This is a genomic window from Pseudalkalibacillus hwajinpoensis (assembly GCF_039851965.1).
GTDB classification, from domain to species: Bacteria; Bacillota; Bacilli; order Bacillales; family Guptibacillaceae; genus Guptibacillus; species Guptibacillus hwajinpoensis_E.
In genome coordinates this window covers 3,110,262-3,225,604 of record NZ_CP156674.1, presented here as the reverse complement: position 1 = coordinate 3,225,604, position 115,343 = coordinate 3,110,262, and the positions used below count along the sequence as shown (strand labels likewise).

Here is a 115,343-nt window from a genome sequence, read left to right as displayed (position 1 = left end):
CCTCCAGGTTTTCATAGACAGAGACAACGCGCCCGACGTAGTCATCAAGCTCACCAGTGGCCAAGTAATATACCCACTGTGGAGCTTGAAACGGAGGAACATCACTATTTTGTTTAAACAAATTCTCTATTTCACTTAAATAACGCTGACCAATGTCTATATCTCTTTGATATCGTGTCATGTCTGTATCATTTAAACCAGGATCCACAGCAAATACTTTAATCTGTGTTTCCACTAATTCTTCAGCAAGATTTTCAGTTAATCGAGCAACACCTGTTTTGGAAGTACCATAGCCATTCCCATATTTAAAGGCGCTAACGGTTCCCCCACCTGCTAGATTAATAATCCTGCCTGATCCCTGTTTAATAAGCATCGCAGGAACGATAGCTTGTACACAATGAAAGGTTCCAAATAAGTTGGTAGTCACATCGTTCATCCAGTCTTCACTTTTCACTTCCCAGGTTGGACCGATTGCCTTAAATGCACCCGCATTATTTACCCAAACGTCAATCCTACCAAATTTATCAATAACATGCTCCACTACCTCTTGAACCTCAGCTGGCTGTGTGACGTCCATCGCCAACATAGAGTGCTCAGAAGAAAGTTCTGTTTCCATTTCCTTTAATTTCTCGGCATTTCGTCCGGTTCCAATAACTATATAGCCTTTTTCTGCTAGAAACAGGGCAATATTCCTTCCTATTCCTCTTGTAGCACCTGTGACAACGGCAACTTTTTATTGATCCAAAGTAAGTTCCTCCTTTGATAGTAATGAGTTGAAGTACTTTTATTAACAGTTCATAGCGGCGAAGCAGGATCTAGCTGCATAAATTCATTACGATTGCCATCAGAATCTCTAACCCAGCACTGGTAATTATAATTCTTGCCTCTAATTGGCTCAACATCAATGGTAAACCTTCTGCTTTAATGTGCGTGGCTATTTGACAAATATCCTCCACTTCAAAGCATAAGTGATTGAAATCGATTTGATTATTCATTTTGCCAGGCCTATTACGTCCTCCATAAAAAGTTCAATGAATTGCATGGAGCTATGACTGATTCGATTAATCACATCAATCTCTCCATTCTTTCTCCCTCTAATGAGACTTTTTCATACTAAAGCATGCTAATCACTTTTTCTTCGGAGGTGGGCTTTATCCTTCTACATAAACACCTTATATTTAACTTTTTTCATTTATCCAAACAATCATTTCACCTGGCTTCCGGTTACACCATGCATAATAAGGCACTGCTTTTATTTTCATAGAAGTCATTTCCCCTTTAGCTGATTGATATAAGCTGTTTTCCCAGCTACTGTCGACAATTCGCTCGGCTTCACCAGTAACAACTACTACCCCATCAAGCAAATCTGTATCATAGTCTGCCTGAAGTGTTGAACTCTCCGGTAGTAAAATAGCATTTAGAGTTTCCCCATTATCAACTTGTTCAAGACAGTATACGACAGGTCCACGTTGAATGGCTACTTTTCCGATATTGTGGCGAACATTAGGATTTGCATAAACTCGTTCAATTGTCATTTCAAATGACAATTCCACCTTGTCATTTGCTTTCCATGTCCGCTTTATATAAACGTAACCATTCTTTATGATAGGTTCATGATCTATCACTTCCCCATTTATTTTCACAATCGCCTTATTAGTCCATCCTGGAATACGAAGAGCTAACGTAAAGAAATGGTCCGTTTGAGGAGAAACTTCTATTGAGACATTGCCATCCCAAGGATAGTTCGTCTCTTGACGAAATTCCACCTGTTGACCAGTAATGTCCATAGTGGTCTCATGTCCCATATATAAATGCACAAATAGCTCTTCTTCTCTCTTAGAGTATATATAATGACCAATTGAAGCGATTAATCGTGCTAAATTAGGAGGACAGCACGCACAGCCAAACCATTTTTGTCTAATAGGCTTAACGTGTTTTTGATCATGACGTTTTTCAGTTGCTTCAGGTAAAACCTCCAGAGGATTAACATAGAAAAACTTCTTCCCATCCAGATCCATTCCACTGATCGTTCCATTGTATAATGCTCTTTCCATTGTATCTGCATATTCATGATGAACTTCAAGATCTAGCATCCGTTTGGCCCAAAAAATTAATCCGATAGAGGCACAAGTTTCGGTATAAGATAAATCATTTGGAAGGTCATAGTTAAAGGAGAACGCTTCCCCAAACTCCATTGAACCAATACCAGCGGTAATATACATTTGTTTCTTCGTTACATTTTCCCACAATGTCTCGCATGCTTTTTTCAAAGAATCATCATTTGTTCTTACTGCAAGGTCTGCCATTGCTGTATACATATAAACAGCTCGGACAGAGTGCCCTACAGCTTCCTGTTGGTCACGAACCGGAAGTTGAGCCTGACTATATGCATGGTCATTATTGAACCAGAATGGCTTATCCTCCTCCCTTTTCTTTTTCTCGACTTCAAAAAAGTGGGGCTGTTTTCCGCGTTCATCAATGAAGAATTTACTTAGGTTCAGATATTTTTCCTCTTCTGTAACATCGTATAATTTCACTAAAGCTAATTCGATTTCTTGATGACCAGGATAGCCTTTAATTTTACCTTCGTCACTACCGAAGACTCTATCAATGTAATCCGCATATCTTTTCATAATGCTAAGAAATCTGCGTTTTCCTGTAGCTCGATAATAAGCAACGGCAGCTTCAATTAAGTGTCCCGCACAGTATAACTCGTGATTGTCTCTTACATTTGTCCAGCGCTTTTCTTGTTCTTTAATCGTATAATACGTATTTAAGTAACCATCCTCACCCTGAGCACTTCCTAATAGATCGATCAATTCATCAGCGGTTTGCTCAAGCTCGGAATCTGTTTGATGCTCAAGGCTATATGCAACAGCTTCCAGCCATTTTGCCACATCGCTGTCTTGAAAAACCATCCCATAATATTCCCCTTCTTTATCACCTGCAGCAATTCGAATATTTTCAATGGCGTGACTTGGATCTGTTTCTGGGAGTCGATCATTTAGAGCTTCCCACTGGTAAGGAATCACCTGATTACGAATTAACTCAATACGTTTTTTCCAGAAGCTATCAGTAATCTCTATATTCTCTTTTCGAATATGGTCGGTTTTCAACATAATCCTCCTTTATCTTTGCTTTATTATTTAACAGCACCACTTGTTAAGCCGTTAATAAAATACCTTTGTAGGAAAATAAACAAAATGAGGATTGGAATAATACTGATGATCGATCCTGCTGATAACAGCCCCCACCTCGTTCCGTATTCTCCCACAGCTATATTAGTCAAACCCAAATTCAACGTTTGTAGCCGGTCAGAATTCGCAAAAACTAACGCAATAATAAAATCATTCCATGTAGTATAGGCAGAGAAAATAGCAACCGTTGCTACACCAGGCCAAACTAGTGGCATTAACACCTTGAGATAAAGTCTAAATTCGCTTGCTCCATCAATTAAAGCTGATTCTCTTAAGCTCGTAGGTATGGCATCAAAAGAATTCTTCATCATATACACTGTAAAAGGAAGCTGAAAGGTTACATAGATTAATACTAATGCTCCATGAGTATTTAATAAGCCCAAACTTTTAATAATTGAAAATAGAGGAATTAACAACCCATGGAATGGGATCATCATAGCCATCAGAATTAGCACTAACAGCACATTTTTATATGGGATATCAAGTTTAGATAAACCATAGCCTGCAAGTGAGCTAATGATAATCACACAAACAACTGTAATGACCGTTAGAATAACACTGTTGAAAAAATAGGTTGAAAAGATGCCATTTTCGACTGTGAAGATATTTTTGTAATTTTCAAATGTTAAGTTGACGGGATCCACTTTGGAGGATACTGAGCAATATCTTCAGGCAATTTCAAAGATGTACTTACAATCCACAAAAAAGGTAATAGAAAGAAAATACTAATGACAATATTTACTGCATATACCCCTTTTTTACTTCGAAGAGTAGACGCTCCTTCTTTCACTAGTTACCAACAGGTAATCCCCCTTTGTTTTTTAATTATTTACCGCTTTTCAAACCACTTCCAAAAGGTGCAACGCTAAAACTAGATACTATATAAGTGAAAATCTCCTCCTATCTTTATATGCTGTTTATATGATTAATCGTTTAATCAATCTCAAAAATTATTTCTTACTAACTGATTCACGTTTTAGTAAGTCACAATGTAATTTTATTTTCTTTTTATCTATATTTCTATTTGCAATTAATAACTTTAGCATATCCATAGATTTCTCTCCCATTTGATGTAAGGGGATGGACATAGTGGTGATGCCAGGGGTAGTAAAAGCACTAAATTCTCTATTATCAAAGCCAATAATTGAAATATCATCTGGTACGTGAAGACCCCTATTTTTGGCAGCGTTAATTGAACCAAAAGCCATCAAATCATTTAAAGCGAGAATAGCTGTAGGTTTCTTAGCCAAATTTAATAATTCTTCGGTTAATATAAAGCCTGAGTCAACTTCCCAATCTCCTGTTTTCACAAATGACGGATTCAAAGGAATTCCATAGTCCATCAACGCTCTTCGATACCCATTGAACCTCTCATGTGAAGGGATAGAATCAATAATCCCACTTATTAACGCAATCTCTTTGTGACCTGAGTCAATCAGGTGCCTTGTTGCTTCATACGCGGCAAATTCATCATCGTAATTCACTGTATAATCAAGCTCATTTGAAGTATAACAATACGTATAAACTACTGGTAATGGAATATTAGCAGGAATAACATCTGTCACATCTCTTGTATATGTGCCTATGTAAATAATGCCATCTACCTGGTTTTTAACCATTTCGTCGAATGCTATTGATAATAGCTCTTTCATGTGTTCTTTTTGAGAAAAATCAATCCCCATCTTCTTATAGATTCTCAGGTTAGAAAGTAAGATTCCTAATCCACTATTTTCAGCAATTTCATTGATCCCATCAATAATATCAGGTGTATTAAACACTGTAACGTCTTCAGCAATCACACCCACTGTGCTGGTTTTCTTTATCTTTAGACTTTTAGCGATTTTATTAGGTTTATAATTCAGCTCATTAATTACTTCCAATACTTTTTGGCGAGTACTTTCTCCAACTCGTCCGGTATTATTTAGAACATGCGATACGGTTGCAGTTGATACTCCAGCTTGTTTTGCTATATCTTTGATTTTAGTCATATTTGTCACCTTTTTAAATTAGTTAAACGATTAATCATACCGTAACATGTAAATGCTTTCATAGTCAATTGAATATTTAGACTTTTAGAAACATTATCATAAGACCTCTCTACATTTAAAAAATCCCCCTTAAGTAACAATGAGATACTTTCAATTCTCGGATTACTTCAAGAGGGACCTTATTCGTTATGCATTAAAAGCAATCATTATTCTTTAGTAAACTCATCCGGATCAGGACCGATTCTTTTGTCCTGATTTAACTCATTTATGTTCTCAATGTCTTCTCTTGATAGTTCAAAATCAAAAACATTAGCATTCTCACTAATCCGATGTGCCTTAGTAGACTTCGGAATCGTTACCACTTCATTTTGAAGATCCCAGCGAAGGATAACCTGAGCTGGAGATTTCCCATATTTGCTCGCTATTTCTTCGATAACAGGGTTATCCAACAAACCACCCTGCATTAACGGTGACCATGCTTCAAGTTGGATATCATTTATTTTGCAATACTCATGCAGGTTACTTTGATTCAAACGAGGATGATACTCCACCTGATTTACCATTGGTTTTACCTTACAATCAGCGATCAGGTCTTCAAGATGATGTTCCTTGAAGTTACTAACACCGATGGCGCGTACCCGTTTGTCCTGATAAAGTTTTTCAAACGCCTTCCATGTTTCTTTATATTTTCCTTTCGCCGGTAGTGGCCAATGAATCAGATACAGATCAACATAATCAAGCTTTAATTTCTTTAAGCTTTCTTCAAAGGCAGCGAGAGTTGGTTCATATCCCTGTTCCGAGTTCCAGAGTTTTGTAGTAATAAACAGCTCTTCACGAGGTACGTGGGATTCAGCAATTGCCTGTCCTACACCCTCTTCATTTCCATAAATAGCTGCCGTATCAATGCTTTTGTATCCTGCTTCGATTGCAGCCTTAACTGAGCTAATTACCTCATCACCATCATCAACCTGGAAAACTCCCAATCCAAACCAAGGCATTTTGACTCCGTTATGTAACGTTGTGGTGCTCTGTAAATTTTTCAATATTCTCCCACCTTTTTGTATGAATTATTTTTATTGTACTAGATTTAGGGGGAAAGAAAAGTAATATGCTTCACTCATCCATCATTTCACCTGATTATCCAAAAGTTCTAACTGATCTTCAATTACCTTCATCACATCAATCGCGCCGGAACTACGATTAGAAGGTATGGCTACTTTTACTCCAGTCATTGGATAGTAAGCCGAATGAAAACTAACACCAGGATCATACCCCATCACATGGTATTTCACGATACTGTTATTGCCACTGTTCAGCCAGACTCCATATCCATAATTCACTCCAACTTTCACACGAACATGAGGTGTTAACAACATTGTGGTATGGTTTTCATCTAATAAACGAAATCCTACCAGCGCTTCCCAGAGTTTGATCATGTCAGGGGCAGTTACATAAGCACCCCCATCTGAGCCACCCATGATAGGGACAGAGTAAGTATTCGTTCGCCATGAACCGTCTTTTTCATCGATGTATCCGATAGCTGTATTTTTTGGAAGACAATCCATTGAAAAGTACCCAGATTCTTGCATGTCTGCAAGAGGGAAAATGTGTTCCTTTATATAATCCTGAAAAGACATCCCTGTCTGTTGCTCGATGATTAGCCCTAATACGATGTATCCTGCATTGTTGTAGCGAAAGGATTCTCCAGGGTTAGCTACCATTCTTCCATTTTGAAATAACGGAAGGAAATCTTTGAGACTTTTTAAATGATACATTGGCGTTTGTTTCCAGAGATCCTCAAAGTCCTCCATCACATCCTCATCAAAGTAATCCGGAATACCGGATGTATGTGTTAAGAGGTGATGAATCGTGATCTCATCATGAAAGTGAGGAAACGAAATATCCAAACAGTCAACTAGCCTTGTCTTAAAGGAAAGTACATCCTTTTCAACCAGCTGAGTAATCGCTATAGCGGTAAAAACCTTGCATCCCGAGGCGATACCAAATCTTGTATCCACATCGTTGAACCGCTCCTCCGCTCGATTAGCAAATCCTGAAGCAGTTTTCAGAACTTCATCATCACTTTTAACAACAACGGCTCCTGAGAAGTTTCTATCTTCAAGAAATTTTTCAATTGAAATATCAAGTCTATCTAACATTAATTGTCACCCATACTCTCTTTAATTCTATCTCAATCATCATTAGCTGGCTCCCTATTGCAGCTGATGAACTTCTATATATGTTCCATCCAGGGCGTAATTTACCATTTCTCTCACAGGTATTAAATATGACCAACTCTCCCTAAATCTAACTTCTACTACAAGGTCGGTTTCCCTTTTAAAATCATCAATTATTTTACCAAAGTCGTCTGATTCGTTATGGATGTCGGGATAGGAAGACAGGAAGATCACCCTCTTCCCTATTAGATTCTATCTCCACATTCCAACTCTTACTTTTAAGGAACGAAACCTACGAAAGAAGTAGGTGTTAACCCAGGGTTAAAGATTGGCGCGTTCCTCTGATGGTATCTGTATCTTCTTCGGTTAAAATCCTTGAAAAGAAAAAAAGCTTGAGGCTATGAGAAGCAACAAACTTTTTTCTTGTGGTTAAATTAACTCTTCACTTGTTAGCGTATGCAGCATTTCATCGACCAATTTCCATTCTTCATCTGATTCAATATGATATATGGCAATATCGTCATCATCATCCGGCTTTTCCTCATAACGAAAAGTGAATACCTCCAGGTCCTCTCCTTCAGTTTGTCCGACAGGAGTTACAGCAATATAGGATGCCCCAGTTTCATCAACATCAAATTTGTATAACACTTCAAATAAATGTTCTTCCCCGTTCTCATCAGGTATAATAATTTGTTCTTCATTTTCTAAAGTCATCCCAATTCCTCCTTTATTTTTACATAAGGTTTCAAAAATACCTGTGGTCATTTCTGCCGAACACCAAACCTATTTTTTTCTACAATCCCTCTTTTTATTCTAAATAAAAATAAACTCAGCCCATCCTTTAATAACATCTATATCTCCCATTCAGACTTATTTTTGTTTGAGTAGTTTATCCCTAGGGTGAGCTAGCAAAAGGATTAGTAGTACTAAAGTTCTTAATTTTTTAATTATTTTATATTTTAAGATAATTAAAAATACTCATGATGTGAACATTCATTCCCGTTATAATTGGTAATGGATTACATATAAGGAGGAGTTTATTTGAAAAGGAAATTTATTGCACCACTTGTTGTGACGACTGCCTTATTCACTGCCTCATTACCATATAGCAATGTACTAGCGGTACAGCCAAATGAAAAAGCAGAAAACCATATGGTAAGGAAATGGAATGAGAATGCCAATGTTCCATTATTCGTAAAGGAAAAACAAGCAGCCAAACGTTCTAAGGCTACTTCAAGTGATGCGCTTAACTACCTTGAAGAAAATAAATCTAAGGTTAAAATCAAGAATCCGATAGAAGAACTTAAGTCGAACAAATTAGTAAAAGATGAGCTTGGCATGACTCATGTTCGTTTTAATCAAACTAAAAACGGTGTACCTGTTGAAGGGGCAGAAGTCATTGTTCATTACAATGCGAACAATGAAATCACGGTTGTTAATGGCGCATACAACACTCAAGTTGAAGAAAGTAATTTAGATACCACGCCATCGATCACACCAAATAAAGCACTAGAAGTAGCTAAATCAGCTATTCATGCACCGACTAAATTAGAGCAGCTTCCAACTTCCGAACTTGTAGTGTATCCGTATGAAGGGACAAATCATCTGGCTTACAAAGTAAACGTTAACTTCTTAGGAGAAGAACCTGGTAACTGGTTTATTTTCGTGGATGCTAATACGAGTAAAGTGATTGACCAGTACAATGCAATCATGGACGCTGATAGAACAAAAACACAAACTGGATCAGGTACCGGTGTATTAGGAGATCATCGCCTTTTACATATTTCAAATAGTAAGGAAGACCACGAAGGAACGACTTTTCAATTAGCTGATTTTAGCCATGAAGGCTTGGCAGGAATCATAACCTACGACTACTCCAAGAATAAAATTGAGTTATTCTCAAATAAAAGTGCATCCTTTAAATCAGAATTTGCTAAACCCGCAGTTGATGCTCACTATAACTCTGAACAGGTGTATGACTATTATTTAAATGAACATGGCCGTAATTCCCTTGATGGTAAAGGTATGCCAATTCAGTCAGTCGTTCATTTCGGAGATAATTATAACAATGCCTTCTGGAATGGTACGTATATGGTTTACGGTGACGGCGATGGTGAATTCTTCATTCCGCTCTCAGCAAGCTTAGATGTAGCAGCACACGAAATGACTCACGGCGTAACGTCAAATTCAGCAAATCTTGTGTATAAATTTCAATCAGGCGCTCTAAATGAAGCATTCTCTGATATCTTCGGAGCACTAATAGACGAGTCAGATTGGGAAATAGGTGAAGACATCATGGCGCCTGCTGCTGTCGCTGATGGCAGAACGTCGCTTAGAAGCTTAAGCGATCCTAGTAAGTACCCTGTTGGTGCTGCATATGTACCATACGGCAATGGTGAAGGAAAGTATCCTTCGCATATGGATGAATTCTATGATCTACCTGGTAATTTAGATAACGGTGGCGTCCATATTAATTCCTCTATTATTAACCATGCGGCCTATTTAACGGCCCAGGACATTGGACGTGAGAAGTTAGGGAAAATCTATTATCGCGCTCTTACTCAATACCTGACAGCTACCTCTGACTTTAGTGATGCGCGTCAAGCGATCATTCAATCAGCTGTTGATTTGTATGGTGAAGGTAGTGCAGAGGTTGAAGCTTCTGTAGGTGGATTTGATTCTGTTGGGATAACTCAGTAATTTAGGGAATGCTTAGAAAAAACATGAAGAATTTATCTTCATGTTTTTTTGTGTTTTATTGTCAATAAGTAGATGATAATGCTTTCAGTTAAACCCATATAACGATACATAACTTCTTAAAGTTAAGTCATCATACAAATATAATTATTTGCATTTTGGTAAATACTGCAATAAAGAAAAAAAGGAGGGTTTCGATGGAAGAATATTTGATTGCTATTTCTAGAACGATGGGCAGTTTTATCCTTTTAACTATCGTTACCCTGCTGACCGGAAAACACATTAACTCTCATAAAAATCATTATAGCTATGCTCTTTCGATTACGATTGGTTCGTTTATTGCCAATATGGGCTTTAATACAAAACTGAATTTCTTTGAAATGCTTGCTTCATTCCTCTCATTAATCTTATTATTTTCTCTTGCTAGCTTTTAGAAGTCGAGAGCTAAGAAAATGGTTTTCTGGACAACCAACCGTAGTCATTGAAGGTGGTAAAATCCTTGATGCAATATGAAAAAAATAAAATTCTCTTTAGATGATTTGAATCAACATCTAAGAGAACTAGGGGTATTTGACATCTATGAAGTGGAATATGCGTTAGTAGAAGTAAGTGGCGAATTATCCATTCGTAAGAAAAATCAATTTCAACCTCCTACACGTCAAGATTTACAACTTAAATACTCTCCATCATCGTTACCTATTGAGTTAATTATGGACGGCGTAATAATTGAGAAGAATTTAATCAACCAATATAACAGAGAGTGGATTCATTTGGAGATTAAAAAAAGAAACTTAACTATAGAAGATATTTACTACGCAGTGGTTAACAGTAACGGCACTCTTTTTATTGACACCTATAAAGATAATATTCGATCTCCCTCTGATTTAGAGTAATTTCTGCATAAAACAAAATTAAAATGGAGCCTTTCCCCTGCTGCGCGTTAATACAGCAAGGGTCAGTCTCCATTGTGAAGCACTATTCGGAAAATCTCTTAATTACGTATCCAAAAAATCCTTACCCTTTAACTGGTCTAATGACGTTATAAAACTCAGCAATAAATCTCTAGAATTCTTCAAATCATTTAAATCTACCACTTCATGAGGAGAATGGGTATATCTTGATGGAATAGAAAGTGCTCCCGTTGTTACCCCCTCCCCGGTTAGATGAATCGCACCTGCATCTGTTCCAATTCCCATAAAAACCTCTTCTTGATAAGGGATGTTTCTTTCATTGGCTAACTTTATTAAATGTTGGCTAATTAACGGATGTGAGATCAGTGATTTGTCCGCTAACTTCACACATGGCCGCGATGAGTTATCAGGAATGACTCTAAAAATGAGCTGATCGAGATGCGGGATTCCATCTACATAATAGTCTTCATTCTTCTGAATCGCCTCTGGACTAGCAATCCCGAACATTGGAATAGCTAAATAGCTAATAAATGGCGCGGTAGGCTCTGTTAATTTTATCTCTACCGTGTATTCATCCAGGGCCTTTACGTGTTCAACCTTATGAGCTTCATCACCTTTAAACCCACCATACAAGAAAGAGTAATAGGTGAATTCCCCATTATGCTGAGGATGATTTGGATCCATCCATCGCAACCACCTTCAGAACACCACTATCTACAAGTTTCTTGTACCTTAATCTAATCGTCTTTTCAGTAACATCTAATTCCTCAGCAATATCTTTGAAGGACATGCGACCATCATGGGATAAACAAACAATTAAATTCTTATCTAATTCATCAAGAATCAACTCATTCACCACCTTTTAATTTAATTTGTTTTTCCACAAAGAATACTATAATAATTATTTATTATCATTAAAGTGTAATTTAGAATGTATTTAGTACGTATAATAGTACTATTTTTAAATAAAACTACCTTAAAATGGATTAGACAAATTATAAATAAAAGTTAGAATTTTCGCAATAATATAGATGAAACTATTTCAGATTGCTTCTATCTAATGAAATGTGGCCATTAAAAAAGCCTTCGGATGGAGCATGATTATCCGTTTTACCAAACACTAAAAAATCAGGAGGATTGCCCCCTGATTTCAATGATTATGTGTCTATTTTCTAGACGTTATATACATGTTAATGTGAATAAATTACTTCCAAACTTCTTTGGCAATATCCAATACATGACATACTTTTTCCCATTGTTGGTCTTCAGTCAGTAAGTTACCTTCTTCTGTGGAAGCAAAACCGCATTGCGGACTTAAACAAAGCTGATCTAACGGCACATATCTTGAAGCTTCTGCAATTCGTGCTTTCACTTTTTCCGGGTCCTCTAATTCACCAAATTTCGAAGTGATCAAACCTAAAACAATTGATAGGTCCGAGCGGTAGACATGGCGGAGCGGTTCAAAACCACCAGAACGCTCATCATCAAACTCAAGGAAAAGCCCATCGACATTCAAACCACCGAAGATGGTTTCGGAAATTTCTTCATAACTGCCACTCGTCATAAAGGTCGACTTAAAGTTCCCACGGCAAATATGCATGGTTACGAGCATATCGTCAGGTCTATTGGCTATTGATTTGTTGATCGCCCGGGCACACAACTTTGCAACCTTTTCGGGGTTCTTTCCTTTCGCTTCAATTGATGCTCTTCCTTCCTCGGAAAAGAAAGTAGCCCATGATGTATCATCAATTTGCAGGTAACGGCATCCTTCATTGTATAGCGCCTGAATGACCCCCTGGTAAGCAACAATCAAGTCGTCTATAAATGCTTCGTCACTATCGTAAAGCCCCTTATCGATCTCTCCTCTAAAGAAAAGCATATTAGGGCTTGGAATTGTGAATTTCGCAACCGCATCCCCTGCAATACTTTTAAGGAATTTAAAATGCTCAATCATGTAATGATCGCTGAATCCAACTTTATCGGTTACTTTAATACCATGCGCTTTTGTCACAACACCATCGAATTGGAGACCTTTTTCGGTTTCAAAACCTTCCACACCATCCAAACCTTCAAGGAAGTCAAAATGCCACCAACTACGTCGGAAGTCACCGTCCGTTACTGCTTTAAGCCCGACTGCTTTTTGCTTTTCCACTAATTTAACAATTTCTTCGTCTTCGATTTCCCGCAATTCCTGGTCCGTAATTTCACCCTTTGCCTTCTGTAAGCGTGCCTGCTTCAAACGTTCCGGCCGTAAAAAACTCCCTACATGGTCTCCTTTAAATGGAGCTTTTGATACTCTTTGTTCTACTGATTTCGTCAATCTAAATTCCTTCTTTCTTTAAACTTTATTGTTATTTTCTGCATGAATATTTAGATTTGGTTTACAAAAACAAAACCCCCTTCTAATAAGAAGAGGGTTATTTTTGTATAACAAATTTCTCTTCTTATCTTCAAGCCAATGCTTCTGGAATTAGCACAGTACTTTAAAAGTCTGCTGCTAAGGTTTCAACGGGCCAGTCCCTCCACCTTTCTTGATAAGAAAGTTATCTATTAAATTGTTTTGTTAAATAATTAGTATACAGGAGTAATGTAAAAATTCAAGAGAATAAGAATATTTGTTTTTCTACGGTCCGCATTGTATGTTTCGATTATGAAAAAATACACCTTCTGTCATTCCATTAATATCTCACGAATATCCTCTTCCGTTAATGTTGCTGAAGCTTTTTCTTCTGAATCAATAATGTCTGCAATGAGCTCTCTCTTTTTCTCTTGAAGCTCATTCATCTTCTCTTCAATTGTGCCTTGAGCTACTAACTTAATTACCTTTACAACCTTCTCTTGACCAATGCGGTGCGTTCGATCTGCTGCTTGCTCTTCGACTGCAGGATTCCACCAGAGATCATATAAGATCACCGTATCTGCACCTGTTAAGTTAAGGCCAGTCCCCCCTGCTTTTAAGGAAATAAGAAACAGATCACGCTCACCCTCGTTAAATCGATTACAGGTTTGTACTCGCTCCTCGGCAGGCGTTTCTCCATCTAGATAGAAATAGGTTTGACCTCGGACTGTCAGCTCTCTACCTATGTGCTTAAGCATTTTAGTAAATTGGGAGAAGATCAAAACTCTTCTACCAGACAGTCTTGATTCCTCAATGATTTGAAGCAGCTGCTCATATTTTGCTGAGCTTCCCTTGTATCCTTCTACAAATAGAGCAGGGTGACAACAAATTTGTCGCAACCGCGTCAAACCTGCTAATATTTTTATCCGATTTTTTCGAATGGTATCCCTGTCGAGGTGCTTCAGTGTATCCGTTCGTAGCTTTGCTAAATAGGCTGCATAGAGCTTCTTTTGTTCAGGTAAAAGCTCGGTTAACTCAAGGGACTCCATTTTTTTAGGTAACTCCGCAAGTACATCTTCTTTCATTCTACGAAGTAAAAAGGGTCGAACCCTTCGAGCAATGGTTTTCCTTGTAAGATAGCTATAATCTTTCAACCCCTGGAATAGCTGTGGAAAAATGACATGATAGATTGACCAGAGCTCTTCAATTGAATTTTCCACGGGTGTCCCTGTCAGTCCGAAACGGTGATTTGCCTCGATCCTTTTAACCGTTCTAGCAGTCTGTGTCGTTGGATTCTTGAACGCCTGAGCCTCATCAAAAAACACCGTGTGAAACGATTGATTCTCATACCATTTAATGTCTCTCCGAAGTAGCGGATAGGATGTGATGACGACGTCCATTTCTGCGCTATTCTTTTGTATCTTTTCTCGATTCGATTGATTTCCGTCTATGACAACCGCTCGGATATCAGGAGCAAATTTCCTTATTTCATGCAGCCAATTATAGGTGAGAGATGACGGGCAAACGATGATAACAGGGAGCTTACGTTCTCGAATGATTGATAGCTCGGATACAATATAAGTGATGCTTTGCAGTGTTTTACCAAGTCCCATATCATCAGCTAGAACGCCACTGAATCCATAGCTAGCTAGTGTTTTCATCCATTTGTATCCGCGTTTTTGATAGTCACGCAGGATGTGATCTAACTTCTCTGGCACCTCAAAATCCAATTTTCCCGGATGAAGGAGTTGATCTAAGAACTGTCGAAAAGAATCCTCTACCGTAAAAAGCTCACTCGTATCAATAGAATCAAGAAGATGAAGGCTTTTGGTAACCGGTATATTTAAACTCGCCTCCAAATCTTCATCCTGTGCCGGGACGGTCGTCAAGAAACGATGAATTTCTTCCATCTCTTTCGTCTCAAGAGATAAGAGAGACCCATTTCGAAGACGAAAATATTTCCTTTTCTCTTCCAATGCAGCTAAAACCTCTTGAATTTGATTGTCAGAAATACCATCCATTTCAAATTTGAATTCCAACCAATTTGTGCGTTCCCTTTTCTTATGCTTGACCCTGATAGCAGGATGAGTTTCCTTTCTCACAAGTCGATTCCGAACAGCCGTAGTGGCATATAGTTGAACCATTTTCTGTAGCTTCGGAACAACATGATACAGAAATTCATACTCAAGTGCTTCATTTTGCATATGATAACCGCCATCTGTCTTTGAAAACCCACTTTCGTCCATGAGCTTGAGGATTTTCTCTTCCTTTTCAATATCCCTAATGATCATCGGTCCTGTGGGGACCTCCCTGCTTTCAAGCGGTTGGATCACGACTTCTTCATAGTGAAACTCAAGTCCAGCAAGCAGACGATTTTTCAAACGATCCAGGTATAGTTTGGCAACGAGCAGCGTTTTGAAGAATCTCTGATTTAACCTTTGCGATAGTTGAACATTTCCAATCTTCTTCAGATCCGGTACGATTTTTTCGAGAAAATGATTGATATGTTTATGTGGAATTGGAATATGATTCGTACCAGGAGATGGAAGCATTTGCTTTAGTTCGGATAATCGTTCACAGTCCTGTCCATCCAACTGAAAGACTTTTCCGTCACTCAGAACAGAACGATATAAATTCAAAACGAGCATACTCTCAAAGCCTTTAACTGTTAATTGAAAGTGATCCTTACTTATTTCGTCGAATAGAAACTGGATAGGAGGTGTACCATCCACAATTCGTAAGCGCTCAAAACGGTTTCCGTCATATTCAAGCTTAGCTAATGAGGCATTGGTGAGCAAAGGGACAAGCCGCTTCCACGCGGTTGGGGGGATAATTAAGGTTTGATTCGTTCCTTTATAGTTGAAAGCGTCAGGTATTGATTCTAGAAAAGCCACTTCATCATAAACGACCCGAATAAGATGATGAATAAGCGCATCTGCTTCAATTGAAAAGCAGTGAATGCCCGGATCATACGTGAATGTAGGAGATAGTTCACTCGGTTTTCCTTGTCTTACGTCTATAAGAAAATTTCGAATGCTATGTAATTTAGTGCTATTAAGTTCTATTTCCATTCCAAGTAAGTACTGACCATTCCCCACTGAAATTACTTTACAGGTAAATGAGGCTCCAAGAACTTCTCTTTTCTCGAAATAACGTTGATGGCCACTAGTTGGCGTAGATTTGTCATTGAAAAGTGTCATGAAACCTTCCGTTAGTTCTCCATCAGTGGCTTGTTGGCCTTGTCTATTAAGTGGGGAAGTTCCTTTTTGTTGAAAATCATTAATCGCTAATAGAACGGCTGCGATATGCTGACAATCCTTTTGAAAGTTGGCTAACGAAGGACAACTGCATTCCCTCTGAAAGTCCCCTGTCACTTCTTTTATAATTGTTACATGGAAATCTTCCGTACCATGAACCGTAGCTTCACAGAAATCAGAGCGAAATTGGTTAAATACCACTTTATTTGAATGATAATAAGCTTCCCCTCTTTTGAAGGAAAGGGTACCGCACATTTCTTTGATTATCTTGTTGTTTACTTTAATATTCATGTACTCCAGTCCTTCGCTTAATTATTGAGGCGATCTAGAATCATCTAGAATCATCGGGACGGTTCTCGCGATTCATCACCCATTGGTTTTTTAATCATTTAACCAGTATTTAATCCCATGCCACTCCAGATTCCCGCTTTTTTCTTTACTAGTTAGAATCAAGAGGCCGCCCCCCTTTATTCTATTACGGAGTAAAAATTTGATTGCTTTGGCTCTAGTCGAAGCACAAGAAAGCCCCCTAATGGTGGGTATTTGATCGTACCATTATACCATTCAGGGGGTTTTTCATGGAGAAATATAGATTTAGATAAAAGAGATCCATGAACTGGACCTTTTGAAGGTTCTAGTGATTCACCATTCAAAAGCTCAACCTGAGTACCAATCGCTCTAGTCTTGTTCCAAAAAACAAAAAGAAACACGAGAACCGTCCGAGACTGGTGAAAAAGTCCAACTTTTTTACAACGAAAAATGATAAAAGAAAAACGAGCCTCTAGAATCGCTTCTAAGCCTCGTTTGCTATACGGCGAGACATTTTAGTCCCCTTTAAAAGCTTATTTTTGGAAAGTGACTACTTTTTCACTGGTCTCGAACCGTCCCCGTAATACCAGCGTTTTTCTTTATGTTCACTTATTTACCGGTACTTTTTAATACAATTTAAATAACCCTATTCGGTATTATCGGTAAATACACGCACGATTCATGAATAGGTCCATAATAAACTTTTTGATGAGCTTTTTTCGTCTCCCAGGAATCGAACGTTGACTTCCCTGTATTTGGATTCACATCATACCGTGGGAAATTACTTGATGTAATGTGCAATCCAATCGTGTGACCTTCTAAGAACACATTACTCGTCGCCCACAAATCAATCACAATCCGAGTCGGTTCATTCCTTAATCCTTCCAATCTAGCCATTCCATCAGCTAAATTGTAAGATGTTCCATCTGGAAGTACATCGACAAGAGTGGCTGTAAAATCAGTATGTGTCACATCTGAGGATACGATCAATTCTACCTTGATCGGACCCGTCACTTCAAGTGGATTACTTAAAGGTTCGGTAGTGTAGACGAGAACATCATCTCGGTCAGATACCCCCCTTTGATCTTTCGGCCCCATGTTCATCCCTTGATAAAACAATGTTCCTCCCCCCTGTGTAGGTACAGGATGTTCTGGATCAAAGATAAAAGAGTCTGTTCCTATACTCTCTGATTTCTTTGTTGATAATTTTCCTTTTTCAATTGAAAAAGAACCGGGTCTTTGAAGATAATAAGGGACATATTGTGCTCTTTTTAATGGCCACTCTTCTTCCGCTCGCCAGTCATTAATCCCCATCACAAAAATATGAACTGGTTTGTCTTCATTGGTTTCAGGTGAATGTCCTTTAAGCCACCTGTCGAACCAATTCAAATGGAGCCCGGTAAGATCGAGCGATGAACCTGAGCAGTGGCTTCCAAAAAAACGATCTCCGATGACCGCATTAAAATCACCATGGCCCCAGGGACCGATCATTAATTTCTGATCTACTTCACCAGACTTCTTCATTTCTTGATAATTCGTTAACGTCGATCCTAAAAAACAATCATACCACCCAGCAATATGATAGGAAGAAACGTCAATATTTTTTAATTCATTCGTGATATCTGCCTCCATATGAATTGAATCCTCTGGATCTGCTAATTTGTTAAAGAGATGCCCAATAGATGGATACTTCCAGAGCGGTGGCCACTCCTTCACTGGCTTATATTTATGCCATTCAAAAATATGATTCAAATCATGGTGAATGGTTTCTAAATGATGGTGATTCTCCTTGATTCTATTTAAATAATCCGCCGCGATCGAATCCAGCATCCAAGTTTCGACTAAACCTAATTCAAAAGCTCCTCCCCTATAAGCCAATCCCTCTTGCAAATTACTGCCTGTCATCACAGGAAAAATAGCTTTTAAAGACGGAGGCTGGAGAACGGCTGCATACAATTGGGTGAATCCATAATAGGACAATCCAAACATCCCGACACGTCCATTACTATAAGGAAGAGCAGCAGCCCACTCCACGGTATCATAACCATCCTCCGCTTCTTGGACAAAAGGTTTAAAGTCGCCTTCAGAAGCAAACCTTCCCCTTACATCTTGGATAATGATTACATACCCTGAGCGCGCTAATCGGAGCGGGTCTATATAGCGATGGGGAAAATCCGGAAGATTCTTATTGTAAGGCAGCCTTGTCAACAATACAGGGTACTTCTCCACCGAAGATGGCCGATACACATTGGCATACAAGGTTGTACCATCTCTTAACGTACAAGCAACATCCATTTCAACAATAATTTCCATCACGTTCACTCCTTTAAAAAAAAGAGGTCTGCACATTAATACAGACCTCTTTCCATTATTATTTTGGGATCATTTCGTTCACTTTTTCTTGATGATTATCGATCCATTCCTGAGCTACTTCTTCTGGATCTCTTCCTTCTTCTTCGATTTCTACAATCATTTGCTCGACATCGTCAATTGAGATGCTCCAGTTACTCAAGAATTCATAAGCTTCTGGTGCTTTTTCGCTTAGTTTACGATTAGTCACGACCTCTACGGATGAAGGTGCGAAGAAGCCTTTATCATTTTCTAATACTTTCAAGTCATACTTGTTGAACATCGTGTGTGGTCTCCAACCAAAGAAGACAACTGGTTTTTCTTGATTCATCATGCGAATCGCTTGAGCCATCATTCCGCCTTCTGAAGAGTTTACCTGTTTCATATCTAACCCATAAGCTTTGATCATTTCTTCAGATTCTTTCGTTGCGCTGGCCCCTTTTTCAATCCCGTACATTTTATTACCAAACTGATCTTCCATCCCTTTTAGATCGGATACAGAATTAACATCTTCCATATAGGCAGGTACCACCCAGCCTGTTTCGGCTTTAGGATAACTCACGGCTGTGCGTTCTAGTTTGTCACCGAATTTATCCATGTGTACTTTGTGCATTGGGAACCATGAGTCCATGAATACATCAACATCTCCACGAGATAACCCCATGAATACGCCGCCAACGTTTGATTTCGTTTCTTCAACGGTATAGCCCATATCTTCCAAAATAAGTCCGGCTACTTTTGTTGGAGGTACTGTACTTGTCCACGGTGTTACACCAAAGGTAATCGTTTGATCCTTACTCGCTTCTTCATTAGAAGCTTCACTGCTCGCTTCCTCTTGTTCTGAACAACCGATAATTAAGACCATTAGAAAAGTCGTCATTATTCCAAATAAAATTTTCTTCATTTGTATCCTCCTTTATTTTTTGAGAGATCATTTCTTCTTTTATCTAAAAAATGATGGACGTTCTTTAAGATGCATTCCGACCTAATCCTTGCGTAATACGGTCTAGAATAATGGCTAAAACAACAATGCCTAATCCACCTGTCAAACCTAGACCGACATTTACTGTGGAAATCCCTGAAAGGACGGTTGAACCAAGTCCTGGTGCCCCGATCATAGATGCAATGACTGCCATGGATAGGGCAAGCATAATCGTTTGGTTGATCCCTGCCATAACAGTTGGAACTGCCAGTGGGAGTTGTACTTTGAATAGTAATTGGGAAGGTGTGGATCCGAAAGCTCTTGATGCCTCAACTACATCTTCAGGAACCTGTTGAATACCTAAAGTCGTCATACGAACAGCTGGCGGGGTCGCAAATACAAAGGTTGAAATAACAGCAGGTACTCCACCTAGCCCAAACAACAAAATAGCAGGTATTAAGTAAACAAAGCTTGGTAGAGTTTGCATGAAATCTAAAATAGGACGCACAATCTTGTTGATCATTGGGTTAGTCGCACTTAAAATCCCCATCGGTACTCCTACAACGACAGACATGAATGTGGATACGATAACAACGGCAATGGTTTGCATTGCACCATCCCATAGATTCACTGACCCTAAATAGAGACAGCCGATCAATGTAAAGAGCGCAATTCCTTTACCAGCTAATTTCCATGACAATAAAATCAGGATGATCGTAATCACCTCTGGTGGAATGGCGATTAGTAGATCCGTCATCGATGTAATAAAAGAATCTAGCACTACACTAATTTGATTGAAGAAACCTCCCATCACCGGTAACAACCAGTTAGTTACAAATATATTTGTCCATTCCTCTAATGGAAAATGAAAATAGTTCATCCTTCTCTCACCTCATCTTTCTCTTTCCCAAGAACAAGACCTGAAAGAATAGAAACTCTGGAAATGATGCCTGCCAATTTTCCTTCATTTAATACGACGATCGGATATTTCGTTTCCGCTGCTATTCCAAGAAGATCATTCAACGGGGTATCCATAGATGTTGAATAAGTATCCTCGATCAGAACTTCTTCTACCGTACGATCATTTTTGTATGCTTCAATTGCTTGCTCAATGGTAAGCAATCCTTTAAAGTTGTCCTCTTTGTCAACTACAAAAATACTAGAAGCACCCGCTTCCTCCATCTTTCTTACAGCGACTCTCGGGCCGTCTTTAAACGTCGTCAGTACTTCAGGCTTTTTCATCACGTGATGAGCTTCTAAAATTTTAGAACGATCTACATCTTTGACGAAGTTAGAGACGTAGCTATTCGCAGGGTTCTCTAACACCTCTTCCGATGTTCCTACCTGAACGATTTGGCCATCCTTCATGATTGCTACTCTGTCGCCAAGCTTTAGGGCTTCATCCAGGTCATGGGTGATGAACAGGATCGTCTTGCCAAGCTTCTTCTGCAGATGTAGCAGTTCATCTTGCATTTCTTTTCGAATCAATGGATCAAGAGCACTAAAAGCCTCATCCATTAATAAGATGTCGGTGTCATTTGCAAGAGCTCGGGCAAGTCCAACGCGTTGCTGCATACCGCCACTCAATTCGCTAGGATAGCTATTTTCATAACCTTTCAGTCCAACATCTTCAATAGATTTTAGAGCTTTCTTCTCTCTGTCACTTTTGCTCATTCCTTGGATTTCAAGGCCGTATGCCACATTAGCGATGACAGTACGGTGTGTAAATAATCCGAACTTCTGAAAGACCATCCCTAATTTTTTGCGTCTCGTGTTAATTAGTGAAGATTGATTCATCAGAGTAATATCTTCGCCGTCGATGTAAACTTCTCCATCGGTAGGTTCAATCAAGCGGTTCACCAAACGAATCAATGTTGATTTCCCGCTTCCCGAAAGTCCCATGATGACGAAGAATTCCCCAGGTTTAACCGCAAAAGAGGCCTTGTTTACACCTACGGTTGAACCGGTTTCTTCTAAAATTTGATCTTTCGTTTTTCCGTTCTCCAAACTTTTCATACCTTGCTTAGGATGAGAACCAAATATTTTAGTCATATTTTTAACTTCGATTTTATTCATAAACATTCTCCTCTTTTGTCCCGATCAAGTGATGACTTATCGTCGAATCCGAATCTGTCTACCCACTTGTTTAGGCTGATCTAAATGTTCATGCGCATCTCGCAGTTTACCAATCTCACTAGCTATGGATTCAGGAAAAGGGCCAGGGCGTCCTTCCCTCGTATCCATGCCCATCAACATTTGCTCACTAGTGGCTAGAAGGTCATCATTTTTATTTTTCATTTCAAAGAAAACATGTAGACGTTTGGCATCATCATCGATTAATTGAATCGAAACATGAATATCTTCTTTCTCATGACCTTCTTTCAAATAACAAATGTGATTTTCCAGTGTGAAAATAGTGTAAGCAAACTTGTCACGGGCTTCCTCATGTAAGCCGATGTAATCCATGAATTTATCAACGACCTGGCTAAATACAATTGCGTAGGCGGCATCATTCATATGCCCGTTATAATCCACCCAATCACTGTGCACATGGTCTTTATATTCGAAAGAATTGTGAGCTGTCATCGCCATTCACCCCTCGTCTATTGATCAATCTCTATGTTCTTAGATTCTGGCCAATACTCTTCAACTAAATCTAGTAACTTAACAAGAAATTCATTTCGCTTCAGTTCTAGATCAGCAACGCTTTGATCGCCCGCATAGCTTTCGCAGCCTTCAATAACCCGTTCTTTTAATTCATCGGTCAATTCTGGTGCTTCTAGCTTCGTCCATGGAAGCTTCAGGGCAGGACCAAATTGCTCTAACATATGACGCATGCCTTGCTCGCCCCCTGCTAGGTGGAACGTCAAGAAAGGTCCCATTTGAGCCCAGCGTAAACCAGCTCCATAAATAATCGCTTTATCGACTTCTTCTGTGGTCGCAACTCCATCGTTTACAAGGTGAAGAGCTTCACGCCAAAGAGCTTCCATTAAACGATCAGCAACATGACCATCTACTTCTTTGTTTATGGTAAGAGGCTTCATCTGAATGGATTCAAAGAAGTGATTAGCCCTTTGAATGACTGCTTCTTCGGTGAACTTCCCACCGACTACTTCAACGAGTGGAAGTAAATAAACAGGATTAAACGGGTGAGCTACTATAAAACGTTCCGGATGCTCCATTCCTTCTTGTAAAATACTTGGTTTAATTCCAGAGGTACTTGAACCGATGATCGCTTCTGGGTTCGAAAAATGATCGATTTTTTGAAGAACGGTTTTCTTTAATTCCTCACGTTCAGGAACGTTTTCTTGGATGTAGTCTGCATCAGCGATAACTTCTTCCATCCTGTCAGAAAATTGAAGACGATCCCTTGAAGCTCCTTCTGCCAAACCAAGTTTTTCAAGAGAAGCCCAAGCATGATCCACAGCCTGTCGCGTTCGGTTTTCAGCACCTTCTGCAGGATCAAAAGCCACAACATCTAATCCCTGGGCTAAAAAGCGAGCAATCCAACCATTTCCGATCACGCCTGTGCCGATGACAGCTACTTTATTCATTGGGTTGTGTCCGTTCATTCTACTTACCACCTTTATGAGGGTTTCTTAAATTAAATTGTTCACGAGCTTCTTGAGGAGTCATAACTTCTACGCCATTGCCATGAAGCATGTGCACAGCTTTATCTACAAGCTGATCATTCCTTGCCATGACGCCTTTCTTCAAATAAATGTTGTCTTCAAGACCAACACGAACATTCCCCCCGAGCATCGCTGCTTGTGCGACCATCGGCATTTGCATACGTCCGATTCCAAATGCAGACCAATGAGCGTTCTCAGGCAGACGATTCTTCATATAGAGCAGCGTTTCTGCATCTGCTTCAGCTCCCCAAGGAATTCCTAAGCAAAATTGGAACATCGGATCTCCATCAATTAGTCCCTCATTGATGAGCTGATTCGCAAAACGGACATGGCCCGTGTCAAAGCATTCTAATTCCGGCTTTACACCACTTTTTTGAATCAACTGAGCTTGTTCGCGTAGCCAATCGGTCGGACTCATGTAAATCATGTTTCCAAAGTTCGTGCTTCCGCAATCCAATGTGCACATCTCTGGAAGTAATTCGCCTACAGGTTTATGACGCTCCTTTGGTGTCTGCATGTCTGTTCCTGTGCCACCAGCTGCTGGTGTATCCAGACTTGGAATGAAATCACCGCCTCCACCAGAGGTGATATTGATAATGACATCTGTTTCAGATTCACGAATACGATCGACAATTTCTCGGTATTGGTCCACGCTATGACTGATGCCACCTGTTTTTGGATCACGAGCATGAACATGGGCTACAGTTGCACCTGCTTTTGCGGATTCGATAGCTGCTTCTGCAATTTCTTTCGGTGTTACAGGAACATGAGGATTCTTTTCTGTTGTATCTCCAGCTCCGGTAACAGCCGCTGTTAAAAGAACTTTTTGGCTCATAGTTAATTCCCCTTTACTTTTATTATCTATTTTATTATTAATGTACCATCCAGACGGTTTATTAACACAAATGAAACTATACCATCCGGACGGTAACCTTTCAAGGTATCCTTAATATTCTACTCGCTCCGTTTTTTGCGAGAGGTGATCATTAGTCCTATCAGATCAATAGATAGAGCAATAGAAAAAAGATCTTAAAATAACTCACAAAAACAAAAAAACTCCACCCTATTTCGGGTGGAGTGCATATCTTTATTCCTCTGACCAGGCTTTCAACGTACGATATACTTCTTCTTTCTTAGCGTCTTCAATTTGATAAATATCAAACAACTCCGATAACCAGATTCCATCAATAGCCAGGCGAATGATGGTTGCTTTGACAGGATCTAGTCCATCGTTTTCAATTTCATGCTGCCAGTTTTTATAAGCATGACGTATTGGCTCTAGTAAATCCGAATTGACTGCTTTTGCTGCTAGTAAACCCGCATTCATGTCTTTATTTTCATAACTTTGATTAAATGTCACATCTATGAAAGAGCGTGTCCACTTCCCCTTATCGACAGGATCAGCTTCCGCATTTTTGGCGATTTTATCCTGATAATTACTCGCAAGATGTTCGACCATCCCCTGAACTAAAGCCTCTTTCGAAGGATAGTGATAAAGAAGGCCGCCTTTACTGATTCCCGCCTGTTCTGCCACTGCTTCCAAAGTAAGGTTGAAAATCCCTCTTTCACTGACTACCTTCGAAGCCGCATGAAGAATCTCCAATTTTCTAGAATTTCTACCCATGTTATTCTCCTTTACCTCTATAATGGTAGACCTGCTACCTACAATAAAGCCCCTCCCATTTTGCTGAATGCAAAACACGGGAGAGGTGAATTCATATCAATCATATATTAGTTATATGGCCAACTTTGACTTTTACTATACTATGTGGACGGTATAGATTCAACAATTACTAGGATCATCGAATACCATGCGCCTGAACTTCACGCATTCGACCCAGGATAAAATTGAGAAAGGGATGGGGATTCTGGTGGAGGTATCTCAAGAGACAACTGTCCTCGAACAAAAGCATGTCTAAACCTGACCTGATAAAACATAGAATTCCTCTTATTCTAAAAGAAATATTTGATAAGGACCACCTTTGACATTCCCTGAGAACGTGCAATCGTAATCAGCATCGATATCGTTACAACTACAAGTTTTTCAAACAAAAAAGAACCAATAGAGACATATCTCTTGATTCCTTCCTCTTCAACACATCATTTCAATAAGCACCTTCTGAATAAGTAAGCTCATAGCTATGTGTATAGATCTCAAAAATATTAGCAAGCGGTGACAGGCACCTTTTATTATTCATATTTTGAAACAACATCCACTCGATCTCCACTCGCTACTAACACTTTTGTCACGACCGTCGTAAAGAGCGACACATCGATAACACCTGGTAGTCCCCTTAGCTGTTTTTCAAGTTGAACACTATCCTGCACGGGCTCAACATACACATCAATTAAAAAGTTTCCATAATCGCTGATTATGTAGCCATCCTTTGCAGAGCTTTTACGAATGACGGCCTTCTCACCGATTTCTTCAACTTTTTTCAACACAAGCGATAGTGAATCTTGCAAGATCTCAAGCACGACTGGATGCGAATAAGTTAACGTCGATACAAATTTCGAATCGTCAACAAGCAAGATATACTCTTTCGCCATTTGTGCAATCAGCTTTTCCTGCGTATGAATACCCCCGCCGCTCTTCAGTGCATTCAACTTCTCATCGACCTCATCACAACCATCAAATGCAACGTCAACCTCATCAACCGCATAAGTCGGTAAGACTTTCAGACCTTGCTTTACACAAAGAAGCTTTGTTTGGAAAGATGGCGTGACAACTTTTACGTTTAAACCCTGTTCTTTTATGTAATCAATTAAATAACCAATTGTGCTTCCGCCGCCAAGGCCGATGATGGTTTCGTCTTTTATGTATGCTAGAGCTGCTTTGGCGCATTTTTGTTTGATATTCATTTGTGACACCTGACCTTTTATGTGAGAGTTTAAAGTAAGTCTTCCTATTTGTTGGCTTTATTGTAACAAACGCAGACGATGAGAAGTCATTACTTAAATCGATTGAATAGAAAAAGAGTTCTAAAAGATTAGAACTCTTTCTACCATATTCATTTATTAGACCACACTGACTTCAATCTATTAATCTCCATTGAATGGATAAAAACCTCTCCACTACAGTATAACTCAAGACCGTTACTAGCTTCCTTTGTAGGAAATACTAAATTTGTAAGGACCGTTTCTCCATTATTCCCAAAAACCTCAATGGAAGAGCGGTCAATCAACACACGCAGGTGTAAGCGATTATGATCAGATGCCAGTGGCACTGTCTGTGTACAAGCAAAAGAGGAATGAAAAGAGGAATCACCTAATCGACTTCGATCAAAGGTTAGTATTTTGGTTCTAGTATCATATTCAATGATCGTCTCTTCCTTTTCAGACATTAATACCTTTAAGCCAACTACTTCTGTTGAGCCAGGATCAAGATCGAGGTTTATTTCAAGAGAGTTCCCTTGAATACCATCTAGCATATTTTCTCCTGATTCTACCTTTCGTTCTTTAAATACTTTTAAAGTTCTTTAATACATTTCAGTTCTTTAACAGGGGTTTGAATAAGTTGCAAACCAGTCGAAGTAGACTTCAGAGATAACTCTCTAGGGATTGTCATAGCGCTCCGCCAACCTTCTGTAGGTGTTTCATTCGCATAGCGCCAGTTACTCATCCATCCAATTAAAATTCTTCTCCCATCATAATCTGGTAAATCTGACCAGGTTACGCCCGCATAGTTGTCTCTTCCATGATCAAGCCAACATACATGGTCTGAGTGATGATCGTTTCGAAACTTTTCCCCATCAAATTCTCCAATAAAATATTGTGTTTTTGAACCGCTCTCGACATCCAGATGATCTCCAAGGCTAACAAGTAATACCCACTTTTGATTGGCAGGATCGTGATCGATTGGCAGTTTAAATAAATCAGGACATTCCCATACACCCTGGTGTGACCCTTCCTTTTTTTCCAAACGTGCTCGCAAACTCCCAATCGATTAAATTTAACGAAGTGTAGACACTGATTGATTGCCCCGAAGCGATCACCATCACACAGCGAGTCGTTTCATCGTGCCAGAAAACTTTAGGATCTCGAAAATCTAGAATTCGAGGTTCTGACAAAACTGGGTTACCTTCATAAAATGTCCAGGTTCTCCCATTATCGCTGCTGTAAGCCAGGCTCTGCCGCTGCCTTGGTCTCTCTGATCCAGGATATGTATCAGCATGAGTGAAGATCGCTACGAGACCGCTTTCCCCGTTAAAAAAAACAGTTGTGTCATCCCAGTCGACAACTGCACTCCCCGAGAAAATAGCGCCATTGTGATCTGGCTTTAACGCAATGGGAAGATGCTCCCAGTGAATTAAATCCTTACTAACCGCATGTCCCCAATGCATCGGTCCCCATACGTTACTATAAGGATGATATTGATAGAATAAATGATACTCCCCATTAAAATTAACCATCCCATTTGGGTCGTTCATCCAATTTGATTCCGGAGTAAAGTGAAACTGAGGTCTATGCTTCTCAGAATAGTCGCTTCGAGGCACCACTTGTTCGACATCCAATATTCAGCACCCTTTCCATAAACAAAGTTTTAAACTGATTCATTAATTTATTTGTAGTTTACTAATTGCTTTTAGAAACCAAAAACTAATAAAGTAAGCCAGTATACTCGTGATGAAAAATAAGCCAGCTGGATTATCTAACAAGAAATACACTGTAGCCAGTGTGACAACACCTATTACAATTGTTAAATACGGACTAGCTACTACAAGAAAAAACGAATTTCGCACTAGTAAGTGCCACCTTGCTTTTACATGAACCATCATAGGAAATAAGTAAATGGTTATGAGAATGTAAATGATGCTTAGTAAGACACTCACGATAAAAATCACGACTTCTATCATTGATCCAGAAAGAGATAAGATTTGAAAATTAATGTATAAAGACAGTCCTACTAAACTCCAAATAAGGGATAAACCAAAACTTTGTTTGAAATTCTCCTTAAACAACTTGAAAAAAGTAACGAAAACACCGGCGTCACCTTTTTGAAGTTGCCATGTTCTAACGACGCCAAACATAGCATGTTGAAGGGAAAATAGTGATGATCGGGAGGCACATGATGGCCATAAGAAGCTGAGAAAGAGAAAATCGACTATTTTTTCTAAATAAGAAAACACTTTGTATTTATGTTCACCCAACACATTCTCCTCCCGTCATTACGAAATTGAACTACCTTTTTAGCATTAACATGAACTTCGTATTTCTAAGCTTGATGGCAAGCTCACACATGAGGTATCTTTCTGAGGATTTTCTAAACGAGCGAGCAACAATTCCGCTGCCTTTTCTCCAATTTCATGAATCGGTTGTTTAATGATTGTTAACGGTGGATTCGTCGCTTCTGTCCATTCATAGTTATCATATCCAATAACAGCCATGTCTTCTGGTACTTGAACCTTGCTTTTATTTAACGTAACGACAGAACCTAACGTTAGAATATTATTGCCGATCATGACCGCCGTGCATTTCGATTGTTCGAGTAAAAACGCCATAGCATTTTTCCCCGCTTCCAGTGAGGCTTCATCGATAACAATTATGCCTTCATCAACCTGAAGATTGTTTTCCAATAGCGCATGCTTATATCCTCTAAGTCTTTCATCACTAGTCGTTAGCCCCAGTGGTCCAGAGATATATCCTATTTTCTGATGTCCCTTATGAATTAAATGATTCATAGCATCATAAGTACCTTTGTAGTTATCGACAAGCACACAGTCGCAATCAATACCCTCCGGCTTTCGATCAATAAACACAATCGGTAATGTATCTTCAAATTCTTTTAGATAGCTATGGTCTCCGTAGGTTGGAGCCATGATTAATCCATCAATCATTTGATTTTTAAACATATTGATTTGTTGAATCTCATTCTCAATTTCTTCATTTGAATTACTTAATATTAACTGATAGCCAATTTCTTTAAGCTTTTTCTCAATGCTATGTGCAATTGACATAAAGAAAAAACCCGATGTATCCATTTCTTTTGCAGGAATGATCAAACCGATCGTTTTTGAACTGCTGCTTCGAAGACTTCTAGCAACGAAATTGGGACTGTAGTTGAGATCCCTCATAGCTAGATAAACCTTTTTCTTCGTATTTTCAGAAACATACCTCGTTCCGTTAATGACGTGAGAAACGGTGGCAGTAGAGACACCTGCTTTTTGAGCAACATCTTTCATTTTTGAACGCATATTGTTTCCATCTTTAACGGTGTCCATATCCTTTTCACCTTCTTATCAGATTACTCGTTCCTTTTAAGGTACGAACATATCACGTAACGCGTAATCGATTACGTGACTTTTGCAAAATAAGCTCTTATTAAAGAGCTTAGGTAAACGATTACGTATTCTATAAGTATTATTATAGTTTTTTAAGTAAGCGCTGTCAATTAACTTCCTGCATTGAATGAAAAGAACTCCCTTCAAAATAAGTGACTCATCCTTTCAGGCAACTTGGGTTATCCGTTTTCAATTACATGATGTGAATCAAGTGCATGGTCAAAAGAATGTTAAAATGCAGGATTCATCTCCCAAACTTCCATCGACTTCACGGTTACCCGATCATTAGCCCATATCTCTAGTCCTAATGCTTCAATCTGAGGGTATCCTCTAGTCGTTATGCTTTTTAATTCATTGGCATAACACTCTACGATTGAACAATCGATATAAATATAAAGCCTTAACCGCTCTCCATTTAATAGAAGCTTTCCACCTTGAGATTGGCTCGGTAACTTTGAATCATTAGTTTTCTTTAAAACATTTAACGTCTCTTCTTTGCTGTCATAGTAAAGTAACGTTTCTACATTCCCGCTATCAGACTTTAAGACTTTCACTCCATATTCACTCGCAACAGCATCTTGAAATTCAACACAGAGTTCTAGCATATTTCCTTTCACATGAGCTAAGATGGCATTTGTTTCTTCGACTGATTTATCTTCTAACGAAACCAACTTTTTCTTTCGGAGCTTCGTTAATTCTTTGATCGGCTTAATACCTAATCTCCCATCATTTCGTAACCATAAGTGAACAGGGAGACCACCATTATGTGCCCAGCCTGCTGCGTATTCATCCATTAGCGAGCGCCCCCCTGTGCGATTGTAAACAAAATCAATCGGCCGGTTTGGGGATCAATCATGGCACTTGGTCCAGTAAAATGAAAATCTCCTATATCAATGAGCTGCGGTTCTTTCTGATCTGGTATAAAGCGATAATGTTTTTTATCCCATGTCCCAATCCAGTAGAAGACTTCTACATCTGCGTTTTTTCCAACAGGACTAATGATAAAAATATGCTTTCCTTTCCCGATTGGAAGCAAAATCGGCAGTTCCCACACTTCACCTAAGTAAGGGAAATGCTGATTCTTATCATCGTATAGAAGTCCTTTACAATCCCAATCTACTAAATTATCAGAAGTGAAAATGATAACGGCTCCACATACGCTCTCTATTCCAGTCCCAACAATTTGATACCAGCTATCTCCTTCTTTCCATACAAAAGGATCTCGAAACCCATCATGATGCAAGCACCTTTAGTTATACCCCTCATCCAGGAGTAAAAAACTGGATGTAATAATTAAACCCTTTTAGGTAGCCAATGGACTAGACACTGCTAGGATTGCAAACGAAACTCCTAAAGTCCAACAAGCTGTACGGTACATCGCCCATCGTTTGTACCATCGATTTGAACGAACGACACTAACTACACCTTTATAAATTCCTCAAATCCTCTTTAACAGACTCTATCTGTGTAGAATAAGTTTCTACTTTCTCACCTAACTCTTTCCAACGTAATTTCCGTTTCTGTACCATGTGTTCGACTACCTGGGGATTTGGTCCACCCGTAACACTCCTTCGCTCAATAAACTTTGATGGATCACAAATGTTTTTCCAATCTTCTTCTGAAAGCTGTACGTCCCCGATCCACTTATTTACTTCAGAAATTCTCAATTCATACAACTCTTTCTTTCTCTCGTTCGCTTTCTTACTTACTAAACTAGATATCTGATGAGCCTTTCGAAATGGCACATCATAATCTCTTGCAAGTACGTCAGCTAGCTCAGTAATTGTAATCATGTTGGTTTTTGCTTGCTTAAGCGCTCGTTCCTTGTTGAACTTCATCGTCGTAATCACAGCTGTTAATAGCTTCGTTACACGATTGGCTTTATGGAATCCGTTATAAAGATGTGGCTGTAAATCATCCTCAGTATCCACAATATCTCCATATGGTGTATTGTGGATCATCTGAATGACACTTAGTCCTTCACCAACTGCGCTGCTAGCGAGAGCTCTTGAATGTTCCAAAGATACTGGATTCCGTTTCTGCGGCATAATGCTACTTACCTGCACATAAGCGTCAGAAACTTTTAGTAATCCTACTTCATTGGAGGCCATTCTAAGAAGCTCTTGAATCCATCTACCCATATTCGTCATTACACTAACTAATGTAAGAGCGGTTTCAATTAAATAATCTCCTGTTCCAATCGCATCATATGAATTCTCCATGATGTCATCAAATCCTAACAGCTCAACCATTCGTTCCCGGCTAATTGGAAACCCGGTCGTTGTAATGGCAGCCGCCCCCATCGGTGAACGATTAACTGTATGATAGGCTTGCCATAAGCGGTCCACGTCTCTTGATAGATTATCCGAAATTGCGAGTAGATAATGACCAAAGGTAGTCGGTTGAGCAGGTTGTGTATGCGTGTGTGCAGGCATGATTGTATGAACATGGTCTTCTGCTTGTGCGACAAGCGATTGCCCTAACTTTCTTAAGATATCTAAAAGGTCGAGCATATGATCACGGATAACGATGCGATACATCGCTTCACCCATATCGTTTCGACTCTTCGCAATATGCATCTTCCCTGCTAAATCGTGACCAATCAACTTCGCAACTTCAGCTTCCACAAGGAAAAAGAGATCTTCATATTCTGGCATATAGTTCAGTAAATTTCTTTCCATTTTCGCAACTTGATTCACACCGTCCAATATCTGCTTTGCTTCAACATCCTTAATGATTTTTTGTTCCTTCAGCATCGTCGTATGCGCGCGATGAATCATAAACATCGCGTCAAATAAGTAATCACGCTGATCTTTAAAAACAGGTTTCAGAAGCTCATCAACATAGGTTTTTCCTGGAAAACATGCTCCATCCTCTAACTCGAAATCTACCTTTCTATTATCCACATTTTCACCTCTTTACTAAAGCGTATTTTCTGATTTAACTCCAAAGAATTTATAAGAAATAATCATCACGATCGCGATAAGACCAACCTGAATCATTCCGTAAGCTGCCGCCTGACCAAGATTAAACATCCTTAGCTGGTTCATTATCTCAATCGAGATCGGTCGATTGTCTAGCGTATACAAAAGGACTGAAGTTGGGAATTCCCCTACAGCCTGAACAAAAGCAAGCAGAGTTCCGCTTAGAACCCCTGGCATAATAATCGGCAAGACAACTCTTCTGAATGTGTACAACCACCTCGCCCCCAGATTCTGTGCTGCTTCTTCAATCGAATCATCCATTTGTTCTAGTACAGCGTTTGTAGATCGGACTACGAGTGGTATAAAACGAATAAAGTAGGCAAGTGGTAAGATCCAGAACGTCCCGACAAGTACCTGACCAAAGGAGAAAATAGACTTACTGTTAAACGCTAATATGAGATTCATACCAACGACCGTAGCTGGTAATGCCCAGGGAAGCATAACAAGAATATCGAGTAAATTTTTACCGAAGAATTTTCTTTTTACAAGTGCATAGGAAGTAATAATCCCAAAAACAAAACAACCTAAGCACGCAAAGAAAGCCATTATTAAACTATTACGAACAGGATCCCAAATATTCGGATCCTCAAACAACAAGCGATAATTTTCAAGATTAAAAGAAGAAGGATACTTCTGCCATGTCCACGCCCCTTCTGGAACAAAAGATAGAATTGCTAAAACGGCGTGTGGCAATAAAAGAACGATCATTGCTACAATTCCAAGAGTAACCATAACCCATTTTAGTAATGGATTATTGACCTCACTGCGGTGAGCACCTATCCCTTTTGATCCCATTCGATAGTCTTTTCGATTCTGAAACCAGCGCATAAATAAAAGGAAGGTAATAGAAACGGCTGAGAGAATAACAGATTGAGTTGCTGCCATTTCTAAATCACCATTTATTTTGGAAAAATAAATTTGTAAACTCAGAACCCGGTAGCCTCCAGCAAGTAGAAATGGAGCACTAAAGGATGCCATAGAGACCATAAAGACGAGTAGGGATGCTGCAACTAAAGCGGGTGTTAATAAGGGAAATGTGACTCTCCAGAATACTCCTAATCTTCCTGATCCTAGATTGGCTGCTGACTCTTCCAACGACGGATCAACATTATTGAGAGCTGATGAAACCGTCATATAAAAATAGGGATACATCGTATAGGCGTGAACAAGAAGGATTCCTGTAACGCCACCTATACTAAATGGAACTTCCTCTAAATTCAGTAAATCTTGAAGGGCTATCGGTATGAGCCCAGCTTCTCCGTACAACCACATAAATGCCATGACACCGACAAGTGAAGGTAACACAATCGGCATGATCGCAATACCTGAGAAGAACGAGCGCCCCGGAAAATTATATCTCGTAAAAATAAAAGCTAATGGTACGCCAATACATGCACTTAGTAAGACAGATAATAATGATATGTAAACCGAATTCCATAGAGCTTCTAAATTAGCCTGTGCTTTAGGTCCAAAGAAATCAACATAATTTTGCAAAGTAAATAACCCGTTTTTCCTAAAGCTTTCAATAAACGTTTCAATTGTTGGATAGATAACGTATCCAACGAGTACCAGGATAATCGGAATAAGTAAAAGGATTGTTTTTCTCTTCTCTGCATTTAACATCCTACATCACTCCTTTGCCACTGGGACGATTCGAATCTGGTCAGGTGGAAGTTGAACATAAATATCAGATCCCTCTTGTAAATATGTGCTCGGACCGCGATTCAAATCGGTCACCTTTAATGTGGCACGACCGTCATTTACTTTTATGAAACTATGAACAGCTTCACCTGTGAATTGAACCAGATCCACTTTGCCAAATAAAATATTATCTCCCTCAATTTTCGTCTTTGAAATGGAGATTGCCTCAGGACGAACTGACATTTTCAACCTTCCTTTTTTCGTGAATTCTTCTTCTCGAGGGGTACTAGAATGAACGATTAGATTTAAAGCCTCACAAAAAAGGCCTTCGTCTTCACCACTTCTCTTCACTTCAAACAAGTTTGTTTCTCCAATAAATTCAGCAACAAAATCATTTACTGGTTGATTGTAGATTTCCGTTGGCGTCCCAATCTGTTGGCAGTTCCCTACATTAAAAACAGCGATACGATCACTCATCGTGAGCGCTTCTACCTGATCATGTGTCACGTAGATTGTGGTGATTCCATACTCACGCTGCAGACGAAGAATTTCATTTCTCATTTCATCTCGTAACCTGGCATCTAGATTACTTAGTGGCTCATCAAGTAATAAAATATCCGGCTCAATCACGAGCGCCCTCGCTAAAGCAACTCGCTGTTGCTGTCCGCCACTTAATTGACTAACCTGGCGATCGATAAAAGGCTTTAAGTGCACTTTTTCTAAAACATCTTCTACTCTTCTTTTCACCTCAGCTTTATTCACTTTTCTTACTTTCAACCCAAAGGCCACATTTTCAAAAACAGTCATATGAGGGAAAAGGGCATAGTTTTGGAAAACCATGCCCGTATTTCTTTTTTCAGGTGAAACTGTCGTCATATCTCGATCATCGAACTTCACTTTCCCAGCTGAAGGGTAATAAAACCCTGCGATCATCCTAAGGGTTGTTGTTTTTCCGCATCCACTTGGGCCAAGAAAAGTAAAAAACTCCCCTTCTTTAATGGTGATATCCAATTCTTTAACAGCGGTTACATCACCAAATTGTTTTGTAATATTAGATAAGGTTACTGCAGTCATAACCAACAACTCCTCTTTCCTGGAGATCTATTCCTCTTTTTGCTTTTCACTGTTTTTAATGTTGTTGTCCCAGTATTCCATCCACTCATCAGACTTTTCCTGAAAAACTTCCCAATCGATTTCCATCGCATTGATCTCTGTCTCTTCAATCCACTTCGGAAGATCACTAATATCATCACGCGTTGGAATTCTGTAATATTTCTCGGCTAACAACTTAGCTGCTTCTTCTGAATTAACAAACTCGTAAAATGCTTTTGCTGCTTCAGGGTGTGGAGCACCTTCAACGATCGCGATTCCTTCCGTTAAGACTGGCGTACCACTCTCAGGAATCACATAGCTAAACGGATAACCTTTCTCTTCCGCTAGCATAACGGTATCCGGCATATTCCAAACTGATAGATTGCCTACACCTTTCGCTACCTGGTTGTACATAATCTCTGGATTCGCTGCGTATTCCTTCGTATTCTCGTCTAACTTCTGCAACCATTCATATCCAGCATCAGGGCTTTCAGACTCTTTAAAATCACGGTAGATCATGGCAGAATAAATCGTGCGCATCGTACCTGAAGCTAGAGGGTAACGGATGATTAATTCATCTTTCCATTTTGGGTCCGTAAGATCATCCCAGTCCTTAGGAGCCTCTTCTTCTGAAATCTCTTTGTTGTTATACAAAATAACTTCCGGGGTTTGAGAAGTACCAGTCCAGTACCATTCTTCATCATGGTACATATCAGCTAAAGAATCAGCATAGCTTGGCTCGTATTTCTGCAAAAGCTCATCGGTTTTTGCTTCATCAAACATTACTTGAGGAGCTCCCCACCAAATATCCGCCTGGGTGTTGTTTTTTTCAGAGCGTACTCTGTCCAGTATCTCTTGAGAACCAAGATCTAAAAACTCCATATCCACATCATATTCAGCTTCAAATTGTTTCTCGAATTCACTTAAAATATCTTTTCCGTGCGGAGAATACACGACAACCTTATCTTCTAAATCCCCTTCACTATCAGACTCAGAATTTCCATCGCCACTTGCTTCTTCATTACCTGCCATACAGCCAGTTAGGATCATGCCAAACACTAGCATGGCTGCCAACAACATCATCCACCGAGAATTGCCTTTCATAAGTCCATTTCCCCCTTCTTATAATCGAATAATAGAATCATGTTCCTCAAGGAATAGCGCTGCTGCCCCGACTATTCCTGCTTCCTTTCCAAACGTTGACGGCACAATCTTGCAGCTCTGAGGTGTGAAATGCTCTACAATTTCAATTAACGAATGCTTATAGTCCTCAAACGACTCGCTTACACCACCTCCTATAATGACGAGATCTGGATCGAATAAAGACACATAATTTGCGATCCCAAACCCTAAATGTTCCACGGCTTTCTCAATAATTTTACTAGCATCCTCATCCCCTTTTTTCCAACTGATAAAGGCTTCTTTTGCTGTTAACGATTCGTTCCTTATTGCAGAGAACTTATTCCCGATCGATGAACCACTTGCTACACTTTCAAGAAATCCATAGCCTTCATAAGTCGGATGATAGCTTTTTGCACTGTGATAATCTGTTACCAAATACCCCATTTCGCCCGCACTGTAATTACTGCCTCGAAACAGCTTCCCATTGATAATCATCCCGCTTCCAATTCCGGTTCCTACAGCGATAAAAATAATATTTTGAAGCGACTTGCCAGCACCAAGCCACTGCTCACCTAGAACGCTCGTATTCACATCATTTTCTACATAGATCGGAAAAGGAAAGTATTCACTAGCTATTTTCCGTACTGGGTACCGCTTCCACCTTAAACTGGGGGCATCTAATACAATGCCATGTTCCACATTCGTTACACCAGGAACACCAATCCCCATACCAAGGATCTCCCTATTACTTAACTGTAGATCATTAAGCATACTCGACACGTCTTTTTGTAAACGCTTAAATAAGTCTTTATGAAGATAATCGCTTGTTGCAAATTCCCGATAGGCGTGAACCTCCCCGTTTAAACAAGTAACTCCTGAAGCTACTTTTGTTCCACCGATATCTACTCCGATCACATAAGCTGCTTTCGGATTAAAAACTAGATGAACAGGCTTTCGACCACCACTAATCGTCGACTCCCCTGGCCCTTTCTCCTCTACCCAACCTTCTAGTAACAATTGTTCTACTATAAGTGAAACAGATGGTTTACTAATTTGAATCCTTTTCGAGATTTGCGAGCGAGAAATCGGTTCAAAATCTCGAATACATTTCAAGACAATTTGCTTATTTATATTTTTGATATATGCGGCATCGCCCTTTTGCATAAATGTGTACTCCTTTATAAATGATAAAATATGGCAGCAAGGTATTCAGTTAGTTAAGATAACTTACTAACAATTACTTTCATTTATAAAGGGTGATCGAAAAAATGTAAAATACTGTTTATCTCCTTTCTCCTTAATTGAGGGCTTATATACTCAAAAATGCTTGGAATTTCGATGTTTTAGTATAAATTTAGAAAATTTTATTTATTTTGTTAAATTGTGACTATAGGGCTATTCAAACAGTACAAAAGTAGGTTCCATTTATTGGGTGGATCTGCTTATAATGGTTTTAAGTTAGTTATAAACGTTTACTAACTAATTCTATTTAGGAGATGAAGGAGGATTTATTTGAAGAACCTGGGGAAGATTTTATTGTCGTTGGTTTTGATCCTATCTGCCTTTGGTACAAGCTCCACCCTTAGTTTTGCAGAAGATTCATCTACACAGGATTCAAATTTAGCATTATGGGAAACTGTTGTACCATTAACAACGACAGCAAGTTTTATGAATACGGGGGCCCACCCTGATGATGAACGAAGTCATTTCCTTGCTTATTTATCTAGAGGACAAGGCGTAGATACGTCCTTTCTTCTTGCTACTCGTGGTCAGGGAGGTCAAAATGAAATCGGCAGCGAGCTTGGCGATGGACTAGGTATCATTCGAACAAATGAATTGCAAGCTTCCTCCAAAGTACTTGGAATCGAAACCTTTTTCTTAAACGAAGACTTTGAAGACAGCATCAAAGACTTTGGCTTCTCCAAAACCCCTGAAGAAACACTGAATAAGTGGGGAGAAACAGAAACCTACGAACGACTCATTCACTACATCCGGACATTTAAACCAGACATCATCATGCCCTCATTCCGTAACGTCGACACTCAGCATGGTCACCACCGCGCCATGACGTTACTTACCCAAAAAGCATTTGAAGACGCAGCCGACTCTTCTGTTTTCCCTGAACAACTCGAAGATGGCTTAACCACATGGCAAGTGAAGAAACTCTACCTCCCTGCTGAAACAGAAGAACAAACCACGACTTCAATCCAAATCGGAATCTATGACGAACATTATGAAATGACTTACCCACAACTTGGCGAAAAAGCCCGTTACTTACATGAATCTCAAGGAATGGGAAGAGATGTAGGAGACGGCCCAGAAACCGTCGATCTTCAACTAGTCAAATCAACGGTTGGCGATATTCCTGCACATGAAGATAGCATCTATGAAAACATTCCCTACGATTTCGCGGATTACGCTGACACCCTTTCAAAAGGCAGCAATAAGTATAAACAGAAACTCATCCATCTTCAAAAGGATCTTGAAAAGGTGAAAAGCGCTTATCCTAATCACCAGGAAGTGCTGTCTCATGCTGAAAAAGCTTACAAACAGCTTCAAAAACTCACAAAACAAATGGATAAGGACAATAAGCTTTCTGATGATTTACGAAATACACTAAAGCATAAGCTTCAGGTAAAAGAAGAACAGCTTTCAAACACAATGTTTACAGCTGCACAACTGGAGATAGATGTTGACGTATCCGATGCGCAATTAACTCCAGATGACACAACAAATGTAAGCGTTTCTATTTCAAATAATGGAACTACTGAAATCGAGGATCTGTCAGCTACGCTTTCCATTCCTGAAGAATGGTCCGTAAAAGGACTACACTTTTCTTCATCTTTAGCACCAGGTGATCAACAAACGTTTGATTACAACGTGACAGCTGCTTCAAGAAACTATTATGACGCCTACACACCAAACGCGATTAAAGCAAATATAAGTTTTAAAACAAAAGGCCAAACCGTTACAAAAACGTTCACACCAGAAGAACGAGTTGCACTACTTCCAGAGGTGTCAGTCAAACCAGCCCCTGAAAACTTAGTGATTAACACAAAAGACATTGAAGAGAAAGTAACGATGGATGTGAACGTCGAAAAGTTTGCGGAAGGTGCTCTAGAAACAGACGTAGCACTTCAATTACCAGAAGGCTGGGCATCTAAGCCAGAATCGCAGTCAGTCTCTTTTACATCAGATGAACAGTTGAAAACCATCTCGTTTACACTGACTCCTCCACAGAATGTGGAAGAAGGCGAATTTCAGATCGTACCACAAGCTCAGATCGGAAACGAAACAATCAGCAAAAATGTTCAAATCATCCAATATGATCATATTGGAACAAACTATTATGTATCTGATGCTGCTGTTAACGGTGTCGCTTTTCCACTGGAATACCCTGAGGATCTTAAAATTGGTTATGTCGATAGCGGATTTGATAAGGTTGCAGACCAATTATCAAACGTCGGAATGGATATTACCCAATTAACCGAACAAGACTTAGCTCAAGAAGATCTCTCTCAATACGATACGATCGTAACTGGGATCAGAGCGTATCTCTCAAGAGAAGATTTGCTGCAGCATAATGAGCGTTTATTGGAATACGTCAACAATGGCGGTCACCTTGTTGTGCAATACAACAAGCCATGGGATAACTGGGATCCAAACACAACCGCACCATATGAACTCGAAATCGGACAGCCTTCCATCAAGTGGCGCGTCACCGATGAAGACGCTCCAATCAACGTGTTAAAACCAGAGGCTACGATCTTTAATTATCCGAACAAAATTAAGCAATCTGACTGGGATGGCTGGGTACAAGAAAGAGGACTTTACTTCCCAATGAACTGGTCTGATGAATTTGAAACATACGTAAGCTTCGCTGATCCAGGTGAAGATGCATTCGAAGGTGGTATTTTGAAGGCAAACTATGGAGAAGGAACGTACATCTATACGAACTTAGTTTGGTACCGCCAGATTCAAAATCAGGTGCCTGGTGGGTATCGGATCTTTACTAATTTGGTTAGTTATCCTTATCATGAGGAGTGAGGTAAAAGGGGGGAAACGCTTGGAGATTTTCCAAGCGTTTTTCTTTGTGTTAGTTTACTACATAGTTGTTGTGTCTAGATACAAGTTTGAAAACCCTCTCTCTTTCGCAAAAGGGTTTCCATCGATGGCACGACTTCTTAGTTAGTTGGTTACTAATAGGGGAGAAATAAAGTGGGACAAGTCAACCCAATATCTTAAAACGATTTTCTAAAAAAAAGAGAAGGCACTCTATCATAAATGTATGCTTCACGAGCAAATACATTTTGAAAGAGGCCTTCTCACGGAAAGCGTTATTTGGATACTGTGCCTTTATCGGCCGGATGTACTCCATGACGATAGAAGTCGGCATCAATAGGCTCCAGCGGTTTACGTCCAAGGATGAGATCCGCTGCCTTTTCCGCTAACATCAATACAGGTGCATGGATATTGCCGTTTGTAACGTAAGGCATGGCAGACGCATCGACCACTCGTACATTGTCGAGCCCGTGGACCTTCATGGTTTTCGGATCTACGACAGACATAGGGTCTGAAGCTGGCCCCATCTTTGCCGTGCAAGACGGATGAAGGGCAGTTTCAGCGTCATTTCTTACCCATTCCAAAATTTCTTCGTCTGTACTAACGGAAGGGCCAGGTGAGATCTCCCCTGAATTGTAAGGTTTCATAGCTGGTTGAGACATAATTTCACGAGAAACTCTTATCGCTTCAACCCACTCGCGCTTGTCCTGTTCAGTAGAAAGATAGTTATAGACCATGCTCGGATGCTCTTTCGGATTTTTCGAACGAATCTTTAATGATCCCCGGGCATCAGAGTACATAGGCCCAACATGAACTTGGAATCCGTGATCAGTTTCCGCTTTTTGTCCATCGTACCGTACCGCTACCGGAAGGAAGTGGAACATCAAATTCGGGTAGGCGACCTCCTCGTTCGAACGGACGAAACCTCCGCCTTCGAAATGATTGGTCGCTGCCGGTCCAGTTCGTCCGAGCATCCACTGCAAACCAATCCAAGGCATGCGCGCCTTACTTAAGTTAGGCTGTTCGGAAACAGGCTGCGGACAAGCGTGTTGGATGTAGACTTCGAGATGATCCTGGAGGTTTTCTCCTACACCTGGCAGGTCAACGACCGGTTCAATGCCAAGTGAGCGAAGGTGTTTAGCATCTCCCACACCTGACAGTTGAAGTATCTGCGGCGTGTTGATTGCACCGCCTGAGAGGATGACTTCACCTGCTTGAACTTGATGAGTCTTCCCATTTTGTTGATATGTCAATCCTTTGGCTCGCGTACCTTCGAAGTCGATACTAGAAACGAAAGCACGAGTCTTTACCGTTAGGTTCTCACGTTTCATTGCTGGATGTAGATAGGCACGTGACGCTGACAACCGCTGCCCTTTGTACACATGCTTATCAAACGGGCCGAATCCCTCCTGGCGAAAACCGTTCACATCAGGAGTTCGTGAGTAACCAGCCTCTACACCTGCATTAAAGAAGGCTTGGAATAAAGGATTTTTGGCTGGCCCGCGTTCCAATTTGATAGGACCGTCATGACCGCGAAGATCATCATCTGGTGATGCTAAAGCATTTTCCAAGCGTTTGAAATACGGAAGACAGTGCGCAAAATCCCACGTTTCCATACCATTGTCGGCTCCCCAGCGTTCATAGTCAAGCGGATTTCCGCGTTGATAAATCATACCGTTGATTGAACTCGAGCCTCCGAGCAGCTTTCCTCGAGCATGCTTGATACGTCGTCCATTCATATATGGCTCAGGGTCAGATTCGTATTTCCAATCGTAGAGGCTTTTGCCTGCGGGAAACGGCAAAGCTGCCGGCATTTGGATCAATAGGTCCCATGAATAATCTTTGCGTCCTGCCTCTAAAACAAGAACACTTTTTGTTCCATCTTCACTTAGACGATCGCCGAGTACAGAACCCGCACTACCGCCGCCGACGATCACAATGTCGTATGTTTCACTCATCTTCTATTCCTCCTAAGAAGGAAGGGGTTTAGACAATAGGAAAAGCATTGCTATAAAACCCTTCTTCATTTATCTATTCTAGTTGACAGTTTGTGTTTTTTTATAACATTTACTTAAACCAATTCAATAGTTCAGGCATGAGCTTGCGGGGGATTTTGCCCCCTCCTCATTATGACTCTATAAAAAATGAATAATAGATTATTCATTTAGAACCAGTTAATCGATTCAGGTTTAAGGTTTTGGAATATATGCTTTGTTTCTGTATATTCTTCCATGCCTGCTCTGCCTAGTTCGCGTCCAATACCAGATTGCTTAAATCCACCCCACGGGGCGTGTGGGAAATAAAGGTTGAAATCATTGATCCAAACAGTACCCATGCGCATTTTCGCTGCACAGCGTTCTGCTTTTGCAATATCGTTTGTCCAAACGCCGCCAGCAAGTCCGTAGATCGAGTCATTAGCAAGCTTTACTGCTTCTTTTTCTGCACGGAATTTCTCAACCGTGATAATTGGACCGAAAGCTTCTTCTTGAACAATGCTCATGTCTGTTGTGCAGTCTGTGAAAATAGTAGGCAAGTAGAAAAATCCTTTTTGTAATTCCGGATCTTCTGGGCGTTTGCCGCCAACTGCTAATGTAGCACCTTCTTTAATCCCTGCTTCTACATACTTTTCTACTTTCGCAAGGTGTTCAGCTGAAATAAGCGGACCCATTTGGGTATCTTCGTCAAACCCGCTTCCCAGCTTGAATTTTTTCACTCGCTCCACAAGCGCGTTAACGAACTCATCGTGAATGCTTTCTTCTACAATCAGTCTTGTACCAGCGGAACAGATTTGTCCTGCGTGGAAGAATACTCCGTTTAACGCTTGATCGACAGCTATCTCAAAATCAGCATCAGCAAAGACGATATTCGGGTTTTTCCCGCCAAGCTCAAGTGCGAGATTCTTCACATTCACGCTTGCCGCTTGCATTATTTTCTTCCCGGTCGCAATGCCGCCTGTGAAAGAAATAAGGTCTACATCCGTGTTACTAGACAGCTCTGCGCCAATAGTATCACCTGCACCAAGAACAAGGTTAGCGACACCAGCAGGCACTCCCGCCTCTTCCATTAGTTCAAATACTTTTATAGTAGTAAGCGGTGTAATTTCACTTGGCTTCATGATTAAAGTATTTCCAGTCGCAAGCGCCGGAGCCAGTTTCCAGGACGCTTGAAGTAAAGGGTAATTCCAAGGAGTAATTTGCCCACAAACACCAACTGGTTCGTGAACCACTTTACTAATAGAGTTTGACACTGGAGAATCTATTAGCTCCCCGCCATCTTTATCTGCGAGTTCTCCATAATAACGAAAAACTCCAGCGATATCCTCCATGTCTCCACGGCTTTCTTCTACTGTTTTACCAGTATCCAATGATTCCAAATGAGCAAGTTCTTCTTTGTCTCTTTCAATCAATTCAGCAATTTTCCTTACAACAGCCCCTCGCTCAGTTGCTGGGGTATAAGCCCATTCTCCGTTATCAAATGCTTCTCTTGCTGCAGCGATTGCTGCTTTTGCATCTGATTCATCACCTTCTGGAACAGTAGCAATAACTTCCTGGTTAAATGGATTAATAATAGTACGCGTATTCCCCGAGTTTGCGCCCATCCATTTACCATTTATGTATTGTTGTAGTTTTAGATTCAAATCGATCAACTCCAATTCTGAAGTAAATTAAGTTTATTAAAAATTTATTTAACACTTTTAACGGTAACACGTCTTTTTAAGGCTGTCAAAATAAATTCAGACATAAAGTAAAGAAAGAATTAAAATAACTAGAATGGTTATAACTAGTGAGGTAGTGAACATTTTCAATTCGTGAAAATACAATCTTGCATTGACATTTATTCTGAACACGTTAACATTAAGTTCATAAAGAAAATTTGATAAATACTTAACACGCTTTACTTTATATCGAAGGAGCGACCTTATGAGTGAATCTACTGAAAGACCCACTATTAAAATAGAAGAAGCCAAAGATAAAGTCATTGGCGCCATTGCAGAGACGATGGATTTATATGGAGTAACACCAGCTGCTGCAAATTTATACGCAACGATGTACTTTAAAGATCAGATGACACTTGATGAAATGCGTACGGAACTCGAAATGAGTAAACCAAGTATGAGTACTAGCGTCCGCAAGCTTCAAGAAATAAAAATGGTAAAAAAAACATTTACACGCGGTTCCAGGAAACATACTTATGTAGCTGAGAAAAATTTCTTTCGTTCCTTTATGGCGTTTTATTGTCAGATGTGGGAACGCGAAGCGAAAATGAATTTGGAAGCAATTGAGGAAGCACAAGAAGATTTCATAGATGTCATAAAAGATTCCACCAGCACACCAGAAATTGTTGCAAAAGCAAAGACATACTATGATCAATTAGAAGAATCTAAAAAATACTATCACTGGTTGGAAGACTTAGTTGAAAGTATAAGAAGCGGTAAGATATTCGAATTCTTACCGAAAGATCAACAAGATTAAATTGATAAGAAGTTATCAGGTAGTCTATTGAAAAGCAGCTATAGACTACCTAGTTATATCAATGAACCACTCATACATAAAAAAGAGATGGCTTTGTTTTGCACTTTTGTTAAATAAATTCTTAATACATTTAATTTTTAAGGTGTGTTGGAATTAATATACAAGATAAAAAAGGGGAGTTAATCAACATGAACAAGTGGAAAAAAGAACTTAGTTTTATTTTATCGATCCTAATGGTTGTTGTACTGACAGCATGCGGAAGCATTAGTGGGGAATCAAGCAGTGACCAAGCAGGTTCAGAATCAGAGGGAAAGGATAAAACATTAACGATTGGTCAAATTAACTGGGCTGAAAATATTGCCGTAACAAATATGTGGAAAGTCATTTTAGAAGATAAAGGGTATAACGTGAAGTTAAACTATTTAAATATGGGTTCTACGATGACGGCGTTAGAAAGTGGCGATCTAGATGCTAGTTTAGAAGTATGGTTACCCGTCCAAGATGCTAATTATTTGGAGAAATATCAAGATACGGTTAATTTCTCAGATGCTACTTGGTTTGACAATGCAAAAGTAGGACTTGTTGTTCCAACCTATTTAGAAGACATTAATAGCGTGAAAGACTTAAATGAAAATAAAGAAATGTTCGATAGCGAAATTGTTGGTTTTGATCCTGGCGCAGGTACGATGGACGTTACGGAACAATTAATTAAGGACTATGATCTCGATTATGAACTACTACCAAGCTCTGAGTCCGCAATGTTAGCTGAAATTAACAAAGCAGTAAAAGATGAAGAACCAATCGTAGCGCCACTTTGGAGCCCACACTGGGCAATCTCCAAATATGACTTAAAATTTCTGGAAGATCCACAAAATACATTCGGTGGTGTAGAGAAAATTCACCATGCTACAAGACAAGGATTTGAAGAAGATTATCCAGAAGTAAGCAAGTGGTTTAAAAATTGGAAGATGGATGATCAACAAATCGGTGAGCTAATTGACTACGTAGAAAGTAGCGAAGAGCCTCTTGATGGGGCTGCGAAATGGGTTGAAGAGAATCCAGATTTGATTGATGAATGGGTAAAATAAAGGCATAGACGTAAGAAATAAAGAAGTTGGTCTCTCGTTATTGTGGAGGCCAGCTTCTTTTGTTCTCGGAAATATTGTCGCAGGAAAGTTAATTCCAGTAGAAACCTAGTAAATGACGCTAAACAACCTTATGGTTCTTTTTTCGAGGTGCGTGAATTAAGAAAAAAACAAAAAATCACTTTGTACTACTGGATATAAACATTGAGGCATCTTGATTCATAAAAATACGATTTCCATGATAGAATGTCTTAATTTCAATTGATTTAAATCCTACTTCGGATAATCTTTTTTTCAGTTCTTCATGCGAAAAACCGTTATGAACTTTCGGATGATCTATTTTATCGTTTTTGTCAAAATCAATAATAATTAGCTTGCCTCCATTATTTAAAATGTTGAACAATTCTTGTAAAATTTTTTTAGTATCCGGAATATGTAGAAGGACTAGTGACATTAAAACTATGTCTGCCTTAAGTTCAGGAGTTTCTTGAGTGAAATCTGAATAAAGTACTTTTGAGTTGGTAATTTTTTTGTGAATAATTTTAGCTTTCGCAACCTCTAACATTTGTTTTGATGAATCTACCAACAAAATAGAATCCACTAAACTTGATAATTCTAAGCTAATTAGACCAGTACCACTCCCGTAGTCAATTAAAGATTTTGATTTACTACTTCGTAATTCTGGTTTTATTTCCTTAACTACAACTTTAGCTAATTCAATTCTTTCTTCTGTATCATATCTATTTGCCATCTGTTCAAAAACGTTATTTTCCAAATTCCACTCCCCCTTTTTATTAAAAATCAAAGCTAAATAGTGGTCATTATATAGAATCGTGGGGACGGTTCTCGCGATTCTATGTGACTTACTATGGATAGCTACTGTTTTAGAACAGAAATAATCTATGTGAATTACACTCAGACTCTCTATAGATTGTGAGCTCTTTCAAATAGAAAGATTACCCAACTGATTCTTCGGGTAGTGAATACTATTGGAAGACAATCAAAGGAGGATGAAGTCATGAATAACAAAATTATAGGTGGCGTTTTTTCTAATGTAGGAAGTGCAGAGCAAGCCATAACGGAATTGCAACGTCATGGATATGGTTCCAATGACATATCAGTATTTGCTAAAGATAAAAGTAAAGTAAATGTCTTAGAAGAAGAAATGGAAACATCCGTCACATCCAATAAAGGTGGGCGTGGAAAAAATGCTGGAAAAGGAGCTGGGTTAGGAGCTTTATCTGGAGGAGCATTAGGTGGGATTGGCGGTTTAATTGCAGGTTTAGGCCTTCTCGCTATCCCCGGTATCGGACAACTTGCTGCAGCAGGTCCAATCGCCGCTGCCCTTACTGGTGCAGGAGTAGGCGCTGGTGGTGGCGGAATCGTCGGCGCACTTGTAGGTGCTGGAATGCCCGAAAGAGATGCTAAACAGTATGAAAATCATTTGAAAGATGGAAAAATAATCGTAATAGTAGAAGCTTCAGACAAAGTACAAGATAAGGTCTATCGCATCTTCCTATCGAATAAAACCGAAAACAAATCCATGTACCCTGATCATTATCAAAATCATGATCATGATCACACTTCACACTACAGCACTACTACAAACAATCAAGATGGAAAAACAACTCCACTAAAAGATAAAGCACACACTGAAAGTCCAAATACTAACTTTACCAATAGAACGAATGAAACGCGCACAAGATCATCAGAGAGACATCACTCTTCTCGCACACGTGACTAACGCTCTTAAGTTGATATTTGCATTTACAAAGGGAACTTCTCTACACAGGGAAGTTCCTTGTTTGATTCCATTGAAATATCTCACTTTTTTAGTTTCCTCTTACCCTCATACACCGGCAAATACATGGCGACGAAATATATGTTCCACTAAATTTAGATAGAATTTGGAATCAACATGATTATTAAGAATCTATATCTAATCCACTAAAAAACAGAATATCTGATTTTGAATTGTTCTACATAATAATCATGGCCACTTTTAGTTATTTAAACTAATTATCATCATCATTTTCAACCACATGTTTAAGGATTGATAATTTATTGTTCCAAAATTGTTCGTAATAAGAAAGCCATTGCTTTAACTCTACCAATGGTTCTGGTTGCAAACGGTATATTTTTTCTCTGCCAACTTTCTTTCCACTAACTAATTTTGCTTCTGAGAGGATATGAAGATGTTTTGCAACAGCTGTACGGCTAATGGGGAAATGAGACGTGATGTCTGAAATAGGTAAATCCTTATTAGCAAGTAGTCGAAGGACCTCTCTTCTAGTTGGATCAGCAATCGCTTGAAATACATCATGCTTTGCTGCTGTCATTTATCTTTCAACAACCTTTCGAAGTCTTTCATTTACAATCCCAACCCAACCGTTGTCCATTCTGTCACGAATCACTGAACTTTTCTCATTCGCTTTTGGAAGAACAGTATCAGGAGATGCCCAACCACTATGGATAAGTGTAAACTCCGTTTTTTCACCTATCTCTTTTAAAAGAAACGTAACTTCCCAACCATCTGTATCCCATAAAAAAGAAACTTTGTTTGGTTTATCAACTTCTAATACTCTGCAAGGAGATGGACCGAATGGGGACTGTATATGAAATTCGTGTCCTACTTCAGGTTCAAAATCATTTGGCATAAACCATAAGGCAATCCCCTCTGAAGTCGATACCGTCTCCCATACTTTTTGGATAGATGCTTCAAATATTACCGTTTGCTTAATATCTTGTAATGTCTCCAAATTAAAACCTCCTATAAAAAAATAAAACCTAAAGGTGTTATGTTGTTAGTATACAACACCTTTAGGTTTTATGTCAATTCACCTCTTTGACTTCTCCCAGGGTTAATTTTTTACTTTTATTCTTCTTAATTATTTCCAAATGCCTTAACAACTTGTTGTGTTACAAAACACACATTTTCATACAAAGAATCCATAGCGTTATGGGAATACTTAAATTCTCAAACACTTGCCTTAAATTCTCCAACCAGTGCCCCTTCTTTTTAAGTCTCGGTATCTAGATAAAAAAGTATTTTTTTGAATAAGAAACTTCTCTTCATCGAATTTAAAACAATTTCAACAAAGACTTCTACAGCTGGTGACATCCATTATTTTCTTTTTATCAGCATATAAGAATAAATCAAACCAACGCAAGAATTTCCTCCATCACAAATCAAAAGAATTAGTAACTGAGTTTGACGTTGTTGTGATTGAAGATTTAGACATGAAGGGCATGTCACAAGCACTCAAGTTCGGAAAAAGTGTCGCTGATATCAAGGGGGTTTTTCAGCGATGGAGCATAGCGGACTCGAACCACTCATTCACCCACTACAAGCTGACAGTCCTGCACACTAGTCTATCTTCTATTTGTTACGGAATGTTTACATATAAGTATCACGAAAAGCTCTCCCCTCCACTTCCGTTCACTTTTGCAAATTAACAATATACAAAAACTACACATTGCAAACCCTTTCATATTTAGTTTATGGGCTATATACTTAGCACTATCAAATCATGATTTGTTTCATCCGTATCATTTTGCACTTTAAAGGAGTTGGAGATCTCCATGCCACTTGATGAAAGAAGCACTTACTTATTAACGAAGCTCGTGCACACAAAAGAATTAATTACGGTCGAGCATGTGATCGAGCAGCTCGGTATATCAAAGCGAACATTCCATTATGACTTGCAGAAGATTAATGATTGGCTAGATGAGAATAAACTCCCCATTATTCAAACAAGACAAGGAATGGGATATTACCTCTCAGAGGAAACCAAACAAACTGTTCCTAACTTGATGAGAGAGCTTAAAGAATGGCAATACCACTATTCTCAAATGGAACGAGTCACTTTGATTGGGATCGAACTCTTAACAAATGATCAGCCTGTTTTTATGCAGAATTTCATGGATCTCACTCAGGTGAGTCGTGGAACAGTGTCAAAAGACTTAAAGTTAGTGAAAAACTTACTTCAAGAGGAAGAGCTAGTCATACAATATGAGCGGTCCACAGGTTATGTTGTAGAAGGGAAAGAAGAGAATAAGCGTAGAATATTGAGTCGATTTCTTACGGAAGTCCTAACCAACGAGCAGCTGATAGAAATGACCAATGTTCTGTACCCTTTGTTAAAGAACGGGGACGAACACACATACTCAAACCTTATTCCGATGAAGCAAATCATTATGAATGTTGAGCCGATTTTAAAGGTCGAGTTAACAGACGATACGATCCAAGTTCTCGCTATTCAACTCATTGTGCTACTCCAACGTTTGAAGGGAGAGCACCGCATTCAACTTGATCCAGATGAAAAACAAGCCGTCTCATCAACAAGAGAATTCGAGGCTGCTAAAAACATTGCAGCAGAACTAGAATCTCAATTTAATCTTTCACCATCTATAGAGGAAATCTGTTTTATAACCATGCACCTACTAGGTTCGAGAGTGAATTATTCCGAAGTCAGTGCGGTAGGTAATCTTGAAATTGAGAAACTTAGAAAAGTTGTTAGTGAAATTGTTAACGAATTCCAAATTTATGCGTGTGTCCTGTTCGAGCAACGTGAAGAACTCGAAGACGCTCTCTTTCTTCACCTTAAGCCAACCTATTATCGCTTAAAGTATCATGTTCCAATCACGAATGAATTAACAGCATCCGTTCAACAGGAATACCCAGACGTTTTCTCTATTACTAAACGAGCCGTCTGGCCGATTGAATCGATGATGTCTCAGAAACTACCAGATGATGAGTTGGCCTATCTAGCGATGCATTTTGGAGCCTGGATGCAGAAAGAAAAGCTACCAGAAATAACGTTTGGAAAAGCTCTTATTGTATGCGAAATGGGAATTGGTACATCAAACATTCTAAGAGGACAGCTAGAGAAGCTTCTGACGAACGTTGAAGTGATCGGAACGGTTTCAAGAAGACAATTCATAAACAATCACTATCAAGTCGATTATGTCTTCTCTACTTCCTCGCTTCACCATCAAACGTTACCTGTCTTAACGGTTAATCCCATTTTGACACAGCAAGGAAAAGAGAAAATCCTTCATTGGATGGAGGAAGTGCAGTCTACACCTAACGATCAGGTTGTACCTACTCCTGACATTATCATTGAATTAATTAAAAAACACGGCACGATTACTGACGAGAAAGAACTTAGGAACGAATTGAATCAATTATTTATCCCATCACCAACCACCTTATCAACAGAAAGGTTTGACAGGCCGATGTTAAATGACTTACTTCATGAAGAAACAATTCAATTTGCCTCACACACAACAGATTGGAAAGAGGCTATCAAAACAGCGGCAATGCCGCTAGTCACAAACGAACAGATCACCACTTCTTATATTGATGCCATGATCAAAAATGTAGAAGATTTAGGGCCTTATGTTGTCATCGCTCCAGGAATCGCCATTCCCCATGCGCGTCCTGAAGAAGGCGTGAATACCGTTGGCATGAGCTTGCTTCGATTAGATCAAGAGGTTCCATTTTCTCCTAAAGAAAAGCATCAGGTGAAATTGTTAATCGTGCTCGCTGCTGTTGATAATGAAACACATCTAAAAGCTCTTGCACAACTTTCAGACCTTCTATCTGAAGAAGAAAATCTAGCAAAGATTTATGGTGCTAAGGAAAAAGAAGAGATTATCAAACTCGTTACAAAATACTCAAATTAAGGGAGAGAAATGAAAATGAAAAAAATTCTTGTTGTATGTGGAAATGGACTAGGAAGCAGCTTTATCGTAGAAATGAACGTAAAAAGTATTCTAAATGAGCTTGGTATTGAAGCTGAAGTTGATCATACCGATCTCACGACGAGTAAGTCTGAAACAGCAGATTACTTCTTGGCTCGACTGAAATTGTTGAAAACCTAGAAGACGGCAAACGAAATGTGATTAAACTTAATAATTTGATGGACAAAAAAGAACTAAGGACGGCGATTGAAGCAAACTTGAAAGGGGCATAAAATCATGGTCGATCTAATAATGAAAGATATTCTAGGAACACCGGCGATCCTTGTAGGGTTATTTGCCCTTATCGGTCTTCTCCTTCAAAAGAAAGACGTAGCAAATGTGATATCAGGTACATTAAAAACAATCATGGGATTCGTTATCCTGGGGGCAGGCGCCGGTGTGCTTGTCGCCTCCCTTGATAACTTCAGCAGCATGTTTGATCACGCTTTTGAAATTCAAGGAATCATCCCGAATAATGAAGCGATCGTCGCGTTAGCACAGGATGCATTCGGTGCAGAAACAGCGATGATCATGCTCTTCGGAATGGTAGCAAACATCCTTCTAGCACGCATCACCCCTTTTAAGTACATTTTCTTAACAGGTCATCACACCATGTTCATGGCTTGTCTCATTGCCGTTATTCTTTCAACTGGTGGATTTAGCGGAGCGACAATGATCATCACTGGTTCGATTATTCTCGGATCCCTTATGGTCCTCTTACCTGCCCTATTGCAACCATACACAAGAAAAATTACAGGCAGCGATGATTTTGCGATCGGCCACTTTGGCTCTTTCGGTTATTTAATCGCTGCCGCTGTTGGAAAAGCAGTAGGAAAGAACTCTAAATCTACGGAGGAAATTAAAGTGCCGAAATCCTTTAACTTCCTTCGTGACACATCTGTCTCAGTCTCACTTACAATGGCCATTCTTTTCTTCGTTGTGGCCCTTTTCACAGGACCTTCTTACATCGAATCTGAGCTAAGCGGCGGAACAAACTTCCTTGTATTCTCATTTATGCAAGCGTTAACGTTCGCAGCTGGCGTCTACATCATTTTAGCTGGTGTGAGAATGCTACTATCTGAAATTGTTCCAGCCTTTAAAGGAATTGCAGATAAAATCATACCAAATGCGATACCAGCACTTGATGTTCCGGCTGTTTTTCCATTCGCAAACAATGCCGTTATTATTGGTTTCTTCTTTAGCTTTATCGCAGGACTTCTAAGCATGTTCCTTCTACCGCTTCTAGGACTAAAAGTCATTGTCCCTGGTCTCGTGCCTCACTTCTTCACTGGAGCAGCTGCTGGCGTATTCGGAAATGCAACCGGCGGACGAAGAGGAGCCGTGTTTGGCTCTATGGCAAATGGCGTTATTATTAGCTTCTTGCCAGCCCTGCTACTACCAGTCCTCGGCTCATTAGGTTTTGAAGGCACAACATTTGGAGATTCTGATTTCGGTTTAGTCGGTATCATTCTCGGAAACTTGATTGAACTTCTCTCTTCTAAAATGCTGTTTCTTGCCATCGTTGGGGTTTTGTTAGCCGCTATTTTTGTAGGGGCATCACTAATGAAACGTTCTAAAGAGCGTAACAATACGGAGGATAAGCAAGAAGCGGTGTAATATAAAACAAGGCAACCATCATAATGGGTTGCCTTCTTTTAATCGTTTTACTTTTCGATAAATAGGGCGATGAATCAGTCAAAACCGCCTCCACTGTTTCCTAAAAAAAGAATTATTTCCTTTTTATTCCTATTTAGATGCCCTTCACACTTTTAGATGAGGTATATATCAAAAAGGAATATAAAAGGAGGAGGTTCGTATGTTTTGTCCAAAGTGTGGGACAAAAAACATCGAAAATGCACGGTTTTGCATCCAATGTGGTCACTCCTATAATCATAAACAGAAGAGAAATAGATGGTGGTTGACCGGCATCATCCTTACTTTTTTTCTTTTAAGCGGAGGATTCATTTATTATATTGTTCTCGATAACGAACATCCCAGAGAAACTGCAGTGGAAGAAACGATACAAACTCAAGTAGAAAGAAACTCTAATCTAATAAACTGGAAGAACAACCAAAAGTTAAAAAAGACATAAACACAAACACTTTGCCAAACGTTGAGAAGGAAAAGAATACTACTGATCAAAAAGCATCACCTTCACTTAAACCGTCCACTGAAAAGGAAAAAAAAGAAATTATACGGGATGTCCAAACGAAAGTGTACACAATCCTTACAACGGATAGCCAGGGGTATGGATTTTTGTTCCAAGAAAATGGCGCAATTGTGACCAATGCTCATGTTGTGGCAGGCTATATTGATGTCGTGGTGCGAGACCAGAATAACCGTGAACTGAACGGCACGGTGATCGGCATATCGAATCAATACGATGTAGCATTAATTCAAGTTCATGACTTAGCAGGCACACCTCCTTTTAGAAATGGAGATAAAAGAGTCTGAAATTGGTACAGAAGTTATTGCACTTGGAAGTCCTCAAGGATTGGAAAACACAGCATCCATCGGATATCTGACTGGTCTCGATCGTTCATTCGTTTCGGAATTTCAATACGAAAACGTATATCAAATCGATGCACAAGTTTCACCAGGAAGCAGCGGAGGGCCGTTATTGGATGCAATAACAGGAAAAGTAATCGGTATCAACTCGGCATTATTAACAAAAGATGAATCGATAGCGTTCTCTATTCCCATCTACACAATGACGAAGCTTTTAAATAGCTGGTCCAATTCGCCGATGAATGCTAATGAGGTAGCCAACACATTTGATTTTTATAATGAATTTGCCGTCGATGACGAATATGAGTACGAAGACAGTTTCAATGCTTACGGTATTCCTTTTGATGAAGCAAGTCTGTCTGACTTTATCATCACTTTCCGCCAAGAATATGAATTTGCATTGCAAAGTGAAGACTTCCGTTATATTGAAGATATGCTTCTCTATGACAGTCAAGCCTATTATGAAATGTCCGAATATATAGATGAAATAACCGGTCAAGGGATGGTCTTCAATTTCACTTCAAATGAAGTTACCAATATTGACATGCAGGCAGATAAGCTATTGTCAGCACCTACGAGGTTTTTGACTTCATGAACGCTGCTGGGGAATGGAGTGTGTACGAGCGTATTAAAGACTATTTCATCGTTACTGATCAATATGGGAACTATAAGATTAAGCATATTGAGATTTATCAATGAAAACATGAGAAGAAATCCTCCCAACGGTTCTACTCGTTTCTTGTCTTACTTACCTACCATTATCTAAATCACGAGCGATTATGCGCACTTTACAGAGAATAAATAAACCGATCGGACTAACCTAAAATTGGCTAGTTCGATCGGTTTACCTTTTAGAATCATCAGGACGTTTGGGTGCAATAAAAAAGGATTCACTATCTTAAAAATAAATTACAAAATGTCTCGACATTAGAAGCGATTCTAGATGCTCGTTTTTCTTTCAACACTTTTCATCTTAAAAGGATGAACTTTTACACCAGTCTCGAACCTTCCTCGTTAAACACAGTAAATGCTCCAGATCCCTTCTTTTTTCTATACTGATATAGAATCAGGAGAACCGTCCCCGCGACTCCCACTAACCATATAATTCCCCCAGAAAGGTTTCACCGAAGAGATTATATGCGCTAATTTCATTTAAAAGAACCTGGCAGTATTTCACTAATTCCACAACTGATCTTTAAAATGCGGTTCATTAACAAAACATAAATAAAAATTTACTCTTTCACACTAAAAACGCTATCTCCACAAGGAGTTGTAAATCAGTTTCCGGATAAGTTTAATAATGACCTTAAGAAGCTCCAGGATTTGATTTGTTGGAGATTCTTTTAATACTTCCATAAATTAATTGTACTGTAACCAAATTATTAATAGGTGCATACCCTAACGAAGGAAAAGGAGGTATTACCGATATGTACGATGAGTTACAGAATAATCAGGAAGTACAAAGAGCAAACCCGCAGTCTCAAGCAGCCATTATGCAACTCTGCAGAAAATACATGAACTTTCATGTTCACGGACAAATGAGAGATGGATCAACAGTAGAAGGTATTCTAACGGACATGGATCACGATAGTATGACAATGTTAATTCCTGAAGAAGTAGACGAAACGGAGCTTAATAGCCAAACAAGGCAATATGGTGGTTTTGGCAGAAGAAGGTTTCGACGATTCCGCAGGCGGCGGTTCCCGTTTTCTCCATTTATATTTATAGCGCCGTATCCTTATTATTATCCACCTTACCCATACTCCCCTTATCAATATCCTTATTATTAAGTTAAGTGAGTTTCTGATTCCTTATCTATTATTTCGACACACTCATACTTCTCTTCTCATAGAATCCGGAGTTGGAATTAAAGAAATTCAACAATGTTTAGACCATAGTGATATTAATAACACAATGAACATATATCCACATATCACTTAAAATATAGAAGAAAAAGCCTCCCAAAAGTTCAGTGAACTAATGAGAGGCTCTTTAAATTTATAGTGTTTTAAGCCAAGTATGTCATTTTGACATTAGGGGGAAGCTGAACCCTTGATATCAAGGGCCATAAGCTAACGATTACATCATGAATAGCTTTTCTCGTTCAAAAGGTTCAATGGCGTTACCTACTAAACTTTCAGAATTCCCGTCACCGTACATTTCCGCTGTATCAATGACTTGTATACCCGCGTCTAAACCCGCTCTCAAAGCATTTAATTCTTGTGTATACTTTTCCTTGCCATCTCCCATATTCCAAGTACCTAAACCTATTGGGGAAATTCCCCTATCAGTTATTTTAACTTCTTTCACTTCTATCAACTCCTTCATATTCAATAACATGAAAGTTATTTGTTAAGCTGACAAATCAAATGGGTAACTGTATCTTATATTTCGTTTCTCATAAAAACTGCATTTACAACGTCATAGATGTGAACAAGTACAAAGTTTAATCAATTTTTTCAATTGCAACTGTAAAATCACCTCTACTACTTGCAATATTTCCTATTCCAGATTCAAATTTTCCTAATTTAATAAGTCCGTCTGAATATTCCCAATCTTCATAAAATATAGTTACGTCTTTCCAAGGCGCATAATAAGCGAAATCTCCAACTGAAGGATCACTGCCAGAAGGTGCACTTTCTGTCGTTAAGCCTTCTTCTAAAATGCTCATTTTTTCGAATCCTCCATAGTCTTCAAATGTTAATGTTAGTGGGAGTCTTTCCAAAAACTCCTTGCTCGTTGGATTATCATACATGTTTACAATGGCTTCCTCATTGTTAAAAGTCAATTTTATTTTTACATTTTCTTCAATATCTAAACTATCATCCTCAAGTGTAGAATCTTGACTATTCTTATTGTTGAAGTCGTCCGTTGTTCCTCCATGGTCATTGCCTGGATGATTACTTTCAGAATCCTCTCCATCGGTGTTAGGTCGATCATTAGCATTAATGCTGCAAGCAGCGAGAAAGAACGCTATCACTAGAGCAAGAGCCAGTAATAACACTTTTTTCATCATGTTTGTCTCCTCCTATATACGTTTTTAACAAAAGGAATAACAAAGATTCGTCAAATATATGGCCATTTTGTTGTTTTATGCCAATAACAATGTATCAGCATAGTTTGTGGATTTGAATTGGAATTTAGGAGTAGAAGTTCTTAAGAAATGGGGAATGGTAAATAATTTTTAATCTAGCATTGGACCATTTAAAATAATTCTTTATGATAACAGATAATCAAATAATCAGAAAAGGAAGTAGATGGACAGTTCCAATACTTCCTTTTTATTCAGTGACTTGCTTTAATGTAATAACTTTAAACTAGTTTTTTTATAACTTTTGCTGGTACGCCTGCTACAACAGTATTTTCTGGGACATCTTTAGTGACAACTGCTCCTGCTGCAACAACAGAGTTGTCCCCAATCGTTACACCAGGTAGTATTGATGAGCTCGATCCAACCCATACATTTTCGCCAATTTTGACTGGTAAGGGGTATGTTGTGTTTCTTGTTTCCATGGATAAGCCATGATTAAGTGTAGAAATCGTGACATTCATACCAATCATCGAACCGTTTCCAACGCTAATTCCGCCTCTATCTTGGAACGAACACCCTGTATTAAAAAATACTCTTTTTCCAATAGTGATATTTTTGCCAAAGTCTGTATAGAATGGTGGAAAACACATAAAAGATGAATCTACTTTGTAACCTGTCAATTCACTAAAAATCTCTACAATTTCTTCTTTTGAATGATAGGATGTATTTAGATCCATCGTGATTCTTTGAGCTTCGAAACTACATTGTGTTAACAGTCCATGGAGCTCTTTATCCTCTCCAGAGATAGGATTTCCTTCTTTGCAAAATTCAATAAATTCTTCCATATTCATGTTTGAAATCACCTGCCTATCTTTCAAAACTTTTTAGAATCCTCACACCTGCTTGTATTATCCATTTTTGGTGTGTTTATTACTCTATATCTATTGTTATTTCGATATTTCCAGGATAATTTTCTAATCGCTCAGTGCCATCCAATATTTCGCCTAACTTCACAAGACCGTGGATAGGTTCATCATCATCCTTATAATAAATCACCAATGCCCTTCCTGGTGTCCAATAGGAGATATCTCCTTTACCGTAGCTAGAGATAGTTCGCTCTACCTCTAAGTCGTTTACTTCTACAAATTTTTCACGATTAAATAAATCATTCATGGTGAACGTGACGGGTAGGTACTGGATAAACTCTCTAACTGTGGCATTGTTCTCTAATGACGCTTTAAGTTTTTCATCTCCAAATGAAAGGATAAGGTATTGATTTTCTAAGTTCATTCTTCTCCCTCCTTATTAGGATGAATATTATATCCTTCTGATTTGGTAACCCTAAAAATGGCTGCATACTATAGAAATTTCTCAATAGGGTTGTCCCTTTTATAGTATCTGCTCAGTAGGACGGATAATCACTTCATTTAGTGCCACATGTTCTTCTTCGTTAATTGCAAATGCAATTAAACGAGCTACTGATTCAGGTTCTATTGCATTTTCGCTTAGTTCATCAAATTTGGCTCTAATTTCAGGATCTGCAATAGAATGAGTAAATTCAGTATCTATTGATCCAGGTGAGATACTTGTTACACGAATGTTTTTATTGTTTTCGGCCTCTTCCTTACGCAATCCTTCGGTTATAGCTTTAACAGCGTATTTAGTTGCGCTGTATACGGCTCCTCCTGGTATAACGTTATGTGCGCCAATTGATGAAATGTTAATGATGTGTCCTGACTCTTGTTTATGCATGATGGGAAGAACGGCCCCTATCCCATAAAGTACTCCTTTAATGTTTGTGTCTATGCCGCGTTCCCATTCATCGTAATTATTTTCGCACAGATAGGACTGTGGCATTACACCAGCACAATTTATGATAACGTCAATGCGACCAAAGCTATCCATACCTTTAGCCACGAGTGTTTCGACTTGATTTCGCTTTGTAACATCTGCCACCTGTGAAGAAACTTCCCCATCTCCACGCTTAATCTCATCAACTACTGTTTGCAAACGATCTTCACGTACATCACCTAAAACAACTTTTACTCCATTCTCTGCGAGATACAATGCATTTGCTTTTCCAATTCCACTTGAAGCACCTGTAATGATAACGACTTTGTTTTTTAGATTCTTCATTAGAAAAGTCCCTCCCTTGAAAGACTGAGAATAGTCATTCCTTCTTTCGGTTTACTCCTAAAAGAAATAGCAAGCGTAGCTTTATAGGGTTAAATTGGTTGAGTTGTTGGACGAACAATCATATCACTAACTGCCATTCGATCAGGTGTATCAATCGCAAACACCACAGCTGACGCAATATCATCCGCAACTAATCCCCATTCTTTTTGTGCCTTATGGAGATCTTCTGAGACATTTTTGTCATTAATTGTTTTATATAGCTCGGTTGCAACAGCTCCTGGTGAGATAATAGTTGATTTAATATTATTTTCTCGTTGTTCTTGTCTTAGACCTTCCATAATCGCACGCACAGCAAACTTCGTTCCGCAATATACGGCTGAATCAGGATATACCACATGCCCTGCTACAGAATCCGTTGCGATAATATGCCCTGATTTTTGATTTGCCATAATAGGTACTACAGCAGCAATGCCGTTTAAAACTCCCATTACATTGATATCAAGCATCTTCTGCCATTCATCACGACGACCTTCCACAATTGGCGCAGTAGGCATAATCCCTGCATTGTTATAAAGAACATCAATTCTGCCATAGGTGTCCATAACAAGCTCCACTACTTTTTTGACATCTTCATAGTTGGTGACATCTGCTTGTTGAATACGAATATCGGCCTCCGGGAAGTCTTCTTTGATTGCCTCTAAACGCTCCAAACGGCGTGCAGCTATGATTAGTTTGGCACCTTGTTGAGCAAGTAACTTAGTTGTTGCTTCACCAATCCCACTTGATGCACCCATTATGACAACAACTTTATCTTGAATAGTAGACATTATTATTACATCCTTTCTTTCTGTGGTATTCACCCTCAAGGTATTAAAAATTTGATCTTTGGGTAGGGACAAATAAATCCCATTCTAAGGAGTTTTATTCCATTAGACTAAAGAAAGTGAATCCCGGCCAGATACGCGGGATTCACATAGTGTTTTCACTCCTAGCACCATGGGCACGCAAAACTTTTTAAGATCTTCCAACACAAACCTTATTTTTTCTTCAGATTTTCTTTGAAGAAGGACTCGAGTTTGTCAAAGGGGATTAAATTCACACGGTCATACAGATCCACATGCCCGGCACCCGGAACAATGTAAAGCTCTTTTGGTTCAGCTGCACGCTTGTATGCATCTTGACTGAATTCGATGGAATGAGCTTGATCACCCGTAATGAACAGCATCGGACGCGGAGAAATCGTCTCCATATCTTCGAACGGGTAGAAGTTCATAAACTTCACGTTACTAGTTAGCGTCGGGTGCGTTGTCAGCTCAGGCGATGAACCTTCAGACGTATATTCACCTCTCGGCGTTCGGTAGAAATCATAAAACTCACGCTGAATCGGGTTCGTGTTTTCGGTCAATTCATGCACCGTACCGCCAGTATATTTAGTTTCACCACCTGTAAACTCTACATAGCGTTGCTCTGCCGCTTCTGCGATGATCTCTTTTCTTTGCTCAAGAGTCTGAGAGTGGTTCAGTCCATTACGGTTGACCGCGCCCATATTATACATACTCACAGTCGCAATAGCCTTCATGCGTGGATCGATTTTGGCGGCACTGATTGCAAAACTTCCGCTGCCACAGATACCAAGAACACCAATTCGCTCTCTATCGACAAAGTCTTGGGTGTCCAGATAATCGACCGCGGCACTGAAATCCTCGGCATAGATATCTGGTGACACTGCGTTGCGTGGCTGACCCTCACTCTCTCCCCAGAAAGACAAATCCAAGGACAAAGTAACGAATCCCCGTTCAGCCATTTTCTGGGCATACAAATTCGCACTTTGCTCTTTTACTGCGCCCATAGGATGTCCGACAATGATCGCAGGATGTTTTTTGTTTTTGTTCAAATCTTTGGGAATAAAAACATTCCCCGCAACCTCCATGTTGTATTGATTTTCAAATGAAACCTTCTGCATGGTTACCTCCTCGCTCTGGTAAAAGTTGTCTGCTCCATTGGACATGTCCGGCGTGTATGCACCGTCGACGTCAACGTCGGTCATGGATGCATCGCTATCGCTGGTTGTGGATGCTACACTATCGCCGTTCGAAGATGCAAATACGGTCGCGGATAAAATCAAACCCAGTGCTATCACTGTGAATACAAGCGTAATCGTAGATTTTCTTTTCATTTTAAACTAACACCCTTTCTTATTTTTGTTTTGAAGACTGAGTTGATGACTCCCCTCTTACGGTTTAATTCACCCCTTTGTTATTTACTTTAGCTGGGGGTATTGCATATATCAAATACCTATATCTTATATCTAGTTATGCTTGAGGAGCATTCTTGAAATGGATATACTAAGACTAATAAAAGGAGGATGGGAAGATGGAATTAAGAGTTTTACGTTATTTTCTTACTGTTGCAAGAGAAGGAAGCATTACGAGGGCTGCTGATTTCTTGCATGTGACACAGCCAACCTTGTCCAGACAATTAAAAGACCTTGAAAAAGCGTTAGGGAAAAAATTATTTATTCGGGGTAGTTACAATATCATTCTTACGGATGAAGGAATGCTTCTCCGAAAGAGGGCAGAAGAAATTATTGATATGGTCGATAAAACCGAGGCAGAATTTAATTCCATGGAAGATACAATAAGTGGTGATGTTTACATAGGTGGCGGGGAAACAGAAGCCATGAAACAGATTGCAAGAGTAGTCAAAGAGTTACGATTAAGTTATCCAAATTTACGGTGTCACCTCTACAGCGGAAATGAAGACGATGTTACTGAACGGCTTGACAAGGGATTGCTTGATTTTGGTATTTTAATTCAACCAGCTGATTTATCAAAATACAATTATATCAATATCCCAGCCAAAGATGTTTGGGGCGTTGTTATGAGGAAAGACAGCCCTCTTGCTTCCAAAGATACCATTCAATCTGTAGATTTATTAAATGTTCCACTAATCTGTTCTCGCCAGGCTATGAAAGAGACATTTTCTAAAAATGAATTTGCGGATTGGTTTGGTGAAGATTTTGATAAATTAAACGTCGTGACTACATACAATCTTGCATATAATGCTGCCATTATGGTTGAAGAGGGCATTGGTTTTGCTGTAGTTCTTGATAAAATAGTAAATACATCTAGTGAAAGTAACCTTTGTTTTAGACCGCTAGAGCCAAGACTTGAATCAGGCTTAAATATTGTTTGGAAAAAGCATCAGGTTTTTTCCGCAGCTGCTGATATGTTTATAAAAGAAATTCAGGAGAAATTTTCAAATTGTTTATCAGGTGAATAAAGAAAGCTCGCGGCAGCCTTGGCTTCTGTTGGATTGGTAATATCATTTTCACGGTCAACCAATTTTATCATCACCATTTAATAGTGCTATCCTTCCCTAAACATAAATAACGGGGCAAACCCTTTAGTTCCAGATTTGCCCCCCTCGTATGATACTAATAAGAGCTCTTCTTAAAAGAATTTCCAGTGGAATCCGAATCCCAGAAAGCTTCTTTGTATGTTTGATTCATGCATGTAGATCGTGAACCACATTCGTCTCTTACAATAAAAGAAATGCCTCTCAAAAGTTTATGAACTCTTGAGAGGCTTGCAAATTTAGTAAACGATTTTAATAACCAGTCAAAATCCAGTCAAATTGTTCTCAAACCCTATATTGAAAGGGTTTTAGGCGCTATCACATCATGCCGCCCATTCCACCCATGTCAGGCATGCCAACGACTGCGTTATCCTCTTTTGGGTGATCTGCTACAACGCTTCAATCGTCAATGTCTGATCCCATCGCACAATCAATAAGCATAATACTCCAATCCCCATTCCTAATCCACCGACATTTTATGGGGTACTATACATTGTAGGACCCGTCTCTTTTATTTTAGACTTAAATTTACCATTCTGCTATGCTTGCATCTTTGTGGCGCCATACAGGATTTCTCCAGTTGTGCCCTTCTTTTGCACGCATCCTGACATACTCTTCATCAATTTCGATTCCAAGTCCAGGACCTTGCGGAAATTTTACATGACCCTCTTTGTAATTAAAAACGCTGCGGTCTTTCACATAATCCAGTAGATCGTTTTCTTTATTGTAGTGAATGCCTAAGCTTTGCTCCTGAATAAAGGCATTATGAGCTGTAGCATCTACGTGCAGGCACGATGCTAACGCAATCGGTCCTAATGGACAATGCGGGGCTAAAGCTACGTCATAAGCTTCTGCCATGGAAGCGATTTTTTTGGTTTCTGTAATTCCGCCGGCATGAGATAAATCAGGCTGGATAATATCAACAAAACCTTCGGATAAAATCGTTTTGAAATCCCATCTTGAATACATTCTTTCGCCTGTAGCAATAGGGATGTTGGTATGAGCCGCAATATCTCGTAAGGCTTCATTATTTTCTGAAAGTACGGGTTCTTCAATAAACATAGGACGATAGGGTTCTAATTCCTTCGCCAGGATTTTTGCCATAGGTTTATGGACTCTGCCGTGAAAATCAATACCAATCCCCACATCCTTATCTACGCTTTCTCGCACGTTTGCGACTCGCTCGACGGCTTGATCAATTTTGCTGTACGAATCGATATATTGAAGCTCTTCAGTTCCATTCATCTTCACCGCAGAAAACCCTGCTTCCACCGCTTCTTTTGCAGCCTGGCCTACATCGGAAGGGCGATCACCTCCAATCCAGGAATAAATTTTAATAGAATCACGACAGGCGCCTCCTAACAGCTGATAGATCGGAGCATTATAATACTTTCCTTTAATATCCCACAAGGCCTGATCAATACCTGAGATGGCACTCATTAAAATCGGACCGCCGCGATAAAAGCCTGATCGGTACATCATGTTCCAGTGATCTTCGATACGAAGCGGATCTTTTCCGATCAGATTTTCCATAAGTTCTTCAACAGCCGCTTTCACGGTATGAGCTCTTCCCTCGATTACCGGTTCTCCCCATCCTGTAATGCCCTCGCTTGTTTGAATTTTTAGAAACAGCCACCTGGGTGGCACTTGAAAAAGTTCATAGTCGATAATTTTCATGTAGACCGCTCCTCCTTAATAGATTGATACATTCGTCCAATTTCTGCTGCTCCGTAAACGCTCGCCATTTCCGCTTGCTCCTCTGCAGCCGTAAGAATTTCAGTTGTGTCATACACATAGGTCAGCAGGTGATAGAATAAACTTCGTAATGGTTCAGAGCCGCCAATCATTATCCATTCAACTTGTTCAATTTCCACCATTTGTTCCAGGGCTTCTACGTCATAATATAAGATGGCGCCTGCATAGTAATTGGCACGCTCGTTCGCATTTAATTCAGAGAAAAGCTGAAGCAGCCTAATATGGTACAAGCACCTCGTAACGCCTGTTTTTTGAGCCGCAAGGAATCCTTTAATAAGATACTCCGGAACTACCTCTTCGACGAGCGTTTTACTTAAAGAGTCAGAAATGATCGTTTGGTCTCTCACTGCTTTCAACATTTCTCCACCTAAAGTGGATCGACAGCTCAGTAATTCTTCCTTTTCTCCTATTAAAACGTACTTTGTGTGAGATCCGGGTAATACCATGAGACCTTTTCCTTTAGTAGAAATTTGCTTAAGAAGGCCGTAGGTTTCAACTTCTTCCCCCCGCATCACGTCATATTGATTAATCACACTTAGGTCTTCCTCTAAGGAGTCAGCCACCGCGTTTTTCATGCCCGGAATATAAAGACAAGGTATATTTAAGAACTCCTCCGTCTTTAAGACTTGAACTCCTTTAATAAAATCCTCTAATCGGGCCGGGGCCGTAATATGCGGAACTTCATGAAGTCCTAAGTTTGAAGTTATCATTCCAGCTGCCACTATATAGGAAATATCCCTGGCTGATAAGGACTGCTCCTCAAGCAGACGTTGAACTCCTTGCGCTAATTCCTGCTTTAGCTTTTCGTTGTGACCATCGATCGCTGTGTTTCTAACACCTACTTCTATCTTCACAGAAGCGATTATGGTTACTTCATGTTCTTCTACAAGACGAATTCTTGAATTTGTTGTTCCAGAATCTATTAGTATAATCAAATAATTCACCCCGCTTCGTTATTAAGTGTTGAATTGATCCCTCAACTTAATAAATTGCTGTGCTCTTGCTGTTATTTCCTCATAGTTTCTATCAGCTACCAGCTGGCTGCTCACTAACGAACTGCCAATTCCAACAGAATGCCCGTTTTTCTTAAAGTATTCCCCTGCGTTATCTACCGTAATGCCGCCCACAGCCATGACTTTTACAAATGGAAGAGGACCGTTTAAGTCCTTGGCAAAATTTTCACCAACCGAGCGGGCAGGAAATACTTTCACTGCCTGCGCCCCATATTCATAAGCTGTCAGCGCTTCTGTCGGAGACATAATGCCTGGAATGACAGGAATGTTGTAACGGTTTCCTGTTTCAATCGTTTCTTTTTTTAAGGTTGGGGCTAATAGAAAGTCAGCACCTGCCCGAATGGCTGCGCCTGCACTTTCACTATCAAGAACGGTTCCTGCTCCGACGATTAAATCACTGTAATTTTCTTTCATTTTGTTTATGCACTCTAATGCCCCAGGCGTATTGAGTGTCACTTCGATCACTCGAATCCCGCCCTTATAGAGACTGCTAATAATATCCTCGATATGTTCAGTGCTTTCCAGCCTTAGGATAGCAACCACTTTCTCTTCATGTATCCTATCTAGTGTTCTTTTCATTTACGATCCTCCTTACGATGTGTGTCATTTATTTCTCATTCTTTGACCGTTATCTTTTCCCAAGACAGATTGTTAATCATCGTTTTTAAAATATATTGGGCTATGGGCGAAGAAGATAGGCTCTCTTTTATTTTCCATGTCGTCGTTAAAATTTTCCCGTCCCCATATTTCTGTTCTATCAAAGTACCGCCATTTTGGCCTAACCATCCTTGGAAATATCCGGATATGACGTCGGCACTCTCTGCAATGGCCGGGTTTCCGAACATGTGAATCGTTCTGTTATTATGATTTTTCTTATAGTCTGTAAACGGAATGACGTAGTCCGGGAAAATCCCCTCAAATTCCCATCCCATCTCAGTTCTTAACGGCAGATCACCAAACCATTCTTTATCTACGTAATTCATAGAAGAAGCTCTGGCCCAGCTTTCACCTAAATCTAATTCTCTAAATGTAAACATACTTTTTTCCTTTATTTTATCTCCCTCTTCTGCCAGAAAAATTACTCGGCCGCCGTTTTTCGCATGTTGCAGTACTTTATTATCCAGATGATCCGAGATAATGGTAGAGGAAGTTGAGATGTCCTGTTGAGGGTGAGAAAACCCTGCATCTATAAGAGCATTTTTAAATTTCTCGTCCTTTACATCAACAAGCATATTTAGATTTCCCATGTCCAGAGAGGGAGTGAACGTTAACTCTTCATCATTTTTCGCCACTTTCACACCGTTTACAAAAAGCTCCAGCTTCAACCAAAAAAACTCCGGTTTCTCTATCTCTGGTACTTTACATTCAATGGCTTTCTTATGAGTCGTCAGTTTTTGCGACACTAATAGTTGGAATTCACCGGACAGTACTTCCTGCTGATTTTCCTTAATAATTGACCACTTCACTTGTGCTGTTTCTTCCTTTTTAAGATCGGCAAGTAAAAACAAATCTACGGATATGAGATCGCCCTGCCAGTAATTATGAGTCGGCAGCTCAGCAAATATCCCATTCGGCCCGTTGAAATCAATCAGGTTTTCAAAGCCTTCTTTCGGCTCCCGCATAAAATCCAGCCAGCCATTTGTTTCCCACTCAATATCGGTAAATTCTGTTACTACATACCCTGCCATTTCCGACTGTTTACGCATTTCTTCTATTAAGGCTTTTGTCGCGCGAAACATTCTTCTTTGAGATAAAACGGCCAACTTTTCATAGTCTTGAAAAGCTCTGGATATCCCAAATTTATCGAAGTTTCGAAAGAGAGTGGACGGCCTTTTATAGTCATCTTGGTGCGTCTGTTCTCCCTGGTTCACAAACCACCAGGGCTCTGCCCCGTTGTAAAAGCTTTTTAGCTTATTAACGTCAGGGAGCCCCCACACCCCAAACTCCGATACGATCTGTGGCTCATTATCCGATTGAAAACCTGGCACAAAGTTTTTATCAGGTTCGCCAATAATGTGTGTGTGTACATCTTTCTTCCATTGGTTGTTTTGTTCCGGCAAAACAAAATATCGATGATAATCGTTGATGTCCGTTTGAACATGGGACCATCCACTGTTATCACAAACTAATCTTGTGGGATCCCATTTTTTCACTTGTTCGTATGATTGCTGCACATGTGCCTGCTTGTCTTTATCAAAATCGAGGTCCCATTCGAGCCCCCATTCCTCGTTATACACAGACCATATAATAATAGAAGGGTGATTGAAATCACGTCTAATCATATCTTGTAAGCCTTGAATAAATCTTTTTCTGGCCTGAGGCGTCCACTTCACATAGTTCGGGGGCTCTGCCCATATAAGCATACCGAGGCGATCGGCCCAATATAAATAACGTGGAAGTTCCACTTTGATATGCTTTCTTAATAAATTAAACCCCATCTTCTTAGCCAACTCTATTTCTTTAATAATATCTTCATCAGAATTAGCCATGTATATCGTATCTGGGTAGAACGCCTGGTCTAAAGCGCCCCGAACAAAAATCTCTTCATTGTTTAAGTACAATTTGTTTTTGCGCTGTTCTATTTCACGAAATCCAAAAGTTGTAGTAGAGGTATCTTTACTTCCATCTAGCAAACTAATTTCCAACTCATACAAATAAGGCTGGGACGGCTCCCAAACTTTCATACCCTGGACATAAATGTCACAAGTCACCCTGTTGTTTTCCTTTCTAACATCCTCCATCAACACCGTACCCGAAAAACGATCGCCTTCTGACCACTCTTGCAGACCCAAGCTGTGAGGATGGATAGAATATTGAAATCCTTTCACAGGTTGCTCATTCGTCTCTCCTTCTAATAGAAAAGAAAGCTTCACCAGTTCTTCATCTAAGACAGGAGTTAGAAAGACTTCTGAAATATAAAGCTCAGGTCTTTCTTCGAGAAAAACATCCTGCCATATGCCGCTCACTCTTGTATACCAGCTGCCTTGTTTCCCAATTGGAATTTCCGCATTATCAGCTGGGTCATAAACTCTCACAATTAAGCTGTTTTTTTCTTCTATTAAATCCTTGTTTATCTTACATTCAAACGGAGTGAACCCACCTTCATGTGACCCTATCTTCTTTCCATTCCACCATACATCTGCCTGGTAATCGACAGCCTGAAAACAAACATACAAATCATGAGCGTCTGAACACGCTACATCATCTATCTGCTTTTGATACCAAGCCGCCCCTTTATAATCCAGATACTTTTCATCTTGCTGCCAAATATGAGGGACCGTTATTTTTTCACTTTCCCCAATCCCCTTATGCCACAATTCTGTTTCACCTTTATTTAATGGGTCAATTTTAAAATCCCATTGACCTGATAACATAATTTGATTTCTCATAAAATCGATTCCTTTCTACTACTTAATACCAGTCATAGCAATACCTTGAATAATATGTTTTTGGAATAAAATGAATACAATGATCGCTGGAACACTCGCTAATGTGTTAACAGCCATCGGAATCATAAGTTCCGAAGAAAATGAACTTTGAAAAGTCGGAATCGCCACTGGAAGTGTGAACATAGCCTCACTGTTTACAGCAAGGAAGGGCCATAAGAAATCATTCCATGACATAATAAATGTAAATATACCTAACGCAGCCATACTCGACCTGGATAATGGAAGAAAGATATTCCAATAGATTCTCAGCAAACCAGCACCATCCATTTTGGCAGCTTCCATCAGTTCATTGGGTACCCCGTCATAAAATTGTTTTAATAAAAAGACACCTAACGGCATAGCTAAGTTCGGAAGAATCAGCGCACTATAGGTATTCACTAAATTCAACTCGATCATTATTTGAAATAAAGGAACGATCATTGCTTCGATTGGTACCATTAAACCTGCAATAATCAGCCAGAAAATTAAATTCCGGCCTACAAATTTAAGTCTGGACAAAGCAAAAGCAGCTAAAGATGTCAGAATCAGCGTTAATATCGTCGTTATCGAAGCGACGAAGAAGCTATTAAAAGTCCATCTCCCAATCATCGCATTCTCTAATACGTACTCATAATTCGCCCATGTAAAAGGAGGTGTGAAAAGTTCACTAATAATGGTGACGGCTTCACCTCTAGGGGTAATCGAAGTAATAAACATCCATACGATAGGAATCAACCAAGCCGCTATAAATAAATAGCTGAATATATATAGTAATTTACGACTTAAGTTCATCTTTTTCTTTTTGCGAGCTGTCATTAAATCTCCCCCCTAATCCTGTTTCCCTGTGAAGAATTTAAATTGAATGATTGCAACAATAATTGTAATAGCGAACAATACGTAAGACATCGCTGACGCTACACCCATATCCTGTTCAACAAAGCCTTTTTCGTATATGTACTGAACTAACGGTCTAGTTGAAGTTCCTGGTCCGCCTTCGGTCATTAAGTAAGGCTGTCCAAATAATTTGAATGAATTAATAGTTTGCAAAACAACTATAAGCACAATGACATTTTTCAACGATGGCAATGTAATTGAAAAGAATGTGCGAACCGGGCCAGCACCATCAATTTTGGCAGCTTCATAATGCTCTTTTGGTATTTCCTGAAGCCCAGCTAAGAACAGAACCATATTAAAACCTAACGTCCACCATACCGTAGCAATTAAAATGGACATCCAAGCAAGATTCGGTTCATTCAGCCAAAAAATCTCCTGCTCAACCCCAAGATTATGCAGAATGGAGTTCAAAAGCCCTGTGTACGGCTGGAAAATGAATACCCAGATACTCGCCATTACAGAAATAGAAAGAATGAATGGGAGGAAAAATCCCGCCCGCAAGAATACTGTTCCTTTTAGTCCACTATTTACAATCAGCGCGACAATCAATCCAAGAATGATTAACACGGGAGTAGAAATTAATACGAAGTACAACGTATTTCCAAGTGCCTCCCAGAAGTAGCCATCCGATAACATTGTTTTATAATTTTTTAGGCCAACAAATTCAGGATCTAAACCGAACTTCCATTCACTGAGGCTTATCTTCATTCCTTTAATAATTGGATAGACCATAAACATTCCATAAATAATCAAAAAGGGAGCTAAAAATAAATAAGCAGCAAGATGGTCTCCTTTTTTGCTGAAAAGGTCTTTCATGTGATCTGCCTCCTTAAAAAGGAAGGGTGTCGCTAGTAAAGACACCCCTTCTTTTTTGCTTAACTTCTCCTTTATTCAGAAAGGATATTATTCACTTCTTGTTCCATCATTTCTAATGTTTCTTCTTCATTTGTCTGTCCACTTGTAAAAGTGGAGAGTTGGTCTGCAATCGCATCATTAATCGCCGTGATATTTTCATTGCTTGGAGTAAAACTTACGTAATCTGTTAGCTCCGCGTAATCTTTGCGGTACTCCAATTCTTGAAACTCTTCAGACTCTACAACAGAAGGTTTACTCGGTACATGGCCGGCTTTTCCCCAAGTAGCAGCATTCTCAGCGATCCAATCCGAAAACATTATTGCAGCTTCACGTTTTTCATCAGACTGGTCTTGTTTTGTCGGCAATACAAAAGAGTGAGAATCTCCCCATGTCGCTTTTTCTTCATACATATTCGGAATAGGAAGTGCAACAAAATCCAAATCATCATTTTGCTCAAGTACTCCCGTCATCCATACACCATTAATGTGAATTCCAGCATTTCCTGCTTGAAAGATTTCACCGCCATCCTGGATATTCTTAGGCCATAACTCTTCATCCATTAGATCTCCCATATAGCTTAGAGCTTCCAATCCTTTTTCATTATTAAAAGCTGCTTTTGTACCTTCTTCGTTTAGTAGTTCTCCACCCATTTGACTATACAGCGTCCACCAAATTCGTAATGGTGAATATCCACTGGAAGTTGCTGAAAGGGGAAAAACATCTTCGCCCGTATTTTCTTGAATTTGTGTTAGAAAATCTTTAAATCCTTCTGCCCCTTCTCCTACTTCAGGCATTCCTTCTTCATTTAAAACTCCAGCCTCATCTAGAATCGTTTTATTAGCAAACATAATCAAAGCATGTGTATCTAAAGGAACACCGTAGTGTGCCCCGTCAATCATAGTAGAGTTGACAATGTTTTCGTTATAAGTATCCCAATCAACCCCTGCTTCTTCTGCAGGTCCATCTATACTTTCTATTAAATTAGCCGACTGCAGTTCAGCAATTCTTGATGCGTGAGCAATAGCAACATCAGGTGCTTGATTAGAGGTAACAGAAGTGCGGAACTTAGTATAATACTCATCATCCGTTACGGTTAAGTAGTCGACTTCCACATCATCATTCTCCTCATTAAAGTCAGAGATCATAGACTTCATAAAATCCGCGTCTCCCCCGCTAAATGGAGCCCAAAAACTTAATTCAGTAACTCCTGATTCACCGCTACCTCCTCCAGATGAATCTTCGTTGCCATTAGAACACCCAGAAACTATTAACAGTGTTGAAACCAATATTAAAGTGAATACGGTTACACTTTTCATGAAATAACATCCTCCCCTTATTTAAGTATAGGGTTATTATTACATAAAAAATGATAATAAATCAATATGAATTTGTCTGAAATTTCGACTTTTTCAATAAAAACCTTATTAAAATCCATATTTTGTTTAATAAATCGCTTTTTTTACTTGAAAAAAAGTAGTAGTTATAGGATAATTACTTAAAATAGAGTAATAATAGGAGAGTGAAAGATGAGAACACTGGAAATATCATTGAAAGAGGCCATAGAAGTTTGTAAAGCTTTAGGGAATGAACACCGGATGGATATTCTTAAACTGTTAAGTGAAGGTCCAAAAAACGTCAATGATTTGTCCACGTTACTTGAAATTCCGTTTTCCTCAACAGCTACCAATGTAAATAAGTTAGAAGACGCAAACCTAATTTCCACAGAGAAAGTTCCCGGCAGAGGATCGCAAAAAGTAAGTTCAAAAAAATTCGACAGAATCATAATTAATTTAAGGAACAAAGAAGAACCCGTTAACAATTTATTCAGATACGAATTACCGGTAGGGGAGTTCGTGAACTGCAATGTGGAGCCAACGTGCGGCCTATTAAGTGAAAATGGAATAATCCACGTGGAAGATGAACCTCGCTCTTTTTACGAACCAGAAAGAAAAAACGCTCAACTCATATGGTTCAGAGCAGGATTTATCGAATATCATTTTCCAAATAGAATCCCGGATGAAGTTACTGTCGATGAACTCAATTTCTCAGTGGAGTTATGTTCTGAAGCTACTTATTATAAAAATGACTGGCCATCAGATATCACATGTGTAATCAATGATATAGATATAGGGTATTGGACAAGCCCCGGGGACTTCGGAGGGGTACGCGGTAATCTAACTCCTTACTGGTGGGGCACAAATAATACACAATACGGAATCTTAAAAAACTGGAAAGTTAATCAAGAGGGGACATTTGTAGACGGAGAAAAAATTTCAAACATTACCATCAACGAGCTTCGCCTTCAAAACAAGCCCTATATTTCCATAAGGTTAGAAGCAAAGAAAGACGCTGAAAATTCAGGTGGTTTAAATGTATTCGGTTCAAAATTCGGAAATTATGACCAAGATTTACTGTTGGAAGTTTCATACAAATAAATGAAGTAGTCTATCCTTAAGAGAGTATAGCGTATGGATATTTACCATGACTATATTTTAAGCTGGCTTAAGGAACATCCAGACCTCTCGGCCTCACAAATCGCTGACTGTCGTCTGGAAGAAAGGTGGCATTTAAAGAGATGGGAGGAAGTACAGTCCGAGCTTATGTAATAGAAATACGAGAAAGAACTTAATATACGAAATTCTAAATAGGAATGCTTTAGTAGAAAAAAGGAATGGGAGAGTCAACGCCGAAGGTCGAGTTAAAGAAATAAAAATTATATTTATAGTTGGGTCAGAATAAATGGGTGTTTAGAATATCAATCGATTACAAATGACATTTAAATAAAAAGAAGAAAAAAAGCCTCCCAAAAGGTCTTTAAACTCCTGGGAGGCTTTTATGATTTGAACTTAATTTTATAAAAATCCAGTCAATATTCATTTATAGGGTTTCAAACGATATCAAAGGGTCTGAGGAAAGCTTACATCATGCCGCCCATTCAATGTGTAACTGAAATACTGAAATATAAGAAATGAATGTGGCTTTGTTATCAGTGTTTTACATTCATAGGTTTGATTGAGACTAAATATGATATCTAGAATCATGAGCAATATCCAGTCATAATCCAGTCGTTAAACAGCAGTACTTACACAGTTTCTAAATTCTGAATAGCCTACTTTTGCTAGTCTGTACACTATAACCTATAATTCGATTAAGGTCATAATATTCTTAGAAGCACTATAAAGAAACATGAACTATTTCCTCATTGTTCCTTTTCAAATCCAACTGTATTTCATTAGATTTATTTATGTTTATTCTATCAGTACACAAGATCCCTTTCACCTCTATTCCTTCGTTTTGATCTAAGTAATTATTGTTCTTATCTTTAATCAATGTAACATAATCCAACAGTTCTCCGAGCCCTGTTATAGCTTATTCAACGCTCCTAGTATGCTTAACTTCTCCGATAATGATTTCCTTTAATTTATAGGTTTCTTTTTCGTACATTTCAACTAATATATCTGATCTGGCCTACCACTCCAATATGTAAAGGAATAAAAGCACTTCCCAAAGAAGTCATTTGCTAGAATTTCCGCTTTTCTCAATGAACTTAATTTACGGCTTATAAATGGATGCTTATGCAAACTTACTTCAACAGTTTTAATATTAAATTTTATTTGTTTTGAACCTGTTGAATCATGATATACCTTATACAAGTAATCACCATCATCCCAATGAGCAACGAGATTATTCTTGCCATCTATTACTTGTAAATGTACATTTCGAGCATTTTGTTTAATTAATTGAATGACCCAGTAAAGCTCAAATAAAACATCTTCTTCCTGTGGGTAAACAAATGTTTCCTGTAAGAGTTGTTGTATGTCTTGTTGATTCATCTCACCAGCTAGAACTTTTCGATACTACTGTAAGATTAAAGCAACAGTTCTGTACAATGGATTTCGATGCTTAAGCGTATCGTTTAACTAAGTATCTAAAACTGCCTGGGATCCAATAGTTTCTTTGACATTGCCAATTGTTCTATGAATTAATTCTATGCTTTTATTATCTTTAGCTTTTATGGTTGACCTCATCTCGTGGACATGTGCCTTAGCTTCAACTAATATCAATCCTTTTTCCCCATTTTTACCTTGAACAGTTGCAACTCCATCCCACTGCGGCCCTTTTTTGGGCCAATACATCTCCATTTTGATTAGCCCTTTTTCTAAGCTCTTTCTTGAGGAATAATCTATGTCCCGCCTTCATAAATTAGTGCAAACTCACTCCTTGGTTAGTAAACATAATATTTTCCCGGAATACTCCCCTTGAAAGGAGCTGGATACGTTGAAGCTGAATCTCCTAAACTTTATTCATAATCCTTCTGACCATCTTGATTTCCCAAAATATAACGGATTCGAGTATCATTCAGTCAAAAAGGATGATGCCCTGTTTGACGACAGGTTTGATCCTGCCTGCACAGCCGCAATTGTCCATCACCCTTATTGGGCGGTACACGTAAATAAATTCAACCCCTATGCTGTCATAAGCTGTATATCAGAATCGTTACATAAACAAGAGGATGCGTTCATAAATTTTTATATGGCAGCCCTGTTTTCGAATTCAACTGTCATATTGGCAGAAAATGAAGAAACCTACTTGGACCTCTGCCTGCTTTACCCCAATGTCCTGTGTATTAACGAAAACCAATCCAGCTCTTCAGATTCACTGTTTTCCGAAAAAGAAAATGTAGTCCTCCAGATCATGAAATGTCTTGCTGAAGATAATCCTACCGAGACATTGAAAACATTGCACGGGAAAAGACTCAGAAAACGTTTAGAAGAAATAAAAGATTATGTTGAGTGGGATCCAAACCACCAGGAAAGACTCCTGATACTAGCAAAATACTTGTATTTGAATGGGGACTATTCTGAGGCCGAATATTATTTTTATCAGTCTTTTTCAAGAAGTACTGCTTTTGGAAAACCTGAAAGCTTGAGCGCCCATTACCCCTGGATTACGCTTGTGCAGGCTAGACAGGGAAAGATAAAACATGCACTCAACTCGTTCGGAATCCTTGCTCTCTCCGCGGATCAAAATCAGTGCTATCACCAGCTGCTGAATCGATTTGATACGGATGATCAGGACCTCATCAAAGCTGAAATTTCGATTGAACTTGGGGATCGGAAGCCACCTATCATTCGGCAGACACTTTAGAAGAGTTAGTCGGAAAGCTTCCTGTTGATGAAAAAGCCTTTTTGACAACGATTGAAGAATACAACAAAGCTGTCAAAGAAGGACATTATGACCCTACGATCAAAGATCAAAAAGGAACGAAAGGGTTGACCACACCAAAATCGAATTGGGCGTTGAAAATTGAAAAAGGTCCGTTTTATGCCTTCCCTGTCACCTGTGGCATTACGTTCTCGTTCGGCGGCTTACACGTCAATGCGAATACAGAAGTACTCAATGAACAGGGGAATCCGATTTCGGGATTATTTGCAGCCGGTGAGATGGTGGGAGGAATCTTTTACGAAAACTATCCAGGAGGCTCTGGATTAATGTCTGGGGCTGTTTTTGGGAAAACAGCCGGCGCATATGCTGCTAGATTCAGCCAAACCCAAACCACGAAGTAAGAGAAAAGCCACCTGTAGAGAAGGTGGCTTTTTTAATCTATGTGAGGAGCATATCAATGAATAAACAAATGTTTTTTTCTATCCCCCCTCATTATTTACATCCTATTTTTTCAACCCGTATTCGATTGGGATATTAAAATTCAAGCCATCGCATCTTTAGTGATCATCCAAATGTTGTGGATTGGACGAGTATTCTCTTTAGCCTTCAGTTCACTACTGTTTATTCTGCTCTTATCTTTTCATTTTTTCAGCTATGAAGAAACGCTCGCCTACATCAGCTCGGAAATCGTATGGCTTCTATTTGCTACTTTTATTATTTCCCATGCCTTTATCGAGACCGGTCTCGCAAGCCGGCTCTCCCTAAAGCTGCTGACAGCTTCAAGAGGGTCCAGTAGTGGACTAATTTTGATTTCCTATATCCTTATGCTTCTTCTATCTATCCTGATTCCTTCCAATATTGGAAAAGCGAATCTTGTTTCCTCTGTCCTTGACAGATTATTAAAGAGCCTGAATGAGATAAATAAAATCGAGAATTTAGGAAAATCGTTATTCATCGGCATCAGCTACTTAACGGCAATCGCGGGTGCCTTTGTCGCCACAGGCGCAAGCTCCACCATCTACACATTTGGGCTATTCACAGATATCTCGAACTCGATCAACTACATAACCTGGCTTGGCTATTTTGCATTACCTATCATCCTGTTCACGCTAATTTTGTGGGGCGTTATGATTCGTACCTTCCCACCTAAAAACATCAACAGAGAACACTTATTGAAACTTATTGATGAAAGATTAGCAGAGTTAGGACCAGTGAAAAGAACAGAAAAAAAGTAATCATGACTATGAGCATCACTCTACTCCTATGGGCAACCTCGAGCTTCCACGGCTTTTCCATTCCTCTCGTCGGTCTCCTCGGAGCCGTACTCACCCTCCTCCCCTATATAGGCGTCTGGGAATGGGAGGATGCGAAAGAATCGATCAATTGGGACATGATGCTCTTTTTCGCCAGCACACTGATGGTCTCCGGCATGCTCATCAAAACAGGAACGATTGAATGGATGGCGGGCTTTATTGTCAGTTCCGTATCTTCACAATCGGGACTTATCGTTATTCTTTTACTGATCTTAGGCACCGTCCTGCTGGTTATATCGATCCATCCGTATCCTTCAGAACTACTACCTTATTATTCTTTGAGATTTCATTTCCAAAGGTGCAAAAGTCAGTGCTGATGCTGCTGTTCCAAGATCACTCAATAAAACTATTATGTTATCAGCCTTACCCTTTGTGTATAAATGTGCATATTCCTACGTAAGTGTCGATTGGTCTCTTATTTGATGGTTCTTCAATGATATTATCAATATCTATTTAATTATCTATTAATAAAATAAGAAGACCTCTAGGCCATAAGCCTATCAGTTGCTTGTCTCTTACTTAATCTATATAGAACGCAATAGAATTCTGCGTGTCGATTATAGATAAAGGAGGAAGGCAACTTGATTAGAGTAGATGACTTCTCTGCATCAAACGATACAACTATGATTCAGTATGCCATTGATTATGCATTTGCTAACAACGTAATGTCGTACTAATCGATAGAGATTACAGCATCACAGGACCAATCATAATAAAGGAAGGGGTAGCTCTTCACTTTAGTTATGGATCAAGGTTTATTGTAACAGGGAGTTTTTGTGTAATAGAGCTACAGAGAAATGCTTCGTTATTTGGTGCTTATATTGCAATTGATGATGCCAGTTCAATGCTACAGTTATTTATTTGGATGGTAAAAATAAGTATTACAATTCATGGTTTAAAGCACAGGTTCGTGATGCTACCGTCATTAATTGGAGCGGATCTCATAGAGGAACAGGATTATATCTATATTCAAAAAAACGGACCAGGACACGAGATTTCCTTTGTAACTTTCGAGAATGTAAAGGTAGTCGGATTCAATACTGGGGTATACTTGATAGCGCTTAAACCTCAAAGTGGATACAGTTATATAAATGCTAATAGCTTTGATAAGCTAGTCATTGATGACTGTGTAAACTGTATAAGATTAATTTCTGCAGAGACAGTACCGAATGAGTGTAGTGGAAACACTTTTAAATCTCTTCAGATTCAGACATCTACAGCAACAAACATTCTAATAACGAATGGTCAGTACAATGAGTTTGATGGAATGGTTTGGGATTTATCTAACATTCCTCATAATCGTTCTATCGTTCAATTAACGAATACGTTGAATATATTATTTATGCTCCTGGCGTTGGAGTGGCTCTGAATGCATTTACAGTCTTGTCCATAACAACCTGTGCATCACTTCCCGTATCAAGAATCGTATTTTGAAGCGATTCTTTTTCTACCAATACTGTTGTTACGGTAAGCGGCTCTGATGCTTCGGTAGTCAACAAAGCGTCTACTTGCGCAGAGAAACAAGAATCACTTATCTTGGCATGAACCTCGGTGGCAACAACATGATTATTAGAAATATAATTTCCATTACTCGAAACAATACGTATGATTACAGGTGTTGCACCTACCGGCTTGATGTTCTGAGTATTAATTACTTCAGAAAAGTGATTAGCAATTACAGAATTATTATTGCCACTGATATAGAGGAGACCATACAAATCATCTAAACCATTGTCTATTCCCAGAAAAGGAGTCCAAGGTTCATGGTCACGTAAAAAGTGATTTGAAGAAACCAAGTTTTCCGAACAATTTTCCCTGAATACCACCATTCCTGGATAAAATGAATGAAGTCTATTATTTGTGATACTGGAACGTGTCACACCATCAAAATAGATACTGCTCGCACCTCGTGGAAAAACATTATTCGCTGTAATCAAAAGTCCACCAAAATTTTGAGCGTAAATTGAATATCCTTTAAAACCGGCTCCTATCAAGTTATCGGTTATTTTTGAAGCCTGTCCCCAACCTCGAAGTTCTATACAGTTACCACATTCAGCTATGAAATTATCATGTATAGTCAGTGCATCTGCATGATAAATAGTAATTCCATGCTCTAAATACACAAACCCCATGCCTGTAATCCGAAATGAGTCACAAGCACTTGCAACATAAATACCCGTTTTCCCGTTAGTGTATGTGTTTTCCGGATTTGTTTCTCCTGAACCATCTTCAATAAAATGCAAACCATCAATACAAAAGTCAGAAAACTCTACCGAACTTATTCGGGGATTTCCACTTCGTTCAACATAAAATGCAGCTCCTTTATATTCCTCGTCATTCACTTCTAGGGGAATATCTACGAGTATGCGACTTCCTCCCGGCCACAATTCATGCAAATCCGCCCATTCATTCTCAGAAGTATTAAAACGAATACTCGAAGATGTAAACCCGTGTCCAGAACCCATAATTTTAAGATAACTGATGTCTATAACTACTTGACTGCCAAGATGATAATCTCCCGGTGGAATATAGATAACCGCACCCGGCTTTCCGCCTTTATTCACATCAGTGTCCGTTTGCCTACTTTTAATATCTGCTATAATGCTATTGATTACCTCACCAATATCCTCATACGGATTACCGACTGGCCACTCTGTTACGTCGTAATAATTTTTACTAGCCATAAATAAATTCTCCTATCAATTTAGTGTGTTTGTTCATAAACTACGTTTTCCTTGATATAGCTGGAAGTAAAGCCTTACGAATTCGTGCTTTTCCTGCAGCTTTTCTGATTATTTTCGCTCAGAAGGATTATTACTTGACAAGAAAAATCAGTATTTTCCTAAAGACGTTCAGATTCTTCATAAGACTTTATGAACTCACTCAATTCTTATTATCTTTCATTTAAGACGGAAAGCGCTTTCTAAAAACTTCAATTCATTGCAAGAATAATATCATTATACTAATTTTCATTTGAGAGACTCCTTGATACTAACAAAAATCTTCTATCCACTTTCAATACTAAAGCTAGAAAATACTTTTAAGTTTCTTAAAATTCTTCTTTGGTTATCTATCCATATGTTGACCGATTCACTGTCACTTTACCTATTAAACACAATGAACACCGACAATCTCTTTTATTATCACTTTTCAAAGTCACTTTCAAATTAAAGAAGTAGTTAATGAACTTATGCTTTAGGACTCTATTGAGTATTGGAAGAGCAAAAAGGGTTTATGCCCCCCTTTTATTTTTCAACTTACCTTATACAATTTATTTCCCTTGCTTTACTTTTTCTGCTAATAATAACGCACCGACAATACCAGCATCACCTTTTAAACCTGGTGAAACTATATAACTTGTAAGTTGTGGTGTGAAAACGTATCGGTTTAAAAGCTTTTCAAATTGACTTCTGATTGAGTGAAGTAAATGGTCCTGCGCCATCACACCGCCACCGAGGATAATTATCTCTGGTCTAAGTGTTAATGTATATGACATAAGCGCTTGAGCCATATAATTGGCTTCAATCTCCCAAAATGAGTCGCTCTCGGAAAGTTCGTTACCTTTTTTGTTAAACCTTTCTTCAATAGCTTTACCAGACGCCATTCCTTCCAAGCAATCCTTATGAAAGGGACAAGCACCTACAAATGGGTCATTTTCATGCTTACGAACTAAAATATGCCCCATTTCCGGATGACTAAATCCTTCGAGAATTTGATCATTTATAATCATTCCTCCCCCGATTCCTGTTCCTACTGTTAAGTACAGACAGCTTTTACTATTTATAGCGGCCCCCCGAATTTTTTCCCCGTATGCAGCAGCATTCACATCTGTCGTCCAAAAAATAGGAATGTCATACCTTTTTTTCATCGTTCCCAAGAAATCAAAATTACTCCAATATTTTTTAGGTGTGTCTGTCACAAATCCGTATTTTAAAGAATTTATATCAACTTCAATTGGCCCAAAGGAACCTATCCCCATTGACTTCAGTTCATATTGGTCAAAGAACTGAAATACATTGGAACATGTCTCTGAAGGAATTGTTGTAGGAAACGAAACACGATCGATAATGTTAAAGTCTTCATCTGCAACTGCACATAGAAACTTTGTGCCTCCTGCCTCTATAGCTCCTAACAATTTTCTTCCTCCTCAATCTATTACTTTTTTGATTGACCATACTTTAAGGTTTTCAATTTTCATTTTCCCTGCTGATGCAAATAGCTTACATAAATTACTGTTTAGATTTGGGAAGATTCGCTTTGTAATAACTTGCTCCCCACCGTTTATAAACAATTCAACTGAAGTTGTATCTATTAATATTCTTAATTCTAATTTACCATTTATAAGTGAAACAGGAGCTCGCGAAACACTTTTTTCACCAGTTCCAGATAAATTACGGTCCACAATGACTTCTTGTTTCATTATATCTATAATAATTTTCGTTATTTCGTGACCATCTTCACTTGACCTAACAAATAAACCGAACTCATTTGAGGTACTTTGTGCGATATCGTAGACAATTTGAATCTCAGACGATACAGATTGTTGAGAATCTATCATATATTCATTTTCATATTGGAATGACTGAAATTCTTTTAGATTCTCTCTTAAAGATTCTATCTCCTTAACTGGCAGTTGGTATAATTTATTATCAATGACTTTCAATTCACGAGGGAAAGTCATCGCACCAGCCCATCCTTCTTTCTGAGATGGTTTATGTGAAAACCACATGTCCATCCATGCAATCATAATGCGCCTATTTTTATCATCTACGAAAGTTTGTGGTGCATAAAAATCAGAACCATAATCTAAAGTATATTCTAGTCCTTGGGTAAATTGTTTAGTCTTGTAGCTCATATTACCGATGGTATAAAATGGTTTCTCATTTTTTGTGCCGTACATAGGTGAGACGATAAGGACATCCTTATTATCCAATGAAAACAAATCTGGACATTCCCACATATCTCCTTGAGTTCCATCACTCTCGGCTACTACTCCGATATATTTCCATTCATAAAGATCTTTAGATTGGTATAAGAGCGCTTTACCTATTCCATCTTTTTTTGAGCCAACAATCATATAAAAAAATTCTTCGTACTGCCATACTTTAGGATCACGAAAATCCTTTGTTCCATCTTTCGGAAAGTCAGTAATTATGGGATTTCCGTCATATTTTTTGAAGTTTATTCCATCTTGGCTGGTCGCCATACATTGAACTTGCATTGGATCTTTTTCAATAGAGTGACCAGTATAAAACAGATATAAATGATCATTTTTCACAATAGCACTACCTGAAAAGCACCCATGATCATTAACTGTTCCATCGTCATATTCCTCTGAAGGAGCTAAAGCAATTGGCAAATGGTCCCAATTAACTAAATCTCGACTCTTTGCATGTCCCCAATGCATTGGCCCCCATTCTGGACTATAAGGATCATGTTGATAAAAAATATGGTACTCACCTTTATAGAAGACGAGACCATTAGGATCATTAATCCAACCAGTAGGTGCCATAAAATGATAATTCAACCTGTACTGGCTCTTTTGTGTCTCTTTACTTAGCTTGGTAATAAAATCATTGGCTTTTTGTTTTTCTTTCTCATGATATATCATCATAAAACTCTCCTATTTCAATATAGAATAATTTAAAACAATAATTAGATTTAGTATAAGTTCTCACTTAACTTTCGCAGACCAAATTTAAGCACTACCAACAGGGTAAAATCACAAAACAGCACTGTTCATTTAGCTAATTTATACATTTAAGAAGGTGCGACTGGTAGGGAAAATGTCCTTATGGAACGGCCTTTTCTTTGATGAAATACACTTATTATTCTTTTACAGCACCTAGCGTCATACCACTCACAATGTACCTCTGAACTAAGATTGAAAATACCATTACCGGCATGCTGAAACTTACAGCGGCAGCTGTCATTGGGCCCAGATCCAAGTTATATGCTGTCAAGAATTCTGAAATTCCTACAGTCGCAGTTTTTGCATTGGTACTAGTCAATAGTAATGCAAATAAGAAATCATTCCAGGCTAACATGAAACAAAATATTGCCGCTGTAGCTAATCCAGGGAGAGATACAGGAATTATCACTTTAATAAATGCAGTTAAAATATTGCACCCATCTATTCTAGCTGCTTCATCAAATTCTTTTGGAATATTGTTGAAAAATCCGATCATGAGCCATATTGCAAAAGGAACATTGATGGCCGTGTATGTAACAATTAAAGCTACTCTAGTATCAATTAGCCCCATTCCATTAATGATAATGTACATTGGTATCGCGATACTGATCATTGGAACCATTCGCACACACAAGGTAAGTAGGAGAAATACATTCCCTGTTTTTGATGAAAATCTAGACAGTCCATATGCCGCCAGTGCTCCTAGAAATACAGCTAATATTGTACTAATTGATGCTGTAATAAAACTATTGAAAAAGTATTTTGCAATTGGCATCTGATTAAACATTTTGACATAGTTTTCTAATGATAATTCTCGCGGAAAAAAAGTTGGTGATGGACTGATCGCATCTGATGAAGGTTTAATAGACGTCAAGACTATATAGATATATGGACTAATAAATAGTAGTGCTAGAACAGTGGTAATTAAACCGATAATTGTTTTCTTCTTCTTCTTAAATAGTCTTCCTAGAGTATTCTCATTAGAAATTCCTGCATTAGGTTGACTCAATTTATATCTTCCTCTCTATTTCTTGTTAGCCTTGAACATTGCTGTTAAGAAGTATGAACTTATTACTAACAAGAGAATAATGAATATTACTGCCATTGCACTTGATTCTCCAACTTGCCCATATCTAGTAAGTGTTTTGTACATGTAAGTGCTTAATACTTCTGAAGAATTTGATGGTCCACCTTGTGTTAACACCCATACAATATCAAAGGTTCTAGCAGCATCAACGGTTCGAATTAGCACAGCTACAATCATTACTGGAAACAGCGAAGGTAGCGTCACATAAAGAAACGTTTGTATTTTATTCGCCCCATCAATATCGGCTGATTCATATAGTGTTTTAGAAATCCCTTGAAGTCCTGCTAATAAAATTAACATCATAAATGGAGTTGTTAACCATATATCCGCGATTATTGTCGACAGTAAAGCAAACCTCTCATCTGATAACCATTGAATTGCATCTCTACTTGAAGTAATGTTAAAATCGTAAAGTAACTTATTAACTATTCCAAATTGGTTATTTAACATGAATCTCCAAATTAAACCTGTTACTAAAGGGGCTATCATTAACGGAGCTAACATTATTGTTCTTACAATACCATGCCCTTTAAAAGCAGTATTCAATAACAAAGCAAAAAATAATCCTAGTACTAATTCGAAACCTACTGCTACTACTACATAAATGAGTGTGTTCGTTGTTGTATCAATAAATCTTTCAGATCTTATTGCCTCAATGTAATTACTCAAACCGACAAATGTACCTTTACCTTGAGCAATCATATCGATTTCAAAGAAACTATCTCTAACTAGAAAGGCTACAGGAAAGAACAAAAAAACTAACATAAAAATTGCTGCAGGAGCGAAAAAATATATGGAAACTCTCGATTCTTTTGTCATACTATCACTCACTCATTTCGATAATATTTATTTAAATGGATAGGGATGGTCCCCTACCCATTTAAATTTAGTTATCTCTAGTTCACTATTCCTTCAATTATTTCCTTCGCTTCGTCTAAGGCTTCTTGCGGTGTTTGCGAACCACTAAATACATTCTGAACTGCTGGAAGTAGAGCTTCGCTTTCAATCTGCTCCCATTTGTCGGTTGATGGTCTATTTTGGGTTTGTTTTCCGTTTAATGTGGTAGCTAATTCGTTTAAATGTGCAAATTCCTCTTGTTGACCGTACTCTTCGAAGACTGACTGTCTAGCAGCAACCCCTAGAGCATCTGCATACAATTCATTATTTTCGTACAAAAATAACAAATATTCTTTAGCAATATCCTTTTTCTCTGATGAAGATGGAATTACCTGATACCAAGGTCCAGGAACAACACCTATTCCACCATCTCCTGCAATCATCGGAGCCGCACCTACATCCCCGGCCACATCTGATGTATCTGGATCATTTGAAGGAACAAAGAAATGCCCCCATGCTAACATCATTGCTAAATTACCATTATAAAATAATTCTGATGTTTCTGCCGAAGCTGTTTCCAGAACCCCTTCTGGAACTACACCTTCCTCATTCACTAAATCATTAAGAAATTCTAAAGCTGCTACATGGTCGTCGTCGTTTACAATAACTTCACCAGATTCATCAATCACTAAGGATTCCGCTCCAGCCTGAGCAACATGGTCTAACCAACTCGCCACTGAATCACCTGACGTGGCTCCAAAAACACTAGTACCATATAATTCAGGATATTTCTCATTTTTCCCAAAGAAACTGGCTACATCCTTATATTGATCCCAAGTTTCTGGAGGTGAAAGCTCATACCCGAATTCCTCAGAAAATTCATCTTGATTATTAGAGTCATTAAATAAATCTTCCCTGTAGAGTAGAATTTTAGAGTTTGTCCAAGTAGGGAGCCCATAAACATTTCCATCCATTGAAGCCCCGTCTATTAAACCAGGGAATAAATCGTTCTCCATTTCATCAGTTATTTCTTCTTGAATTGGCTCTAAGCCTTGGTAAAGCGCCGGTAACCAAATGGTATCAATTGTTGCAACGTCGAAGGCCCCCGCACCAGACGTTAATTCTGTTCTCATTCTGTCATATACACCTGAATATGGTACAGACTCGATGATAACTTCATAGCCAGTATTTTCTTCGAACTCTTCTTTTGTAAGCTCTGCAACTGTTTGAGCTGGACTACCACCTTCAACAAGAACGGTTAATGTCTGATCACTATTACTTTTATTTGTATTATTACTGACTTCATTATCCGAACTACAAGCAGATACCAACACAATAAGTAATAAAATACCAATTAGAAATGGTGATTTCCTCAAATTAATTACCCCCTTCATAATACACCCTCCATAATAAATATATTTTTAAATGGTACTGCAAAAAATTACACCCCCTTTAATTAATATACTTTTTCTTATAACTACTATTTTATACGAATATAATCGTTTACGTAATCGATTACGTAAATCGTAAATAAAACCAATTTAATATGAGGATCTTTTTAGATTTTCGGTCTTTAATTGAATTTGGGCGCAATCAGAGTTGGGATTTTTTATTCTGTTCAGAATCGATTCCGCAGCTCGCACACCTATATCAAATGCAGGTTGTTTAATTGCTGACAGGGGTGGAGTAGTAATTTCTGTCCAGTCATAATTGTCATAACAGATAACAGCAATGTCTCTTGGAATTTTCATTTTCTGTTCTTGAATACATAAAATCGAACCCATAGTCATTATGTTGTTCGCTATAAATAAAGCATCGATGCCTTTTGATATTAATTGATTAGTAAGATCATATCCTGATTGAAAAGAGGACTCACCAAATAATACATAATTGGGATTAAAACTTACTTTATTATTTGATAGTGCAGCCTTGTATGCTTCAAATCTTTCATTATTAGGGTTAAAATATATGTTGTCATTTTTTATTCCAACTCTGAAAGCTTCAAATTTTTCAATAGAAGTAGTTATTCCTAAGCCAGAACTTAAAAAGCCAATATTATTATAACCAGATTGAATCAAATCAGTGACACCTTCATATGTCCCTTGAAAATTATTTACTAAAACATAATCTCCATCATAACCAATAGGCAATCTATCAATCATTACTATTGGGAAGTTACTATCAACCGTGTCTTTTATGTTCTTAAAGTCTTCGTTTGTAGGAGCCAAAATTAAACCATCAACTTGTGTATTAAACATTTTTATAAGGTTTAATTCTTGTTCGGGATCTTCTTTTGAATTACTTAATATTAAATTATACCCCTCATTTTTTAATTTTTCCTCGATACCTTCTGCAATGTGCATAAAAAAAGACTTTGAAGTGTCCTCACGTTTTAATGGAATTATAAATCCTATTGTATTTGTCCTAGCACTTCTTAAACTTCTTGCTACAGAATTGGGTTGGTAGTTAAGTTCCTTCATTACCTCATTCACTTTTTTTCTAACTTCTTCAGATACATATCTAGTTTTATTAATTACATGTGATACTGTTGCAGTAGATACTTTAGCTTTCTCAGCAACATCTTTAATACGTACACCTTTTTTATTTTTCATACTAATCACCAAATCTCATATGTTATAAAATCGTTTACGTAATCGATTAACTAAAGTCATTATAAATTCAAAACCCATTTGATGTCAACACTTTCTTGTAAGTGCTTTCATTTTTTTTATAAAGGTGATTGCTACAAGTGAACTTTTATTAATACTTCACACCCAATTCCATTTATTTTTTCTTGACACAGTATCAATGAACGTCTTCCGCTTCCCTCTTTGAGCTTTCAGACAATGGATGCTGGCTATGATTACGACCCAATCTATGAACAAGTGCATCAAATGGGACAACAATCTGTCATTGCTTATAACAAGAAAAATGAAAGTGAACCTGTTGGCTTTGATAAGCATTTTGCCCCGTGACCTGTTTCAGGGAACACTCTTACCGTTATGATAGTTTTGATGCCAAATATGAAACGTTGAAATACACAAGACCAAAAGAGTGTAGTGAATGTCCTCTAGCAAACGAAGGTATCTGCCAAAAGGTTTATAAAGTAAAAATAACAACAGATCTCAGAAGATATACAGCACCAGCACGAGGATCAAAAGCATGGAAAACAATTTTCAAACGCCGTAGTGCAGTTGAACGCGTCAATGCTTACTTAAAAGAATACTTTCAACTCAACAATGTTCGTAATCGTACAGGTAAACGCACAAAAGTTCACTTTGACATCGTAACGCTTATTTATAATGCTTCAAAATTGGCTGCGGATCGTATCAATACACTGTTAAACCAGCAACAAACTGCTTAAAAGAATTTTTCAAACTGTATTTTTCTAATTCTGCAGGTCTTTATATTTTTAAAAAGAGCAATTATGAAATTGATTCATTTATAAAAAAAATGATTCTTTTTTTATTTCACCACACCTAGAAGAAGATTTCTCACCTTCCATATCCACTTGTTTTGTTTTCTTCTTACCCGTATAAAGCCCAATCTTCTGCTGTTGAATTTCTATGATACTCCTTACAATTGCTTGTATCGAAAAAATGAGAAGAACATATAAAACAAGAACTGGTGCAATGAGCCAATAACGCTCAGTCATGATCCCCATACGCATGGTTTCGAACATAGCCGTCCATTCGTAGGTTAATGACTGTAAAGCCTCAGTCCTACCCCTGAGCCCTCCTCCTAACAAAATTCTAAACACTCCCAAATGCAATAAAACTTGAAGAGCTTGAATCATCTGTTGTCCAAAAAGTTGGACCAGCTTTGGAAAGAGATGGACTGTAATATGTCGAAAATAGAGTCTACTCTTACTCCTACCTAATAATATTGCTGCTTGTGCATATTCTCTTCTCAGAATTTCATCAGCTTCACGACCAATTGTATTTAATACAACAGGGACAGCAAACAAAATGAGAATGCTAACTTCCAAAACGATATTTGAGACCATAACAGATTCAGCTAGAACCCTTTGGCCACTATTAAAAATCAAGACATTCACTAACAAGATATACGAAATGAGAGAAAGAGGTAGGAATTGCATCCCATCAGCAATGTTATTAATGATTCTTTTCGAACGATTCCCTAACCAAAACATATAAGGTATTGAGAGCGCATACCCAATGAGAACTCTTAAAAACGCAATTAATGCTGTAACAAGAACTGTGTACTTAGCACCAACGATTAACATACTTAAAATAGGATGACCATGCGTATCTGATCCTAACAGTAACACTCCGTCACCTGGCGGATGAGGTGGAGCATGATAAGTCCCTTGTTCATCTTTACCATTGATAACAAGAACTTTCGTTCGTATAATAATATAAAGAAGGAAAAATCTGTTATAACACCTTACAAAAAACCTTTTAGAAAATTGAAATTTCAAATCGTAGCTTATGCTAAAAATATAACAATGAATTTAAAAATGATGAATGCTATGGAAATCATTCACCTTTACTTTAGGAATAGACTTCAAGGTGTTTTACGAGCTAGGTAACAAGTGTTTTCAAATAGGAAAGAAGTTTAAACCAACCAAAAGTACTGATCATATTATTCAGGTCTATTAAAGTATTAGTAGGAGGTATTTAATTTTGGAAGTTATCAAAGACGATTCCAGATTGAAATTGAGGCTGGTGAATACATTGCTCCTAACAAAAACTTATTTAGTGACTTCGTCCAGGAATGGTACAAGCGTTACGCAATTAAAGAACTATCGCCGACTGTTGTTAGAAACTACATGAGCTCTCTAAGGAGTCACATCCTCCCTGTGTGTTTGGCTCTAAAAGAATTGGAGATATTAAAACAATTCAAATCATACGGTTTTTAGACGATAAAGCAACCGGCGAGAATGAAAGAAAAGACGGACGTCCAGGTAAACTCTCACCTGATTCTATCCGGAAATTTTATGATGCGCTATGTAATGTATTTAACAGAGCATACGAGTGGCGTATTATTAAAGATAATCCAATGACTGGTGTTAAAAAACCAGCAGTAAAGCAAAGAGAAATGAGGTATTACACTAGTGAGGACCTTGGAGGAGTATTTGAAGCTTTAAACCAAGAATCACTGATGTGGCGTGTATATTTTTTAGGAGCTTTATTTGGTGGATTTAGACGAGGAGAATTAACAGCTCTTGAGTGGTCTAACATTGTATTTGATACTAATGAAATAGAAATTATAAATAACATTGTAGGTAGCGAAAACGGTCAGCCTATTATAAAGGATCCCAAAACGAAATCATCTAAAGCATCAGTCGCCATGCCTGAGTGGTACATGGAGTTATTAAAAGAGTACAAAGCTGAGTGGTTAAAGGAAAAAGAAAGCGCAGCTGATTATTGGGAGGGGAGCGATCGTCAGTATCTTTTCCACAAAGGATTAGGAAGTCCGCTCTATTTTACGACGCCTACAACAAAGTGGAGTCGAATAGTTGAGAAATACAAGTTGAAAAAAATTCGTCTTCATGACTTACGCCATAGCATGGTCGCTCTTTTAATGGAAGAAGATAACGTGAATTTACCAGCCATTCAAAAACGAGCCCGTCATTCAAGTTCGAAAATCACTTCAGATATCTATGGACATATTTCTAAAAAAAGAGCTACTCAAACAGCCAGTCAATTCGATAAATATGCACCGAATAAAAATTTGGTCAACAAACTAATAATTGTGGTGTGTATACTAAATTGCATACACAAGAAAAACCCTTGATACACAAGGGTTTTTAAGATGGAGCATAGCGGGCTCGAACCGCTGACCTCTACACTGCCAGTCACGATTTCTTAGTTGGATAGATAGTGATAAGGGAGAAAAAAGACCGGTATAATAGAATTTCTTTATATAGGTGTATGATTAATTATGATTTCAAAAAGTAGTTGTTGAGGAATTCGGTCAACAATTCGTCAACAACTATAGTTAATGATTGTTCTGAAATTATCACCTTGCTAAGGTGGTAAATTTGGGTGGAATGCCGCCCATGGATTCACCATTATAAATAAAGCAAAATAGAGACGAATTACGTGGTTTGCTAGTAAACAATAGCATGTTTAAAAAGGTATAATCATAAATGAGCTAAAGTATACCATCAATAACTTTTGATTTTTTAATAAACGCTTCTATAGAACAATTCTTTCACGTTATGACTTTTTACATCATAACCATATTTAAGATATTTATACCTCATAAACATTGATATTTTATCTTCATGAGTTGAAATAATTATTTGCTTGTCTTTAAAATCGTTTCTTAACATTTCTACAAAGGACACCATGTTCATATCATCCATGGTTTGAAGAGGATCATCTATTAAAAGAGTTAAAAATCCTTTTTTACTATAGACTTTGTTTAATGCCAATGAAAAAGCAAGTACTGTTGCTGAGAGTTGACCGGAACTAAATGAATGTAAAACATCATGATCTGTAGTAGATGGAGGGATAAAATTAATTGATTTCAACTCTGATTCACCGGATCTTGGATTGTTACCCTCTTTAATGAACACTCCCATACCACGCTGATGATTTTGAATTATTTTACCACTATAAATATAAAAAGGTATCTCGACGTCTTTAATCATTTTTGCTCTATGGGAGTTAATTTGCTTAGTATATTCAATAAGAATTTCATCAACTTCTTTAAGTAGTTTTTCTACTTTATTTTTTCTCATGTCTAAGCTTTTATATCTACTAAAAGCTTCATTCGCCTTCAAATAATTTAAATATTCTAGATAACTCTTTTTTCCATTAATTATTTCTTTGGTCAAACTTTTTACAATATCGTCTCTTTTTTTAAACACTTCAGTGTATAGGTGCTTATGCATAATCATATTATCTTTCACAACATCACTAACCTCAGATTTATATGATAGCAAGCTTAGTCTGAGTGCTTCGGTTCTCAGTTCTAAACTATCTACAGGGTTCTCTGATCTGTTCACATATTCTTCTAGATTAATACCTAAATTATCAAACCATTGTTTAACTGTATTAAAATTAGTGACTTCTTCAATATGTTCTTCTAGTTGTTCTACGAATAAAGAATTTATGTTGTAAGTTGATCCTTTTTCTAGTAACTTATTTATGACTTCTAGTATAGAATTAATTCTTTCTTCAAATAAATATTTCTTTTTCGCATCTATTTCAGCAGTAGTCTCGTCATATAAAGATTTGTAGTAAGTAGTTTGCTTATTATAGTTGTGAAATAGAGTAGCTTGATTAGACCACTCCTGTCCACAAAATGGACAATCTAGTTTGTCTTCCTCATCATTAATATTCTCAAGATAATTTCCATATTGGCTTTTTAGATTCTCCCTGACCTCATTTAAATTCTCCACTATGGAAGCTAAATTAGTACTGTTGTTGTTAAGGATTTTGATTTCCCTTATTAAATTAAGTATCTCTTCTTTACTAAACTGTAAATCTAGGACTTCAAAAATATAGTCCCAATCCAATTCCTTATCAAATAATTCTCTTTTCATTAAATTATCCTTTATTACCAGTAATCGCTTCATCACCTTATATTTACTTCTAATACGATCCATATCGTTATAGAAATTCATACATGTAATTACAGCTTTTAATTTACCCTCATTTTTAGCAATTTTTTCAATATTTTCATTTATAAGTTCTTTTTTAAAATCATTAAAATTGAGTACTAGAGTTAAAATATTATTTAATTCTTCGAAGAATCGAAACTTGTCGTCATTTCCAATAGGTTCATTTACTTGATCCCAATAAACATTGCGAGATAAATCTTCTGGAAGCACCCTATGATAAGTTACTTCCTCTTTTGTTTCTGGTACAGTTCTATCGGCGTCAAAGTACCTTTGCTCGCTATCCATATTGTTAGAAAGCTCTCTAAATTCATTTTGTAGTTTGAGTTTAACTCTTTTCAGTAACCCCTGCTGCCCAATTTCTTTTTCTATATTGAATAACTTTGATATTGAATCCATTCTTTCAGACTCTGTCAATTTAAATAAGTGGGAATAGTCTTCTTGTTCAACATAATGGTACATATTAAACTTTTCTGATACTTTAGCTACATTTAAATAAGAATTAATTTCTAAATCATCAATCTGTACTCCTTCAGTTACTTGATCATTGAATTCTTCAAGTTTATATAGTTTATATTTGGAGAATTCTTCTGGCCGTTTATCTCTATTGCGTAAACCTTCTAACTCAGTTAAAGCTCTGGCTAAAGTAATTGTATTTGTAGTGTCTTCTATGTCTTTAAACTCAACTTTAATTACTGTTTCTTGATTTTGGTATTTACTTAGTAATATATCGTTAAACCCTTTGGAACCATGTACAATTTGAGTATTTTTTATTCTCCTAATTTCCCCTGTGACTAATAGCTCTATTGCATCAAAAATTGTAGTTTTTCCGAAGCCGTTAGGTCCATCTAAAATATTGAGATGACTATTTTCAAAAGAGAGGGTGGCTTCATCAATAGTTTTAAAGTTTTTTATGTACACTCTATTAATTACTAAACCACTCATGAATCTCCCTCCTTTATGACTTCATACAATTCATCAATGTCTAACTGATCTGTTGAGGAATCGAAAGTTAACTCATCTAATAAATTCAATTTAGTTACATCTAAATTACCTCTAATTTCTTCTTCCAGATTCCTCACATCTCTGTCACCGTATACTATCGTCAAAAAAGGGAGTTTAATAAAGTATTTTGAAACCAAATCATACTCCAAGGTTGCTTCATTATTCTCATTATTTTTAAACATAGTAAACGTTTCAGAATTGTGTAGTATTCTCCTCATATAGTTAATCAACTGATCTGGTTCATTAATATTATTTGTATTTTTTGTTAGTATATCCAATTGCTCACGCCCATATGGTAATACATATTTCTTAAAATCATATGGATCCTCTTCTAAATCATAAATAATATTACTAATTTTACTTAATTCACTCTCTCCATCTATATTTAGTACTACCAATAAAGATAAGTTTTTGTCCAACCCTAACAACCCTTCATAACCTGTAAGAATTTCATCCTTATAAACGTCAATTTGTTCTTTAAATTCACTCAAATTAAAATCAGATATAGACTCGAAAACTACTAAAAAGTAGTCAAAATAATTTTCTGTATTTCTCTCAGCGAAAAAGCCATTACCAGGATCCATTATTCTGTTATCGATAAAAAATTCATTGGCTGCAAAAATTTTTGATAGCAAATTTATCATTCAAACTCCTCCACAATTTCATCAATTTTCACAAATTCTATCTTCTTTGGTTCCGTTATATTTTTTCCTTGCTCATCATACAATTCTGGATACTCACTTTTGTAAGCTGAAGCAAGGTCTAAAATATTTCCATTGTATACCCCAGATATATGAGTGTTAACAAGATTATTAACATCATATAGCAAGGGCAATAATTCATTATGCATTTTAATGTTTTCACTTATCTTTCTTCCCAATTTATCAATAATATTTTTTGTTTTTCTGTTATCAATTGTAGTAATTAGGTAATTGTAACTTTCCTTATTTAGTATGAATAGCTTTTCATAAGTCTCCGGACTATAGCTCAAACAAAGTACCAACCAAAATAAGTTATATTTCAAACCACCTTCATTGATAAGTGTTACGTAATCCTCAATGTTTAGGTGTGTATCATTACTAATAGCTTTACTAGGTGATATTTTTTTAAATAAAGTTAAAACTTGATTATTATCTAACTCATCTATGAACTCCCAGCTTTTATTCCAAACTTCTACCTGTTCCTCTGTAAACTCCCCTTCAACTTCATCTAAAAAATCCAAAAAATGTTTGTATAACTGATCTTTTAACATATGGGCTAAGGTATCCGGTGTAAGCTCAAAAATATTTTTCTTCGTTAAAATTTCAAATAATCTGCTGAAAGAGATTATTGGTGGTTCTTCACTCGATTTACACTTATGATGGTGAGCAATTATATTGTTTATTTCTGAAATGAAATTCAAATATATGTAATGAACATTCTCTATATAGAAGGCAGGATTATTTTCCATCTCACTATTGCTGTTTTCAAAGAAAATCCTTATTTGATTTTTAATTTCTTTTTCAGTATCCTCTAAATCAATTACCGTGTTAAATGATTCACCTTCTGAAACATTATAAATAAACCCCTCATATGCTTTGTCATAAAAATCTTTCTCAAATAAATATCCCTTATATGAATCTTGAGCATCTTTTTTACTCTCCGGGGAGTACTCCTCCAGTATCTTCTTTAGATCTTGCTTTGTAGTAGATTCAATTTTGCACACAGTATGAAGGTAACTATTAGATATTTCATATTTAGATGTTTTACCTAAAAGGTCCAAAATAGCTGATTTGTACTTCTTTATGTATTTATTATCCTTGTATGATTTAACTTGGTGTATTGACTGATACTTATCACCATTCAATATAGAAAAGTCTTCCAAACTTTCAATTTCTAATTTGAATAAATCAATATTTTTCTCCTGTTTGTAGATTTTCATTTCATTAATCAATGCTAAGGCTGTATATATCGCTACTTTTCCTTGATATGCATAACCACTCCAAGATGAAGTAGCATTATGCCTATCTAATTTATCTATTATTTGGGTTGTCTTTTCGTCCACATTATCCCTCCTTTATCGCTGTACAGAGTGGATTAATCTAGTAATTTAAATACTATTAAAAAAACATAAACATTTGGAGCTTGTGCTCCTCACTCAAACCTTGCTTTAAACAATTGTACCATTTATTGGTTGTATACCCATAAAAAAAGTGTTTGAATTTTAAATAATTCAAACACTTTTTTATAGGCCACGTTCATATATCAAGTGATAAAAAATATGAACAATGGGTAAGAAATTTCCTTTATATTCATATCTTCAGAAATCATTATTAGGTAAGTCATAAAGTGCTACTTGTAATACGCACAATGTCGTCTTTCCCACCTTTCATCATCTAAGCATCACTCCTCAATTAAGAAAGTACAACCAAACTGGCTGTCTCAGGATCATAGACCACATTGGTAATCGAGCCATCTTGAATACGACGAACCGCTTCGTCAATAACATGCAGCGGCACAAGGAACCATTCCCTTGGTTTTACAACGTGGCCAAAACGGTCATTGATGGTGAGGTCGAGTTGAGCCGGTGCAAATATCCGATGGAATATACGTTCTAGCTTCATACGGTTGATACTCGCCAGTTTGTAGGTAGCAACCAATTCAACATTCGCCAGCAGATAGGTCGGATCGTTCTCCGCATTGGCTATACGAGTTTCAACTCTGCCTCCTGTTACACCAATTTTGTGAATCATTTTACGGTGCTCAACAACGGAAGGATGATTAGAAAAGCTGCGAAGTACATAGATAGTACCACTTTCAACATCCCCTTCGTCCCAGGATGAACTAAATAAAGGCCCGACATCGTAATCGGGTTCGGTCAAGCGACGCCCAGCATCGTCTTTGTACAGTGCACGCTGCAAAGACCTGAGTAGGAGATTACTTTCGGTGCCGTTGGAGTAAATCACTCTAAGACGAGCATCAGGATGACCATTCGGCGCTTTAAATTCGTCTCCTTTTTCAGCTACATAGACAAGTTGCCCTCCCAAGATAAAAAAGTTCCCCCTATTAATGCTCGCATCCTTACCAAATGGTCTAGTTTGGCGAACGCCAGAATTGAGTTCGCTTTCAGCATGCTCAAACAATGGACGGAAACGATCGAATTCCTCACACTTTTCACGTTTTGCAATTTCTTCAGCTGCTTGCATTTCTGCTCGAGAGCGGACATGGCGCAGATCTGTAATACCGGAAGAAGGACCAGCCGCGTCTTCGAGTTCTGCTAGTAGGGCATCGTCATCTACCGCTTCCACTTGTGTAACCTGCGCATTCTCTACCCTATTCAGTAGCCCTTGGTAATCGAGTGATGCAAGAAGAACAATGCATTGCTCCTGCTCAAGCAGGCGATCGAGACGCAAGGCATATAATCTCTCAAAGATGTCATTATCTACACCATGCTGCGGAGCACGCCCATGGTACTCCACAAATCGCTGGATTTCCTCAAACCCCGCTATGATACGCTCCTCACGTGGCGACTGAGAGCCTTTCATCGGTAAATCCTGATCCACATCAAGCTCCTTGAGTAAGTCGTCATCAGAAAGCTTAGTCATTTAATTCCCTCCACTGGCTTCTGCAGCCTTTTGCTGCACTCGATACCGTTTCAAGGCTACGACTCCTTCAGCCATTCGCTTCTCCCATGCATCTTGCGCACTTATTTCCGGTAGTCGCCCTCGTTCTTTCTTGAATTGCAAAGCTCGTTCAGCCAACCCTCTGGCCTCATCGTAAGGAATGCTTACACGCTTAGCCGTAATTGTAGCCGCAACCTCTTTTAGGCTATCCTCGCTCATTGCTTTAGCAAGGATCGCGTAAGCTTTGCTGAATGGATTAATTCGATCGATTAGATCGATGTCCAATTCGCGTACGTCCATCACAAAATTACGTACCCCATCAATAAACGCAGTATTAGCGGTCCGTTCGCTGTTGCTCCCTTGGCCGCCAAGAGCAGTTTGCTTGGCCTTTTGTGTCAGGTTAAGGGCAGCGATGGCATGCTGGCGTACAGCTTCCTGATCCACTATGTCGAGGTCTGGATACTTCTCTTTGATAATTTTCCCCATACGAACTTGAGTCAATTCTTCTGGCACCACCTCGTGATCAAATAAACCACGTTCGATAGTGGTCTTGTCCTGAACAAATGTCGAGATCACTTCGTTTAGGTCCTCGCGACATATACGCACGGCTTCCTCACTCTTAGGCTCGTAGAGACCCTTGATTTCAATCTGCATCTGCCCAGTTTCGTGGTTGAATCCGACATTGCACTTTCCTGAGTTATAACCGCCATCACCATAGTCTAACCCATGAACAGGACCACTCTTTGAATTTTTCGGTTTGAACTCGAAGCGAGGCGCAAGGACTTGCTCCATAAGCAAGCTGGCAGCAATTGCCTTCAAGGTATCGTTGACGGCCTCGGTAACTGCCTGCTCTGAGGCATCGAGTTCGGCGATCAGATTGGTAAAGCGGGCACTGGTTTTACCGGGAGCGTCGCGGGTCGCGCGTCCAATGATTTGCACTATTTCAGTGAGACTCGCCCTATAGCCGACAGTTAAGACGTGTTCACACCAAATCCAGTCAAAGCCTTCCTTCGCCATGCCAAGTGCGATAATGATATCAACATGGTCGCGGTTGTTCTTATGAACAGGGTCTTTCAGCGCGGTAGAAACCCGGTCACGTTTGGTCGGATCATCATCTACAAGATCGGCTATCCGAAGGATTTGGCCACCTGGCGTCTTGACTATCTGGAATCCGGTCGCAGGATCGGTACCTTGCCATTCACCCAGTTCTTCTAATATATGTTCGACCTCCCTAATCTTGTCCTTCGTGCTCTCGCGCGAGTTGACGTTGGGGATGTGAATGATGGTCTTCTCGGCAGGGTCGAGCACCTCCAGTATGTCATCGGTATATGAATAGGAATAGAAAAAATAACCTATGTCAAGTTGCTTAAGATACTCGTAGCCATTGAGTTGCTCGTAATAAGTATAGGTGACGGTAGCGAACTTTGACTCGTCCTGCGGGGTCAGCACTGCTTCAGCATCCCCCCGAAAGTAGGAACCAGTCATCGCCACGATATGCACGTGATCCCGTTCAATAAACTGTCCAAGATACAGACCAAGTTTGTTTTCAGAGTTGACTGAAACATGGTGGAATTCGTCCACAGCAATCAACCTATTGTCGAAGGCTTCCACTCCGAATTTATCGACAGCGAAACGGAAGGTAGCGTGGGTGCAGACCAATATCTTGTCGTCACTTTCAAGGAATGCGCTCACCGAATTAACCTTACCTCCATAATCCGCGCTAGAGGCGTTACAAAGGTTCCATTTCGGATCCACACTCCAGTCTGTCCAAAAGCCAAACTGGCTCAGCGCTTCATCATTGAAACTCGAACCAATGGACCTTTCAGGTACTACAATGATTGCCTGCTTAAGCCCTTGATTATAGAGCTTGTCAAGAGCGATAAACATCAGTGCCCGGCTCTTACCAGATGCAGGCGGCGATTTAATAAGCAGATACTGTTCACCGCGCTGCTCATAAGCCAGTTCCTGCATCGGTCGCATACCTAGCTCATTGGCTTTGGTCGATCCTCCGTTCCGAGCGTAGGAAACCGATATGGAAGGGATTGATTTATTTCTGTTGGTCATGCGACTACCTCCTTCTTGGCTTTCTAGGTCTATTCGTTGAGTTTGAAATTTTTGTGTAAAGATTAAAGAGCTTTTCTAGCCTCTCGGTGTCGTTGCGAAAGCGACGGCCGATGTAGATGCGCTCTAGCACCTCATCGTTTCGCTCATGGGCTTCACGCAGATTAGTGGGCATGTGATCCGAATCGTAAAGTTCCTTGATCGTCGCCGGGAAGTGTGCTTCGCGCGCCAATATGATGTCCTCAACACTGTGGTTAAGATCTCCTTTGTTTTTTTCAGTAAGCGTGGGAACGGGAAAAGTATTCCATCCAATAGTGTTAGAGTACCGGTAATCTGTTTTCAATTTGCCACACACAGCGGCTACCCATACTAAGTGCAGGCGAGAAGCAAAGATCGCAACGTTCCATAATGGACATCCGTAAAAAGCAAAGGCGCTGTCAGCGACAATATCGCCTTTCTCACCAAGTGTAAAAGGTAGGTGCGAACGGTTTTCAGAACTGTGTCGTGGGACAACGATTGGCACTTCATTCCCCGTCTGTCTAATCTCTTGAAACCTATGAGGCCAACTTGCAGATTCCACCGTTGCCTTCTTCGTACTACCAGATCGGAACGATTGCACTCTTTTAAGCCTATTGGCAATTTCTTTGTGCTTAGTTGCAGTTGTCACTTCATCATCGTCTATCCAAAGACAATATCGAAGTGAGCCATCAATTGCATCATTAGAACCAATGAACCTTCTTACGAAGCGGTCAGCCTCAGGCGCATTTTCTAAAAGTTTAAAACGTTCTCTTGAGGATAATATAAGTCCACCTTTGTCGGTCGGTTTGTTTCCATAATCCATTTGACTTAGCGGACTTTGAGGTGAACGAGACTTGGATATGACCACGTTAGGACCCGAAACTAAATATGCGTTAATATATTCAGTTTCCTTAACACTCACACTTCCGTCATCACTGACCGAAAATAGTCGCCGAATCTTCCCAGGATGTTGTGAAATCCCTATGATCACCACGGTTACACCTGCATTATGACTAGCAAGATTTTCCCATTTAAACGAGGTATGCGCAAAAGCAATCTCATGCCCCGAGTCAAAAATAAGTGGCCAAAGAATTGGAACCTGCTGGCCCTGGCAAATTGAATTAGTCGCTACGAAAGCTGTTGAGGCATTAGTGTACTTCCCATATTCAGCCGCTTTCATGAACCAACCAGCAACATAATCGAGTGACTTCCAGTTCTTATTTCTTTTTTCGAATATCGCTTGCAGTTCTGACTTTTGTTGGTCAGATTGGTTAGTTGAACCTAGGTACGGGGGATTTCCACAGATATAAGTCTCGCCACCTTCATTTTCAAAATCGATCTCCGCTGGATTCGAAAGAGTACTGAAAAGATCATCAGAGTGTAATTTCACACCTGTTCCATTCGGTGGGCAAATACTAAGCCATTCCAAGTGTAGAGCATTGCCGCAAGTGATCCAGTTGTCTGCTGATAGCGGCAGAAATTCAGCAAGAGCAAGGGTTGGTCCAATATAAAGTTCATTGCATTGGTATTCGGCAATAATAAGAGCAAGACGCGCAATCTCGGCTGAAAAATCACGTAGTTCAATGCCACGAAAGTTTGTCAGTGGTATATCACTCTCACGACCATGCTCACCACGTCTCTCATTGATGATATTTTCAATATCCCGCAATTGCTTGTAGGCAATGACTAAGAAATTACCTGAGCCGCAAGCAGGATCAAAAACTCGAATCCTCGATAGCCGCTTACGCAGGTTGATTAACTTACGAGGGTTGTCCCCTGCTGCTTCAAGCTTCTCCCGCAAATCATCCAAGAAGAGAGGATTTAATACCTTCAGGATGTTTGGAACGCTCGTATAGTGCATCCCAAGTGCACCACGCTCCTCATCATCCGCTACCGCCTGGATCATTGAGCCGAAAATATCAGGATTTATCTTATTCCAGTCCAGATTTCCAATATGCAGAAGGTAGGAGCGTGCTATCTTACTGAACCTAGGCACATCTACGTTACCCGCGAAAAGCCCTCCATTTACATATGGAAACCCATCTGCCCAACGAGGAGTTTTAGCTTTCGCACGGTCAGCATCCTTCGTGTTCATAGCGCTGAAAATCCCACTAATTACTTCGTGAGTATTCGAAGCATCACGAGTGCTCATTCGGGCAACGATGTCGGTAAATAAACCCGTCTTGCTAAAGATACCAGTGTCTTCGGCAAAGAAGCAAAAGATTAAGCGCGCCATGAATTGGTTCATCTCGTGACGCTGTTCGGTAGCTCCCCAATGGGGATTTTCTTTTAACAGCTCGACATAGAGCCGGTTCAATCGACTCGTCGCCCGGATATCGAAAGAACTTTCACGTACTTGCTTAACGGTCTTAATCCCCGCAAGAGGCAGAAAAAATCCAAAGTGATCTGGGAAATCCTGATAGGCACAGTAGACCACCTCACCAGATTCTAATTCCTCGGCCTCAAAGTCTACACCATCAGTTGCGAGGATGTAGCGTGCCTTCGCCCTGGTTGTTGCCCGGCTTGCCTTAAGATCAAGAAGTGTCTTGGTTACGTTTCCCGGGTGTGCGATCGCAATATGAATATTATTAGTCTGTAGAACGCCCCCCAAGTCGGACTTATTTGATTCTCCTGTACGGAGCCGCTTAATTGTTGTGTTCTTGTTTCCGAACGCCCTTAAGAATGAAAATGGGAATTCTACCTCGTCAAAAGGTTGAACCGCCAACTCGGAGACTGCTGCTTCAATTTCTACTGGGTTCATGTATGTACCCCCTGAGTTAGGTTTTGTTGTCTAAATGAAGCCCTAGTAAATTCTCTACGGTAAGAGAAACCCATTCAAACAATACGCGACTATCAATGAATCGATAGCCGCGTTTATATTTTAGCTTCGCATTGGCAATACCATAACTCCTAAAAAGGGTATGGCTATTTCTGTTTGAATTATATCAACACCTAAATTAGAAGTCTAGCCTGCGATAGCCTCTGCTTCACTCAATGCTTTTCATTCATAATAAATTATATATATGTAAATCAATCAGTTTAAGAATCATCAACCGTTTGTAATTCCTAAAAGTAACTAGTACAACATACTCTCTGGGTTTACGTTTGTAAATCTGTCTAACTCACCTTTTTCTAATCTCTTAATTCCAGTTTCAGTTCTAGACTAAATCTGTAAAGCTCATGCCATCAAAATTTTTGGCAAAGTTAATGACTTCAGTTCCATTTTCGTCTCTGGCGTTCAGAGCATACATGTTATTTCTGCAGCACTTCATCATCTCTAAAGGCACATATAAAAAGACAGAGAGAACACTCCCTGTCTAGCGTTCAACTTCTACTTTTTCTTTTTGCTTTTCCTTCTCTTCATGAAATACTCGATCCAACTTACTTTCAATCTGAAATAGTCGTCGTTCCCCACGATCTGTTAAAGGCAGTTCTTTCAATTCATGAAGAGAGTTCTTTTTAAGTTGATACACCTCTTCTGTACTATGAGTATCTTGAAAAGCACATATCTTTCTTAAACGTTCTTGCCAGTCATTGTTTTCTTCTTTATCTAATCCTTTTCCGACCATTGGTTCAAAAAAATTCGTAATCTCTCTTTTATAAGCATCTTTGAATTCTTGATGAGAATAATTTTTTTTGAGTTTTTCTTCCTTATTAATAGCACCCATATTCTTCTCGGCATTGATCACTTGGCTCTGGTACATTTCTGAAAGCTTTTCTGTAGGTACTCCCTCTCTTTCTTTTTTATCCTCTTCCATTTCATGTTTCGATTCACTAAAACTCATAGTTTTTTCTCCTTCCTTCTCCTGGTTCATTGATTCTTCAATGGTCGAAATAAATTCTTTAGCTGTTACCTGAACTTCTTGTAACAAGCTCTCATGCTCGTTAAATTCATGCCCCTTTGTCCATTGATGCAAGTAATCTAACGAGTAATCACTGGTATCAATATTGAAATAAGAAGCAACGGTATAAGCTGTCATTTCCGCCTGAAATTCTTTCTCAGGTTTTGAGTATGCGTTAAAATTGTCCTTTGTATGGAGCTTGGCGTGTGTAAGTTCATGGAGTAAAGTCTTTGCATCCTGACGTTCTGAATTACGAGGATTAAGAGCAACCTCTCCTCTTTCTGTATAACTGACTCCTTTCGCAGCACCGAGTTCCTCATAAGGCTCCACAATACGAATGTTATTCTTTTCGGCAATAGCCTCCATACCCTGCCGTAACTGAGTGTAGTTATCAACTTCTCCATCTATCCATCTGTTCGGAAATATTTGGGGTAAATCCTTTTGCGTTGCGCTCGTTTGAGATATATCAAATACACTTCCTGTAGAAAAAACAAGACGACCATCTCGTTTATCGAGTTGGCCGTCTTTGATTTGTTGCTTCTCTTGTTTGGTCGCTTTTTTAAGAGGGATCCATTCACCCTCTTTATTCTGAAATTGCTCTCCTAATCGATTTGGCACAAGTATTTTAATGCTTTTTTCACCTTTATTAACAGGAAATCCTTTTTCCTTCCAAAAAGCATATGACCCTACAGCTTCAGCTCCTTGGAACTGGGATTCGATGAGTGCTGTATTTCGAGGAGAATAGCGATAAAACTTCCCCATAAAGTCCAAGTACTCTTTTAACTGGTCCGGTGAATGAAAGTGATTTGAAATACGCTCTTCCATTCCAGTCGTGAGTCTTTCAATTTCCTCTTTGACTTGTTCAGGTAACTTTTTTTGATAAGATCGTTTACTCTTCGCCATGTTCATCAGCTCCTTCACTGATATTCATGAGCTCTTCCATTTCTTCTTCATCATATTTTTGGTCAAAACGTAAAACCAATTGCTGCGTTTTTTTATTAAAAGGAATGAGTAAGTTCTCAAAATGCATTAAATGGTATACGACGTCAGCTATCTCTTCTTTGTTTAACTCAAGCACATATTCCTGAGATCCTACTTCAATGACAAGTTCATTTTGATCACCAAAACCTTTAAATACACCCATCTCGTAGTTTTGATTAGACAACAACATGCATCCAACTCCTCTCAATATTTGAAGGTAATGAAAAAAATAAGATAAGTTGATAGTCCCTTCTCCTAGTCCCCACTAATTTTTTTTTGCCGTTGATGACTGATCCGCTCTTCAACAGCTTCCCTCGCATCTTTCATTGCCTGACTCTCAAAAAGCTGTGTGGTGACACAGCTTTCTAAGTTTTGATCCATCGCAAATCCATTCATCAATTCGAGAAGCACTTGCGTATTTTTGTTAGTGCTATTTGCTGCTAAACGTAACCGATTCATCTCTTCAGAAAAGACTTCTTGAAAACGATTCGCCATCAAACTCATCACATATTCTAGCGAATGATCCTTCGACTGTTGTTCTTCCCATTCCGCAACCATACGGTCCAACGCTTCACCGGGATATCGAATATGATGTTGCTCCTGATACTCGTTTATTAAATCAATCGTTTCTTCATGTAATGTAACGTTTTGGCGTTTCCGCATCATTTCCATCCTACCTTTCTCGTTCAATTTCACGTTCCAATTTCTGATGATCCAGGTCGTTGATAAATTGGTCATAGGTCTGATCCATTGAGCGTTGAATTCTTTTCAACGATCTCTGTAATTGAACACCTGGAGGCATAGAGCGAATGGAAGGATGGGAGGAAGAAGTAAAATGTGATTCTTGCTTTGAATTCTGTTGCCGGTCATAACTTTTCATTTCTTGAAGAAAAGCATTCCCCATCCTTTTATAGAAATCATCAAGCTTGTTCTGTTTATAATGCTGATATCTCTTTTTGTCTTTCTCCCCATCTCCATAAGCACGCTTTAACACCTCGACTTCTTGATCAAGTTTCTGATGCAAATGCTTCATATCTTCTTTATGGAATTTTTTCAAATAACTAGAAGTAAGATCATCAATTTTCCCACGAATCGGATTGAGTGTTTGATAGCCATATTGCCACTGTCTCTTATCATTGGGTAACTGATGATAGACTTCCAAGAATAACGGTTTAAATTCACGATTTTGCCATTCTAAGCTGCTCATCTCTTTTTTGGCATGTACCATATGATCTCGAATTAAAAAATTTATTTGATTCCGTTCTTGATCTCGATCGAGCAATCCGTTGACCACTTCACTCTTCATCGCATCTAACGTTTTCGGCTTGCGTTTGCCTCGCTCACGCGTTGGATTTGGTTCTACCGTTGCAACATGGATATGAATGTTATCGGTATTATAATGGATGGCAGCGGACCAGATTGCGCTTTCCTGTAGTCCTTCTTTTTTCAACATGGTCTGCATCGATTTCCTGGTAACTTGCTTCAACCGATTCTCATCAATAGTATGCGATTGGCCATCGTATACGCCTTGTTGTCGCAGCCACTCATTATCAAACGTAATGACATCCTGCCACATGACACTATTATTTTCTTGAGCTTGTCTAAATAACGATTTAATTCCAATTTTCCCTTCCATTGATAGATGATCTGATTGTTGGGTGAACAAGGCTGATGTTTTGTCTGGGTCATCCATATAATCGTTATATAAATTGAAAACAGACAGGTGTACTTCTCCTTTTCCTTTGGCTTCTTCGCGATCCACATACTGAACGTAATCCTGGAATCCCTTTTGATTGGCAGTCACAAATTTTGTTTTTAAAACCACACCAGGTGTGACTGTTTCACTCATGGTTTTTCACCTGATTCTTCAAAACGTAAAATGTCATACATTTCTCGTATCGCTGTGTAACAATGTGTCATCGTTTGAATGTTTCGATCAACCAATTGGTTTAACCGTTTTTCTCGTTCATTCTCTTCATGAAAGACGGCTAATTGATGTAATTGGGCGTGTAAAAACTCTTGGCGGCTCATTCCTTTTTCCTTGGCAAGTTCATCAATTCTTTGAACCGTTCTAGGGTCCATATACCGAATCCGAATTTCCATTAAACACCCTCCAATTGATGTAGTCTGTAAATCAGTTCCTAGATAGAAAAGAGCATAAGGGGTTTTTGTTCCCACTTGGTGTGGGAATCCCGGCAGAGCCGGGCAAAACGATGGGAACAAGAAAACCGCCAGATGTGTCTTCAATGTGTTGCTAAAACAGCACCCTACATTCACTTTCAAATGAACTGTGTGGCCATAACACAGGTGATGTGTCGTTAACGTGTTACTAAATGAAGCACATAAAAGGGACATTAACTCTCAACCATATCTCGTTTTTCTTTTAACATCGTGAGCTTTTCTCTTGTCGTTTGTATGGCTAGTTCACCGTCCGAAGATTCTCGATTTAATTGATCTTTCTCGTTTTCCAATTGATTGATTTGTGTATTGGTTTGTTCCTTCTCTTCCTCCGTTTCATAGAATTTTTCTGACTCTAATTCAACAACTTTTTGATCAATTTCTTTTAATCGCTCTTCGATTGTTTGAATCAGTTCCTCCTTCTCTTCAATTGTTTTTTTCGCTTGTTTGATCTTTTGTGATATTGAAGCAACTTCATACTCTTTTTCCGTTTGAACTCTCAATTGAGTGTCTACTTCCACTTTGCGTTCGTCTGTATAGATGCGAGCTAACTCGTTGCTCTTCTCACCTCCTTTAGGAGGAGATGGTTGTCCTTGTATGAGTGATCCATTGCTGATTTCATCCTTATTAATATCTAAAGCCATGACTTCAAATGAAGGACTCACCTGCTGGATACTAACGACATATCGGTTTCCATCTTGATACTCTACTGAAGTTGGAAGATCTCGATTTGGATGTTCTTTTTCCTGGGCTATAAAGATCAAATTTCCCTCATAAATGGTAGGTGATTTCTCAAGGTTCAATGTCACGATCATAAAATTCTTATCCGGATTATAGATCCACTCTTCAACAGTCAACTCTCCATATCCACTAATCGTTAACGACTCTTTCAAAGGGGTCTGTTGTACTTTTGCATGATCGTTGTTTCCGAATACGAGCCCTGAAAACAAAAAGAATAGAAGTAACACAACAATCGCACTCAAGGCGAAAAGATACTTGGTAGAAGTGTTTTCTGTAATTGAATCTGCTTGCCTTTTCATTCATCTCCACCTCTTTACATTTCGGTAAAATCCGTGACGATCCATTGTTCATTTTGACGTTGGGCATGTATCTCTATAAACACTGGGGAAACTTGTTTTTGTTTATTTTCCAATGAATAAAGAGTGTGTTTTAACCTCACTAACACCGTCGCATGATCATTTGTGAAATTACTTGCTTCGATGAATACCTGGACATCATTGACACCTGTTCTGGTATCCCCCTTGTAAGTATCTGTGGGGAAGAATATATTCCGCAGTTCATCACTCATTATCTTTTCAGCTTGCTTTTTTCGTTCTGGATACGTCTCTTTGCTTTGAACAAAAGCTACTTTTACAAAGGTCGATATCTGTTTTAACAATGGATTATACTGTGATTGAACTTCTGCTGGTTCTTTTTGTTCAAGAAGCTGTTTTAGCTTCTTATTTTCTTCTAAAATAGTCTTGTTTTCATGTTGTACTTGTTGAATTTCAGCTTGTAAATCTTCATTCGAAGACACCTGAAAGTCATAGATGTTAAACGAGGTGATGACCAATAGAACGACTAGAAACAGCACAAAAATGATTTTTTTATTCATCCTATCAACGTCCTTTACAAGCCAAGATAAGGGGCTGGATCGATATCCGAACGGTACTGATTTTTCGTCATTACTTCAAAATGCAAATGGGGACCAGTTGAGTTTCCAGTGGTCCCGCACTTTCCAACAGCTTCCTTCTGTTGAACGACTTCCCCTTCTGTTACATGCAATGAATAGAGATGAGCATAGTGACTATATAAGCCAGTCTCATGCTTGATAATCACACTATTTCCGTAGCCAGTATTGCCTTTTCTAACACTGACAACTTGGCCGTTATCAACAGCCCTGATCGGCGTCACGGCGTTCGTACAGGCAAAATCCATTCCACGGTGCATGGTCTTTGTTCCATCAAACGGATCAATACGCATACCATAGTCAGAAGTTTGAATGAATGACCCTGAGATGGGCATCACCCAATCGCCTGTTGGATCAATTTCTCCCTCGACAACGCCACCTTTCAGATAACTTAAGACGGCTTCTACATACCCAATATCTCCGTAACAAGCACCGGTAGCTGCTGATTCAGGACGAATACAAGAATATAGCCCGGTATGCTTCAACTCCTGGTACTTCATTCTAGAAAACTCAATGGCTAATTCTTTGCTGTATTCACCATTGTTATGAGCATTGGCAAAATCAATAAATCCTCCCCCAAAGTTGTAAGCCTGAATTGTAAGCTTCACATCGCCTCCAGCTTTTTCTAACATGTTTGAGAAGTAACGAACGCCAACATTAATGCTCCGTTCAGGATCTTCAATACTGTTTGGTGGTAGACCAAGTGACTCACTCGATTGCATGACATCATCAAGCAATCCACCTGATTCTTGCATCGTCTTTGCCATCAAAAGCTCCACATAGTCGGAAACCCCATATTTAGCTGCGTATTCCTCAAACAGTGGTCGATATTGCTCCACGGCTGCTGACACTTGTGCGGTTCCATTTACCACATCGACTGACTGCACTTGGTCGTTGGAATGATTTTTTTGAAACCCGATTAATGTGGTAATCGCTGAAGCAAACAGAACCATTTGTAAAAGAAAAAGAGCCATAGCGATTACTATCAGCCATAGCCATACTTTCCGGGGTACAAGTTCTAATAATAGTGACCAGGGCATTGTTAAGCACCTCCACCAAACAAAGCTAATTCTTCATCCGATACCTCCACTTTAAAACGAATATTTTCAACCGCCCTGATACTTAGCATCGTCTCCCCTGTTTGTAGATACGGAATGTCCTGTAACTCACTCTGACTTAACTGCCCAGTGAAAATCTGCTGCATCATCTCAAGATTATTACTATCCTGTTGCATAATGATTTTGTATTGCGTTAGCTCAAACAACTTCTTAATCTCTTCCACCATGCTCTGATCCGAACCCTCTGGCACAAAGTCTCGGATCGTATGACTTGCGTAGAGTAATCCACCAAAATACTTCCGTGCTTCTCGGCTGAATTTCGTGAGAAAATCAAGCGCGCTTTCGCTTTTCTTTTTCGTATTAATGATGTGGTGGGCTTCATCCATCAAAATCAAATAACGTACGGCATCTTCAAATGCTAGCTCCCCTCGATCATAAGCTTCAAATTGAGGAGCTCCATTTGTTAACATCGAATCCCATAACAAGTTCAACACGTTAAATAACTGAGCTTGAAAGACTTCAGCTCTCATTTGAGACAATCCACGTAACGTGAATGTGACGACTTGTTGTGAATCAAAGTGTTCCATCGTGGAGACCCCATTGAAGAGATGAGCGTATGTTTCAACGACATTTCGAATGTTCAACTCGATGTTTTCCAGCCGTCTCCTTCGTTCGAGACTGACATTCTCCCTTTGCTTTCCTTCGCTAGTATTTTCATAGAGTTGCTCTTCCACAAATGCAAGGAAGTCAGAGAAAATGGGATAGTTCTGAACAGACTGCTTTGTAATGTTTGATTCTTCCTCTTCTTTCCAAAGACCAAGCTTTCCATAAAGCTTTCTTAAGAGATTCTCGTACTCTTTCAATTCACTATCCTTAGCTTCTGGTGCTAAAAACTTATAAAAGGTCGTCAACTTAGACAAGTGCTGCGTAAATGATGTGTATTCGTCCTCAGCTGTCCGATAGACTTGCAATGGATTAATGACTCCATCAGATCCATCTAACGCAATCTGCTTACCTCCCAGCGCCTCCGTTAATTCTGCAAATTCACCCGTAACATCGAACGTTCGTACTTTATATCCTTTGATTGCATTGTCCAGCATGATTTTCTTTAGAAAGGTCGATTTCCCAGCACCCATTGCGCCGACCATAACACCATTAAAACTTTTTCGTTGATGGTCCCTGTGAAACAAATCAAAAAGGACGTTTCCGCCCGTCATGGTCGTGCCGTAAAACGTGCCATAGGGATCATTTAAACTAGTGAAATGAAATGGAAATCCTCCTGCTAATCCGATTGTTGGAATCGGTTGGCCTTCACGCTTGTTTAGGTAGTGAGACTGATCACTGTAATTGGAGAGTAAAGCTTTCCATTCATATTCTTGCTCATTTAAAAAAATGGAGCCTCTGAAGTTTTCATCTTGTAAGGTTGATAAAACAACTTTCACTTTATCTTCTAATTCTGCTTTTGTTGGGGCACTTACATAATGCCTCAGATGGATGCGTTTCACGACTTCCCCTTCCTCTGAGACCTGATTGTATAGCTCCTTCAAGTCGTCATAGTTGTTTTGGGCTTCAATGATCCCAGCGTTATCCCTTTCATTCATGATTCTGGAACTCTGTTCTGCCATTCCTTTGTTTAAACCATCACGTACCTTTAACCGATCATCCGATATAACATCCATCGTCGTGATCACATGTTCCATATTAAAAATCGGTTCTAACCAAAAGTCCGAGACGCTTTTTGGAAAAGAATAGACATGAACGCACGCTTCATATCCATCTCCTTTTCTTATAAATGACTCTTGAAAGCTCATCCCACCTTGAGGTTGTATATGCGCAAGGAGGTAAGGGTTGTAACCGATTGACTTCGTTTTAAGCTGTTCGCTACTCTTGCTCGCAAATTTGAACAATTGTCACTCACCTTCCTTTATAGTTTGGAATTCTGATTATAGAGCTTATAAATCAAATCAAGTTTTTTCTCTTCCGTTAATTCAATCAATGGAGCAACTCTTCCTAAGTAACGTCTACAGTTATTCCGAAATTCCGATAGTTGCTTGAGGCTAGCCGCGTAGATAAATAAGTAAAACTCTCTATTCGTCCGGTGCGTTTCTAAAAATTGAAGTTCCTGACGTTTTTTCGATAAGAATCTTTCATATAAAGGAGCTGAGTTCTTCTCGATTTTATGGTCGATTGCACTCAATTGTTTCTGTATATCAACTGGGAAATTCATTGATACGATTTTAATGTCATATGAAAAAGACTGAAAGAATTTAGCCATCATCATGATGTCGTATTCCGTCTCATGAGTAGAAGGGGAGTAAATGTCTTTACTTTGGAGCTGCATGATGTCCATATAGCCCTTATTTTCTTGCAGTGCAAACGCCCCATCTGGAGTCATATCGCAAATTGAAAGAATGTCAACAACGGAAGCTTTAACTCTTGCCCGTTTTGTCTTACGCCTCTTCTTCCGTTTATTTTTTTTCAAAGAGCTATTTTCATCAAAAAGTGCTGGTTGCTCTCCCTTGTCTTCAGAAAAGATCATTGGACGATTTTCTTCTAACGGCATCTAATGGTCTCCTTTCTCATTTTTCTGAGTATCCATCGCGCAGTAGGTCACCCTGTTCCGTATTACAGCCAAAAACAGGGTTTTACCCATGCGCAACCCTGGGTTAGTTTTAGGTCTTATTAAACAGGACAGTGTCAAAATGATCCAAAAGAGCGTGTAGTACCATACCAAGGAAGGATGTACTACATAACGGAAGGTAAAACCTATCCCTCCAAGAATTAATACCACCAGTAAGTCCTTAAGGTAAAATAAACGGTTGAGCTTAAGCTCACTTCCGATTTCTAAAGGGATTTTATATTGCAAAACTATCATTCCTCCATTAGAAAAGCGTGAATAAAGGGTAGACTTTATTCACGCTTCTTGAATTTATTTTTCCATTTTTCAGTTGTATTTCGTGATAAATCATAGGTGCGTTTTGCTCCTATAAGCTTTTCATTCTGTTTTATTCTCCTTTCCACATTATCTTTCAAATATTGTCCAACCGTGCGATTTTCGATAGGTTGTTGCCGTGTTCTCTGTTGTCCTCCGTTGAGAGAAGGGAAAGAATTTGATTGCTGGTTGTCTCTGCTTAAAGATTGCATAGGACTTGACTCTTGCCTATCTTTTTGTTTATTTCCCTGAGTTGGCGAACTTTTCATAGGACTAGGTGTTTGCTTGTTTTGTTGTGATCCATTGGAATTTCCTTTTCCTTGCCCTCCGGCTATACCAGCAAACGCACCTGCAGCTCCAGCACCAGAATTCATCACAGCACTTGTTCCTCCACTAGCAATAGCGCCAACTGTTTTTTTCGTAACTGGACCAAGCGTTTTTGTAGCGAGGTATCCTCCCATCGCTACATGCCAGGCATTTTTTAATCCTGCATCAATACCGAATAGTTTCTGAACGATATTAGGTCCATCGATTACAGCTAAACTCCCTGCAATGAGAGCTATCAAATACCCTATCCCCTCTAAATTTTCGCCTATAAATACGGTGTAATACATATAAACTCGTAAACTGAGGAAAATCATGATAATTGAAGCAAAAATACTACCGATGTTCTTAATGATTGCTTTCAGCCGTTGCCCCGTTGAAATATCAGCGTAGGCCATAATAAGAGCCACTACATGATTGAACCCAAGTTCAAAACATAGTTTTGCCACCTTAATAGAAATCAAGACCATGGTAAAAGCCATTACACCAAGGGTAACCATGGCAGTTAGCCAATCTACATGCCATCGATAATAATTTTCTGGTAGAAAATCAAATAAACCACTCTTACCTAACTCTACTATTCCTTCCTCTCCATTTGATTCTAAACCTACTCTATTCATCACTAGTTTTTGTCCTTGATCAGATAAACTATCACCATTCTCTTTCTCAAAACTATCATCAATGGTTTCATTAATTGAGATCATATCTAGACTATTTGGCTTAATATGATGCTGCTCTTCTACATCTGGGTTTCTCCAACCAGTTTCGTCATAGACTGCTATATCCGTAATGTAATCCTCCATTACTCGGTCAGAAGTGGTAAATGAATCAGTATTAACCTGGGCTATATCAACGGCATCATGAGTGAATTCATTGACTTGTCCCATTCCAAAAGCTAAAAGAGTGATCGTCATGATAGAAATAAATATATTCATTGGTATATCTGCCCGGTTCTTTTCTTTATTAAAAATTAATCGGAAACCAATCATCGCTAGTGAAAAAGCTAACAAGATATAAAGTCCAGGCTGGATCGTATCCAGAAAATCCTGTACTGGTTCACTCATAAAAAAATCGGTCAGCGTTAATACGTTGTTTACCATGCCTTCTAAACCATCAACGATCATTTTCAAGAATAATAGAATGCCCCATCCCATAATTCGTAAACCTGATATAAATATATTATTGGTGGTCAGGACATCAGAAAACTGAAGCAGTTTTTCTAGAAGCTCTTCATCAGACATGTTTCCCCCTCCTTACCAGACTGAATTACACATAATTCTCTTCTTCCTCCTTCTCAGTCAAAGACTTATCCTCAGCCTTTAACTTATCAATCTGCTTTTGAATATGGCTAAACACTTGACGACTAATTTCTTGACCTTCACCTAAGAGTTGTAAATGAAATTGGAATGCCTCCATGGGCTCCTCTTTCATCTCTTGTTCACTGTGCTCTAGGAGAGGCGCAATATGTTTTACTATCATATGGACCGTGCTCTTATCAAAAAATTGACCTACATTCTTTTGAATCCATTGATCTCTATTAATGTCCGTTACTTCTAACCTTGCAGTTTTTTGACTTTCCTTCTCTTCCTTTGCCTTTTCTCGATGAGAAACTCCATAAAAATCCATAACCAAATCTTTAGGGTTAATGTAGCGATGAGGTGTATCAATTTCCTCCTCAGTAATGGATCGGTCTGTGTTAAAGTCAACACTCAAATACGTATGAGCATATTTCATGCTATGCTTGCCGGTGTTGTAAATTGGAAATGCGCGTATCTTCCTTCCCTTTTTGTCCCTTCTCATCAACACGCGACGAACCACAGTATCTCCTTCCTCTAATTCCTGTAGCTCATTGGCAGTTAGTAGGTCTCTTCCTTCCGTACTCTCTGTTCTCGACTTCTCTAGGGAAAAGGTAGTGCCTGATCGCGTTTGTGTGTTTAATGTTCTTTTACCTAATTTAGAAGAAAAGGAGGATGCAGAGTCGTAATCAGCACTTAAAATATAGATTTCATTTCCACAGTTCCCCCGGATCGTTGCCTGTCCATCTTCTCCATATAAATCTTTTAATTGAGCATAGGATTGGATCACAAGGTGAAATCGAATGTTTCTTCCTAAACAGACAGTGATTTTATTATCCATGTCAGCAATAGCAGGCATATTGCCAAATTCATCTAATAGAAAAACAACTTCACGCATACATTTCTGTCCTTTAGCAATAGCTGCGTTTTTAGAAAGGATATAATACAACTGACTTACAAAGATTGATGGGATGGCATGGGTCGAGGTATCATAATCTGGTGTAACCATAAAAAGGGCAATTGGCTTCGTAAAGTAACAAATCCGTTCCACTGTAAAGTCGTTTTTGCAATTCGAAGTATAAGAGAAGGTGACTTCCCCTTTTTGTTCATCGATTTCATTTATTTGAAGCGATAATTGCTTCTTCTTCTCTCTCTTTTCATAGTTGACCTTTTGCTCATTGGACTGGTTTCTTTTTTGTTTCTCAGACAAAGGCACTTCATCTTGTACAATCGTGATAATGTCTCCAGTAGCTAATCGTGACGAAAAGTTAATAGTCCAAGTGCCGCCTTCGCCCGATTGATTGGTTTCCTTTGTGCCATCAGGAAAGGTCACATACACTTTTGAGAAAGCACTTCCCCTCCCTTTAATAAATTGACCAAAACCTACTTTTTTCAAGTCTAATGAATTTCTAGCTGTCATTTTAGCTGTT

General features: G+C 38.8%; 97 protein-coding genes, 8 pseudogenes and 1 riboswitch (2 of these 106 cut by a window edge). Of the genes and pseudogenes, 25 read left to right on the top strand and 80 right to left on the bottom strand.

Features of this window, described 5'->3' with window-relative positions:
• From ABFG93_RS16640 to ABFG93_RS16610, 7 genes and pseudogenes are all read right to left on the bottom strand, one after another.
• Window positions 1-721, bottom strand: a pseudogene (locus tag ABFG93_RS16640) (SDR family oxidoreductase); its annotated part reaches 65 nt to the left of the window's first position; the annotation flags it as partial.
• A gap of 457 nt (window positions 722-1,178) precedes the next feature.
• The gene (locus ABFG93_RS16635; RefSeq protein ID WP_347549130.1) at window positions 1,179-3,119 is read right to left on the bottom strand and encodes a glycoside hydrolase family 127 protein; all 1,941 of its coding nucleotides are present in this window, start codon (window positions 3,117-3,119) and stop codon (window positions 1,179-1,181) included.
• Window positions 3,120-3,142: 23 nt separating this feature from the next.
• Window positions 3,143-3,841 (bottom strand): carbohydrate ABC transporter permease, encoded by a 699-nt coding sequence (locus ABFG93_RS16630; protein WP_347549129.1) that lies wholly within the window; start codon window positions 3,839-3,841, stop codon window positions 3,143-3,145.
• A 306-nt stretch (window positions 3,842-4,147) separates the two neighbouring features.
• A complete protein-coding gene (locus ABFG93_RS16625; RefSeq protein WP_347549128.1) occupies window positions 4,148-5,185 on the bottom strand; it encodes a LacI family DNA-binding transcriptional regulator in 1,038 nt (345 codons plus the stop codon).
• A 206-nt stretch (window positions 5,186-5,391) separates the two neighbouring features.
• The gene (locus ABFG93_RS16620; protein ID WP_431522098.1) at window positions 5,392-6,183 is read right to left on the bottom strand and encodes an aldo/keto reductase; all 792 of its coding nucleotides are present in this window, start codon (window positions 6,181-6,183) and stop codon (window positions 5,392-5,394) included.
• Between the two features lie 126 nt (window positions 6,184-6,309).
• Window positions 6,310-7,344: a serine hydrolase domain-containing protein gene (locus tag ABFG93_RS16615; RefSeq protein ID WP_347549127.1), complete on the bottom strand. Its 1,035-nt coding sequence runs from the start codon at window positions 7,342-7,344 to the stop codon at window positions 6,310-6,312.
• Window positions 7,345-7,791: 447 nt separating this feature from the next.
• Window positions 7,792-8,076, bottom strand: a complete 285-nt coding sequence (locus tag ABFG93_RS16610) for a DUF1292 domain-containing protein (RefSeq protein WP_347549126.1) — start codon at window positions 8,074-8,076, stop codon at window positions 7,792-7,794.
• Between the two features lie 327 nt (window positions 8,077-8,403).
• On the opposite strand from ABFG93_RS16610, the gene ABFG93_RS16605 reads away from it, so the two are divergent.
• From ABFG93_RS16605 to ABFG93_RS16595, 3 genes are all read left to right on the top strand, one after another.
• Window positions 8,404-10,062 (top strand): M4 family metallopeptidase, encoded by a 1,659-nt coding sequence (locus ABFG93_RS16605; RefSeq protein WP_347549125.1) that lies wholly within the window; start codon window positions 8,404-8,406, stop codon window positions 10,060-10,062.
• A 194-nt stretch (window positions 10,063-10,256) separates the two neighbouring features.
• A complete protein-coding gene (locus ABFG93_RS16600) occupies window positions 10,257-10,493 on the top strand; it encodes a hypothetical protein (protein WP_347549124.1) in 237 nt (78 codons plus the stop codon).
• Between the two features lie 75 nt (window positions 10,494-10,568).
• Window positions 10,569-10,952, top strand: a complete 384-nt coding sequence (locus ABFG93_RS16595; RefSeq protein ID WP_347549123.1) for a DUF421 domain-containing protein — start codon at window positions 10,569-10,571, stop codon at window positions 10,950-10,952.
• Window positions 10,953-11,054: 102 nt separating this feature from the next.
• Here the strand turns inward: ABFG93_RS16595 and ABFG93_RS16590 are convergent, their stop codons facing one another.
• From ABFG93_RS16590 to ABFG93_RS16470, 25 genes and pseudogenes are all read right to left on the bottom strand, one after another.
• The gene (locus ABFG93_RS16590; RefSeq protein ID WP_347549122.1) at window positions 11,055-11,654 is read right to left on the bottom strand and encodes a hypothetical protein; all 600 of its coding nucleotides are present in this window, start codon (window positions 11,652-11,654) and stop codon (window positions 11,055-11,057) included.
• Window positions 11,629-11,817 carry an Lrp/AsnC family transcriptional regulator gene (locus ABFG93_RS16585; protein ID WP_347549121.1) on the bottom strand — a complete coding sequence of 63 codons (189 nt, stop codon included), beginning with the start codon at window positions 11,815-11,817 and terminating at the stop codon, window positions 11,629-11,631. The genes ABFG93_RS16590 and ABFG93_RS16585 overlap by 26 nt, the downstream gene beginning before the upstream one ends.
• 357 nt (window positions 11,818-12,174) lie before the next feature.
• Complete coding sequence (locus ABFG93_RS16580) at window positions 12,175-13,290, bottom strand: 5-methyltetrahydropteroyltriglutamate--homocysteine S-methyltransferase (protein WP_347549120.1); 1,116 nt, start codon at window positions 13,288-13,290, stop codon at window positions 12,175-12,177.
• A 121-nt stretch (window positions 13,291-13,411) separates the two neighbouring features.
• Window positions 13,412-13,511: riboswitch (SAM riboswitch) on the bottom strand.
• Between the two features lie 129 nt (window positions 13,512-13,640).
• Window positions 13,641-16,856, bottom strand: a complete 3,216-nt coding sequence (locus ABFG93_RS16575; RefSeq protein ID WP_347549119.1) for an SNF2 helicase associated domain-containing protein — start codon at window positions 16,854-16,856, stop codon at window positions 13,641-13,643.
• 654 nt (window positions 16,857-17,510) lie between these two features.
• Entirely contained in the window at window positions 17,511-19,187 is a 1,677-nt protein-coding gene (locus tag ABFG93_RS16570; protein WP_347549118.1) for a CocE/NonD family hydrolase, read from the bottom strand.
• Between the two features lie 58 nt (window positions 19,188-19,245).
• Window positions 19,246-20,127: a glycine betaine ABC transporter substrate-binding protein gene (locus tag ABFG93_RS16565; RefSeq protein ID WP_347549117.1), complete on the bottom strand. Its 882-nt coding sequence runs from the start codon at window positions 20,125-20,127 to the stop codon at window positions 19,246-19,248.
• A gap of 64 nt (window positions 20,128-20,191) precedes the next feature.
• On the bottom strand, window positions 20,192-21,025 hold the full coding sequence (locus ABFG93_RS16560) for an ABC transporter permease (RefSeq protein WP_347549116.1): 834 nt from the start codon (window positions 21,023-21,025) through the stop codon (window positions 20,192-20,194).
• On the bottom strand, window positions 21,022-22,221 hold the full coding sequence (locus ABFG93_RS16555; protein ID WP_347549115.1) for a quaternary amine ABC transporter ATP-binding protein: 1,200 nt from the start codon (window positions 22,219-22,221) through the stop codon (window positions 21,022-21,024). Before ABFG93_RS16555 ends, ABFG93_RS16560 begins: the two co-directional genes overlap by 4 nt.
• Before the next feature lie 36 nt (window positions 22,222-22,257).
• Window positions 22,258-22,731, bottom strand: a complete 474-nt coding sequence (locus tag ABFG93_RS16550) for a thioesterase family protein (RefSeq protein ID WP_347549114.1) — start codon at window positions 22,729-22,731, stop codon at window positions 22,258-22,260.
• Between the two features lie 17 nt (window positions 22,732-22,748).
• Window positions 22,749-23,717 (bottom strand): L-carnitine dehydrogenase, encoded by a 969-nt coding sequence (locus tag ABFG93_RS16545; protein ID WP_347549113.1) that lies wholly within the window; start codon window positions 23,715-23,717, stop codon window positions 22,749-22,751.
• 1 nt (window position 23,718) lies between these two features.
• Window positions 23,719-24,612, bottom strand: coding sequence for a 3-keto-5-aminohexanoate cleavage protein (locus ABFG93_RS16540; protein ID WP_347549112.1), 894 nt, complete (start codon window positions 24,610-24,612; stop codon window positions 23,719-23,721).
• 252 nt (window positions 24,613-24,864) lie between these two features.
• A complete protein-coding gene (locus ABFG93_RS16535; RefSeq protein WP_347549111.1) occupies window positions 24,865-25,401 on the bottom strand; it encodes a TetR/AcrR family transcriptional regulator in 537 nt (178 codons plus the stop codon).
• A gap of 566 nt (window positions 25,402-25,967) precedes the next feature.
• The gene (rpiA, locus tag ABFG93_RS16530; RefSeq protein ID WP_347549110.1) at window positions 25,968-26,639 is read right to left on the bottom strand and encodes a ribose 5-phosphate isomerase A; all 672 of its coding nucleotides are present in this window, start codon (window positions 26,637-26,639) and stop codon (window positions 25,968-25,970) included.
• A 149-nt stretch (window positions 26,640-26,788) separates the two neighbouring features.
• A pseudogene (locus ABFG93_RS16525) lies at window positions 26,789-27,217 on the bottom strand (GH32 C-terminal domain-containing protein); the annotation flags it as partial.
• Between the two features lie 29 nt (window positions 27,218-27,246).
• A complete protein-coding gene (locus ABFG93_RS16520) occupies window positions 27,247-27,699 on the bottom strand; it encodes a hypothetical protein (RefSeq protein WP_347549109.1) in 453 nt (150 codons plus the stop codon).
• Complete coding sequence (locus ABFG93_RS16515) at window positions 27,653-28,291, bottom strand: glycoside hydrolase family 32 protein (RefSeq protein ID WP_347549108.1); 639 nt, start codon at window positions 28,289-28,291, stop codon at window positions 27,653-27,655. Before ABFG93_RS16515 ends, ABFG93_RS16520 begins: the two co-directional genes overlap by 47 nt.
• Before the next feature lie 42 nt (window positions 28,292-28,333).
• Window positions 28,334-28,927: a DUF624 domain-containing protein gene (locus ABFG93_RS16510; RefSeq protein WP_347549107.1), complete on the bottom strand. Its 594-nt coding sequence runs from the start codon at window positions 28,925-28,927 to the stop codon at window positions 28,334-28,336.
• 45 nt (window positions 28,928-28,972) lie between these two features.
• The gene (locus ABFG93_RS16505) at window positions 28,973-29,998 is read right to left on the bottom strand and encodes a LacI family DNA-binding transcriptional regulator (RefSeq protein WP_347549106.1); all 1,026 of its coding nucleotides are present in this window, start codon (window positions 29,996-29,998) and stop codon (window positions 28,973-28,975) included.
• A 290-nt stretch (window positions 29,999-30,288) separates the two neighbouring features.
• Window positions 30,289-30,852: a GH32 C-terminal domain-containing protein gene (locus tag ABFG93_RS16500; RefSeq protein ID WP_347549105.1), complete on the bottom strand. Its 564-nt coding sequence runs from the start codon at window positions 30,850-30,852 to the stop codon at window positions 30,289-30,291.
• On the bottom strand, window positions 30,852-31,301 hold the full coding sequence (locus ABFG93_RS16495) for a glycoside hydrolase family 32 protein (RefSeq protein WP_347549104.1): 450 nt from the start codon (window positions 31,299-31,301) through the stop codon (window positions 30,852-30,854). The genes ABFG93_RS16500 and ABFG93_RS16495 overlap by 1 nt, the downstream gene beginning before the upstream one ends.
• Window positions 31,302-31,485: 184 nt before the next feature.
• Window positions 31,486-32,964: an argininosuccinate lyase gene (gene argH / locus ABFG93_RS16490; protein ID WP_347549103.1), complete on the bottom strand. Its 1,479-nt coding sequence runs from the start codon at window positions 32,962-32,964 to the stop codon at window positions 31,486-31,488.
• Window positions 32,965-32,979: 15 nt separating this feature from the next.
• On the bottom strand, window positions 32,980-34,665 hold the full coding sequence (locus ABFG93_RS16485) for an ABC transporter permease (RefSeq protein WP_347549102.1): 1,686 nt from the start codon (window positions 34,663-34,665) through the stop codon (window positions 32,980-32,982).
• Between the two features lie 6 nt (window positions 34,666-34,671).
• On the bottom strand, window positions 34,672-35,757 hold the full coding sequence (locus tag ABFG93_RS16480; RefSeq protein WP_347549101.1) for an ABC transporter ATP-binding protein: 1,086 nt from the start codon (window positions 35,755-35,757) through the stop codon (window positions 34,672-34,674).
• Window positions 35,758-35,784: 27 nt separating this feature from the next.
• Window positions 35,785-36,879, bottom strand: coding sequence for an extracellular solute-binding protein (locus ABFG93_RS16475; RefSeq protein WP_347549100.1), 1,095 nt, complete (start codon window positions 36,877-36,879; stop codon window positions 35,785-35,787).
• Window positions 36,880-36,897: 18 nt separating this feature from the next.
• Window positions 36,898-38,061, bottom strand: coding sequence for an ROK family transcriptional regulator (locus ABFG93_RS16470; RefSeq protein ID WP_347549099.1), 1,164 nt, complete (start codon window positions 38,059-38,061; stop codon window positions 36,898-36,900).
• A gap of 348 nt (window positions 38,062-38,409) precedes the next feature.
• Here ABFG93_RS16470 and ABFG93_RS16465 point away from each other — a divergent pair, with 348 nt between their 5' ends.
• Complete coding sequence (locus tag ABFG93_RS16465) at window positions 38,410-40,944, top strand: PIG-L family deacetylase (RefSeq protein WP_347549098.1); 2,535 nt, start codon at window positions 38,410-38,412, stop codon at window positions 40,942-40,944.
• 290 nt (window positions 40,945-41,234) lie between these two features.
• Here ABFG93_RS16465 and betA read toward each other — a convergent pair whose 3' ends face one another.
• On the bottom strand, window positions 41,235-42,917 hold the full coding sequence (gene betA, locus ABFG93_RS16460) for a choline dehydrogenase (protein ID WP_347549097.1): 1,683 nt from the start codon (window positions 42,915-42,917) through the stop codon (window positions 41,235-41,237).
• Window positions 42,918-43,123: 206 nt separating this feature from the next.
• Window positions 43,124-44,596: a betaine-aldehyde dehydrogenase gene (gene betB, locus ABFG93_RS16455; RefSeq protein ID WP_347549096.1), complete on the bottom strand. Its 1,473-nt coding sequence runs from the start codon at window positions 44,594-44,596 to the stop codon at window positions 43,124-43,126.
• Between the two features lie 283 nt (window positions 44,597-44,879).
• Here betB and cudC point away from each other — a divergent pair, with 283 nt between their 5' ends.
• Both cudC and ABFG93_RS16445 read left to right on the top strand, forming a co-directional pair.
• Window positions 44,880-45,431 (top strand): choline uptake/conversion transcriptional regulator CudC, encoded by a 552-nt coding sequence (cudC, locus tag ABFG93_RS16450; RefSeq protein WP_347549095.1) that lies wholly within the window; start codon window positions 44,880-44,882, stop codon window positions 45,429-45,431.
• 188 nt (window positions 45,432-45,619) lie between these two features.
• Window positions 45,620-46,519 carry a glycine betaine ABC transporter substrate-binding protein gene (locus ABFG93_RS16445; protein WP_347549094.1) on the top strand — a complete coding sequence of 300 codons (900 nt, stop codon included), beginning with the start codon at window positions 45,620-45,622 and terminating at the stop codon, window positions 46,517-46,519.
• 175 nt (window positions 46,520-46,694) lie between these two features.
• Here ABFG93_RS16445 and ABFG93_RS16440 read toward each other — a convergent pair whose 3' ends face one another.
• Window positions 46,695-47,291 (bottom strand): class I SAM-dependent DNA methyltransferase, encoded by a 597-nt coding sequence (locus ABFG93_RS16440; protein ID WP_347549093.1) that lies wholly within the window; start codon window positions 47,289-47,291, stop codon window positions 46,695-46,697.
• Window positions 47,292-47,534: 243 nt separating this feature from the next.
• Here ABFG93_RS16440 and ABFG93_RS16435 point away from each other — a divergent pair, with 243 nt between their 5' ends.
• Window positions 47,535-48,260 (top strand): low temperature-induced protein, encoded by a 726-nt coding sequence (locus ABFG93_RS16435; protein ID WP_347549092.1) that lies wholly within the window; start codon window positions 47,535-47,537, stop codon window positions 48,258-48,260.
• A gap of 271 nt (window positions 48,261-48,531) precedes the next feature.
• On the opposite strand, the gene ABFG93_RS16430 is transcribed toward ABFG93_RS16435, so the two are convergent.
• Together ABFG93_RS16430 and ABFG93_RS16425 are read right to left on the bottom strand one after the other, a co-directional pair.
• A complete protein-coding gene (locus tag ABFG93_RS16430; protein ID WP_347549091.1) occupies window positions 48,532-48,855 on the bottom strand; it encodes an ArsR/SmtB family transcription factor in 324 nt (107 codons plus the stop codon).
• Window positions 48,856-49,275 carry an SRPBCC family protein gene (locus ABFG93_RS16425; RefSeq protein WP_347549090.1) on the bottom strand — a complete coding sequence of 140 codons (420 nt, stop codon included), beginning with the start codon at window positions 49,273-49,275 and terminating at the stop codon, window positions 48,856-48,858.
• Window positions 49,276-49,660: 385 nt separating this feature from the next.
• On the opposite strand from ABFG93_RS16425, the pseudogene ABFG93_RS16420 reads away from it, so the two are divergent.
• From ABFG93_RS16420 to ABFG93_RS16385, 9 genes and pseudogenes are all read left to right on the top strand, one after another.
• Window positions 49,661-49,870, top strand: a pseudogene (locus tag ABFG93_RS16420) (hypothetical protein); the annotation flags it as partial.
• A 228-nt stretch (window positions 49,871-50,098) separates the two neighbouring features.
• Entirely contained in the window at window positions 50,099-52,204 is a 2,106-nt protein-coding gene (locus tag ABFG93_RS16415) for a BglG family transcription antiterminator (RefSeq protein ID WP_347549089.1), read from the top strand.
• A 15-nt stretch (window positions 52,205-52,219) separates the two neighbouring features.
• A pseudogene (locus ABFG93_RS16410) lies at window positions 52,220-52,494 on the top strand (PTS sugar transporter subunit IIB).
• Window positions 52,495-52,498: 4 nt separating this feature from the next.
• Window positions 52,499-53,878 (top strand): PTS ascorbate transporter subunit IIC, encoded by a 1,380-nt coding sequence (locus tag ABFG93_RS16405; RefSeq protein ID WP_347549088.1) that lies wholly within the window; start codon window positions 52,499-52,501, stop codon window positions 53,876-53,878.
• Between the two features lie 199 nt (window positions 53,879-54,077).
• Window positions 54,078-54,353, top strand: coding sequence for a zinc-ribbon domain-containing protein (locus tag ABFG93_RS23150; RefSeq protein ID WP_431522011.1), 276 nt, complete (start codon window positions 54,078-54,080; stop codon window positions 54,351-54,353).
• 11 nt (window positions 54,354-54,364) lie between these two features.
• Window positions 54,365-54,715: a serine protease gene (locus ABFG93_RS16400; protein WP_347549087.1), complete on the top strand. Its 351-nt coding sequence runs from the start codon at window positions 54,365-54,367 to the stop codon at window positions 54,713-54,715.
• Window positions 54,696-55,364, top strand: coding sequence for a S1C family serine protease (locus ABFG93_RS16395; protein WP_347549086.1), 669 nt, complete (start codon window positions 54,696-54,698; stop codon window positions 55,362-55,364). Before ABFG93_RS16400 ends, ABFG93_RS16395 begins: the two co-directional genes overlap by 20 nt.
• A gap of 832 nt (window positions 55,365-56,196) precedes the next feature.
• Window positions 56,197-56,559: a hypothetical protein gene (locus tag ABFG93_RS16390; RefSeq protein ID WP_347549085.1), complete on the top strand. Its 363-nt coding sequence runs from the start codon at window positions 56,197-56,199 to the stop codon at window positions 56,557-56,559.
• 31 nt (window positions 56,560-56,590) lie between these two features.
• Window positions 56,591-56,710, top strand: a pseudogene (locus ABFG93_RS16385) (tyrosine-type recombinase/integrase); the annotation flags it as partial.
• Window positions 56,711-56,848: 138 nt separating this feature from the next.
• On the opposite strand, the gene ABFG93_RS16380 reads toward ABFG93_RS16385, so the two are convergent.
• The 7 genes from ABFG93_RS16380 to ABFG93_RS16350 form a co-directional block, all read right to left on the bottom strand.
• A complete protein-coding gene (locus ABFG93_RS16380) occupies window positions 56,849-57,079 on the bottom strand; it encodes an aldo/keto reductase (protein ID WP_347549084.1) in 231 nt (76 codons plus the stop codon).
• Window positions 57,080-57,215: 136 nt separating this feature from the next.
• Window positions 57,216-57,785, bottom strand: a complete 570-nt coding sequence (locus ABFG93_RS16375; RefSeq protein WP_347549083.1) for a cyclophilin-like fold protein — start codon at window positions 57,783-57,785, stop codon at window positions 57,216-57,218.
• Between the two features lie 296 nt (window positions 57,786-58,081).
• Window positions 58,082-58,651 carry a sugar O-acetyltransferase gene (locus ABFG93_RS16370; protein WP_347549082.1) on the bottom strand — a complete coding sequence of 190 codons (570 nt, stop codon included), beginning with the start codon at window positions 58,649-58,651 and terminating at the stop codon, window positions 58,082-58,084.
• Window positions 58,652-58,730: 79 nt separating this feature from the next.
• On the bottom strand, window positions 58,731-59,090 hold the full coding sequence (locus ABFG93_RS16365) for a cyclophilin-like fold protein (protein ID WP_347549081.1): 360 nt from the start codon (window positions 59,088-59,090) through the stop codon (window positions 58,731-58,733).
• 99 nt (window positions 59,091-59,189) lie between these two features.
• Window positions 59,190-59,936 carry an SDR family oxidoreductase gene (locus ABFG93_RS16360; protein WP_347549080.1) on the bottom strand — a complete coding sequence of 249 codons (747 nt, stop codon included), beginning with the start codon at window positions 59,934-59,936 and terminating at the stop codon, window positions 59,190-59,192.
• A gap of 89 nt (window positions 59,937-60,025) precedes the next feature.
• A complete protein-coding gene (locus ABFG93_RS16355; RefSeq protein WP_347549079.1) occupies window positions 60,026-60,763 on the bottom strand; it encodes an SDR family oxidoreductase in 738 nt (245 codons plus the stop codon).
• A gap of 209 nt (window positions 60,764-60,972) precedes the next feature.
• On the bottom strand, window positions 60,973-62,112 hold the full coding sequence (locus ABFG93_RS16350; RefSeq protein WP_347549078.1) for an alpha/beta hydrolase: 1,140 nt from the start codon (window positions 62,110-62,112) through the stop codon (window positions 60,973-60,975).
• 197 nt (window positions 62,113-62,309) lie between these two features.
• Here ABFG93_RS16350 and ABFG93_RS16345 point away from each other — a divergent pair, with 197 nt between their 5' ends.
• On the top strand, window positions 62,310-63,218 hold the full coding sequence (locus ABFG93_RS16345) for a LysR family transcriptional regulator (RefSeq protein WP_347549077.1): 909 nt from the start codon (window positions 62,310-62,312) through the stop codon (window positions 63,216-63,218).
• A 603-nt stretch (window positions 63,219-63,821) separates the two neighbouring features.
• Here ABFG93_RS16345 and dgoD read toward each other — a convergent pair.
• From dgoD to ABFG93_RS16310, 7 genes are all read right to left on the bottom strand, one after another.
• Window positions 63,822-64,970 (bottom strand): galactonate dehydratase, encoded by a 1,149-nt coding sequence (gene dgoD / locus ABFG93_RS16340; RefSeq protein WP_347549076.1) that lies wholly within the window; start codon window positions 64,968-64,970, stop codon window positions 63,822-63,824.
• Window positions 64,967-65,983, bottom strand: a complete 1,017-nt coding sequence (locus ABFG93_RS16335) for a 2-dehydro-3-deoxygalactonokinase (RefSeq protein ID WP_347549075.1) — start codon at window positions 65,981-65,983, stop codon at window positions 64,967-64,969. The genes dgoD and ABFG93_RS16335 overlap by 4 nt, the downstream gene beginning before the upstream one ends.
• Window positions 65,984-66,004: 21 nt before the next feature.
• Entirely contained in the window at window positions 66,005-66,640 is a 636-nt protein-coding gene (locus ABFG93_RS16330; protein WP_347549074.1) for a bifunctional 4-hydroxy-2-oxoglutarate aldolase/2-dehydro-3-deoxy-phosphogluconate aldolase, read from the bottom strand.
• 35 nt (window positions 66,641-66,675) lie between these two features.
• The gene (locus ABFG93_RS16325) at window positions 66,676-69,450 is read right to left on the bottom strand and encodes a glycoside hydrolase family 2 protein (protein WP_347549073.1); all 2,775 of its coding nucleotides are present in this window, start codon (window positions 69,448-69,450) and stop codon (window positions 66,676-66,678) included.
• A gap of 18 nt (window positions 69,451-69,468) precedes the next feature.
• Complete coding sequence (locus ABFG93_RS16320; protein WP_347549072.1) at window positions 69,469-70,305, bottom strand: carbohydrate ABC transporter permease; 837 nt, start codon at window positions 70,303-70,305, stop codon at window positions 69,469-69,471.
• Between the two features lie 12 nt (window positions 70,306-70,317).
• The gene (locus ABFG93_RS16315; protein ID WP_347549071.1) at window positions 70,318-71,199 is read right to left on the bottom strand and encodes a carbohydrate ABC transporter permease; all 882 of its coding nucleotides are present in this window, start codon (window positions 71,197-71,199) and stop codon (window positions 70,318-70,320) included.
• Window positions 71,200-71,270: 71 nt separating this feature from the next.
• Window positions 71,271-72,554, bottom strand: coding sequence for an ABC transporter substrate-binding protein (locus ABFG93_RS16310; protein WP_347549070.1), 1,284 nt, complete (start codon window positions 72,552-72,554; stop codon window positions 71,271-71,273).
• Window positions 72,555-72,764: 210 nt separating this feature from the next.
• Between ABFG93_RS16310 and ABFG93_RS16305 the strand changes: the two genes are divergently transcribed.
• Window positions 72,765-73,673: an ArsR/SmtB family transcription factor gene (locus ABFG93_RS16305; protein ID WP_347549069.1), complete on the top strand. Its 909-nt coding sequence runs from the start codon at window positions 72,765-72,767 to the stop codon at window positions 73,671-73,673.
• 1,014 nt (window positions 73,674-74,687) lie between these two features.
• Here ABFG93_RS16305 and ABFG93_RS16300 read toward each other — a convergent pair.
• Together ABFG93_RS16300 and ABFG93_RS16295 are read right to left on the bottom strand one after the other, a co-directional pair.
• Window positions 74,688-75,071, bottom strand: coding sequence for a hypothetical protein (locus tag ABFG93_RS16300; RefSeq protein ID WP_347549068.1), 384 nt, complete (start codon window positions 75,069-75,071; stop codon window positions 74,688-74,690).
• Between the two features lie 87 nt (window positions 75,072-75,158).
• On the bottom strand, window positions 75,159-75,380 hold the full coding sequence (locus ABFG93_RS16295; protein WP_347549067.1) for a hypothetical protein: 222 nt from the start codon (window positions 75,378-75,380) through the stop codon (window positions 75,159-75,161).
• Window positions 75,381-75,516: 136 nt separating this feature from the next.
• Here ABFG93_RS16295 and ABFG93_RS16290 point away from each other — a divergent pair, with 136 nt between their 5' ends.
• From ABFG93_RS16290 to ABFG93_RS16275, 4 genes and pseudogenes are all read left to right on the top strand, one after another.
• The gene (locus ABFG93_RS16290) at window positions 75,517-76,386 is read left to right on the top strand and encodes a hypothetical protein (protein WP_347549066.1); all 870 of its coding nucleotides are present in this window, start codon (window positions 75,517-75,519) and stop codon (window positions 76,384-76,386) included.
• A pseudogene (locus ABFG93_RS16285) lies at window positions 76,356-76,805 on the top strand (FAD-binding protein); the annotation flags it as partial. The gene ABFG93_RS16290 and the pseudogene ABFG93_RS16285, both read left to right, overlap by 31 nt.
• 171 nt (window positions 76,806-76,976) lie before the next feature.
• Window positions 76,977-78,034 (top strand): annotated as a pseudogene (locus tag ABFG93_RS23145) (SLC13 family permease).
• A gap of 527 nt (window positions 78,035-78,561) precedes the next feature.
• Entirely contained in the window at window positions 78,562-79,086 is a 525-nt protein-coding gene (locus tag ABFG93_RS16275; protein WP_347549063.1) for a hypothetical protein, read from the top strand.
• Here the strand turns inward: ABFG93_RS16275 and ABFG93_RS16270 are convergent.
• The 7 genes from ABFG93_RS16270 to ABFG93_RS16240 form a co-directional block, all read right to left on the bottom strand.
• Window positions 79,058-80,401: a NosD domain-containing protein gene (locus tag ABFG93_RS16270; RefSeq protein ID WP_347549062.1), complete on the bottom strand. Its 1,344-nt coding sequence runs from the start codon at window positions 80,399-80,401 to the stop codon at window positions 79,058-79,060. The genes ABFG93_RS16275 and ABFG93_RS16270 overlap by 29 nt on opposite strands.
• Window positions 80,402-80,988: 587 nt before the next feature.
• Entirely contained in the window at window positions 80,989-81,852 is an 864-nt protein-coding gene (locus ABFG93_RS16265; RefSeq protein WP_347549061.1) for an ROK family protein, read from the bottom strand.
• Between the two features lie 12 nt (window positions 81,853-81,864).
• Window positions 81,865-83,331: a glycoside hydrolase family 32 protein gene (locus ABFG93_RS16260; protein ID WP_347549060.1), complete on the bottom strand. Its 1,467-nt coding sequence runs from the start codon at window positions 83,329-83,331 to the stop codon at window positions 81,865-81,867.
• A gap of 214 nt (window positions 83,332-83,545) precedes the next feature.
• Complete coding sequence (locus ABFG93_RS16255; RefSeq protein ID WP_347549059.1) at window positions 83,546-84,418, bottom strand: carbohydrate ABC transporter permease; 873 nt, start codon at window positions 84,416-84,418, stop codon at window positions 83,546-83,548.
• A gap of 15 nt (window positions 84,419-84,433) precedes the next feature.
• On the bottom strand, window positions 84,434-85,315 hold the full coding sequence (locus ABFG93_RS16250; protein ID WP_347549058.1) for a carbohydrate ABC transporter permease: 882 nt from the start codon (window positions 85,313-85,315) through the stop codon (window positions 84,434-84,436).
• A 77-nt stretch (window positions 85,316-85,392) separates the two neighbouring features.
• On the bottom strand, window positions 85,393-86,727 hold the full coding sequence (locus tag ABFG93_RS16245; RefSeq protein ID WP_347549057.1) for an ABC transporter substrate-binding protein: 1,335 nt from the start codon (window positions 86,725-86,727) through the stop codon (window positions 85,393-85,395).
• Between the two features lie 147 nt (window positions 86,728-86,874).
• On the bottom strand, window positions 86,875-87,945 hold the full coding sequence (locus ABFG93_RS16240; RefSeq protein WP_347549056.1) for a LacI family DNA-binding transcriptional regulator: 1,071 nt from the start codon (window positions 87,943-87,945) through the stop codon (window positions 86,875-86,877).
• Between the two features lie 192 nt (window positions 87,946-88,137).
• On the opposite strand from ABFG93_RS16240, the pseudogene ABFG93_RS16235 reads away from it, so the two are divergent.
• Window positions 88,138-88,697, top strand: a pseudogene (locus ABFG93_RS16235) (transposase); the annotation flags it as partial.
• Window positions 88,698-88,775: 78 nt separating this feature from the next.
• Here ABFG93_RS16235 and ABFG93_RS16230 read toward each other — a convergent pair.
• Complete coding sequence (locus tag ABFG93_RS16230; protein WP_347549055.1) at window positions 88,776-89,774, bottom strand: hypothetical protein; 999 nt, start codon at window positions 89,772-89,774, stop codon at window positions 88,776-88,778.
• 231 nt (window positions 89,775-90,005) lie between these two features.
• Here ABFG93_RS16230 and ABFG93_RS23140 point away from each other — a divergent pair, with 231 nt between their 5' ends.
• Window positions 90,006-90,215, top strand: a complete 210-nt coding sequence (locus tag ABFG93_RS23140; RefSeq protein WP_431522097.1) for a hypothetical protein — start codon at window positions 90,006-90,008, stop codon at window positions 90,213-90,215.
• On the top strand, window positions 90,158-91,093 hold the full coding sequence (locus ABFG93_RS16225; protein ID WP_347549054.1) for a tyrosine-type recombinase/integrase: 936 nt from the start codon (window positions 90,158-90,160) through the stop codon (window positions 91,091-91,093). The genes ABFG93_RS23140 and ABFG93_RS16225 overlap by 58 nt, the downstream gene beginning before the upstream one ends.
• A gap of 391 nt (window positions 91,094-91,484) precedes the next feature.
• Here ABFG93_RS16225 and ABFG93_RS16220 read toward each other — a convergent pair whose 3' ends face one another.
• The 19 genes from ABFG93_RS16220 to ABFG93_RS16130 all read right to left on the bottom strand — a co-directional run.
• Window positions 91,485-93,872: an AAA family ATPase gene (locus ABFG93_RS16220; RefSeq protein WP_347549053.1), complete on the bottom strand. Its 2,388-nt coding sequence runs from the start codon at window positions 93,870-93,872 to the stop codon at window positions 91,485-91,487.
• Complete coding sequence (locus tag ABFG93_RS16215) at window positions 93,869-94,576, bottom strand: ABC-three component system middle component 1 (RefSeq protein ID WP_347549052.1); 708 nt, start codon at window positions 94,574-94,576, stop codon at window positions 93,869-93,871. The genes ABFG93_RS16220 and ABFG93_RS16215 overlap by 4 nt, the downstream gene beginning before the upstream one ends.
• Complete coding sequence (locus ABFG93_RS16210) at window positions 94,573-95,976, bottom strand: ABC-three component system protein (protein WP_347549051.1); 1,404 nt, start codon at window positions 95,974-95,976, stop codon at window positions 94,573-94,575. Before ABFG93_RS16210 ends, ABFG93_RS16215 begins: the two co-directional genes overlap by 4 nt.
• Before the next feature lie 349 nt (window positions 95,977-96,325).
• Window positions 96,326-97,516, bottom strand: coding sequence for a GIY-YIG nuclease family protein (locus ABFG93_RS16205; protein ID WP_347549050.1), 1,191 nt, complete (start codon window positions 97,514-97,516; stop codon window positions 96,326-96,328).
• Window positions 97,517-99,598 carry a DEAD/DEAH box helicase gene (locus tag ABFG93_RS16200; protein ID WP_347549049.1) on the bottom strand — a complete coding sequence of 694 codons (2,082 nt, stop codon included), beginning with the start codon at window positions 99,596-99,598 and terminating at the stop codon, window positions 97,517-97,519.
• 4 nt (window positions 99,599-99,602) lie between these two features.
• Complete coding sequence (locus ABFG93_RS16195; RefSeq protein WP_347549048.1) at window positions 99,603-102,374, bottom strand: class I SAM-dependent DNA methyltransferase; 2,772 nt, start codon at window positions 102,372-102,374, stop codon at window positions 99,603-99,605.
• Between the two features lie 556 nt (window positions 102,375-102,930).
• Complete coding sequence (locus ABFG93_RS16190; protein WP_347549047.1) at window positions 102,931-104,358, bottom strand: ImmA/IrrE family metallo-endopeptidase; 1,428 nt, start codon at window positions 104,356-104,358, stop codon at window positions 102,931-102,933.
• Window positions 104,345-104,626: a hypothetical protein gene (locus tag ABFG93_RS16185; protein ID WP_347549046.1), complete on the bottom strand. Its 282-nt coding sequence runs from the start codon at window positions 104,624-104,626 to the stop codon at window positions 104,345-104,347. Before ABFG93_RS16185 ends, ABFG93_RS16190 begins: the two co-directional genes overlap by 14 nt.
• A 65-nt stretch (window positions 104,627-104,691) precedes the next feature.
• Window positions 104,692-105,102, bottom strand: coding sequence for a hypothetical protein (locus tag ABFG93_RS16180; RefSeq protein WP_347549045.1), 411 nt, complete (start codon window positions 105,100-105,102; stop codon window positions 104,692-104,694).
• Window positions 105,103-105,109: 7 nt separating this feature from the next.
• Window positions 105,110-106,285, bottom strand: a complete 1,176-nt coding sequence (mobP2, locus tag ABFG93_RS16175) for a MobP2 family relaxase (protein ID WP_347549044.1) — start codon at window positions 106,283-106,285, stop codon at window positions 105,110-105,112.
• Window positions 106,282-106,539: a hypothetical protein gene (locus ABFG93_RS16170; protein ID WP_347549043.1), complete on the bottom strand. Its 258-nt coding sequence runs from the start codon at window positions 106,537-106,539 to the stop codon at window positions 106,282-106,284. The genes mobP2 and ABFG93_RS16170 overlap by 4 nt, the downstream gene beginning before the upstream one ends.
• A gap of 251 nt (window positions 106,540-106,790) precedes the next feature.
• The gene (locus ABFG93_RS16165; protein WP_347549042.1) at window positions 106,791-107,654 is read right to left on the bottom strand and encodes a hypothetical protein; all 864 of its coding nucleotides are present in this window, start codon (window positions 107,652-107,654) and stop codon (window positions 106,791-106,793) included.
• A gap of 14 nt (window positions 107,655-107,668) precedes the next feature.
• Complete coding sequence (locus tag ABFG93_RS16160; RefSeq protein ID WP_347549041.1) at window positions 107,669-108,229, bottom strand: hypothetical protein; 561 nt, start codon at window positions 108,227-108,229, stop codon at window positions 107,669-107,671.
• A gap of 14 nt (window positions 108,230-108,243) precedes the next feature.
• Window positions 108,244-109,344: a lysozyme family protein gene (locus ABFG93_RS16155; RefSeq protein ID WP_347549040.1), complete on the bottom strand. Its 1,101-nt coding sequence runs from the start codon at window positions 109,342-109,344 to the stop codon at window positions 108,244-108,246.
• Between the two features lie 2 nt (window positions 109,345-109,346).
• Entirely contained in the window at window positions 109,347-111,269 is a 1,923-nt protein-coding gene (locus ABFG93_RS16150; protein WP_347549039.1) for a VirB4 family type IV secretion system protein, read from the bottom strand.
• Window positions 111,270-111,286: 17 nt separating this feature from the next.
• Window positions 111,287-111,925: a hypothetical protein gene (locus ABFG93_RS16145; RefSeq protein ID WP_347549038.1), complete on the bottom strand. Its 639-nt coding sequence runs from the start codon at window positions 111,923-111,925 to the stop codon at window positions 111,287-111,289.
• Entirely contained in the window at window positions 111,926-112,237 is a 312-nt protein-coding gene (locus ABFG93_RS16140; RefSeq protein WP_347549037.1) for a DUF5592 family protein, read from the bottom strand.
• Window positions 112,238-112,272: 35 nt separating this feature from the next.
• A complete protein-coding gene (locus tag ABFG93_RS16135) occupies window positions 112,273-113,859 on the bottom strand; it encodes a pLS20_p028 family conjugation system transmembrane protein (RefSeq protein WP_347549036.1) in 1,587 nt (528 codons plus the stop codon).
• A 25-nt stretch (window positions 113,860-113,884) separates the two neighbouring features.
• Window positions 113,885-115,343: the 3' portion of a VirD4-like conjugal transfer protein, CD1115 family gene (locus ABFG93_RS16130; protein ID WP_431522010.1), read on the bottom strand. The gene runs 1,076 nt beyond the window's last position; only the last 1,459 of its 2,535 coding nucleotides appear in the window; its start codon lies beyond the right edge, outside the window — the gene reads right to left on this strand; it ends in the stop codon at window positions 113,885-113,887.

What these genes read in the sequence shown, in the direction of transcription:
- ABFG93_RS16575 (WP_347549119.1), bottom strand. Translation starts at nt 16,856, where the DNA reads ATGAATATTAAAGTAAACAACAAGATAATCAAAGAAATGTGCGGTACC.
- ABFG93_RS16535 (WP_347549111.1), bottom strand. Translation starts at nt 25,401, where the DNA reads ATGGGTAGAAATTCTAGAAAATTGGAGATTCTTCATGCGGCTTCGAAG.
- ABFG93_RS16330 (WP_347549074.1), bottom strand. Translation starts at nt 66,640, where the DNA reads ATGAAAAGAACACTAGATAGGATACATGAAGAGAAAGTGGTTGCTATC.
- ABFG93_RS16185 (WP_347549046.1), bottom strand. Translation starts at nt 104,626, where the DNA reads ATGTTGTTGTCTAATCAAAACTACGAGATGGGTGTATTTAAAGGTTTT.
- ABFG93_RS16540 (WP_347549112.1), bottom strand. Translation starts at nt 24,612, where the DNA reads ATGAGCCAAAAAGTTCTTTTAACAGCGGCTGTTACCGGAGCTGGAGAT.
- ABFG93_RS16590 (WP_347549122.1), bottom strand. Translation starts at nt 11,654, where the DNA reads ATGGATCCAAATCATCCTCAGCATAATGGGGAATTCACCTATTACTCT.
- dgoD (WP_347549076.1), bottom strand. Translation starts at nt 64,970, where the DNA reads ATGAAAATTATCGACTATGAACTTTTTCAAGTGCCACCCAGGTGGCTG.
- ABFG93_RS16300 (WP_347549068.1), bottom strand. Translation starts at nt 75,071, where the DNA reads ATGAATCAACAAGACATACAACAACTCTTACAGGAAACATTTGTTTAC.
- ABFG93_RS16505 (WP_347549106.1), bottom strand. Translation starts at nt 29,998, where the DNA reads ATGGACACCGTTAAAGATGGAAACAATATGCGTTCAAAAATGAAAGAT.
- ABFG93_RS16445 (WP_347549094.1), top strand. Translation starts at nt 45,620, where the DNA reads ATGAACAAGTGGAAAAAAGAACTTAGTTTTATTTTATCGATCCTAATG.
- ABFG93_RS16375 (WP_347549083.1), bottom strand. Translation starts at nt 57,785, where the DNA reads ATGATGAAAAAAGTGTTATTACTGGCTCTTGCTCTAGTGATAGCGTTC.
- ABFG93_RS16180 (WP_347549045.1), bottom strand. Translation starts at nt 105,102, where the DNA reads ATGATGCGGAAACGCCAAAACGTTACATTACATGAAGAAACGATTGAT.
- ABFG93_RS16470 (WP_347549099.1), bottom strand. Translation starts at nt 38,061, where the DNA reads ATGCAAAAGGGCGATGCCGCATATATCAAAAATATAAATAAGCAAATT.
- betA (WP_347549097.1), bottom strand. Translation starts at nt 42,917, where the DNA reads ATGAGTGAAACATACGACATTGTGATCGTCGGCGGCGGTAGTGCGGGT.
- ABFG93_RS16205 (WP_347549050.1), bottom strand. Translation starts at nt 97,516, where the DNA reads ATGACTAAGCTTTCTGATGACGACTTACTCAAGGAGCTTGATGTGGAT.
- ABFG93_RS16615 (WP_347549127.1), bottom strand. Translation starts at nt 7,344, where the DNA reads ATGTTAGATAGACTTGATATTTCAATTGAAAAATTTCTTGAAGATAGA.
- ABFG93_RS16405 (WP_347549088.1), top strand. Translation starts at nt 52,499, where the DNA reads ATGGTCGATCTAATAATGAAAGATATTCTAGGAACACCGGCGATCCTT.
- ABFG93_RS16240 (WP_347549056.1), bottom strand. Translation starts at nt 87,945, where the DNA reads ATGAAAAATAAAAAAGGTGTACGTATTAAAGATGTTGCTGAGAAAGCT.
- ABFG93_RS16560 (WP_347549116.1), bottom strand. Translation starts at nt 21,025, where the DNA reads ATGAACTATTTTCATTTTCCATTAGAGGAATGGACAAATATATTTGTA.
- ABFG93_RS16365 (WP_347549081.1), bottom strand. Translation starts at nt 59,090, where the DNA reads ATGAACTTAGAAAATCAATACCTTATCCTTTCATTTGGAGATGAAAAA.
- ABFG93_RS16215 (WP_347549052.1), bottom strand. Translation starts at nt 94,576, where the DNA reads ATGATAAATTTGCTATCAAAAATTTTTGCAGCCAATGAATTTTTTATC.
- ABFG93_RS16140 (WP_347549037.1), bottom strand. Translation starts at nt 112,237, where the DNA reads ATGATAGTTTTGCAATATAAAATCCCTTTAGAAATCGGAAGTGAGCTT.
- ABFG93_RS16295 (WP_347549067.1), bottom strand. Translation starts at nt 75,380, where the DNA reads ATGGAGATGTATTGGCCCAAAAAAGGGCCGCAGTGGGATGGAGTTGCA.
- ABFG93_RS16170 (WP_347549043.1), bottom strand. Translation starts at nt 106,539, where the DNA reads ATGGAAATTCGGATTCGGTATATGGACCCTAGAACGGTTCAAAGAATT.
- ABFG93_RS16570 (WP_347549118.1), bottom strand. Translation starts at nt 19,187, where the DNA reads ATGGAAATTATTGTTGAAATGGATGTTGCTTGTACGTTAAGAGATGGT.
- ABFG93_RS16600 (WP_347549124.1), top strand. Translation starts at nt 10,257, where the DNA reads ATGGAAGAATATTTGATTGCTATTTCTAGAACGATGGGCAGTTTTATC.
- ABFG93_RS16435 (WP_347549092.1), top strand. Translation starts at nt 47,535, where the DNA reads ATGAATAACAAAATTATAGGTGGCGTTTTTTCTAATGTAGGAAGTGCA.
- ABFG93_RS16610 (WP_347549126.1), bottom strand. Translation starts at nt 8,076, where the DNA reads ATGACTTTAGAAAATGAAGAACAAATTATTATACCTGATGAGAACGGG.
- ABFG93_RS16625 (WP_347549128.1), bottom strand. Translation starts at nt 5,185, where the DNA reads ATGACTAAAATCAAAGATATAGCAAAACAAGCTGGAGTATCAACTGCA.
- cudC (WP_347549095.1), top strand. Translation starts at nt 44,880, where the DNA reads ATGAGTGAATCTACTGAAAGACCCACTATTAAAATAGAAGAAGCCAAA.
- ABFG93_RS16275 (WP_347549063.1), top strand. Translation starts at nt 78,562, where the DNA reads ATGCTACAGTTATTTATTTGGATGGTAAAAATAAGTATTACAATTCAT.
- ABFG93_RS16415 (WP_347549089.1), top strand. Translation starts at nt 50,099, where the DNA reads ATGCCACTTGATGAAAGAAGCACTTACTTATTAACGAAGCTCGTGCAC.
- ABFG93_RS16430 (WP_347549091.1), bottom strand. Translation starts at nt 48,855, where the DNA reads ATGACAGCAGCAAAGCATGATGTATTTCAAGCGATTGCTGATCCAACT.
- ABFG93_RS16160 (WP_347549041.1), bottom strand. Translation starts at nt 108,229, where the DNA reads ATGAATAAAAAAATCATTTTTGTGCTGTTTCTAGTCGTTCTATTGGTC.
- ABFG93_RS16390 (WP_347549085.1), top strand. Translation starts at nt 56,197, where the DNA reads ATGTACGATGAGTTACAGAATAATCAGGAAGTACAAAGAGCAAACCCG.
- ABFG93_RS16565 (WP_347549117.1), bottom strand. Translation starts at nt 20,127, where the DNA reads ATGAAGAAAATTTTATTTGGAATAATGACGACTTTTCTAATGGTCTTA.
- ABFG93_RS16270 (WP_347549062.1), bottom strand. Translation starts at nt 80,401, where the DNA reads ATGGCTAGTAAAAATTATTACGACGTAACAGAGTGGCCAGTCGGTAAT.
- ABFG93_RS16545 (WP_347549113.1), bottom strand. Translation starts at nt 23,717, where the DNA reads ATGAACGGACACAACCCAATGAATAAAGTAGCTGTCATCGGCACAGGC.
- ABFG93_RS16155 (WP_347549040.1), bottom strand. Translation starts at nt 109,344, where the DNA reads ATGCCCTGGTCACTATTATTAGAACTTGTACCCCGGAAAGTATGGCTA.
- ABFG93_RS16500 (WP_347549105.1), bottom strand. Translation starts at nt 30,852, where the DNA reads ATGGATGAATACGCAGCAGGCTGGGCACATAATGGTGGTCTCCCTGTT.
- ABFG93_RS16355 (WP_347549079.1), bottom strand. Translation starts at nt 60,763, where the DNA reads ATGTCTACTATTCAAGATAAAGTTGTTGTCATAATGGGTGCATCAAGT.
- ABFG93_RS16315 (WP_347549071.1), bottom strand. Translation starts at nt 71,199, where the DNA reads ATGAAAGACCTTTTCAGCAAAAAAGGAGACCATCTTGCTGCTTATTTA.
- ABFG93_RS16395 (WP_347549086.1), top strand. Translation starts at nt 54,696, where the DNA reads ATGGAGATAAAAGAGTCTGAAATTGGTACAGAAGTTATTGCACTTGGA.
- ABFG93_RS16350 (WP_347549078.1), bottom strand. Translation starts at nt 62,112, where the DNA reads ATGAAAAGAAAATCTACGATTACGCTTGTATTCACAGTGATAGCACTG.
- ABFG93_RS16635 (WP_347549130.1), bottom strand. Translation starts at nt 3,119, where the DNA reads ATGTTGAAAACCGACCATATTCGAAAAGAGAATATAGAGATTACTGAT.
- ABFG93_RS16475 (WP_347549100.1), bottom strand. Translation starts at nt 36,879, where the DNA reads ATGAAAGGCAATTCTCGGTGGATGATGTTGTTGGCAGCCATGCTAGTG.
- ABFG93_RS16620 (WP_431522098.1), bottom strand. Translation starts at nt 6,183, where the DNA reads ATGCCTTGGTTTGGATTGGGAGTTTTCCAGGTTGATGATGGTGATGAG.
- ABFG93_RS16305 (WP_347549069.1), top strand. Translation starts at nt 72,765, where the DNA reads ATGAGAACACTGGAAATATCATTGAAAGAGGCCATAGAAGTTTGTAAA.
- mobP2 (WP_347549044.1), bottom strand. Translation starts at nt 106,285, where the DNA reads ATGAGTGAAACAGTCACACCTGGTGTGGTTTTAAAAACAAAATTTGTG.
- ABFG93_RS16550 (WP_347549114.1), bottom strand. Translation starts at nt 22,731, where the DNA reads ATGACAGCTCACAATTCTTTCGAATATAAAGACCATGTGCACAGTGAT.
- ABFG93_RS16190 (WP_347549047.1), bottom strand. Translation starts at nt 104,358, where the DNA reads ATGGCGAAGAGTAAACGATCTTATCAAAAAAAGTTACCTGAACAAGTC.
- ABFG93_RS16200 (WP_347549049.1), bottom strand. Translation starts at nt 99,598, where the DNA reads ATGACCAACAGAAATAAATCAATCCCTTCCATATCGGTTTCCTACGCT.
- ABFG93_RS16260 (WP_347549060.1), bottom strand. Translation starts at nt 83,331, where the DNA reads ATGATGATATATCATGAGAAAGAAAAACAAAAAGCCAATGATTTTATT.
- rpiA (WP_347549110.1), bottom strand. Translation starts at nt 26,639, where the DNA reads ATGAATATCAAACAAAAATGCGCCAAAGCAGCTCTAGCATACATAAAA.
- ABFG93_RS16165 (WP_347549042.1), bottom strand. Translation starts at nt 107,654, where the DNA reads ATGAAAAGGCAAGCAGATTCAATTACAGAAAACACTTCTACCAAGTAT.
- ABFG93_RS16485 (WP_347549102.1), bottom strand. Translation starts at nt 34,665, where the DNA reads ATGTTAAATGCAGAGAAGAGAAAAACAATCCTTTTACTTATTCCGATT.
- ABFG93_RS16145 (WP_347549038.1), bottom strand. Translation starts at nt 111,925, where the DNA reads ATGCCGTTAGAAGAAAATCGTCCAATGATCTTTTCTGAAGACAAGGGA.
- ABFG93_RS16480 (WP_347549101.1), bottom strand. Translation starts at nt 35,757, where the DNA reads ATGACTGCAGTAACCTTATCTAATATTACAAAACAATTTGGTGATGTA.
- ABFG93_RS16135 (WP_347549036.1), bottom strand. Translation starts at nt 113,859, where the DNA reads ATGTCTGATGAAGAGCTTCTAGAAAAACTGCTTCAGTTTTCTGATGTC.
- ABFG93_RS23150 (WP_431522011.1), top strand. Translation starts at nt 54,078, where the DNA reads ATGTTTTGTCCAAAGTGTGGGACAAAAAACATCGAAAATGCACGGTTT.
- ABFG93_RS16345 (WP_347549077.1), top strand. Translation starts at nt 62,310, where the DNA reads ATGGAATTAAGAGTTTTACGTTATTTTCTTACTGTTGCAAGAGAAGGA.
- ABFG93_RS16195 (WP_347549048.1), bottom strand. Translation starts at nt 102,374, where the DNA reads ATGAACCCAGTAGAAATTGAAGCAGCAGTCTCCGAGTTGGCGGTTCAA.
- ABFG93_RS16320 (WP_347549072.1), bottom strand. Translation starts at nt 70,305, where the DNA reads ATGACAGCTCGCAAAAAGAAAAAGATGAACTTAAGTCGTAAATTACTA.
- ABFG93_RS16595 (WP_347549123.1), top strand. Translation starts at nt 10,569, where the DNA reads ATGAAAAAAATAAAATTCTCTTTAGATGATTTGAATCAACATCTAAGA.
- ABFG93_RS16555 (WP_347549115.1), bottom strand. Translation starts at nt 22,221, where the DNA reads ATGAATAAAATCGAAGTTAAAAATATGACTAAAATATTTGGTTCTCAT.
- ABFG93_RS16250 (WP_347549058.1), bottom strand. Translation starts at nt 85,315, where the DNA reads ATGACAAAAGAATCGAGAGTTTCCATATATTTTTTCGCTCCTGCAGCA.
- ABFG93_RS16245 (WP_347549057.1), bottom strand. Translation starts at nt 86,727, where the DNA reads ATGAAGGGGGTAATTAATTTGAGGAAATCACCATTTCTAATTGGTATT.
- ABFG93_RS16310 (WP_347549070.1), bottom strand. Translation starts at nt 72,554, where the DNA reads ATGAAAAGTGTAACCGTATTCACTTTAATATTGGTTTCAACACTGTTA.
- ABFG93_RS16360 (WP_347549080.1), bottom strand. Translation starts at nt 59,936, where the DNA reads ATGAAGAATCTAAAAAACAAAGTCGTTATCATTACAGGTGCTTCAAGT.
- ABFG93_RS16325 (WP_347549073.1), bottom strand. Translation starts at nt 69,450, where the DNA reads ATGAGAAATCAAATTATGTTATCAGGTCAATGGGATTTTAAAATTGAC.
- ABFG93_RS16220 (WP_347549053.1), bottom strand. Translation starts at nt 93,872, where the DNA reads ATGAGTGGTTTAGTAATTAATAGAGTGTACATAAAAAACTTTAAAACT.
- ABFG93_RS16370 (WP_347549082.1), bottom strand. Translation starts at nt 58,651, where the DNA reads ATGAATATGGAAGAATTTATTGAATTTTGCAAAGAAGGAAATCCTATC.